Source organism: Amycolatopsis granulosa (assembly GCF_011758745.1).
Taxonomy (GTDB): domain Bacteria; phylum Actinomycetota; class Actinomycetes; order Mycobacteriales; family Pseudonocardiaceae; genus Amycolatopsis_E; species Amycolatopsis_E granulosa.
In genome coordinates, this window is record NZ_JAANOV010000001.1 from 1347543 (window position 1) to 1462885 (window position 115343).

Genomic DNA, 115343 nt, shown 5'->3' on the forward strand with positions numbered 1-115343 from the left:
GTAGCGGGATGCCGGCAGGAAGATGCGCGAGCCCGCGATGCAGCTCTGCCCGCTCGAGGAGAAGATGCCGAACAGGATTCCCGCCACGGCCTGGTCCACGGCGGCGTCCGGGCACACGATCGTCGGCGACTTGCCACCCAGCTCCATCGTCACCGGCATGATCTTCTCCGCCGCGATGCGCCCGATCGCCCGCCCGGTGGACGTGCCGCCGGTGAACGCGACCTTCCCGACCGCCGGGTGCCGCACGATGGCATCGCCGACCACCGGGCCGGGACCGGGCAGCACGGACAGCAGCTCGGCCGGCACGCCCGCCTCCAGCACCAGCCGGGCCAGCGCCAGGGACACCAGCGGCGTCGGCTCGGCCGGTTTGAGCAGCACGCCGTTCCCGGCGGCCAGCGCGGGCGCGATCTTCTGCGCATCGCTGGCGACCGGGGAGTTCCACGGCGTGATCGCGCCGACCACCCCGATCGGCTCGTACACCGACATGGTCAGCCACGGCCCGCGCTGCGGGGTCAGCGCGGTCTCCATCGTCTCCAGCGCCGCCGCGTAGAACCGGAACGTCCCGGCCGCGCTCGCCACCAGGGCCCTGGTCTCCCGCAGTGCTTTGCCGGTGTTGCGGGTCTGCAGCGCGGCGAGCGCCCCGGCGTCCCGCTCGATCAGCTCAGCCACCCGCACCAGCACCCGGGCACGTTCGTGCGGCAGCAATGCCCGCCACGCGGCCGCGGACGGGGATTGGGCCGCAGTGCGGGCCGCCTCGTCCACGTCGGCGGCGGAGGCGGCGTGCACCACCGCGAACCGCTCGCCGGTTGCCGGGTCCACGCACGCCAGGGGCGCACCACCGCCACGCCGCCACCGTCCGGCCACCAGGATCTCGTCCGCCGGCACTGTCATCGGGCCACCTCCACACTGTCCAGCCATCGGCAGAATAGCTTAGACCTAAGACGATCGCATTAATAAAACTTAGCTCTAAGGGTTGTCACCGTCCGGGAGGCGGTGCTACAAACAGATCCCAAGTTCCCTTAGAGCTAAGACATTGAGGAGATCCCGTGACGACCACGCAAGCCGGACTCGAGGACCTGATCGACTCCTGCATCGCGACCCGTGAGTCGCGGTTCGAGGACTGGGAGACGCTGGGTTTCCAGGCCAAGGCGGGGGAGGAGTTCCGCCGGGCGCAGGTGCGCTACATCGGGTCGGGTGCCACCGGTAACCACGAGACGGACAACCGGATCCTGCCTTCGGAGCACTTCACGTTTTCCAACATGCGGTTGCCGGTGGGGGCGGTGGGGCCGGAGCACACGCACCACGACGTGGAGGAGGTGTTCTTCGTCCTGGAGGGTGAGCTGGAGGTGACGGTGCACGACGTGGAGGACGGCACCAGGACCGCCAGCCGGGTGCTGGGCTACCGGGATCTGATCCGGGTGCCCGCCGGGGTGCCGCGCAGCCTGCGCAACATCGGTGCGACCGACGCGTTGTTCGCGGTGATCATCGGCGCGCAGAAGCCGCAGCTGCCCACCTACCCGCCGACCTCGCCGATGCACGGCCTCACCCGCGACTGAGCCATGTCCCGGACGGTACGGATTTCCCAGAGCACCTGGCTGGCCGACGGGGTGGTGCGCCTCGAGCTGCGCGACCCGGCCGGGGCGGCCCTGCCGGCGTGGGAGCCGGGCGCACACCTGTCGCTGCACCTGCCCAACGGCCTGACCAGGGAGTACTCCCTGTGCGGCGACCCGGCGGACGAGCACACCTGGACCCTGGCCGTCCTGCGCGAGCCGTCGTCACGCGGCGGCAGTGCATGGGTGCACGAGCGGCTCACGCCCGGCACCCTGATCGAAGCCGACGGGCCGCGCAACGACTTCGCGCTCGAGGACGCCCCGCGGCACCTGCTGATCGCCGGCGGCATCGGCATCACTCCCCTGCTGGCCATGGCGAAGTCCCTGCACCACCGGGACGCGGACTGGTCGATGCTCTACTGTGGACGGTCCCGGTCGAGCATGGCCTTCCTCGGCGACCTGCCGGCGGACCGGGTACGCGTGCACGCCGACGACGAGCAGGGCGGCCCGCCGGACCTGGCCGCGGAGCTGGCGCACCTGGAGCCGGGCACGCTCGTCTACTGCTGCGGACCGGAACCCCTCATCGCCGCGGTCGAGGCCACACTGCCGGACACCGGGATGCTGCGGGTGGAGCGCTTCCGCGCCCCGGCCGTCGCTCCCGCCACGGCCGACGCGGGGTTCGACGTGGTGTGTGGCGGCTCCGGGCGGCGGGTGCCCGTCCCGGCCGGCGTGTCCATCCTGGACGCCCTCGCCGGCGCCGGGGTGGCCGTGCCCAGCTCGTGCCGCGAAGGAGTGTGCGGCACCTGCGAAACCAAGGTGCTCGCCGGCGAACCCGAGCACCGCGACTTCCTGCTGAGCGACGACGAGAAAGCAGCCGGGGGCACGATGCTGATCTGCGTGTCACGCAGCCGGTCGGCCGAGCTCGTCCTGGACGTGGAGGACTGACCGATGCCTGCCAGCTACGAGAACGCCTTCGGCGACGAACTCGAGGCCGTCTACGGCCGCGGCGTACACGACCTGCCCGGAATCGTGGCCGCCCTCAACGCCTCCGGCGTCCGCCCCGCGAACGGCGCGGACTGGACCGAGTCGTCGTTCACCGCGGAACTGGCCCGCCTGAGCGGAACGGAGAACTGAAGCCGTGAACCCCCTGCACACCACCGAGGGCCTGATGCAGTTCGGGCTGCGGGACCGCTGGTACCCGCTGTGCCCGTCGGAGCACGTCCGCCCCGGCCAGCTGGCGCGCCTGGATCGCGCGGGCGAGGAACTGCTGCTGTGGCGCGACGCCGCCGGCGTCGTGCACGTTCAGGAGGACCGCTGCCCGCACCGCGCGGCCCGGCTGTCACACGGCGTGCACATGGGCGACCGCGTCGCCTGCAACTACCACGGCGTGCAGGTCGACGCCGAGGGCACCGTGGTGTCGGTGCCGGGCAGCCCGGGTTGCGCGCTGGAAGGCCGCCGCGTGCTGCGGACCTTCCCGGCGCGGGAACACGGCGGCGCCGTGTTCGCCTGGTTCGGCCTCGACGAGTCCGCCCCGCCGGCCCCGCTGGAGGTGCCCGGGCCGATCGCCGGGGAGGAGTGGGCGCACTTCCTGTGCTACGTCGAGTGGGACGCGCCCTACCGCTACTCGCTGGACAACCTGCTCGACCCGATGCACGGCGCGTTCCTGCACCGCAACAGCCACACCATGTTCGCCGGGAAGCGGGAGGCGGTGTTCCAGATCCGCGCCACCGACAAGGGTTTCGTGTTCGAGAAGACCGACCAGCGCGGCGTCAACTTCGACTGGGTCGAGCTGACCGAGGGCGGCGCCCAGTGGGTCACACTGGACATCCCGTACCCGGACACCGCCGGGCCGGGCGGCCCGTTCACGATCGTCGCGGCGCTGTCGGCCATTTCGGAGCACCGGCACGCCGGGTTCTTCTGGCGGTGCCGCAAGGTCTCCGGCTGGCAGCGCGACAGCTGGCGCTTCCTCTACCGCAACCGGCTGGAGGCCCGGCACTTCGCCGTGCTGGAACAGGACCGGGAAATGGCCGAGGCGATGCCCGCCGACGCGTGGGACCGGGAGAACCTCTACCAGCACGACATCGCCCTGGTCCGGATGCGCCGCCTGCTGCGCGCCGAAGCCGCGAAACAGGCCGCCCGCCTGACCGAACCCGCCGCACCCGCACCGGTCCCGGTCGCCTGACACCCTTGGAGGACACCATGTCCGAACCCGTCGTCCGGCTGCGTGCGCTGCGGTCGGTCACCCTGCGCTCCACCCGCTGCGCCGATGCGGGCGAGTTCTACCGCGAAGTGTGGGGGCTGCGCCAGGTCGAGCAGGACACCGGGGCGGTGTGGCTGCGCGGCACCAGCAGCGAGCACCACGTGCTGCAGCTGCAGCAGGCCGAGCAGAACGCGCTCGGCAAGGTCGCCTTCGCCGTCGCGACGCCGCGGGAGATCGACGAGGCCGCCACCCGCCTGGCGGCCCAGGGCATCCCGCTGGTCACCGAACCGGGCAAGCTCGACCAGGTCGGTGGCGGCTACGGGCTGCGGTTCGCCGACCCGGAAGGACGGCTGATCGAGCTGTCCGCGGACGTGTTCGCGGTGACCCCTGACGATCCGGACGGGCTGCCCGCGGTGCCGCGGAAGCTGGCGCACGTCGTGCTCAACACCGCCGACATCGACACGGCCTGCGAGTTCTACACCCGGGTGCTGGGCATGCGGATCTCCGACTGGTCCGAGCACCAGATGGCGTTCCTGCGCTGCAACACCGACCACCACGTGATCGCGTTCAACCAGGCGCCGTTCGCGTCGGTCAACCACGTCGCCTACGAGATGACCTCGATCGACCACTTCATGCGCGGGATCGGCCGGCTCCGGCACAACGGGATCACCCCGCTGTGGGGCCCGGGCCGGCACGGGCCGGGCAGCAACACCTTCGGCTACTTCGCCGACCCGGCCGGGCTGGTGTGCGAATACACCTCCGAGGTGGAGCAGGTCGTCGAGGACGCCTGGCTGTGCCGGGTGTGGCGGCGCACGCCGGAGCTGTCCGACCTGTGGGGCACCGCCGGGCCGCCGTCGAAGGACGTGCGCACGCACATGGCCGGCGTGCCCGACCCCGGCTACAGCGCGTGGTGGCAGGGATGAGGGCGGGCGTGATCGGTGCCGGCTCGATCGGTGGCGTGGTCGCCCGGGCGCTGCGTGACGGATCGGTCCCGGACGCGGTGCTGTCCGGCGTCCTGGACCCGGCCGGCCCGCCGGACCTGCCGGTGCTGACGCTGGACGAGCTGCTGTCCACCTCGGACCTCGTCGTCGAGGCGGCCGGGCAGCGGGCGCTGGCCGAACTGGGGCCGCGGGTGCTGGCCGCGGGGCGCGACCTCCTCGTGGTGTCGGTCGGCGCGCTGGCCGACGACGCCCTGCTGGAGGAGTTGCTGGCCGCCGGGCCTGGCGAGCTGCACCTGTCCACCGGGGCGATCGGCGGGCTCGACCTGTTGCGCGCCGCGGCCCGGATGGCGCCGCTGTCGCGGGTGACGATCGAGACCACCAAGCTCGCGGCCAACCTCGTGCAGCCGTGGATGTCCGCGGCGGAGGCCGAGCGGCTGCGGACGGCGAGCGCGCCGGTCGAGCTGATGCGTGGCCCGGCCCGGAAGGTGACGGCGGCGTTCCCGAAGTCGGCGAACGTCGCGGCCTCGGTGGCGCTGGCGGTGGGCGACTGGGACGCCGTGGAGGCGGTGGTCGTGGCCGATCCCGGCGCCGAGCTGACCTCGCACGTCATCACCGCCCAAGGCACCGCCGGGTCGTACCGGTTCGAGATCCGCAACCAGCCCTCGCCCGTCACGCCGACCAGCAGCGCGGTCGTGCCGCACGCGGTGCTCGGCGCGATCGCGGCGCTGGCGCGGCCACGGGTGGTGTTCCGGTGAACGGCGTGCGGGCCGGTGCGAGCGGCAGCCCGGTGCTGTTGTTGCACGGAATCGGCGGATCGAGCGCCTCCTTCGAGTCGCAGGTGGACGTGCTGGCCCGGCGGCACCGGGTGTTCGCCTGGGACGCGCCCGGTTACGGCGGCTCGGCCGACCCCGCGCGGGCCGATCTCGGCTGGTTCGCCCAGGTCGCGGCACGAGTCTTCGACGAACCCGCGCACGTCGTGGGCGTGTCGTGGGGCGGGGTCATCGCGACCCGGCTCGCGCTGGAGCACCCGGTGCTGTCGCTGACGCTCGCCGACTCCACCCGCGGATCGGGCACGTCGGCGGACTCGGCGCGGCGGATGCGGGCGCGGGTGGACGAGCTGGCCCGGGTGGGCGCCCAGGAATTCGCCCGGCGCCGTGCACCCCGGCTCACCACCGACCCGGCGACGCTGGTGAAGGTCGAAGCGACCATGGCCCGGGTCCGGCTGCCCGGCTACCGCGCGGCCGCGGAGTCGATGGCCGCCACCGACCACGGCCCGGTGCTCGGCCGGATCGCGGTACCGACCCTGGTGGTCGTGGGCGCCGACGACCGCGTGACCGGCGTCGAGGAGAGCCGCCTGCTGGCGCGCGAGATCCCCGGCGCACGGCTGCGGGTGATCGGCGGCGGGCATGCGGCCAACCAGGAACGGCCGGAGGAGTTCAACGACGTCCTGCTCGGCTTCCTGTCCGAAGTGGAGGCCGCGCGATGCGCCTGATCGTGGTGACCGGGGCCGGGCGCGGGCTCGGCTGGGCGATCGCCGACGCCCTGGGCGCATCCGGCGCGCAGGTGGTGGTCGCCGAGCGCGATCCGGAGCGGGCCGCCCGCGGTGTCGAGCTGCTGGAAGAACGTGGCCGGACCGTGCACCGCATCGACACCGACGTGGCCGATCCCGAGTCGGTGGCGCACCTCGCGAAGCGGGTCGCCGAGATCGGGCCGCTGCACGGGCTGGTCAACAACGCGGCGATGGCCGACGGGGTGGGCGGCAAGCACTTCGCCGACCTGGAGGTCGAGGCGTGGGACCGGCTGATGGCGGTCAACGCCCGCGGCCCGTGGCTTCTCGCGCGCGCCCTGTACCCGCAGCTCGCGGCGACCGGCGGGCGGATCGTGAACATCGCCTCCGACGTCGCGTTGTTCGGGCCGCCCCGGCTGGTGCACTACGTGTCGTCGAAGGGCGCGGTGATCGCGATGACCCGCGCGATGGCGCGCGACGCCGGGCCGGACGGGGTGACGGTGAACGCGGTCGCACCCGGCCTGACCGAGGTCGAGGCCACCGAAGGGGTCCCCCGCGAACGGCACCGCCTCTACGCGGACAACCGGGCGCTGACCCGGCCGCAGCAACCCGCGGACGTGACCGGCGCGGTGGAGTTCCTGCTCTCCGACGCGGCCGCCTACATCACCGGGCAAACACTGGTCGTCGACGGCGGATTCGTCTGCCACTAGGAGTTGTCATGGACCTCGGACTCACCGGGCGGGCCGTCGTCGTCACGGGCGCCAGTTCCGGCGTCGGCCTGGCGACCGCCGCGCTGCTCCTCGCGGAGGGCGCGCACGTCGCCGCCTGCGCCCGCGACGGCGTGCGGCTGGAGAAGGCGCTGGCCGACCTGCCCCGCGCGCACGGTGCCCGGCTCCGCACCGCGGCCTGCGACGTCCTGGACGCCGACGACGTGCGCCGGTTCGTCACCGGCGCCGGCGAGGAGTTCGGCGGGCTGGACGGCGTGGTCAACAACGCCGGTCGCTCGCTGATGGCGCGGCTCGCCGACACCGGCGACGACCAATGGCGCGACGAGCTGCACCTGAAGATCTTCTCGGTGCTGCACGTCGTCCGCGCCGCGCAGCCCTGGTTGCGGCCGGGCGCGGCCGTGGTCAACGTCAACGCGATCCTGTCCCGCCAGCCCGAGCCGCGGCTCGCCGCGACCTCCGCGGCGCGCGCGGCCCTGCTCAACCTGTCCAAGACACTGGCCACCGAGCTGGCACCGGACGTGCGGGTCAACTCCGTCTGCCTCGGCCTGGTCGACACCGGCCAGTGGCGGCGCCGGTACGAGCAGTCCGGCACCACCCGGTCCTGGGACGAGTGGACCGCCGCGCTCGCCGGCGACCGCGGCATCCCGCTCGGCCGCCTCGGCACCGCCGAGGAGGTCGCGTTCCCGATCGTGGCGCTGCTGTCCCCCCGCGCCTCCTACATCACCGGCTCCGCCCTCGACGTCGGCGGCGGCGTCGCCCGCTACGTCTAGCGACGTTCACCCAGCGGTGCGGTAGCGGAACATCAGACCCCGCGGTGGCGCGAGCCGCCCCGGCGCAAGGAGAAAACTGTGGCACACGGCAACGGCGGCGACCTGCTCGCCCAGGTCCTGATCGACAACGGCGTGGACACCGCCTTCGGCATCGTCAGCGTCCACAACCTGCCGCTGGTGGAGGCGGTCGCGGCGCGGCTGCGGTTCGTCCCGGTGCGGCACGAGGCCGCCGCGGTCAACGCGGCCGACGGGTACGCCCGCGCGCGCGGTGGCCTGGGCGTGGCGATCACCAGCACCGGCACCGGCGCGGGCAACGCCGCGGGCTCGCTGGTGGAGGCGCTCACCGCGGGCAGCCGCGTGCTGCACGTGACCGGGCAGATCGACTCGCCCTACCTCGGGCAGGGGCGGGGCGTCATCCACGAGACCCGCGACCAGCTGGGCATGCTCACCGCGGTGTCCAAGCACGCGGCGTCCATCTCCTCGGTGGCGGACGCCGGGCCGGTGCTGCGGCGCGCGGTCCGGCACGCCCTCTCGCTCCCGTGTGGACCGTCGAGTGTGGAGTGGCCGATCGACCTGCAGTACGCGCGGCACCAGGTCACCCCCCGCGGGCCCGAGGCGCCGGAACCGGTCCCGGAGCCGGACCCGGGCGCGCTGGCGCGGGCGGCGGAGCTGATCGCGGCCGCGCGGCGCCCGGTGATCTGGGCCGGCGGTGGTGCGGTGGGCGCCCGCGCCGAGGTGCGGGCACTGGCCGAGCGGCTGCACGCACCGGTGTTCACCAGCAACTCCGGGCGGGGCACGCTGCCCGAGGACCACGAGCTGGTGGTGGGCAACTTCGCCACCCACCCGGCCGCCGCGGACCTGCTCGCCGAGGCGGATCTGCTCATCTCGATCGGCACCCACTTCCGGTCCAACGAGACCAGGCACTACCACTTGGCGCTGCCCGCGGCGCACGTGCAGATCGACGTCGATCCCGCCGCGCTGGGCCGCGTCCACCCGGCGACGGCCGGCATCGCCGGGGAGGCGGCCACCGTGCTGCGGCAGCTGCCCGTGCCGGCGGGCGATCCGGCGTGGCGGGCGCGGGCCGTCGCGACCCGGGCGGCCGTACGTGCGCAGCTGCGCGAGGCGATCGGGCCGTACCGGGAAATCTGCGATGCGATGCGCGCGGGCCTGCCACCGGACTCGGTGATCGCGCGGGACGTCACCATCCCGTCCAGCCAGTGGGGCAACCGGCTGCTGGACATCCACCACCCGCGCACCAACCTGTTCCCGGTCGGCGGCGGCATCGGGCAGGGCCTGGCGACCGGCATCGGCGCGGCGATCGCGAAGCCGGACGCGCCGACGCTGGTCATGGCGGGCGACGGCGGGCTCGCGGTGCACCTGGGCGAGCTGGGCACGCTCGCCCAGGAGAAGCCCTGGCTGGTGCTGGTCGTGTTCAACGACGGCGGCTACGGCGTGCTCCGCAACATGCAGGACCACCACGGCGGCTCCCGCGCCGGGGTCGACCTCTACACCCCGGACTTCTCCCGGCTCGCCCAGGCCCTCGACCTGCCCTACCAGCTCGTCGGCAGGCCGGAGGCGTTCGCCGAGGCCCTGGGCAAGGCCGTCGCGCAGCACGGGCCCGCGGTGATCGAGGTGGACGTGACCGCGCTGGATCCCGCGCCGCGCCCGTTCGTGCCTCCGGTCCCGGTCCCGGCCGGGCAGGACCGCTGATGACCACGCCCACGACCAGCCACCACCACGGGCACGCCCCGGCGAACCGGCGGCGCCGCGTGCTCGAGACCGCCGCGCCACTGCTGGTGCGGTTCCCGGACGGCCCCGTCCGCTCGGCGGTGATCGTCCTGCACGACGAGCACGGGCTCACCGACGCCGCGGAAGCCGGCTGCCGGGCGCTGGCCCGGTGCGGCTACCTCGCCGTCGCGCCGTTGCTCTACTACGACACCGGCGGGCGGGTCTTCCCCGACGGGCGCTTCGAAGCGCTGCGCACCGCGGACCTGGCCGCCGACATCGCCGGGGCGCTCGACCACCTGCGCCGCCGCGTGGGTGTGCCGGCCGGTGCCACCGCCGTCGCCGGGCTCGGCCAGGGCGCGCACCTCGCCGCGTGGGCCGCGGCCGGACACGCACTGCCCGTCGCGGCCGGGATCGCACCGCGGCCCGGTCCGTGGCCCGATCTGCCCGCTCTGCCGGTGCTCACCGCGGGCCTGCACGAGTCGTGGCTGCCGCTGCCCGGCGGCGCCGGCAGCTGGGACGAGGTGGTGCGTTTCCTCGATTCCGCCGCGCTGTGACCGCGCGCAGCGGCTAGGTTCGAGGCCATGGCCAAGGACTCGGCGGTGGAGCTGGCGGTCGGGGAGCACACGGTGCGGATCTCGCATCCGGACCGGGTCTACTTCCCGGCCCGCGGCGAGACGAAGCTCGACCTCGCGCGGTACTACCTGTCCGTGGGCGACGGGATCGTGCGCGCCCTGCGGGAACGGCCGTGCATGCTGCACCGGTTCCCGTCCGGGGTGAGCGGCGACAAGGTGCACCAGAAACGCGTGCCGGCCGGGGCGCCGCGGTGGCTGGAGACCGTGCGGGTGCACTTCCCGCGGTACGACCGGCACGCCGACGAGTTGTGCGTGACCGAGCTGGCGCACGTCATCTGGGCGGTGCAGATGTCCACTGTGGAGTTTCACCCGTGGAACTCGCGGCGGGCCGACACCGAGAAACCCGACGAGTGGCGCATCGACCTCGACCCCGGTCCGGCGGCGCCGTTCTCCCGGGTGCGGCGGGTGGCGCACGTCGCACACGAGGTCCTGGACGAGCTGGGCGCGACCGGGTGGCCGAAGACGTCCGGCGGCAGCGGGCTGCACATCTACGTGCGGATCGAGCCGCGGTGGGGGTTCGCCGAGGTGCGCCGGGCGGCGCTGGCGTTCGCCCGCGAGGTGGAACGCCGCGCGCCGGAGGACGCCACGACGACGTGGTGGCGCAAGGACCGCGACCCGGCGCTGGTGTTCGTCGACTACAACCAGAACGCCCGCGACCACACGATCGCCAGCGCCTACTCGGTGCGCGGTGTCCCCGACGCGACGGTGTCGGCACCCATCAGGTGGGACGAGGTGGACGAGGTCGAACCGGGCGACTGCACGATCGCGACGGTGCCCGCCCGGTTCGCCCGGCTCGGTGACCTGCACGCCGGCATCGATGACACCGCCTACTCGCTGGAGACGCTGCTGGCCTGGGCCGACCGCGACGGCCTGGAATGAACATGTCGAGGGAATAACGATCGCCTCACCGGGTACCCCGGGCGCTCACCGACCGGAAGGACCGATGATGAGCGACGACGACAAGGCCCAGAACAAGGCGGAAGAGCTCAAGGGCAAGGCCAAGGAAGGGCTCGGCAAGGCCACCGGCAACGAGCAGTGGGAAGCCGAAGGCAAGGGCGACCAGGGCAAGGCCAACGTCAAGCAGGCCGGCGAGAAGATCAAGGACGCGGCGAAGGACGTGTTCGACCGCTGACGGTGTTCGACCGCTGACCGTGCGCATACCCTGATCCGGCATGGGCACCGGGCTCGCGGCGGATCGAGATGATCCACACCGGCGGTTCGTGCGGGGCGGACTCCGCCCCGCACGAACGCCGGGCATCGTGCTGCGCGGCTACCGCCCCTGCTTGGCACCCGCCACGCTTCCGGAATCCGCGCCGGCGTGCCCGGCGTCATCGAGGTCCGGATCGACGCGGCACAGAGGTGATCACCGCTTCGATCCGCTGGAAGCGTTGTTGCAGTTCGACCGGCCGATGGAAAGCACACCGGCTGCGCACCGATCGGCGGTTCGGGAAGAACGCCGGCACAGCGGCCAGGCGACCTCGACGGCGTAGCTGAAGGTCTCTTCTCGTCACGGCGGGGTGGGCAGTAGCGGTTCGAGGCGGCGGGCCACGCCCTGGGCGTTCTGACAGGCCTGGTCCTGGCCCGATTTGATCGCCGAGGCGAGGACCAGTACCCGGGATTGTTCGGTGACTTCGAGGGCGAGGGCGCAGAACTGGAAGCGGGGGTCGTAGAAGTAGAGACCGCGGCGATCGTTGATGCTGATCTCGCTGGTGCCGGGGTACCTGGTGCGGAAGACCTCGAGACCTTGCACCGGGTCGAGGACGAGTGCGTAGCTGCCGAATCCGTATTTGCTGGCGGTGCATCCGTTGGTGGAGCGTTCCTTCTCGCCGGGGCTGAACCCTTGTCCGGCGAGGAGCTGGTCGAGCACACGGCAGGCGTCCATCCCGACGAAGACGTCAGTACCGGGGCGCAGGCCCGAGGCGGGCCGGGCCGCGCCGGTGACGGTGGTCGCGCATGCTGTGGCGGTGACCGCGGCGCAGACAGCGGCGGCGATCAGGGTCGCTGCGCGGCGAAGGTTCAACGGATCCTCCCGACGGGATGGGCGAGTGCGGCGAGTTGATCTCACATGAAATCCTGTGGGATCAACTCGATCAACGGAAGCAGCCGAACTGCTGGATATCGTCCGCTTCGTTCTTGACGAAGAGACCGGCCATTCGCGCTCAGCTGTCGCTGGATGCCTTGCCGAGGCACGGGGTGCTCATATCGATCGAGACGTTCGGGGCGGCGATCTGTACGCGCAGGGTGACCGTGATGCCCAGTCTTTTCCTGGTCATGAGATCCTCGATCGCCACGTCCTCGAGGCCCTGTTTGATGCGGGTTTGGAAATCGACGTCTTCGCGAAAGGTATAACCGATGTCACGGAACCTCCCATTCCAAACGAGGGTCGCGACGTAAACAGTCTCAGGGGTGATGGTTCTGGTGTCGTTCCAGGTGGCTCGGAAGACACGCTTGAACGTTTCGGGCTCCGCATCATCCGAACACGGGATGTCGGTGTCGCCCTTCAGCTCGATTTGCAGGTCGGGGGTTTCTTCTTCCACTATCACCGCGTGAGCGTCGGTGACCAGCTCCCAACCGACTTCCTCGATGCTGTGTTTGACGCTCCCGGGCCCGCTGCAGGCTGTAGCCAGCACTGCGACCGCCAACATCGATCCGGGCCAAACCTTGTTCACATTCCCTACCTTCCGAGGCGTATCAGTGACGTGCCCGTGAGTCGGCCGTGTTCGTGGTGGGCAGGGCGACCTTGCTCCGACCCCGGTGGCGACAGGCTCCGTGATGGCCATGTGCGGGAGAGATCAGTTTTACCGGCAGGGTTCGTAGTTGGTGACCATCCAGCCGTTGTCGTACTGCTGCTCGAACCCGAACACCCCGAGCTGCGGGCCGTCATTGTCGTACCGGTCGGTGCCCGGGCTGGAGAACTCCAGATGGCAGGCGTCAAGCCGCGCACGACCGAGGCGGTAGTCGGTCTGATCGTCCGGGATCTCCACGTGCTTAATGGACCCGTCAAAGTTGGTGATCTGGGGCTGCAGGTTCGCCAGCGCGCCCTCGCAGTCGGCCGCGCCGTGCGCTCGCGCGAACTGCTGCTCGGTGGCCGGGCTGAACATGAAGCAGACCAGGTAGCGTTTCGCCGGAGTCACCATGCCCTCGATCAGCTGCCACACGGCCCTGTGTGGGTACCTCGGGTACAGCAGGGACAGTCGGTAGAGCCGATACTCGGCCGCGTCGGCCGCCTTCCGGTCGGACTCGTTGTGCCACCAGACCAGTCCGCCGGCGATCAGGACACCCCCGACCGCCAGGGCCGTGATCGGCACCCACGCGCCCGAGCCGGACCGAGGCCGGCGGAAGGACACAACGCCGGTCGCGGCGATCGCCAGCCCCCAGGCCAGCTGGATCAGGGCGCCGGGCACCTCGGGCATGAGCACCAGCGCGGCCAGCAGGAACCCGGCGACCAGGCCCCACGTCTTGTCCACCCGGCGCCGGATGCCCGGCAGGATCACCACCACGACCAGCGGTGCCAGGAACCACCAGGTGGCCGGCCACCAGTGCCAGTCCGACCACCACAACGACAGCCACGCCAGCACGAACGCGCCCACCAGGGCCCGCCACCGCACCTTCCGCCCAGCTGGGCCCGGACTCAGTACGTCCTGGACCTGCTGGCTCCACGGACGATCCCCCATGACCATGCCTCCATACTGCCCGATAAGACGATCATGGCAGAGGGCTCCTCTCCCGGAGCCAGTGCCTGAAACTGCTCACCTCGCCAGAGCTCCTGACCAGTGCAAACGGGTCAGACGACGGGAAAGCGCACGCCGTGGCCGGTGATGATCCGGGCCGCCAGCGGCCTGGTCCTTGTCGCGGTCCCCGGCGTCGCGGCGGCCCAGCAGCGGCTCGGCGCGCCGGATCGTCGATGAGGGGTGGTGTCCTGTTCCTCGGCGGCCGGGTCCGGGCCGAGCAGCAGGTCCGCGCCCCGGCCAGCTGCTCCTCCCCGGACAGGCCGCGCAGCTCGTCCACGCTCGGCCGCCCCCCCGCCATCGGAGAGCCGGGCCAGCCGGTGGTTGGCGGCGCTGCGGTAGAGGTCCTCGCACGCCGACATCAGCCAGCACGTCCTGCACCCACTGACGGAGCGCGAACACGTCGCTGGCCTGCTCGTCCAGCTCGGGACCCGGGTCGCCGCACGCTCGATCGCCGCACGCACCCGGTCCCGGGCGCCCTCCAGTCAGCGCACCGCCAGGTGCTCGGCAGCCGCGAGCACCGCCCCGTACTGGGTCGCCACCAGGTCCCGGATCGGGACCGGACGGTGGTCTCCGATCCCCGCGTCGGCCGCGAGCCACTCGGCGTGCCGGGCCGCGACCCGCGCCCGGGCGGCCCGCACGGACGGCCGGGTGTTGCCCACCGCCAGTTCCCCGTCCAGCGCCCGCAGCAGAATTCCGCCGTACCGCAGGCGAAAACACTGGGTCGCCTCGGTCAGGGACGCCACCTCGGCGACCGTCGCCACCCGCTCGGCCTCCGGCGCGGTGCTGCGGGAGCGGGCGCTGCGCGCACCCGCCGCCATCATCACCGCGAACGACCGGCTCGCCCGCCAGAACGGCGAGTCCGGCACCATCAGATCGCCGGCGACCGCGGCGAGGGTGTCCGCCAGCACCGTGGACAGGTCCGTCAGCGCCCGGGCGTGCGCGGCGAGCGCCGGCCCGTAGCCGGTCCCGGACGGGCTCCGGTCGTCGGCTGCCGGGGAGGTCCAGTACGGCAGCTCGGTGACCAGCGTCAGCGCGCCGTACCGGCCGGCGTAGGAGCTGGTGCTGTCCCCGCCGGCGTTCGTCCACGGCTCACCACGACCGGTGAGGTAGTCGTAGGCCCGGCAGGTCGACGGGCCGTCGAAGATCGCGTCGTCGACCCGCACGAGGTAGGGCACCTCCGGCTCGCCGCGGTCCAGCGGCAGGCCGACATGGCCGGGCAGCGCCTGCAGGGTCGCGTGCAGCGCGGGCTCGGCACGGCTGAGGTAGTAGTAGACGCCCCCGAACTCGCTGTTGTGCAGGGAGCACACGAGGTCCGGACGGTCGGCGTCGATCAGCCGCATCAGCGCCTGCGTCTCCGGCAGGACCGCGTCGAAGTAGGCGTCCTTGTAGTCGAGCGGAAAGGTCCACTCCACCTGGTCCGGACCAGCGGGGCGGTAGAAGTGGCGTGCGTAGTGCTCGTGGGTGATCGGCCCGGCGAGCCAGCCCTCGTTGAGCCGCAACCCGTCCGGGTCGATGCAGGCGATGATCCGCCACCGGTGCCGCAAGCGGGCGCGCAACCCCGCGTCGGCGCACAGCCGGGCCGCCAGGTGCAGGGCGGTCAGCCCGCCGATCGGTTCGTTCGGGTGTGGCAGCCCGAAGACCAGCGCGGCCGGGTCGTCCGGTGCGCCGTCGATCGTGAGGCACAGCAGCGGCTCGCCGTGCCGGGACGTGCCGACGCGGGTCAGCGCGGTGATCTCCGGATACCGGTCGGCGAGCGCACGCAGGCCGCGGTGCAGTTCATCCACACCCGCGAACGCGGCGCGGTCCCCCACCTCGTCGACTTCCTCGAGCAGCCAGTCGGGCAGCGGCACGGGCCCCCTCCTCCACGTCTTTCCCTCCTCGGTCCAGTTCACCCGAATGTGTCGCGCACGGCGAGGGCCGAGCAGGCTAATCCGCTCCCGCGCCGCACCCGCCTCGAGGAGCAAACACGCCCCACCCCGCGTGTTCACCACCCCGGGCAGCGTGTTGGCCGGTCAGGGCGGGGTGCACGGGGCGGGCTGGCCGAGCGGGAGGTCAGTCCGCGGCCAGTGCCTCCTCGCGGGTGGTGCACAGGCGGACGATCTCCCCGGCCCCGGTGAGTTCCAGCGGACGCCGGGTGAAACCGGAGCCGACCACCACGCGCACCCGCCCGGGCGCCGCGGCTCCCGCCGCCAGCACGACCGCGATCCCGGCCGACGCCAGGAAACTCACGGCGCTGAGGTCGATCACCAGCCGGCCGGCGCACCGGCGCGCGGCGGGCAGGGCGACGGCCTCGAACTTCGGCGCGGTCAGATGGTCCAGCTCGCCGGCGACACGCACCACCGTCGCCGCCGGGAGGTGCTCCACCGCCACGTCCACCTGGGCGACCGGCTCGTTCGGCTCGAAGGACGGCACGACCAGATCTAACCGTGGCCGGGCTACGGCGGAAAGCCCACCGGCCGGGGATCCGCTCTTGCGCCCCGCGACACACTGTGGCCTAATATGGCATCAAGTGCCAAAATGGCGTGCCTCGCCGGCGAGGCGGCGCGACCCAGGAGAGACGACGATGTCCAACGGTTGGTTCGAGACGGTGGCCGAGGCGCAGCGGCGGGCCAGGAAGCGCCTGCCGAAGTCGGTGTACGGCGCACTGGTCGCGGGATCCGAGCGGGGGGTCACGCTCGACGACAACGTCGCGGCCTTCGCCGAGCTCGGCTTCGCCCCGCACGTCGCGGGCCTGTCCGACAAGCGCGAGCTGAGCACCACCGTGCTGGGCCAGCCGATCTCGCTGCCGGTGATCATCTCCCCCACCGGGGTCCAGGCCGTGCACCCCGAGGGCGAGGTGGCGGTGGCCAGGGCGGCCGCCGCACGCGGCACCGCGATGAGCCTGAGCTCGTTCGCCAGCAAGCCGATCGAGGAGGTCGCCGCGGCCAACCCGCAGACCTTCTTCCAGATGTACTGGGTGGGCAGCCGCGACGTGCTGGTGCAGCGCATGGAGCGCGCTCGCGCCGCCGGGGCGGTCGGGCTGATCATGACGCTGGACTGGTCGTTCTCCCACGGACGTGACTGGGGCAGCCCGGTCATCCCGGAGAAACTGGACCTCAAGGCGATGGTGCGGTTCGCCCCGGAGGGCATCACCCGGCCGAAGTGGTTGTGGGAGTTCGCCAGGACGCGCCGGCTGCCCGACCTGACCACCCCGAACCTCACGCCGCCCGGCGGCACCGCGCCCACGTTCTTCGGCGCCTACGGCGAGTGGATGCAGACGGCCCTGCCCACCTGGGAGGACGTCGCGTGGCTGCGCGAGCAGTGGGACGGACCGTTCCTGCTCAAGGGCGTCATGCGGGTGGACGACGCCAAGCGCGCCGCCGACGCCGGCGTCACCGCGATCTCGGTGTCCAACCACGGCGGCAACAACCTCGACGGCACGCCGGCCCCGATCCGCGCGCTGCCGGCGATCGCCGAGGCGGTCGGCGGCGACATCGAGGTGCTGCTCGACGGTGGGATCCGCCGCGGCAGTGACGTCGTGAAGGCGCTCGCCCTGGGCGCGAAGGCCGTGCTGATCGGGCGCGCGTACCTGTGGGGCCTGGCCGCGAACGGTCAGGCCGGGGTGGAGAACGTGCTGGACATCCTGCGCGGCGGCATCGACTCGGCCCTGCTGGGGCTGGGCAAGGCGTCGATCCACGACCTCACCCGCGACGACGTCGTGATCCCCCCGGGCTTCGAACGCGCCCTCGGCGTGCCGGGGAGCTGAGCCACTCCGGCGGCGGGCCGCGCAGGGGCCGTGCCCGCCGCCGGGGTTTCCAGCACGGGGCTGGTCCCGGTCACCGAGGCGACTTCGGGCTCACGACCTGACCGGGAACCCGTGCCGCCGCGCGCCGGCCACGATGACCAGCACCGGCACGAGGAGCACCAGGACGCTCCACGGGAACACGCCCGGCCCGAACGCGTCGAGCAGGACACCGCCCACCACACCACCACCGGCCATCGCGGCGTTCCACAGCGTCACCAGCGCGGCCTGGGCGGTGTCGGCCGCCTCGCCGCCCGCGTTGCCGGCGGCGGTCTGCAGCAGCGTCGGCACTCCGCCCCAGCCCAGGCCCCACAACGCCACCGCGACGTAGACCAGCAGCGCGTTGCCGGCCTGCACGGCCAGGATCGCCGCGGCCACGCCGACCAGCACCGTCGCGCCGAGGGTCAGCGCCCGCAGCTCGCGGTCGATCCGGGCGCCGATGAACACGATGCTCAGCACGGACGCGATCCCGAACACGAGCAGCACCGCGTCGACCCGGGCACCCAGACCGACGCGCTGCAGGAAGGTGGCCAGGTAGGTGTAGAGGATGTTGTGGGCCAGCACGAACAGCAGCGTGACGGCCAGGACCGCGGCGACACCGGGAACGGTCACCGCGCGGCGCACCGGGATCCGGCCGCCGTCACGCTGCCCCGGGTGGTCGGGCACGGTCGCGACGATCCAGGCGATGAGCACGACGGCGATCGCGGACATCACGCCGAAGGTCACCCGCCATCCGGCCAGTTCGCCGAGGAAGGTGCCCGCCGGCACGCCCAGCGACAGCGCGAGCGGGATGCCGGCCATGACGACCGCGATCGCCTTGCCCTGCAGCGTCTCGGGCGCCATCCGGCGCGCGTATCCGGCCAGCAGCGCCCACACGACGCCCGCGGCCACGCCGGCGGCGAACCGGCCGACCATGGTCAGCGCGTACACGCCGGAGACGGCGGTGATGGTGTTGGCGACGGCGAACCCGGCGACGCCGGCGAGCAGCAGGCGTTTGCGGCGCCAGCCCGCGGTCGCCGCCGACAGCGGGATCGCCGCGAGCGCGGTGCCGATCGCGTAGATGGTGACCGCCTGTCCCATCGCCGATTCGCCGACACCCAGGTCGGCGCTCATCGCGGGCAGCACGCCCGCGGGCAGAGCCTCGGTGAGGACGGTGATGAAGGCGGCCGTGGTCAGGGCCAGCAACGGGAGCAGCGGAAGAGAGTTCCGCGTCGGTACTTCGATCACGCCAGCTATGCTCAAACCATCACATCGATGTGAAGGTCAACCGGCAGTGAGGAGGAGCACATGCGCATCGGTGAGTTGTCGGAGCGCACCGAGACGCCCCGGCGCCTGCTGCGCTACTACGAGGAGCAGGGCCTCATCGTCTCCCGGCGGTTGCCGAACGGCTACCGCGACTACGAGGAGTACAACGTCGACCGGGTCCTGCAGATCCGCGGCCTCCTCGACGCGGGCCTGCCCACCCGCATCATCAAACAGATCCTGCCCTGCCTGAACAAGCCCCGCACGATCTACTTCCCGGACGCCACGCCGGAGATGCTGGCGACGCTGGAGTGCGAGCTCGACCGGATGACCCGGCGGATCGACTGCCTGACCCGCAACCGGGACGCGATCGCCGAATACCTCGACATCGTGCGCCAGGGCGCTCAGCCGGACGTGGCCTGAGCGGCGCGCAACAGGCGCAACTGCCCGATCTCGGCGGCGTTCTTCATCAGTTCCGCGTTGACCCAGGCGGCCTGGTGGGCCATCGTGAGCCCGGCGTCCGCGGGCCACGGGTACGCGGCCGGAGCGTCCGGATCGGACAGTGCGCCGAGGACGCCCGCCCACTCGGCGGCGAGCTCGCGCAACCAGGCCACGGCGTGCTCGTCGCCGGGCCAGCCGACCGCCTCGCGCTCGCGGGGTGGCCGGCCGTGCGCGTGGTCCAGGACGGCGGTCCACCACCAGCCGACGTGCCAGGTGAGCCACGCCATGGTCGGCACCGGCACCGGGTCGGGTTCGGTGTCCGCCCAGTCGATGGTCCAGGTGTCCCCGGCCCGCCGCACGTGCCAGGTCAGCGGGCCGGGCTCCCAGCGGAAGTCCTCGGGCGTGAGCAGGTTCAGGTGCAGGTCGGCGAGCGACCAGGTGAGGTCGAATTGCCAGCGCAGGAGGGACACCCGGCCGATCATGCCGGTGGACGCGCGGGCCGCCAACCGGATTTTCCGCACGTACACTCGCGGGGGTGCGGACACGACCGACCCTGAGCTGGACGCCGGCGGGCGAGCCATTGCCACGCACCACCAGCCTGGACGACGTGGTCCGCCTCACCGGGGCGGGCGGGGTCGTCGTGCTCAGCGGCGCCGGGTTGTCCACCGAATCGGGGATCCCGGATTACCGCGGCGCGACCGGCAGTCTGCGCCGGCACACGCCGATGACCTACCAGGAGTTCGTCGCCGCCGAGCACGCCCGGCGCCGCTACTGGGCGCGCAGCCACCTCGGGTGGCGCACGATCGCGCGGGCGCGCCCCAACGAGGGGCACCGCGGGGTGGCGGCGCTGCGGGCCGCGGGCCTGGTCGCCGGGGTGATCACGCAGAACGTGGACGGCCTGCACCAGGCGGCGGGAACTCCGGACGTGGTCGAGCTGCACGGCAGCCTCGACCGCGTGGTGTGCCTGTCCTGCGGCGCGCGGTCGGCGCGGGAGGAGCTGGACCGCCGCCTGCGCGAGGCGAACCCGGATTTCGCCGCGACCGCCGGCCGGATCAACCCGGACGGGGACGTCGAGCTCCCGGAGACGGCCGTGGACGGTTTCCGGGTGGTGGCGTGCCTGCGGTGCGGGGGCGTGCTGAAGCCGGACGTGGTGTTCTTCGGGGAGAACGTCGAACCGTCCCGTGTGGACCGTTGCTACCGCCTGGTGGACACGGCGTCCGCGCTGCTGGTGCTCGGCTCGTCCCTGACCGTCATGTCGGGCCTGCGGTTCGTCCGCCGCGCCGCGGAAGCCGGCACACCCGTCGCGATCGTGAACCAGGGGCCGACCCGCGGCGACAAGTACGCCGCCGTCCGTGTCGACCTGCCGCTGGGGCGGGCGCTCGCGGCACTGGTGGACCGGCTCGGCGCCCGCCCGTCGCGCTACAGGTAGGGCCGGGTGATGATCTCGATCGCGTGCCCGGCGGGGTCCTTGAAGTAGACGCCCCGCCCGCCGTGTTCGGTGTTGGTCTCACCGGGCCGCCGCATCTGCGGGTCGGCCCAGTGCTCGATGCCCTGCTCGACGAGGCGGCCGTAGGCGCGGTCGAACAGGCCGTCGTCGACCAGGAAGGCGTAGTGCTGCATCTGGATGTCCACCGGCGGTTCGGCGAACTGGAGCATCACGCCTTCGTCGAGCAGCACGTTGACGAACGGCCCCCACGACGGGGCCTCCGGGAGTTCGAACAGCTCCCGGAAGAAGCGCGCCGACGCGTGCCGGTCCTTGCTGGCGATGATGGTGTGGTTGAAGGTGACGGTCATGGATTTCCTCGCGGACGATGGTGTGGACGGGAGCTGGGAGCACTCCGCTCCCGGCGGTCCACGCGTCGCGATCAGCCCGCCACCGGGTCGCCTTCCCGTGTGTGGCGCGCGGCCGTCCCGGTGATCACGGGCCCAGTTTAGGCATCGAGGAACGAGCGGCGCAACGAGGATGCGCTACCGCGGAACGGACGCGCCCGGGAGCGGCGAACACGCCGCCCGGAAGGGCGAACACAGCGCGCGCTCTGGCAAACACGCCGCCAGGGAAGGCAAACACGACGAGAGTCCAGTCAGGACTGCACGGTTGACGTTTCCAGTGGTACCGCGGCCGAGCGCACCAGGCCCAGCTGCACCGTCTGGCGGCCGAGCGTCGCGTCCAGGGCCCAGTCCACCGCCGTGCGCACCCGGTTTCCGGGCATCGCCAGCAGGTGGTACCCGCGGGTTACGGCCTTCGCCGGCAGGCCCGACAGCGGGATGTGCAACGGGTTGGCCGCGGCCTGCGCGCCGCCGAGGTCGACCACGAACCCCAGATCGTGGTGCCGGTACTCGCGCATCTGGCCGTGCCCGAGCGTGGCCGCCAGGTTGTGCCCGGCCAGCGTGCCCTGCCGGGTGGCGTGCTGGGCGGTCATCGCCGTCACCTCGCCGGGCCGGGTCAGGTCCGGCACGGCCGCGGCGTCCCCGCAGGCGAACACCTCGGGGTGGCCCGGCACGACCAGGGTGGGCTCGACGCACAGCCGCCCGCGCTGGGTGGCCACCCCCGCGGACTCCACCAGCGGGTCGGGGCGCACGCCGACGCACCACACCAGGGTCCGGGACGGCACGAACTCACCGGTCGTCAGCAGCACACCCCCGGTCGTCGCCTCCTTGACCGACGTCCCGGTCATGATCTCGACACCGCGGTGCCGGAGCACGCGGTCAGCGGCCCGCGACAGCCGCCGGTCGAGTTCGGGCAGCACCTTCGGCGCCAGGTCGAGCAGCAACCAGCGCATGCGCTGTCCCGCCAGCTCCCGGTGGTGCCGGGCGATGGCGGTGGTGAACAGCGGCCCCTGCGCGGCCACCTCGGTGCCGGTGTACCCGGCGCCGACCACGACGAACGTGCAGCGCGCGTCCCGCTCGACCGGGTCGTCCGCGGCCGCCGCCAGCTCGACCTGGCGGATCACGTGATCGCGCAGGTACAGGGCCTCCGGCACGGTGCGGAACCCGTGCGCGTGCTCCGCGATGCCCGGGATGGGCAGCAGCTTGTTGACGCTGCCGACCGCGACGATCAGCCGGTCGTAGTCGAGCGCCCGGGAGGTGCCCTCGGGGTCCACGTACGTCAGCTTGCGTTCGTCCAGCATCAGCGCGGTCACCTCGCCGAGGGCGAGACGGACCCCGGGCAGCGCCGCGGGCAGCGATACCGTGACACGCCGCGGGTCGATCACCGCGGCAGACACCTCGGGCAGCAGCGGCAGGTACAGGAAGTAGTCGGTCCGGTTGACCAGCACGATCTCCGCACCGGAGTCCGGCGGGAGCGTCTTGAGCAGCGCCCGGGCCGCGGAGAACCCGGCGAACCCGCCGCCGACGATCACGATGCGCGTGCGTTCGGGCATGACGCCTCCCCGGGGTCAGGGCACGATCGAATCCACGTATCCGCCGTCCACCCGCACCGCGGCGCCGGTGGTCGCCGACGCCTGCGGCGAGCTGAGGTAGACGACCATGTTCGCGATCTCGGCCGGCTCGATCAGGCGCTGCAACAGCGACTGCGGCCGGTGCGTGCGCATGAACTCCCGCTGCGCCTCGTCCCACGGCAGGCCGCGATCGACCAGTTCGTAGACGAAGTCCTCGACACCGCCGGTGTGCGTGGGCCCGGCGATCACGGCGTTCACGGTCACGCCGGTGCCCGCCGCGGCCTTGGCGAACCCGCGGGAGACGCCCAGCAGAGCCGTCTTCGACATGCCGTAGTGGATCATCTCGGCGGGGATGACGATCGCCGAATCGCTCGCGATGTACTGGATGCGGCCCCAGCCCTGCTCGGTCATGCGCGGCAGGTAGGCGCGCGTCAGCCGGACCGCGGCCAGCACGTTCACCTCGAAGTACCGGCGCCACTCGTCGTCGCTGATCTCCAGCGGGTCCGCGGCGCCGAACACGCCCAGGTTGTTGACCAGGATGTCGGTGCGCGGCAGCTGCTCCACCACCTCGCGCCCGCCCTGCTCGCTCGCGATGTCCGCGACCACCGGCACCACCTGCGCATCCGGCACCTCGGCGGTGAGCTGCTCGACGGCCTTCGCCACCGTGTCGGCACGGCGGCCGTTGACGGCGACCCGGGCCCCCGACCGCGCGAGCCCGAGCGCGATCGCCGCACCGATCCCCTGCGTGGAACCGGTGACCAGGGCCGTCCTCCCGGTGAGGTCGAGCTGCATCGGTCACCCCCTACCTCCGCGATGGTAGGGCCGCTCGCGCAGCGTCGCAGGGTGCGCCACCGCCCGATCGAGACCGCCCCCGGCCCGCGTGTTCGCCACCCCGGTCGCCGTGTTCACCACCCAGGCAGCGTGTTCACCACCCCGGGCGGCGAGTTCACCGCCCCGGGTGGTGTGTCCGTCCCGGCAGGTCGAGGTCCGCACGCGGCACCCCGGCGCGCCGCTGGGCCGTCGTCAGGGCGACACCAGCAGCACGTGCAGCGTCCGCGGCCCGTGCACGCCCTCGACGCGGTCCAGCTCGATGTCGCTCGTCGCACTGGGGCCGCTGATCCAGGTCTGCGGGCGATCCGGCGACAACGCGGCCACGGCCTGCGGCACGCCGGGCACGATCTGGTCGGTGCGCAGCACGCACACGTGCAGGTCGGGCACCAGGCTCACCGCCCGCCGCCCCTGGCCGGGCCCGTGGTCCAGCACGATCGTGCCGGTGGTGGCGATCGCCAGTGCCGCCAGCGTCACCACGGCGTCCAGCCGGTCCAGCTCGACCGGCGTCTGCCCGGTGTCGGCCACCGCACCGGGCACCTGCCACGGGAACCCGTCCGGCACCAGCACCGCCGACACCGGGCCCAGCGCGGCCGCCAGGGCCGCCGGCACCGAGTCCGGGGTGCAGCGGGTCAGCTCGGCCCGGTAGTCCACCAGCCGCTCGGCGAACAGCGCCACGATGTCCCCGGGCGGCACCGCGGTGCGGTAGTCCCGGGGAACCGGCGCGTCGGTGCGGTCGGCCGAAGCCAGCGCGGACCGCACCCGGCCGAGGATCTCCTCCCGCGCGCTCATCGCCGGCCCTCCCGCCGCCACCGGGCGCGGAACGACTCCGCCGGTGGCGCCGGCACGTCCCGCGCGTTGCTCCACAGCGAACCCGGCCACGGCAGCCGGCCCAGGGCACGGCGCCCACCGGGCATCACCTTGCGGCCCAGGCGGTTCAGCACCCGCCCGGCCACGCCCATACCGCGCTCGGCCCAGCTCAGGCGACGCGCGCCGGACAGCACCCAGGCCGCCGACTTCATCGCGACCGCCTCACCCTTCGGCGGGCCCGCGCGGTGCGCATCGACCACTTGGGACCGCAGGTGCACGAGCACCTCCGGGATGTCGATGCGCACCGGGCACACCTCGAAACACGCGCCGCACAGGCTGGAGGCGTAGGGCAGCGAATCGGTCTGCTCGTCCACGCCCACCCCGCGCAGCAGCGGGTTCAGGATCGCCCCGATCGGACCCGGGTACACCGAGCCGTAGGCGTGCCCGCCGGTGCGCTCGTAGACCGGGCACACGTTCAGGCAGGCCGAGCACCGGATGCAGCGCAGCGCCTGCCGCCCCACCTCGTCGGCCAGGGCGCGGGTGCGGCCGTTGTCCAGCAGCACCACGTGCGCCTCCTGGCCTTCGGTGCCGCCCGACCACATCGAGGTGTAGGGGTTCATCCGCTCCCCGGTGCTCGACCGCGGCAGCAGTTGCAGGAACACGTCCAGATCGGACCAGGCAGGCAGGATCTTCTCGATCCCGACCACCGACACCAGCACCTCGGGCAGGGTCAGGCACATCCGCCCGTTGCCCTCGGACTCGACCACGACGAGCGTCCCGGTCTCGGCGATCGCGAAGTTCGCCCCGGACACCGCCACCTTCGCGCGCAGGAACTTCTCCCGCAGGTGCAGCCGCGCCGCCGCGGCCAGTTCCCGCGGCACGTCGGACAGGTTCTCCGGCGCCGGCCGCCCGGCCGCGGCCATCCGCTCGCGGAAGATCTCCCGGATCTCCGCGCGGTTGCGGTGGATCGCCGGCACCAGGATGTGCGACGGCAGGTCGTCGCCGAGCTGCACGATCAGCTCGGCCAGGTCGGTCTCCCACGCGGTGATGCCGTGCGCGGCGAGTGCCTCGTTGAGCCCGATCTCCTGCGTCGCCATCGACTTGACCTTGACGACCTCGTCGGCGTCGTGCCGCCGGGCGATCGAGGCGACGATCTCGCACGCCTCGGCCGCGTCGCGCGCCCAGTGCACCGTGGCGCCCCGCTCGGTCAGCGACTGCTCCAGCCGCAGCAGGTGCTCGTCGAGGTGGTGCAGCACGTTGTCCTTGATCGCCGCGCCCGCCAGGCGCAGCTCCTCCCACTCGTCCACCTCGCCGACCACCGCCGCCCGCTTCGCGCGGATCGTGCTGGTCGCGTGCGCGAGGTTGCGGCGCAGCTGGGCGTCCGACAACGCCTCCCGCGCCGCGGCCGGGAAGGCCGGCATCCCCACGAAAGTCCCGCTCATGCGTCCTCCGTCCGGGCCAGGACCTCGGCCAGGTGCATCACGCGCACCCCGGTGCGCTGCCGCGACAGCAGCCCGCCGATGTGCAGCAGGCACGAGTTGTCCCCGGCGACCAGTACCTCGGCGCCGGTGTCGAGCACGTGCCGCGCCTTGTCCGCACCCATCGCGGTCGAGGTCTCCGCGTTCTTCACCGCGAACGTGCCACCGAACCCGCAGCACTCGTCCGCGGCGGGCAGCTCCACCAGGTCGATCCCGCGCACCGCGCGCAACAGCCGCAGCGGCCGGTCACCGACACCGAGCATCCGCAGCGAGTGGCAGGTCGGGTGGTAGGTGACGCGGTGCGGGAAGTAGGCGCCCACGTCGGTCACGCCGAGCACGTCGACCAGGAACTCGGTCAGCTCGTACACCTTCGGCGAGGTCCGCGCCACCGCCGCGGCCAGCCGGCCGTCCCCGCTGCGCCGCGCGACCATCGCGTGCTGGTGCCGCACCGACCCGGCGCACGACCCGGACGGGGTGACGATCGCGTCGTACCCGGCGAAGGCGTCGACGAAGTTGCGGACCACCGGCACGGCCTCGTCGAGGTAGCCGGTGTTGACCATCGGCTGCGCGCAGCAAGTCTGCGCCGCCGGGAAGTCCGCCGCCACCCCGAGCCGCCGCAGCAGCGTGAACACCGCCTCGCCGGTGTCCGGGAACATCGCGTCGTTGATGCAGGTGACCTGCACGGCGACCTTCATGCCACCACCCCCGGATCGATCCGTGCCGCCGCCTCCGCCCAGTCCGCCGCGCTGCCGGCCGGTTCGTAGCGGCGCAGTTCGTGCGTCGCCCGGATCAGGGCGCGCATCGCCGCCAGGTCCGGCAGCTCCGCGCCCAGTGCTCGCGCCTGGACGAGCACGTTGCCCAGCGCGGCGGCCTCGACCGGACCGGCCAGCACCGGCACGCCGCAGGCGTCCGCGGTGAGCTGGCACAGCAGCTCGTTGCGTGCCCCGCCGCCGACGACGTGCACGACGTCGACCGGCCGTCCGGTGACCTCGCACGCCTGGCGCACGGTCCGGCGATAGGCGAGTGCGAGGCTGTCGAGCACGCACCGGGTGATCTCCCCCGGCGTCTCCGGCACGCGCTGACCGGTGTCCGCGCACGCCTGCCGGATCCGCGCGGGCATGTCCCCCGGCGGCAGGAACACCGGCGCGTCGATGTCGACGACCGCGGACAGCGCCGGCACCGCGGCGGCCTGCGCCAGCAGCTCGGGCAGCGGCACCGGCGTGCCCCGCGCCTCCCAGGTGCGCAGCGACTCCGACAGCACCCACAGGCCCATCACGTTGCGCAGGAACCGGATCGTGCCGTCGACGCCGCCCTCGTTGGTGAAGTTCGCGGCCCGGGCCGCGTCGCTCAGCTCGGGGGCCTCCAGCTCCAGGCCGACCAGCGACCAGGTGCCGGAGGAGATGTAGGCGAAGTTGGTGCCCGGCTCGGCCGGCACCGCGACCACGGCCGACGCGGTGTCGTGCGAGCCGACCGCGACCACCGGCAGCTCCGGCAGCGCCAGTTCGTCGGCCAGATCGGGCCGCAACGTGCCGACCACGGTGCCGGGGTCGTGCAGCGGCGGCAGCAACCGCGGCGGGATGCCGACGCGCTCGGCCAGCCCGGTCGCCCAGTCCCGCGACCGCACGTCGTAGAGCTGGGTGGTGGAGGCGTTGGTGCGTTCGGCGCCGCGCGCCCCGGTCAGCCAGTAGTTCAGCAGGTCCGGGATCAGCAGCATCGTCTCGGCGGAGCGCAGGTCGTGCTCGGCGAGCAGCTGGTAGAGCGTGTTGAACCGCAGCTGCTGCAGACCGGTGATGCCGAACATCTCACCCGCCGGGACCGTCTCCAGGACCCGCTCGGGGATGCCCTCGGTACGGCAGTCGCGGTAGTTCACGGGGTTGCCCAGCAGCGCGCCCGAGGCGTCGAGCAACCCGTAGTCCACAGCCCAGGAGTCTATGCCGATACCGGCCAGTTCACCGCCCCGATGCGCGGCGCGGATGCCGGCCAGCACCTCCCGGTACAGGCCGAGGACGTCCCAGTGCAGGGTCGAGCCCCCGGCGCGGGCGACCCGGACACCGCCGTTGGGGAACCGGTGCACCTCCGTCACGGACAGCACACCGGGACCGACCGTGCCGGCCATGACCCGCCCGCTGGAGGCGCCGAGGTCGGCAGCCGCCAGCCGCATCACACCCGCACCACGCGCAGCTCGAGGCCGAGCAGGTCGGCCACCGCCGTCAGCTCCGGCACCCGGTGCCCGACGCCCAGCGCCCAGTGGTGGTCGACGCCGGTGCCCGACCAGGCGTCGGTCCACTCCCCCGGATCGCACCCGAAGTCCACCCGGGAGGTGGTGTTGCCGATCGACAGCAGCGGGCCGGGCACGACCTCGCCCTCGGCCGCGACCAGCGAGAACGTGCCGTCCCGGTCCTGGCCGAGGCCGAGCAGGGTGACCGGGCCGTGCTTGACGTCGAACTCGACCGACACGCCCCAGCCGCGCTTGCCGTGGTAGACACCCAGGCCGCGCAGCAACGGCCGGCGGGCGCTGATCGCCAGGTGCGCCGGCCCGTCGTGGCCCATCTCCACGACGTTGTCGCGGAAGTTGAGCGCCTGCAGTTCGGTGAACGAGCCGCCCGCGCCGAGCCGGTCCATGATCAGCATCGCCAGGGAGTTGCGCAGCTCGTACTCCCCGGCGGCCGGGATGCCGCGCGCGGTGAGCAGCGACGCGCCGAGGATGAACCCGGCCCCGACACGCTCGTGGGTCTCGCCGTCCAGCCCGCGGTGGTAGTAGGCGAGCGAGTCCAGCGCGAAGTCCTCGACGAGCCGGTCCAGCGCCACCGACACCTTGGCGCCCCAGGCAAAATCCTCCGCCACGACCGAGGAGTCCACGTCGAAGATCTCCCGCGCCAGGTCCATCCGCGCGCGGGTTTCGGCCTCGGTGACCTGCTCCACCCGCACCCGCAGGTCGTCGATCTCCAGGATCTCCACGTGCCCGCCGAGCTGCGCGGAGACCAGCGTCGGGTCGGTCGCGACGTCCATCATGCCCGGGTAGAGGTGACCGAGCAGGCCGTGCCGCCCGTGCCGCAGCGCCGCGCGCACCCCCGCCGCGGCTATCCACCGCTCGATGCGGGCCCAGGCCCGCTCGTCCTCCAGGTACCCCGACACCGAGCGGAACTCGACGCCGGCGCGGCGGAAGGCGTTGGCCATCTCGGGCAGCGGGCAGGCGCCGCAGTAGGCGAGCCACGCCCCGGTGTCGAAGTTCGCGTGGTCCATCGCCTCGGTGGGCTGCAGGTTGAGCAGCAGCACCGGCGAACCGCTGCGCTGCGCGATCGGCACCAGCATGCTGGACGTGAGGTACGTGGTGAGGAAGCCGATGATCAGGTCGCAGTCGGCGACCCGCAGCTGCTCCGCCGCGGCCGCGCCCTCCCGCGCGTCCGAGACGAACCCGGCGTCCACCACTTCGCAGTCCATTCCGGACAGCTGTTCGGCCACGCGCCGGGCGGACGCCTGCAACTGCGGCAACAGCTGGGGGAACTGCGGCCAGTACGCGCCGAGGCCACCGGCGACGAGGCCGACGCGGGTGCGCCGCGGGGTGATCCGCTCCAGGGTCATGTGTCCCAGTCCTTTCCTGCGTCAGCGGAGGAACGCGGCCGCGACACCCGCGTCGACGGGCACGTGCAGGCCGGTGGTGTGCGTCAGGTCGCCGCCGGTGAGCGCGAACACCGCCGCGGCGACGTGCTCGGGCAGCACCTCGCGCTTGAGGATGGTGCGCTGGGCGTAGAACTTGCCCAGGTCCTCCTCCGGCACGCCGTAGACGGCGGCCCGCTGCGCGCCCCAGCCCCCGGCGAAGATCCCGGAGCCGCGCACCACCCCGTCGGGGTTGACGCCGTTGACGCGGATGCCGTGCTCGCCCAGCTCGGCCGCCAGCAGCCGCACCTGGTGCGCCTGGTCGGCCTTGGCCGCGCCGTAGGCGACGTTGTTCGGGCCGGCGAACACCGAGTTCTTCGACGAGATGTAGACGATGTCGCCGCCGAGACCCTGCGCGATCATCGCCTTCGCCGCCGCCCGCGACACCAGGAACGAGCCCTTGGCCATCACGTCGTGCTGGAGGTCCCAGTCCTTCTCGGTGGTCTCCAGCAGCGGCTTCGAAATGGACAGACCGGCGTTGTTGACCACGAGGTCGATACCGCCGAACGCGAGCACGGTCGCGTCGACAGCGGCGGACACCGCGTCGGCGTCGGTCACGTTCGCGACCACGGAGACCGCCCGGTCGGTGCCGCCGATGCTCCGCGCGACCTCCTCGGCCGCGTCGCCGTTGAGGTCGGCGATCGCCACGCACGCGCCCTCGGCGGCGAGCCGTTCGGCGATGGCGCGGCCGATGCCCGAGCCCGCGCCGGTGACCAGCGCGACCCGGCCCGCGAGCGGCTTCGGCTTGGGCATCCGCTGGAGCTTGGCCTCCTCCAGCGCCCAGTACTCGATGCGGAACTTCTCGCTCTCCGGGATCGGCGCGTAGCGGGACACCGCCTCGGCGCCGCGCATCACGTTGATCGCGTTGACGTAGAACTCGCCCGCGACGCGCGCGGTCTGCTTGTCCTTGCCGAAGGAGAACATGCCCACGCCGGGGACGAGCACGATCGCCGGATCGGCACCGCGCATCGGGGGGCTGTCCGGGGTGGCGTGCCGCTCGTAGTAGGCGCGGTAGTCCTCACGGTAGGCGGCGTGCAGCTCGGTCAGCCGCGCCACCACGTCCGCCAGCGGCGCGGTGCCCGGCAGGTCGACCACCAGCGGGCGGACCTTGGTGCGCAGGAAGTGGTCGGGGCACGAGGTGCCCAGCGCGGCGAGCGGTTGCAGCTTCTCCCGGGACAGGAAGTCCAGCACCACGTCGCTGTCGGTGTAGTGCCCGACCTGACGCTGGTCGGTCGAGGCGAGGCCGCGGATCACCGGCGCGAGCGCGGCGGCCCGCGCGCGGCGCTCCTCCTCCGGCAAGGGCTCGAAGCCGGGCACGACCGGGCCGAACGGCTCGGCGCTGCCCCGCTCGGCGAGGAACTCCTCGGCGGCGCGGATGATCTCCAGGGAATTCCGCCGGCATTCCTCCGAGGTCTCGCCCCACGCGGTGATGCCGTGGCCGCCGAGGATCACGCCGATCGCCTGCGGATTGGCCCGCTGCACCGCGGCGATGTCCAGGCCGAGCTGGAACCCGGGGCGGCGCCAGTCGACCCACACCACGCGGTCGCCGAAGCACTCCTTGGTCAGCGCCGGGCCGTCGGCGGCCGTGGCCAGCGCGATACCCGAGTCCGGGTGCAGGTGGTCCACGTGGGTGGCCTCGACCAGGCCGTGCATCGCGGTGTCGATCGACGGCGCGGCGCCACCGCGGCCGTGCAGGCAGTAGTCGAACGCGGCGACCATCTCGTCCTCGCGCTCGACACCGGGGTAGACGCCGGCCAGGGCACGCAGGCGGTCCAGCCGCAGCACGGCGAGCCCGGCCTCGGTGAGTGTGCCCAGATCGCCCCCGGATCCCTTGACCCACAACAAATCCGTGGGCTGCCCGGTGACCGGGTCGGTCTCGCTGCCCTTGGCGGAGGTGTTGCCCCCGGCGTAGTTGGTGTTGCGCGGGTCCGCGCCCAGGGCGTTGCTGCGCCGGATGAGTTCGGCGGCGGGATTGTTCGTCATGGTGGTGTCAGGCTCCCCAACCGGCCTGCGGGCCGTCGGCTCGTTCGGCGACGATCTTGTCCTGGTAGCCGCTGCGGTGGTAGGCCGCGATCGGGTCCGGGTCCAGCCCGGACTCCTCCCGCAGCTCGGCCAGCAGCGGCCGCACGTCGGTGTTGTAGGCGTCCATCAGCACCGCGTTGGCGCCGAGCACGTCCCCGTTGCGCTGCGCTTCGAACAGCGCCTCCCGGTCGACCAGCAGGGCCTTCGCGGTGGCCTCCTGCACGTTGAGCACCGAGCGGATGATCGCCGGGATCTTCGCCTCGATGTTGTGGCACTGGTCGAGCATGAAGTTGATGCCGGCGGACGGGTCCAGCGCGTCCGCGCGCACGATCTCCCACATGATGCGGAACAGCTGGAACGGGTCGGCGGCGCCGGCCATCAGGTCGTCGTCGGCGTAGAAGCGCGAGTTGAAGTCGAACGCGCCGAGCTTGCCCTGCCGCAGCAGGAACGCGACGATGAACTCGATGTTGGTCCCCGGCGCGTGGTGACCGGTGTCGATGCACACCGTGGCTTTCGGGCCGAGCTCGACGCAGTGCGCGTAGGAGGTGCCCCAGTCCGGCACGTCGGTGGCGTAGAAGGCCGGCTCGAACAGCTTGTACTCCAGCAGGATCCGCTGGTCGTCGCCGAGCCGGTCGTAGGCTTCGCGCAGCGCGGCGGCGAGCCGGTCCTGGCGGCTGCGCAGGTCGTCCTGTCCGGGGTAGTTGATGCCGTCGGAGAACCACAGCTTCAGGTCCCGCGAGCCCGTGACGTCCATGATGTCGATCGCCTCGAGCAGGTGGCCGGTGGCCTTGCGGCGGATCGCCGGGTCCGGGTTGGTGACCGAGCCGAGCTTGTAGTCCTCGTCCTGGAACACGTTGGTGTTGATCGCCCCGATGGCGATCCCGAGGTCGCTGGCGTAGCGGGACAATGCCCCGAAGTCGGCGACCCGGTCCCACGGGATGTGCAGGGCCACGGTCGGCGTGATGCCGGTCAGCTCGTGCACCTTCGCCGCGTCGGCGATCTTCTCCTCCGGGGTCCGGGGGACGCCGGGCTGCGGGAACACCTTGAACCGGGTGCCGGAGTTGGCGAAGGCCCACGACGGCGTCTCGATCCGCTGCGCCCGCAGGGCTTCTTTCACGGCGGTCAGGTCGGACAACGGGATCACTTTCCTTCCAGGTGGAAGACCTCGGTGAGCAGCTGGAGCCCCTCATCGGGGCCGCGTCCGCCGAGGCCGGTGAAGAACTCGGCCATCTCGGCCTGCCAGCGGGCGTTGACCTCGGTGCGGGCCATGGCGGCCTGTGCCGCGTCCAGGTCATCGGCCTCCACGTACCCGACGAGCAAGCCGTCGTCGCGCAGGAACAGTGAATAGTTCCGCCACCCGCTGTCGGTCAGCGCCTGCCGCATCTCCGGCCACACCGTGCGGTGCCGCTCGGTGTACTCGGCCATCCGCTCGGGTCTGACCTGCAGGCAGAAGCAGTATCGGGCCATGGGTTCTTCCCTCGGTGGAAACCCGGCCGGACCGCCGGCGCGGCCCGGCCGGGGAGCATCAGAAGTTGTACTGGTCGATGTTGCTCGCGTCGAACACCGTCGGCGGGCCGAGGACGATCTCGCCGTCCTTGCCGATGGTGTACTCACCGAGCTTGCCGGCCTTGAACCGCTGGCCCTCGGCACCGGTGATCTGGCCGGAGGCCAGCGCGACACCGGCGTAGGCGGCCAGGTAGCCGATGTCGGCCGGGTTCCACAGCGCGAACTTGGTGACCGTGCCGTCCTTGACGTACTCACGCATCTGGTTCGGCGTGCCCAGGCCGGTGACCGCGACCTTGCCCTTGTAGGCCGAGGAGCTGATGTAGCGGGCGGCCGCGGCGATGCCGACGGTGGTGGGCGCGACGATCGCCTTCAGGTTCGGGTACGACTGGAGCAGGCCCTGCGCCTCCTGGAACGACTTCTGGTCGTCGTCGTTGCCGTAGGCGACCTTCACCAGCTTCAGGTTCGCGTACTCGGGCTTGGCCAGCTGCTGCTTGAACACCTCGATCCAGGCGTTCTGGTTGGTGGCGTTCGGGGTAGCCGACAGGATGGCGATCTCGCCGGAGCCGCCGGCCAGCTCGCCGGCCATCTTCGCCAGCTGCTCGCCGATGCCCTCGGTGGTGGCCTGGTTGATGAACACGTCGCGGCAGTCCTTGGCCGCGTCGGAGTCGAACGCCACGACCTTCATGCCGGTGCCACGCGCCTGGTTGAGCGACGGGCACACCGCGTTCGGGTCGTTCGCGGCGATGCCGATGACGTCCTGCTGCTGCTGGATCAGCGTGTTGATGTAGCTGACCTGCGAGGAGGCACTGGCGTCGTTCGGTCCGACCAGCTTGTACTGGCCCTTGAGCTCGTCCATCGCGGTCTTGCCGCCGCCCACCTCGATGTCCGAGTACGGGTTGTTGAGCTGCTTGGGCAGGAAGGCCATCTTGACGCCTTCCTTGGTGGCGGCGTTCGGGTTCGCCTGCGCCGTGGACTGCGCGCCGCCGCCGGCCGAGTTGCTGTCGTTCTTGGTGGTGCCACCGCAGGCGGCGACCGTCAGCACGAGGGCTGCCGACACCGCACCGGCGAGGAGTCGTCTCTTCATGGGCGTTTCGCCTTTCTACGTGGTCGCCCGGCGCCGCAGCGCAGCCCGGAACCTGATGACGATGTTGGGCAGGAGCACCGAGATGATCAACAGCACCCCGGTGACGACGTTGAGCGCTTCGTTCGACACGTCCTGCAGTCGCAAGGCGTTCTGCAGCGTGGCCAGCAGGACGACCCCGGCCAGCACGCCCGGCAGGGTGCCCTTGCCGCCGAAGATGGAGACGCCGCCGAGCAGGACCGCCGCCACCACGGCCAGCTCCATGCCCAGGCCGTTGTCGGCACGGGCGCTGGAGTAGCGCAGCGTCCACAGCACCCCGGCGAGACCGGCGACCAGCCCGCTGACCACGTACAGCCAGAACTTCAGCCGCGCCACCCGGATGCCCGCGAACCGGGCGGCCTGCTCGCTCGCGCCGGCCGCGAACACCGACCGCCCGATCGGGGTCGCGTGCAGCACCAGGCCGAACACCAGCGCCAGCACGACGAGCGGGATCAGCAGGTTCGGGATCGCACCGCCGCCGATCGTGCCGGTCACCCACGAGGTGTAGTCGCGTGGGAAGTCGGCCACCGCGGAGTCGCCCAGCACCACGAACGCCAGCCCGCGGTACAGCGCCAGGGTGCCGATGGTGACCGCCAGCGACGGCAGTTTCAGCACGGTCACGAAGAACCCGTTGAGCGCGCCCAGCACCGCCCCGAGCACGAGGCACAGCGGGATGATCGTCTCGATGGGCAGGCCGCGGTTCCACAGATCGCCCATCACCGCGGAGGTGAGCCCGAGCGTGCTCGCCACCGACAGGTCGATCTCGCCGGTCACGATCACGAACGTCATCGGCAGCGCGATCAGCGCGATCGGCAGCAGGTCCAGCAGCAGGAAGGTGAAGTTGCGGCTGCTGCCGAAGTTCTCCACCGCGCCGGACGCGATCACCAGCACCAGCACCGTGATCACGATGACCGCGGCGTCCCAGCTCGCCAGGCGGGACAGCCACGCCGGGCGAGTCCTCGTGTCAGACATGGGAGTCCCTCTTCTTCAGTGACTTGGCGACCCGCACGGCGACCAGCCGGTCCGCCCCGATCGCGAGCAGGATCAGCGCGCCGACGATGGCCTGCTGCCAGAACTGGTTGATGTCGAGGACGGCCAGCGAGCTGCCGATGACGGTGAGCAGCAGAGCACCCAGGCCCGCGCCCCACACCGTCCCGCTGCCGCCGAACACCGCGACCCCGCCGACCACCGCCGCGGCGACCACGTTCAGCTCGTAGCCGTTGCCGGCGGCGGCGTCGATCGTGCCGAACCGCGCGGCGAACAGCACGCCTGCGACCCCGGCGAGCGCGCCGGAGACCAGGAACGCGGCGATGGTGTTGCGGCCGACCTTGATGCCGGCCAGCTCAGCGGCCTGCGGGCTGGACCCCATCGCGTACAGCTCGCGGCCGGCGCGGTAGTTGCGCAGCACGACTCCCGCGACCACCAGCACGATCGCGGCGATCAGGACCAGCCACGGGATGCCGAGGATCGAGGAGTTGCCGAAGCGGAGGAAGTGGCCGGGCAGCTCGTCGGCGTTGATCTGCTCGCCGCCGGCCCAGAAGTAGGCCGCGCCGCGGAAGGCGTAGAGCGTGCCGAGGGTGACCACCAGCGCGGGCACCTTGCCCAACCGCACCACGACGCCGTTGAGCGCCCCGCACGCGGCGCCGATCGCGACGCCGGCGATGAGCGCCACGATCACCGGCAGCCCCTGGTTGGCCTGCAGCAGGGAGCCGGTCGCGAACGCGGACAGGCCGAGGACCGAGCCGACCGACAGGTCGATGTTGCGGGTGATCATCACGGTTGCCTGGCCGACCGCGAGCACGGCCAGGATCGCGGTGTTCAGCAGGATGTCGCGGATGCTCTGCGGGGACAGGAACCGCGCGTTCTGCGTCGCGGTGAACGCGACCAGCACGACCAGGGCGAGCACGATGCCCGCCTCACGCGCCCGGAACAGTCCGCCGAGCGAGAACCGGCCGCCTGCCGCGGTCCGTCCCGGGCTCGTCTTGGGGGCCACCACCTTCGTCGCGTTCACGCCGCCTCCTTCCCGGGCGCGCCGAGGCGCGACAGCATCATCACGTCGGCGAACGTGGTGGTCGATGATCCGGACCTGCGAGCAGTCCTCATGCCGCCGCTCCCTGCCCCATCGCCGCGAACATCACGGAGTCCTCACTGGCCTGTGCGCGCGGGATCTCCGCGACGATCCGGCCCTCCCGCATCACCAGCACGCGGTCGGCCATGCCGAGCACCTCCGGCAGCTCGGACGACACCATGATCACCGCGACCCCCTCGGCCGCCAGGGACGACATGAGCCGGTGCACCTCGGCCTTCGTCCCGACGTCGATGCCGCGCGTCGGCTCGTCGACGATCAGCACGCTCGGCGCCATCGACAGCCACTTGGCCAGCACGACCTTCTGCTGGTTGCCGCCGGACAGCGTGCCGACGAGGTCGGTGAGGCGGCCGTACTTGGTCTGCAGGCGCTCGGTCCAGCGCAGCGCCTCCTTGCGTTCGCCGCCGCCGAACAGGAACCCCAGCTTCGCCAGTGCGCCTGAGCGCGGCAGGGTCACGTTCCGCTCGATCGACAGGTCCATCACCAGCCCCTGCTGCCGGCGGTCCTCGGGCACGAGGGCCATGCCCGCGGCCATCGCGGCCCGCGGCGAGCCCGGTTTGAGCTTTCGCCCGTGCAGCTTCACCGTCCCCGCGTCGCGCTCGTCCACGCCGAACACGGCCTGGACCACTTCGGACCGTCCACTGCCGACCAGACCGGCGAAGGCCACGATCTCCCCGGCCCGCACGGAGAAGGAGACGTCCTGGAAGACCCCCTCGCGGGTGAGACCGTCCACTTCGAGCACCACCTCGCCCGGTTCGACGTCCTGCTTGGGGAACAGCGCGTCCAGCTCGCGGCCGACCATGCGGCGGACCATCTCGTCGACGGTCAGCTCCTCCAGCGGATCGGTGGAGACGTGCCTGCCGTCCCGCATGATCGTCACGCGCTGGCACAGCTCGGTGATCTCCTCGAAGCGGTGCGAGATGAACATGATCGCCGCGCCCTCGTCGCGCAGCGTGCGCGCGACCGAGAACAGGCGCTCGACCTCGACCAGCGACAGCGCCGCGGTCGGCTCGTCCATGATCAGCACCCGCGCGTCGGCGGAGAGCGCCTTGGCGATCTCGACGATCTGCTGGTCGGCGATCGACAGGCCACGTGCCGGGCGGCCCGGGTCGATCCGCACGCCCAGGCGGGCGAACAGCTTTTCCGCCTCGGCCCGGATCGAACCGCGGTCGATCATGCCCAGCCGCTTGCGCGGGTGCCGGCCCATCACGATGTTCTCCTCGACCGTGAGGTCGGGGAACAGCGTGGGTTCCTGGTAGATCACGGCGATGCCGGCGGCCTTGGCGTCGGCCGGGGACGAGAACTCGACGGGCTTGCCGTCGACCACGAGCGACCCGGTGTCGGGACGGTGGACCCCGGCGAGCATCTTGACGATGGTCGACTTGCCCGCGCCGTTCTCCCCCACCAGCGCGTGCGCCTCGCCGGCGTGGAGCGGGAACGACACACCCTGCACGGCGGCCACCGCCCCGAACGACTTCGTGACGCCGCGGACCTCCAGCAAGGGCACCGCGCCCGGCTCCTGCCGCACCATCGCGACCTCCGAAATGAAAGGTTTCATAAGCTGGCGCGCTGACGCTACTATCCGCTTCGTCACGAAGTCAACGACAAGTTTTTGCGCAGTTCAGCCCACGTTCTATGATCGCGATCCGATAACCTCGGCCTGTTGGACGTTTCAAGGGAGGTTCCACGTGACGCGCACGACCACCGGCGGGAGCGCGGTTCCCGAGCCCCGGGCGGCGGGCATCAAGGACGTCGCGGCGGCCGCCGGCGTGTCACTGGGGACCGTGTCGAACGTCCTCAACCGGCCGGACCGGGTCAGCCCCCGCACCCGCGCGAAGGTCGAAGCGGCGATGGCCGAGCTCAAGTTCGTCCGCAACGAGACCGCCCGGCAGTTGCGCGCCGGGCGCAGCCGGATCCTGGCCTACGTGATGCTCGACGGGAGCAACCCGTTCTTCACCGACGTGGCCGAAGGGGTGGAGGACGCGGCCGACGAGGCGGACCTGTCCTTGTTCCTGTGCAACAGCGCCAACCGCGCCGAGCGCGAGCGCGACTACCTGAGCCGGCTCGAACAGCAACGGGTGCAAGGAATTCTGATCACGCCGGTCGACCCGGACGCACCGGTGCTGGCGGAGACGGCGGCACACGGCATACCGGTGGTGATCGTGGACCGCACCGGACGGTCCGGCGACCACTGCTCGGTCGCGGTGGACGACGTGCTGGGCGGGCGGCTCGCGGTGCAGCACCTGCTGGAGCTCGGGCACGAGCGGGTGGCGTTCATCGGCGGCCCGGACACCTTGGGCCAGGTCCGCGACCGGCGCGAGGGCGCGTTGCGGGCGTTGCGGGAGGCCGGGCGGGGGCCGGAGAACCTGGTCGACCTGACGACGTCCGCGCTGACGGTCGCCGAGGGCCGGACCGCCGGGCAGCGCCTGGCCGGGCTGCCGGCCTCGACGCGGCCGACCGCCGCGTTCTGCGCGAATGACCTGCTGGCGCTCGGCCTGCTGCAGACGTGCGTGAGCCTGCGGCTACAGGTGCCCGGCGACCTCGCGATCGTCGGCTACGACGACATCGACTTCGCGGCGGCCGCCGCCGTCCCGCTCACCTCGGTGCGGCAACCACGCAGGCAGCTGGGCCGCACCGCCGCCGAACTGCTCCTGCAGGAGACGACCGACCCGCGGCACCAGCACCAGCAGGTGGTGTTCACCCCGGAGCTGGTGGTCCGGGCGTCCACCCGGCACGGCGCCTGACTCTCAGGCGTTCGCCGGCGCGAACGAGGACGCGAACAACGACTGCGCGAGCCGCAGGATCAACGATTCGATCAGGTTCGCACCGATCTTGGCAAGCACGGTGGCGACAAACTCGGCCATGGGGAACTCCTCGTGTCGGGCCTACCCCGGCACCGTCGCTCGCGCGGATGAGGCCGCGGCTGCGAGCGCGTGTCGCGCGGGTGAACCCGTCCGGAACACCCCGTGCCGGGTGCGCGCTCAGTGCCCGGTGCGCACCCGCTGCACCGCGAGCTGCGCCACCGTCGCCGCGGCCGCCGCGCCGAGGGCGATACCCCACTGGTGCGGCAGCAGCGGGCTGCAGCCGAAGAACCCGCTCACCCCGGGGATCTGCACGATGGCCGCCAGCGCGAGCAGCGACCCGGCTCCGGCGGCCAGCACCAGCGGTGTCCGCCCGCGCACCGCCATCGTCTGCCCCAGCTGGGCGGCCACCAGCGCGACCAGGCCGGTCGTGCCGGCCTGCGACGGCGTGCCGACGGGGCGGGCGAACAACCACCCGCCGAGCGCCGCGCCCGCGGTGGTGGCGGCGCGGGCGATCATGTCCCGCGTCAGGACGGCGCCCAGCGACGTCTCCGGCCCCTCGGACAACAGTTGCTCGGGATCGGCGTCCGGCGGCGGGCGCACCGCGACGGCCATGGCGGGCAGCACGTCGGTCAGCAGGTTGACCAGCAGCAGCTGCCGCGCGTTCAGCGCGCCCCGGGTGCTGAACGCCCCGGCGCCGACGGTGAACGCGACCTCGCCCATGTTCCCGCCGAGCAGGATCGACAAGGCGTCCCGCACCGACGCCCACATCGCGCGGCCCTCGACGATGGCGTCGGTGATCGTCTCGATGCGGTCGTCGGTGACGACCAGGTCGGCGGCCTCCCGGGTGGCCGGGGTCGCCGTCGCACCGAGGGCGATGCCGACGTGCGCGAGGCGGATCGCGGGCACGTCGTTGGCGCCGTCGCCGGTCATCGCCACCACGCGTCCGGCGCGGTTGAGCTGCTTCACGATCCGCGCCTTCTGCGCCGGGCTGACCCGGGCGAACACCGAGACGCCGGGCGCCCGCGCGGCCAGCTCGTCGTCGCTCGCGGCGTCGATCCCGGCTCCGGTCAGCACGGCTTGCCCGGTGTCCAGGCCGAGGTCGGCGGCGATGGCGGCGGCGGTGCCCGGGTGGTCACCGGTGATCATCACGACCCGCACCCCGGCGCGCCGCAGGTCCGCGACCGCGGCCGCGGCGGTGGGCCGGACCGGATCGGCCAGCGCGAGCAGACCGCGGAACGTCAGGCCGCGGATGCGGCCCTCCGCCAGGTCGCCGCGCCCGGACGCCCGGCGTTCGGCGACCGCGAGCACCCGGAACCCCTGTCGCGCCAGCCGGTCGGCGGCGGGCAGCCGGTCCGGCCCGTCGCAGCGCGCGAGCACCGCCTCCGGTGCGCCCTTGACGCTGAGCAGCGGGCCGTCCGGGGTGTCGGCGAGCACCGCGTGGTAGCCGCGGGACGGCTCGAACCCCAGCTCCGACAACCACGTCACGTCCCCGGGGCCGATGCCGTGCGCGGCGGCGGCGTCGAGCACCGCGCGGTCGGTCGGGTGCGGCAGCGTCTCCCCGGTCAGGTGCCACGGGCTCGCCCGCACCGCGGCGGCCAGCACCCCGGCCAGTTCCGGGGTCAGTTCGCCGACCGGCCGGGTGTGGTGCCCGTCGGACACCTCCTGCAACCGGATCCGGCCCTCGGTCAGGGTGCCGGTCTTGTCGAAGCACAGCACGTCGACGCGGCCCAGCGCCTCGATGGTGGACGGGCTGCGCGCCAGCACCCCGCGCCGCGCCAGCCGCCGGGCGGACGCCAGCTCGGCGACCGTGGCGACGAACGGCAGCCCCTCCGGCACCGCCGCCACCGACAACCCGACGGCGCGGCCGAGCGCCTGGCTGATCCCGTTGCCCCGGGCCAGGTCCGCGAGCAGCAGGGCCACGCCGGCACCGAGTGTCACCGGCAGCGTGAGCCGGGTCAGCTCGGCCAGCCGCGCGGCCACCCCGGTCACCGGGGGCGCCTCGCCGTCCAGCCGGGCGGTGCGGCCGGCCTCGGTGCGCTCACCGGTGGCGACGACCACGCCGGTGCCGCGCCCCGCGGCGACGACGGTGCCGCGGTAGAGCATCGACGACCGGTCGGCGACGGCGGCCGCGGCGGTCGGCGGCTCGCTCTTGGTCACCAGCTGCGACTCGCCGGTCAGGCTCGACTCGTCCACCTCGAGGCCGAACGCCTCCAGCACGCGGCAGTCGGCCGGCACCGCGTCCCCGGCGCGCAGTTCGATCACGTCCCCGGGCACGAGAACCTCCGCCCGCGCGGTCAGCGCGGTGCCGACCCGGCGCAGCCGCACCTGCAGCGCGCTGGTGTCGAGCAGGTGGTGCAGCTCGCGGTCGGCGCCGAGCCGTTGCAGGCCGCCGATCAGCGCGTTCAGCCCGAGGACCCCGATGATGAGCACGGCGTCGGTGATCGATCCCAGGCTCGCGCTCACCCCGGCCCCCGCGGCGAGCGCGGGGGTGAGCGGCCCACCGAGTTCCTCGGCCGAGGCGCGCGCCAGCGTCAGCGCCTCCGGTTCGCGGTACTCGGCGCGGCGGCGTTCCGCGGACTCCTCGGCGGCCAGCCCGGTGTGGCGGCTCTCCAGCCGGGCCAGCACGGCGTCCGGGGACATCGCGTGCCAGGGCGTGCGGTCCAGCGGGATCGGCACAGGCTTGCGCCCGGCCTCCGACCCGGTCCACAACCCGGTACCCAGGGCGAGCAGGGTGGCGAAGCTGACCGGGAACCCGGCGCGGGACCCCGCGGTGCCGGCGGGGCCGAACCCGCCGAACACCGCGCCCAGCGCCGATCCGGCGGCCGACAGCCCGGCGGCGTAGCGGCTGGCGCGGTGCGCGGGTTCGACGGCTTCCAGCACCCCGCACGCCTGTTCCGGGCCGGGGCAGAGGATATCCGCGTGCCACGGCAGGTCCCCGTCCCGGCCGGGCACGCCGATGCCGACGTCGGCGACGGCGGTGGCGAGCGGGTCCGGCGAGATCACCGCGACCACGTGCCCGTCCGCCTGGAGTTCGCGGACCCGGGCGGGAAGCTCGGCCGGTTCGGCGCGGACCACAGTGCCCGCGCGCCGCGCCGCGGCGAGCACCGCCTCGGCGAGCGGGTGCGGCTCGTCCTCCATCGCGGCGAGCGCGACCACCACGTCCCGGTGCGACACCTCGATCGTGTCCCCGCGGCGCCGCACCGACCAGTCCCCCCAGCGGGTCTGCATGCCGTCCCACTCGAGGACGGCACTGGTCACCTCGTCCGGGTCCGCGTCGCCGGTGACCACGACCTGCCCGGGCACCCGGCGCCCGGTGCGCAACAGCGCGGCGTCCACGACGACGTGGCCGACGCGGTCCAGCCGGCGGATCGCCGCCGGTTCCAGGACCAGGGTGCCGGCCGCGGCGAGATCCCGGACCACCTGCGCGGCGAACGCCTCGCGGCCGGCCTTCGCCGGGCGTGGCACGGCGGCCGGCAGGATACCGCCGGCGCGCCGGCCGTCCCGCGTGGCCAGGAGCGTGCCGAGCGCACCGGCGACGCCCAGACCGGCGGTGGCGCGCGCGACCCGCTCGACCGGTCCGTCCGGGCGGGGCCGCGGGCGCTCCGGCGGCCGCAGCGGCTCGGTCCGGTACCGGTCGAGCCGATCGCCGGTGCGGCGTTCCCAGTGCTCCCACGCCTGCCGGCGCGCGGTGATCTCGCGCCGCACGCACCAGCGGTAGGCGGCGTCGGTGACCAGTCCGACCGGCCGCTGCGCGAGCGACTGGCTGACCGCCCCGCCGAGGGCGAGGACGGCCTCGGTGGCGGGACGGCCGAGCACCCGTTCCAGCCCGGCGCGCAGGCCGGGCGTGGAGTCCACCAGGGACACCAGCGTGGGTACGACGGCGGGCACCGGGGGCGCGGGCAGGACGCGGCCGAGCGCGGTGTAGGTGAGCCCGGCGAGGTGCGTGCCCAGGGCGACCAGTTCACGCACGGCCGGTGCGGGGTTGGCCGGGTGGATCTCGCTCGCGGGCGCGGTGCCGGTGAGGTTCCAGTCGCGTTCGGCCTGGCTGACGACCCCCTCCAGGGCGCTGCGCGGCACGTCCGGATCGTGGTGCACCGCGACCCGGCCGAGCGCGGCGTTCACCGCGGCGGCGTGCACGCCGTCGAGATCGGTCAGGCGCCGTTCGAGGTCGCGGGCCGCGCTGGCGGTGCCGGTTTCGTGCAGCCCACGGACCTCCAGGTGGGTGCGGTGCCCGGAGGTCCAGCAGCGGCGCCCGGTGAGGGCGCGCACGACGCCGGCCGGGGAGGGCAGGCGCATGGTCTAGGTGTCCGCGCCGCCACTCCGCTTCTGCGTCCCGGCGCGCGCCCGGGCGGGCTTGGTCTGCGCCGCCTGGGCCGCGGGCGAGGTCGGCCCGGACTCGCCGCCCTGCTGCGCCTGTGCGGGCTCGCCCGCCGGCTGCGCCGCGGGCGGGCGCGGCTCCGCACCGCGGGCGCGGCTCGCGACGGCCGTGCCGACGCCGATCGCCACGGCCACCGGCCACTCGATCAGCTCGACCGCGGCGAGCACCCCGAGCCCGCCCCAGTACGCGAGCTGTCGTGGCGGCGGCAGGAACGACCGGGCGGTGCCGAGGGCGGCGGTCACCTCATTGCGATCCGGCACACGCGGTTTCGGCATCCGCGGCAGGCGCAGGTCGGGTGCGCGGAACTCGGCCCGGACGAAGGGCAGGTTGACCGTGGCCGTGCGAGGTTTGGGTTCGTTCTCCTGCCCGGGCGTGCTGCTGGTCATGGCGCTCCTCCCTGCCCCCAGCGACCCGGCTCATGCTACGACCGAATGAAGATCGACTGAACCCTTGGTGAACGCGGCCGGTCCGAATTGCGCGCTACCGGGTGAACCGGGCGATCACCGGGCGGTGGTCGGACGCCGTGCTCGCGATCGTGCGGGCGTCCCGGGCGGTCAGCTGCCGGGAGGCGGTCACGAAATCGATGCGTTTCAACGGTTCCGCGGCCGGGTAGGTGCCGCCGTGCGGATCGGCGTCCATCAGCCGGGTCCACAGTGGAGCGAGCTCGGGCGCGGCGGGTTCGGCGTTGAAGTCGCCGGTGAGGATTTCCGGCCCGGGCCGGGCATCGAGGACGGCGAGCATGTCGGCGACCTGGGCGCGGCGCACGGCCGGGTCGGCCCGGTAGTCGAGGTGGGTGGTGTAGACCCGCAGCGGGCCGCCGGGCGCGGCGACGGTCACCTCGGCGAAACCGGGCGCGGGTGCCGGCGGAGCGCCCGGGGTGACCGTGGACAACCGGGTGATCTCGAGGTTGCGCGCGGCGATGACCGGGTAACGGCTCAGCACGGCGACGCCGTACCGGCGGCGCGGCGCACCCGGCGCGGGCGGATCGAGGTCGTAGATCGGCGCGAAGAACACGTGCATCCGCAGGGCACGGGCCAGCTCGGCGGCCTCGTCGCGGTAACCGCTGCGCGCGTCCCAGTGGACGTCGACCTCCTGCAACCCGACGATGTCGGCGTGCAGTTCCCGGATCGCCGCCGCGGTGCGGCCGAGGTCGAACACGCCGTCCTCGCCCGCGCCGGCGTGGATGTTGTAGGTGGCGACGGCGATTCCCGGCCGTGGCGCAGTGGCCGCAGTGGCGGCAGTGGCCGCAGTGGCCCCCGGGGCCGCAGTGGCCGCAGTGGCCGCGCCGAGAGCCAGAACCGCCGCCATGACCGCCGCCGCAAGCCGCATGATGATCACCATAACCGGGCGGGCAACCCCTCGGCGGGTTTCCCGGTGGCGCGCACCGCGGGGGCGGTCAGTGCGTCGGGGTGCCCGGCCGCATGCCGGCCAGCAGGCCCAGCCCCGCCATCACGCCGGCGAGGAAGTACCACGCGTCGCCCAGGGCGGCGGACGCGATGATGGCCAGGACGAGCACGCCGCCCGCCGCGGCCCATCCCGACACGTTCGGATCCGCCATGACCTCCACCATCCTCCTCGCCGCACGGACCCGCACCACGAGGACGCGGAATCACCCGCGAAGCGAAACCACCGGGAGCGGGACCGGACACGAGGCGCAGGCGCCCGGCCGGTTCCCCGGACGATTCGACGGCGCGCGGCTAGCACGACCGGATGATCGGAGGCAAATCCCGCCCCCATCGCATCACCATGTGAGACGTCGTCCTCCATTCCGGTGACCGGCGGCAGGATGGCGCCATGTCCGACAACACCTCCGACGACGCCCTCCTCCCGCACAAGCCGCGCCGCGGGCGCGGTCCGCTGATCGGCGTCACCCTCGCCGTGGTCGTCGTCCTCGTCGCCGTGGTCCTGATCGTCGTGAACGCGACCTCGGACTCCGGCACGGCCGCCGGCCGCACCACCGTGAAGATCGGGGTCACCGACGCGAGCGCCGACTACTGGAAGAACTTCCGGCAGATCGCCGCCGACAACGGCATCGACCTGGAGCTGGTGAACTTCTCCGACTACACGCAGGCCAACCCGGCGCTCGCCCAGGGCCAGCTGGACCTCAACCTGTTCCAGCACCTGCTGTTCCTCGCCAACTACAACGTGTCGGCGAACCAGAACCTCACCCCGATCGGCTCGACCTACGTGGTGCCGCTGAGCCTGTACTCGCGCAAGCACGCGGCCCTCGCCGAGATCCCGCAGGGCGGCCGCGTCGCGATCCCGAACGACCCGACGAACCAGGCGCGCGCCCTGCTGGTGCTCCAGTCGGCCGGGCTGATCACGCTGCGCGGCGGCGGGACCGTGCTGTCCACCCCGGCCGAGATCGACCAGGCCGCGTCGAAGGTCACCGTCACCCCGGTCGACGCGTCGCAGACCGTGGCCGCGCTGCCGTCGGTCGACGGTGCCGTGGTCAACAACAACTTCGCCCTGGACGCGAACCTGGACCCGTCGAAGGCGTTGTTCAACGACGACCCGGCGAACCCGTCCGCCGAGCCCTACATCAACACCTTCGTCACCCGTGCGCAGGACAAGGACAACCCGACCTACCTGAAGCTGGCCCAGCTCTACCGGGACCCGCGGGTGGCCGGTGAGGTGAAGGCCGAGTCGAAGAACACCGCCGTGCTGGTGGAGCGCCCCAACAGCGACCTGCAGGCCATCCTGGCCCGCCTCGAGCAGACCGTGCGGGCCGCGAAGAAGTGAGCGCACTGATCGAATTCCAGGGCGTCACCAAGCGGTTCGGTGACGTCACGGCCCTGGCGGACGTCGACCTGACCATCGCCGCCGGCGAGGTGTTCGGGATCATCGGCTACTCCGGCGCCGGCAAGAGCACGCTGGTCCGGCTGATCAACGCGCTCGAACCGGTCACCTCCGGCCGGGTGCTCGTCGACGGCGTGGACCTGACCGCGCTGGGTGAGCGGGAGCTGCGGGCGGTGCGGGCCGGGATCGGCATGATCTTCCAGCAGTTCAACCTGTTCCGGTCGCGCACGGTGTTCGGCAACGTCGCCTATCCGCTGAAGGTTGCGGGCTGGGACAAGGCGCGGCGCCGGGCTCGGGTGGCCGAGCTGCTGAAGTTCGTGGGGATCACGGACAAGGCGTGGCACTACCCGGACCAGCTCTCCGGCGGCCAGAAGCAGCGCGTGGGCATCGCCCGCGCGCTGGCGACGAACCCGAAGATCCTGCTCGCCGACGAGTCCACCAGCGCGCTCGACCCGGAGACCACCGGCGAGGTGCTGCGGCTGCTCAAGCGGGTCAACTCCGAGCTGGGCGTGACGATCGTGGTGATCACGCACGAGATGGAGGTGGTGCGCGGGATCGCCGACCGGGTCGCGGTCCTCGACTCGGGCCGGGTCATCGAGCAGGGCAGCGTGTTCGACGTGTTCTCCGCGCCGAGGACCGGGACGGCGAAGCGGTTCGTCGGCTCGGTCGTGCGGGACACGCCGGGCGGCGCGGACCTGGAGCGCATCCGGTCCCGGCACGGCGGACGGCTGGTGTCGGCACGCATCCACGACGCGGGACGGCTGGGCGCGGTGCTGTCGGACGCGGTGGGCAAGCACAACGTGCGGTTCGAGATCGTCTACGGCGGTATCACCGCGTTGTCCGGGCGCTCGTTCGGCGGGCTGACGCTGGAGTTGCTCGGCGCGGACGACGACGTGGACGCGCTCATCGACGATCTGCGCACGACCACCGAGATCGAGGAGATCCCGGCATGAGCCTCGACTGGGAGACGCTCGGCCCGGTGTTCTGGGACGCGATCGCGCAGACGCTGGGCATGGCCGTGGTCACGCTGCTGGTCGGCGGCGCGCTCGGGCTGGTGCTGGGCATCCTGCTCTACACCACCCGCGCGGGCGGGCTGCTGGCGAACCGGTTCGTGTTCACCGTGCTCAACGTGCTGGTCAACATCATCCGGCCGATCCCGTTCATCATCTTCATCACGGCGATCGGTCCGGTGACGATCCTCGCGGTGGGTACCCAGCTGGGTACCGTGGCGGCGACGTTCGCGCTGGTGTTCGCGGCCACGTTCGGGATCTCCCGGATCGTGGAGCAGAACCTGGTCACGATCGACCCGGGCGTGATCGAGGCGGCGCGGGCGATGGGCGCGAGCCCGATGCGGATCATCCTGACGCTGCTGGTGCCCGAGGCGCTCGGGCCGCTGGTGCTGGGCTACACCTTCGTGTTCGTCGCGATCGTCGACATGACGGCCGTGGCGGGCGCGGTCGGCGGTGGCGGGCTCGGTGACTTCGCCATCACCTACGGCTACCACCGCTTCAACTGGGCGGTGACCTGGCTCGCGGTGATCACGATCATCGTGCTGGTGCAGGGCGCGCAGTTCCTCGGCAACTGGCTGGCGCGCAAGGCGCTGCGTCGTTGAGGTCCAGGCCGGTGACCGGACGCCGGGCACCGGGGCCGGGCCGGCACGCTCCCGCCGTGCACGATCACCCCGGCCGGCGTCCGGTCACCGGCGGCGAATCGGGCGCCGCGGTGTTCCGCAGCGCCGACGGCAGCCGCTACGCCAAGCACGTACCACCCGCGGACGCGCCCGGTCTCCGGAGCGAGCACGACCGGATCGCCTGGCTCGCCGGGCACGGCGTGCCGGTTCCACGGGTGCTCGACTGGCACTCCGGTAAAACCGGCGCCTGCCTGGTCACCAGCGCTGTCCGCGGGGTGCCGGCCGACCGGCTGACGGCCGAGGACCTCACCCGCGCCTGGCCGGGCATCGCGGACGCCGTGCGCCACCTGCATGAGGTGCCCGTGGCCTCCTGCCCGTTCAGCCGTGACCTCGACACGATGGTCGCGGTGGCCCGGGACGTCGTCGCGCGGAACACCGTGAATCCGGAGTTCCTGCCCGTCGAGCAGCAGAGCACCCCGACCGCGGAACTGCTGGCGCGCCTGGTGCCGCAGATCGAGCGGCGCCGCGCCGAGGAGGTCGCCGACACCGTGATCTGCCACGGCGACCTCTGCCTGCCCAACATCGTCATCGACCCGGACACCGGCGAGGTGTCGGGTTTCATCGACCTGGGACGTCTCGGCCGGGCCGATCGCCACGCCGATCTCGCGCTGCTGCTGGCCAACGCGAGGGAGACCTGGCCGGACGAGGAACGAGCCCGGGCCGCGGACGCGGAGTTCGCCGAACGGTACGGCATCGCGCCCGATCCCGGCCGGCTGCGGTTCTACCTCCACCTCGACCCGCTCACCTGGGGCTGAACTGCTCCGCCCAGAAGCGCGTCACCAGGTCGTGGAACTCCCGGGCCCCTTCGATCCGCGGCATGTGCCCGCTGTCGGCGAACAACGCCCGTTCCGCAGCGCTCCGGCCCGGCTCGGGTGCAGCAGGAGCTTTCCCTGCGGCCGCAGCGCCAGCAGCCGCATCGCGACGGCCGCGCCGAGCGAGTTCCCGGCGACGTGCACCGGCCGGTTCTCCCCCACCACGTCGAGGAACTCCGCGGCCCGCCTCCGAACACGTCCGCGTAGTCCGTCCCGGCGCCCCGGTGCGCGGCCGCGTCAGCCCAGCCGTCGCAGGATCCGGCTGTGCGCACCGGGCAGCAGCCGCGCCAGCAGGTCGGGGATCTTCGCGCTCGCCCCGATCAGCACCCGCGGCCTGCGGTGCTCGATCGCGTCCACGATGGCCGCCGCCGCCTTCGCCGGGGCGATCCGAAGCACGCGCTCCCACTGCCGGGTGTCCATCCCGCCCGGCACGCCGCTGCCGACCCGTGCCGACTCCGCGATGCGGGTCCGGATCCCGCCCGGGTGCACCGAGGTCACGCCGACCTGCCCGGCCAGTTCGTGCCGGATCGACTCGGTGAACCCGCGCAGCGCGAACTTGCTCGCCGAGTACGCGGACTGCCCGGGCGGCGCGATGAGGCCGAACACGCTGGACACGTTGGCGATGTGCGAGCCGGGCGTGGCCTTGAGCGCGGGCAGCAGCGCGTGTGTCAGCTGCACCGGGGCGCGGAAGTTGACGTCGAGGACCCAGCCGAACTCCGCCAGCGTCAGCTGGTCGAAGCGGCCGCCCAGCGCGACCCCGGCGTTGTTGATCAGCAGCGTCGGCCGGGGGTGGTCCGCCAGCACACGCTCGGCCGCCGCCGCGGTCTCCGCCGCCGACGCGAGGTCCACCACGTGCATCGAGGTGTCCACTGTGGACCCAACCGTCCTGGCGACCGCCGTGAGCCGCTCGGTGTCGCGGTCCAGCAGCACCAGGTTCGAGCCGCGGGCGGCCAGCGCGTGGGCCAGCGCTTCGCCGATCCCGCTCGCCGCGCCGGTGAGGACCGCGGTGCCGCCGGCGAAGATGTAGTCGCGCATCAGGCCACCCGTGCCGTCGCCGGCCGGGGCGCCCGGGAGAACCGCATGGCCTCGTCGTCCAGGGACCCGCGCCGCATCAGCAGCACGTCGCGCGGGTAGTTCTGGAACAACCGCCACGGCGCGGCCGCGCCCTGCTTCGGCAGCTTCGCGATGCTGCGCAGCACGTACCCGGACCGGAGGTCGATCAGCGGCGCGGCGGGGGTCACCGACGGCGGTGGCACCGGTGTGCAGGTGGTGTAGCCGTGCGCGTCGAGGTGGCCGAGCAGCCGGCACACGTACCCCGCCACGAGATCGGCCTTCAGCGTCCAGGACGCGTTGGTGTAGCCGATGGTGAACGCGTAGTTCGGCACGCCGGAGAGCATCATGCCCTTGTAGGCCAGGCGCTGCCCGACGTCCACCGGCTCGCCGTCGACCACGAGGTCGATGCCGCCGAGCGGCAGCAGGTTCAGCCCGGTCGCGGTGACGACGACGTCGGCGTCGAGCTCCCGCCCCGAGGACAGCCGGATGCCGCGCGCGGTGAACGTCTCGATGGTGTCGGTGACGATGTCGGCCTTGCCGCTGCGCAGGGCCCGGAACAGGTCGCCGTCGGGCACGAAGCACACCCGCTGGTCCCACGGGTCGTAGCTGGGGTTGAAGTGCCGGTCGACGTCGAAGCCCGGCGGCAGCTGCGCGGTCACGCCCTTGCGCAGCAGCTTGCGCACCAAGCGCGGGCTGCGGCGGCTGAGCTGGAAGAACAACAGCGCGGCCAGCACGTTCTTCCACCGCACGATCGGATAGGCGACCTTGGCCGGCAGCACCCCGCGCAGCCGGTCCGCCAGCGGGTCGGTGGCCGAGAGCGACAGCACGTAACTCGGCGAGCGCTGCACCATCGTCACGTGCGCCGCGTCGCCGGTCATCGCGGGCACCAGCGTCACCGCGGTGGCCCCGCTGCCGATCACGACCACGCGTTTGCCGTGGTAGTCCAGGTCACGGGGCCAGTGCTGAGGGTGCACGACCGTGCCGGTGAACTCGTCCTGCCCGGGGAACTCGGGTGCGTAACCCTGGTCGTAGCGGTAGTAGCCGGAGTTGACGAAGAGGAAGCCGCACGTGATCCGGACGCGTTCCCCGGTGTCGGTGCGGTCCGCCTCGACCGTCCACCGGGCCTCCTCCGACGACCACTCCGCCCGCACCACCCGGTGGTGGAACCGGATGTGCCGGTCGATGCCCCGGTTGCGTGCCGTGGTCCGCACGTACTCGCGGATCGACTCGCCGTCGGCGATCGCCTTGGCGTCGGTCCACGGCTCGAACGAGTAGCCGAGGGTGAACATGTCCGAGTCCGAGCGGACGCCCGGGTAGCGGAAGAGGTCCCAGGTACCACCGATGGCCCCGCGCGCCTCGAGGATCGCGTACGTCTTCCCCGGGCGCTGCGCCCGCAGGTGGGCGGCGGCGCCGATCCCGGACAGGCCGGCACCGACGATCAGGACGTCGACGTGATCGCGCGTCATCGCTTCCCCGTTTCTCCCGTCGTCTCGACCGCAACGTACCAACGGTCTGTCGAGCCGGTCAACATCGTGTCGAGAGTGCCGACACCGCGTTGAGCGCCTGATACGGTGGGGCCATGGCCACCGATCCCGCCGTCCGCAGCCGCCCGGCCCGCGGCCGCCGCGCGCCGCGGCCCAGCGGGGACGAGCGGGAGCTCGCGATCCTCGCCACCGCCGAGCGGTTGCTGGCGGAGCGCCCGCTGAGCGAGATCTCCACCGACGACCTGGCCCGCGGCGCCGGCATCTCCCGGCCGACGTTCTACTTCTACTTCCGCTCCAAGGACGCGGTGCTGCTCACGCTGCTCGACCGGGTCACCGAAGAGGCCGAGCGGGCGTCCGCGGTGGTGTTCGACCACCCCGCGCCCACCGCGGCGCAGCGGTGGCGGCAGTGCCTGGACGCCATCTTCACCACGTTCCGCGCCCACCGCGCCGTCGCGCTCGCCGCCGCCGAGGCCCGCCACACCAACACCGAGGTGCGGCAGCTGTGGGCGGGCATGATGGAGACCTGGGTCAGCCGGACCGCGGACGCGATCGAGGCCGAGCGCGCCCGCGGCGCGGCCCCGCCCGGACGGCCGGCGCGCGACCTGGCGATCGCGCTGAACTCGATGAACGAGCGGGTCCTGTACGCGACCTTCGGCGGCGACGGCCCGGCCGTGCCCGAACCGGACGTGGTCGGCGTGCTGCTCGACGTGTGGCTGAGTGCGATCTACCGCACCACCGAACCACCGGCCTGATCCGTTTCGGCCTGCGGCCGCCGGGTAGTCCCGGGCCATGGAACGCAAGAGCGGGCAGGACGAGGACGCTCGCGACGAGCTGCCCGGCGCCGGGGACTCGTCGCAGGAGGAACAGCAGCTCCTCCGGGGGGAACAGGGCACCTCCTCCGGGGACGAGCACGACGATTTCGACCCGCAGCAGGGCCAGTAGCCGGCACCCTCGGGGGGTGGATCCGCTCGCCCGGTTCGAAGCCGGCCGCCCGCGCCTGTTCGGGCTGGCCTACCGGCTGCTCGGTGAGGCCGCCGAGGCCGAGGACGTCGTCCAGGAGGCCTACCTCCGCTGGCACGCGGCGACCGGTGTCGAGGTGCCGGAGGCGTGGCTTTCCAAGGTCGTCACCAACCTGTGCCTGAACCGGCTGACGTCCGCGCGCGCCCGGCGGGAGGTCTACCTCGGCCCGTGGCTGCCCGAGCCGGTGTTCACCGACCGCGGCCCGCTGGAGATCGCCGAGCAGCGCGATTCGCTGTCGCTGGGACTGCTCGTGCTGCTGGAACGCCTGACCCCACCGGAACGCGCGACGTTCGTGCTGCGGGAGGCGTTCGGCCACAGCCACCGCGAGATCGGCGAGGTCCTCGACCTGGACGAGGCCCACGTCCGCCAGCTCTACCGCCGGGCGCGGCAGCACGTGGCGCGGGGGCGCACACGCTTCACCGCGACCGCCGAGCAGCGCCGGGCCCTCGTGGAGCAGTTCCTCGCGGCGACCGTGGCCGGTGACGTGGCCGGACTGGAGCGTCTGCTCGCCGAGGGGGAGCCGGGCCTGGCGGTGTACCTGGGCGGAGCGATGTTCGCGGTGCTGGTGCCCGAGCCGGGTGCGGACGGGCTGGCAGCGGTGCGCACGATCGCCAACCCGGACAAGCTCGCCTTCGCCGCCGCCCAGACCTGAACCGGCGCTTCGCGGCGCCGCGTGGTCACCCCGGCGCAGGACGTCCGAAGTGGACTACGATCTGTCGGCCGGGCAGCTCGTCTCGTGACGGCGGGTACGTGCGGATCGGCCTTGAACCAGTGGTCTGGACCGCTGGTGCGGATCTCGCTCGCGACCGGGTTGCGGACGATCAGCCGCGGCGCGGGTGCGGAATCGACTCGGCGCCGGCCCGGCGGGCCGCGATCACCAGACAGCGCTCACAGGGCATGCCCGCGGGGCGGTCCAGAAGATCCAGCTCCCCGGGCCGCCCGGAGTACCCGCAGTAGGCCACCAGCAGCCCGGGCTGCTGCCCCGCCGTCAAGGGAAAGACGTGCGCAACGCGGTGGGTCTCCCCCACGAGACCGGATCGCGGCCGCGCGAGCAGGAACGCTCCGCCCGGCCCGCCCGGTTCGTCGTGCGCCTCGGGTACCCGTACCCGTTCAGTCACGGTGAGCCTCCTCTCGGGATACTCGCCGTGGTGGTTCCCGGACCCGGTGCGCGCCAATCCCCGCGGGCCGCTTTTCACCCGTCAGTGCCGCGTTCGTCCACAGTGGCTGATCCGGGCGGAGCTCCGGTACCGGGATTCCCCACGTTTCGCGGCTTCCCGGCCGGCCCTGCCGCGGTCAGGAGCGGGCGGCGTCCAGAACCGGACCGAGTTCAGCCACCACGGCGTCCAGCGGGGCGGGATCCTCCTGCGCCCGGGCCATCACGATCGCACCCTCGAGTGCGCTGATCATGACCACCGCCAGCGACCGGGCGCGCTCCGGCGGCACCCCCATGTCCCGCAGGCTCTCCTCGACCGGCCGCAACCAGGTCTCGAACCCCTCCCGCACCGCCCGGCGCAGATCGTCGTTGCCCGCCACCACGTCGGCCGTCGTCGCGACCAGCGGGCAGCCTGCCGCGTAGCCTTCGTCGCGGAACTGGTCGCGCCACTGCGCCACCATCCCCGCAAAGAGACCGCCCGGCGTGGGCGCGGCCGCGGCGTACCGTTTCACCCGCGACGCCGCGAACTCGCCGGACCAGGCAAGCGCTTCCCGGACGAGCTGGTCCTTGCCGCCCGGGAAGTAGTGCTGGAGGGAGCCCCGCGGCGCCGACGCGTGCTCGACGACCTCCCGCATCCCCGTCCCGCTCACCCCCTGGGTGCGGATCAGCTGTGCCGCGCTGTACACCATGCGATCACGCGGATTCGCCGTCATGCCACCTCCGGTCCCGGCATCGTCAGTTCGTATTCGTACTCGCCGTGCTGCGGACCGTGCCGGACGCGGAAACCCTGCCGCCGCAACAACGCCCTGGCCGCCGCATTGTCCACCTGCGTCACCGCCCGCACCGTCCACCCCGCCCAGCGCCCGGAGGCCCGCAGCCAGCCGGCCAGGCCCGTCGCGATGCCCTGCCGCTGCCACGGGTCGGCCACCATGATGCCGAGCTCCGCGACGCGCGCCTCGCCGGCCACCAGGTTCAGCAGTCCCACCGTCGCCGCGCCGTCGACCGCGGCGAGCGCCACGCCGTCCGGCGGCCCGGCGAGGAGATAGCGCCGGTACCGGCCGAGCACGTCCGCCGGATCCGGCCGGCCCGGCAGGAAGAACCGGCGCCGCAAGGTACCCGGCGAGCAGGCGAGGACCACGCTCCGCACGTCTTCGGCGGCGGTGCCGTCGAGCTCCCGGAGGGTTATGACGGTTGTCATAGTCCCGGTGTACTCCGCCGCGGCCCCGGAGGCAAGGCCCGCACCGGGATGAGCTGGGTGATCGATGAGCTGGGTGATCGCCGCAGTGCCCTGCCCGGTACCCGCGCCCGGCATAGACTGGCGCCCATGCGCCGATGGGTGTCCCGTGCGGACCAACGACTGTTCGCCCGCGTGGCGGCAACCGATTCCGTTCTCCTGGACCGGGTGCTGCCGCGCCTGAGCCGGGCAGCCAACTACGGCGGGTTGTGGTGGGCGGTCAGCGGCACCCTCGCCGCGACGCGGAATCGCCGGGCGCGGCGTGCCGCCTTGCGCGGGATGCTCGCGCTGGGCATCGCCAGTGCGACCGCCAACGGGCTGAGCAAACGTGTCGTTCGCCGCACCCGCCCCGCGACCGGGGCCATCCCGCCGATCCGGCAACTGCGGCGGGCGCCGTGGACCACGTCGTTCCCGTCCGGGCATTCCGCCTCCGCCGCGGCCTTCGCCACGGGCGTCGCGCTCGAGTGGCCGGCTCTGGCCGCACCCGTGGGCGCGCTGGCCGCCGGGGTCGCGGCCTCCCGCGTCGTCACCGGCGCCCACTACCCGTCGGACGTGCTCGGCGGCCTCGGCCTCGGGCTGACCGCAGCCGCGGTCACGCTGTCCTGGTGGCCGCGCACCCCCGCCGGCCCCGCGCGGGCCGAAGCGCATCCGGCACCCGCCCTGCCCACCGGCGACGGCCTCGTCCTGGTCGTCAACCCGTCCGCGGGAAGCGCCAACGCCACCGTTCTCGACCGCGTCCGGGCCGAACTCCCGCAGGCGAAGATCGTGGAACTCGGCGACGGCGAGGACCTGGCCGACGCGCTCACCGAAGCGGTCCGCACCTGCCGTGTCCTGGGTGTCGCCGGTGGCGACGGCACCATCAACGTCGCCGCGCGCACCGCCGCCGACCACGACGTCCCGCTCCTGGTCCTGCCGGCGGGCACCCTCAACCACTTCGCCCGCGACCTCGGCGTGGCGACGCCGGACGACGCGATCACGGCCGTGCGCAAGGGCAGCGCGGTGCGCATCGACCTCGGCAGCGTCGACGGCGAGGTCTTCGTCAACACCTGCAGCACCGGGCTCTACACCGACCTGGTGCGGTACCGCGAGAAGTGGGAGAAGCGGATCGGCAAGTGGCCCGCGATGCTGGTCGGCCTGGTGCACGTGCTGCGCCGCGCGAACCCCCAGGACCTCGTGGTGAACGGCGAGCCACGCAGCGTCTGGATGATCTTCGCGGGCAACGGGGCGTACCGTCCGCGCGGGTTCGCCCCGACCTACCGCCGCAGCCTGGACGACGGGCTGCTCGACATCCGCACCGTCGACGCGGAGCGCCCGTGGGCCCGCACGCGGGTCGTCCTCGCCGCGCTCACCGGCACCCTGCGCTGGTGCACGCCCTACCAGGACCGGCCCGCCGCGCCCCAGCTGACCGTCCGCGCCCCGGCCGGCCGGCTCCACCTCGCGCTGGACGGCGAACTGCGGAGCGTTCCGCCGGACATCACGCTGCGCAAACGCCGTGGTGCGCTGGTCGTCTACCGCTGAGCCGCGCGCACCCGGGTCCTGGAAAGCGCTTTCCCGCCAGGGTCCCGCGCAGCCTCAGCCGCCGCCCGGGTCCGTGCCCGTGCGGTCGTGCATCCGCACCTCGATCGCTAGGCGACCGACGGGGCGGGCCAGGGATTTCCGGTGAAGTCACGCAACTCGTCCGCCTCGGCGGCGCCCAGTTCCTCGAACAGGTCGTAGGCGCGGCGCCAGTAGTCCCGTGCCAGGCCGGCCCGCGCGGCGCACCGGTGCAGTTCGGCGAGTTCGTTCAAGGCCCGGGCCTGCTGGTACCGCTCGCCGCGGTTGATCGCCACCCGCAGACCGGTCTCGACCAGATCCGCGGCGGTGAGCAGGTCGCCGATGTCGCGGTGCACACCACCGAAGTCGATCAGCACCTCGCTCTCCGTGGCGGGACCGCCGACCGCACGCACGATCCGCAGGGCCTCGTTGAAGTTCGTGAGGGCGTCGTCGAACCCGCCGGTCGCCCGGTAGGCGTTGCCGAGGCGGTGCCGGGCGTAGGCGATCCGCGGCTCCAGGCCGTGCGCCTCGGCCAGCTCGATCGCCTGCTTGAGGTGTTCGACCGCCTCGCGGTGCCGCCCGAGCCGCCGCCACGCGTCGCCGAGGTCAGCCAGCGCTCCGCTTTCCGCGTCCGCATCACCGGTGCGCCGCGACAGCACCAGCGCGTGCCGGTACTGGTCCACCGCGGCATCCAGCCGGCCCAGAACCGCCAGGGTGGCACCGAGGTTCGCCGCGACAGCGCCTTCCAGCCTCGGCTCCCCCGCGCACAACGCCGCCGCCGACCGGAACAGCCCCAGCGCCTCGGAGAACTCCCCCGACCGGTGGCAGAGCACCCCGAGCGCACGCAGCGAGGTGGCTTCCAGGTCGCGGTCGCCATGGGCGCGGTGCAGTTCGATGGCCCGCCGGAAGTGCTCGCGCGCGTCCGCCGCGCGGCCGTGGTACAGGTAGGCCACCGCCAGGTCGAAGCGCGTGTGGGCCTCGCCGACCTCGTCCTGCGCGGCCGTCGCCGCCGCCAGCGCGGCTTCGTGCGTGTGCACCCAGTCGTGGTCGTGGCTGTAGCCGTAGAGGTACAGGTACGCGCGCAGGCAGCGGGTCAGCTGCCAGGCGTGCGTCGGCCAGCCCTGCTCGGCCGCCAGGCTCACCGCGGCGATGAGACCCGGCCGCTCGGCCTCCAGCCAGCGCTTCGCGGCTTCCCGGTCGGCCAGCAGGGGTCCGTGCACCGGCGCCGCACCGGCCAGGTCGACGCCCTTGGCCGGGTAGATCAGGTGCGTGGCACGGGCCGCGGTGTGCAGGTAGAAGTCGAGGACACGGGTGATCGCGACGCGACGGGCGGGCTCCGGTTCACTGTCGCGGGCCAGACCACGCGCGTACTCGGCGAGCAGGTTGTGCAGCCGGTACCGGTCCCGCGTCACCACGGTGACCAGGTTTTCGTCCACCAGCCGGTCCAGCAGCCACCGGGCCCGCGCCGGGGTCAGCCCGGCGAGCGCACCGACCGACTCCGGCGTGAAGTCGGCACCGGGGTGCAGGCCCAGCAACCGGAACAGCCGCCGTTCGTCGGTTTCCAGTGCCTGGTACGACAACTCGAACACCGCTCGCAGGCGGCGGCTGCCCGCCGCCAGCTCGTTCAGCCGGTCCCCGGTCTCCGCCAGGCGCGCGGCCAGGTCCGCCATCGTCCACGTCGGACGGGACTGGAGCCGTCGCGCCGCGAGCGCGACCGCCATCGGCAGCCACCCGCACAGTTCGACCACCCGGCGGGCCGCCTCCGGCTCGCTCTCCACGCGCTTCGCACCGACCACCCGCACCAGCAGTTCACGGGCCTCGGCCGGGGTGAACACATCCAGCGGCAGCGTGCGCGCCCCGTCCAGGGCGAGCGCGCGACGGCTGGTGACCAGCACCAGATTGGTCGGCCCGGCCGGCAGCAACGGCAGGATCTGGTCCTCACTCGCCGCGTTGTCCAGCAGCACCAGCACGTCGCGGCCGTAGACGCGATCGCGGTAGAGCGACGCGCGTTCCTCGAGGCTCGGCGGAACCTGGTCGCCGGGCACGCCGAGCAGGCGCAGGAACGACGCCAGCACCGCGGCCGGGTCGGCGGGCGGCTGGTCGGAGTGCCCGCGCAGGTCGACGTAGAGCTGGCAGTCGCCGTAGCGGCCCTCGGCGAGCAGCTGGTGGGCGATGTGCACGGCGAGCCGGGTCTTGCCCACCCCGGCCATGCCCTCGATCAGCGCGATACCGACCGCGGTGCCGCCGCCCATCGCGCGCAGCCCGTCGCGGAGGGTGGTCAGTTCGGCCTCGCGGCCGCTGAAGTCCGCGGTGTCGAGCGGCAGCTGGCGGTGGGCGCTGACCGGGGCGAACTCCGGTCGCGCGACCTCCTGGCGCAGCACCCGCTGGTAGGCGCTCGCGAGCTCCGGGCCCGGGTCGGCGCCGAGTTCCCCGGCCAGACGGCGCCGCAGCGTGTCGAACAAGTCGAGCGCGGCGGCCTGCTGTCCACTGCCGGCGAGCGCGATCATCAACCGGGCGTGCACCGCCTCGTGCAGCGGGTCGGCCTCCGCGACGCGCTGCAGGAGCGGGAGAACCTCCTGGTAGCGGCCGAGGTCGCTGGCCGCTCCGGCGTATTCGACGACGACCGCCCGGTACTCGCGCACCAGCGCGACGACGATCGGGTGCGACGCCAGGGCGCTCAGCCCCTCCAGCGGCTCACCCCGCCACAGCCCGACGGCCTCGGCGAACAGCCCGCACGCCTCGGCCAGCTCGCCCTCTTCGCGGACGTGCCGGGCGCGCGAGACGAGGCGGCGGAACACGAGCAGGTCGTGCTGACCGTCGGCGACCTTCAGCTGGTAGCCGCCGCGGGTGGACACGATGCAATCGCAGTCGGGGTCGGCCTGCAACCGGCGGCGCAGACGGGACACGCGGGATTGGAGCAGGTCGACCGTGCTGTGGTCGGGCTGGTCACCCCAGATCGCCTCGACGAGGGTGTCCCGGCCGACGGGCATGTTCGGGGACAACGCGAGCAGCGCGAGGAGGGTGCGCTGGGTCTCCGAGCCGGGGTCGACGGGGGTGCCGTCGGTGACCACCCGCAGCGGACCCAGGACCTCGACGCGCAGGCCACCCCCGGTCTGCTCGGTGCCCGCCTCGCGCAGCAGCTCGCCCAGCTCCAAGCGGGACAGACCGAGCACGTCACCCAGCTTGCGCAACGTGGACACGCGCGGGCGGGTGACCCGGCCCTGTTCGACGTCCCGAAGGCCCGCCACACTCAGTCCGGCCAGGTCCGCGACCTCCCGCTGGGTCAGCCCCGCGCGCCGACGGAAGCCCTGGACCAGCGTCCCCAAGTGGCTCCGCGAACCGTCGCTCATCCGTCACCGCCCCGATCTCGTCGTTCGCAGCTGGGACGTCCGGACGCCCCCAGCCGTTCCCCCGTCACCCTCGCAGGGTTACAGCCTCCGCTTCGAAAACGCTTCGACGTGACCGGACGGTAGCGGTGATCACGCCTGGTCCGGACCCAGTGTGGTCTCGCTCACAATCGATCGCCGCGCCGGGGGGGTGCCCTCAGGACAGCCGCTGCGGGAGCACCCTCTCCAGTTTCGCCCGGATCTGGCCGGCATCGGGAGAGCCCAGTTCCTCCAGCAGCTCCAGCGCCGCCCGCCAGGCACCGCGCGCGGCCGCCACGTCGCCACGGGCCTGGTGGGCGTCGCCGAGGTGGTTGAGCGACCGGCTCTCGTAGTAGCGGCTGCCCTGCCTGCGGTACATGTGCACGGCCTTCTCGAAGCAGCGCACCGCCTCGTCGAGGTGCCCCAGCGACTGCCGCGCGTACCCGACGCTGTCCCACGCGTTCGCCTCGCCCAGCAGGTCCCCGAGCCCGGCCTGCAGCACCACCGCCTCCTGGCAGTGCTCCAGCGCTTGCTCGTACCGGCCGAGCCGCGCGCAACTCCACCCGAGGTTGTTCAGCGCCATCGCCTCGCCGAACCGGTTGCGCGCGGTCTGGAACAGCTCCAGCGCCGCCCGCGCGTGCTGGTACTCCCCGGCGTAGTCCCCGAGCCGGTCGCACACCCAGGTCAGTCCCTGCCGCACGTCGGCCTGGTTGCCCAGATCACCCAGCTCCTCGAACAGCTCCAGGGCCTGCTCGAGCTGCGTCCTGGCCTCCTCGTCACGCCCCAGCGCGGTGAAGATCACCGCCAGCCCGCGGTGGCTGTGGGCCAGGGCCACCGGATCGCCGAGGCGCTCGGCCGCCTCCAGCGCGGCCCGGTAGGTCCCCGGCTCACCGAGCCAGTGCCTGCCCTGCCGGACGAACGTGTGGCTGAGCGCACACGCCAGTTGCCACGCCGCCACGTCGAATCCGCACCCCGCGGCCCCCTTGATGGCCGCGAGCAGGACGGGGTGCTCGGTGGCGAACCAGGCCGCGGCGTCGGCCGGCGGGCCTGCGGTGACGCCGGGCGCGGGCGGGCCGAGAGCGACCCGGCTGCGCTGCGGGGCCAGGACCGCGGCGCCGGCATGGGCGGTGTGGACGTAGTGGTCGTACATGCGCCGCGCCGCCGCGGTCCGCTCCGGCTCCGGGTCCTCCTCCAGCGTCAGCTCGATCGCGTACGCCCGCAGCAGATCGTGGAAGCCGTACCGGCCCGGCGCACGCTCGGCGACCAGGTGCGCGCGGGTCAGCTCGGCCAGCAGCGGCCGCACCTGGCGCACCTCGACGCCGAGGAGACTGGCCGCGGCCGCGGTGCTCACGTGCGGACCCGGGTGCAGGCCGAGGAACCGGAACAACCGGGCCGCCTCGCGCGAGATCGCCTGGTAGGACCAGGAGAAGACCGCGCGCACGTCGCAGGTGTCGTCGCCGCATTCGAACGCGTCCAGCCGGCCGCGCGCAGCGCACAGTTCGGCGGCGAGGTCGGCCAGCGTGAACCCCGGGTTCGTCGCGGCCCGCGCCGCCACGATCGCCAGCGCCAGTGGCAACCGGGCGCACTGGGTGTTGATCTGGGCGACCGCGTCCGGTTCCGCCGCCACCCGCTCCGGGCCGAGCCGCCGGGCGAGCAGCTCACGGGCTTCCACGTCGGACAGCAGGTCCAGGCCCACCGGCGCGGCGCCCTCGACGGCGACCAGGCTGGCCAGCTGGTTCCGGCTCGTGACGAGCGTGAAACTGCCCGGTGATCCGGGCAGCAGCGGCCGCACCTGGTCGGCGTCGCGCGCGTTGTCCAGCACGACGAGCACCCGCTTGTCCGCGAGCAGGCTGCGGTAGAGGCTCACCTGCGCCGGCACGCTCACCGGGATCCGTTGCGCGGGAACGGCGAGCGCGTCGAGGAACCGCCGCACCGCCTCCGCCGGGCTCATCGCGCAGGCCGCCGGGTCGAAGCCGCGCAGGTTGACGTAGAGCTGCCCGTCCGGGAAGTGCGCGCGCGCCCGGTGCGCCCAGTGCACGGCGAACGCGGACTTGCCCACGCCCGCACCACCGCTGACGACCGCCACCGACACCGACGGCCCCGCGCCGCTGCCGTCCAGCGGCAGCAGGGCGTCCAGCCGCGCGAGGTCGCGCATCCGGCCCGCGAACTGCGGCACGTCACCCGGCAGCTGCCGGGGTACGGGAGCGCTTTCCGCGGGCTCGTCGCGCAGCAACCGCATCTGCGTCTCGCGCAGCAGCGGCCCCGGCTCGACGCCCAGCTCCTCGATCAGCCGCGAGCGCGCACCGGTGTAGACCTCCAGTGCCTCGGGTGTGCGGCCGCAGCGGTGCAGCGCCAGCATCAGCAACGCCTGCAAGCGTTCTCGGAACGGGTTGTCCTCGGCCTCCTGCCGCAGCTCGCCGATCACCGACCGGTGCCGCCCGGCCGCGAGCTCGGCGTCGAAGCATTCCTCCAGCGCGCTCAGGCGCTTCTCCGTCAGCGCGGGGCCTTCGCGGTCGAGCAGCGACTGCGTGGCGCCACCCAGCGCGGGACCGTGCCAGAGGTCCAGCGCCGCACGCAGCCGCCGCGCCGCGTCCGCGACCCGGCCGGCGTCGAGGTCGGCCCGGGCCCGTGCGACGGCGTCGTCGAACTCGTGCAGGTCCAGCTCCCCCGGCCCGACCTCGATCACGTACCCCGGCGCGCGCCGCGTGATCACCTGGGCGCCGATCAGTTTGCGCAGCTCGGAGACGTACACCTGCACCTGCCCGCGCACGGTCACCGGCGGCGTGGCGCCCCACACCAGGGCGAACAGCTGCTCGTCCGGCACCACGCGCCCCGCGTGGAGCAGCAGCGCCGCGAGCACCGACCGCTGCTTCGGTCCGCCCAGCCGCACCGGCCCGTCCGGGCCCGACACCTCGATCGGGCCCAGCAGCCGGTACCGCACCGGGCGGGACGGGGTTTCGGCCAAGGCCGGTCAACACCTTTCCGTGGGCAGGACGGGGCGACATGGGGATGACGAAAAGCAAGCAGAACCGGGCGGTCCGGCGCTAGTCGGTGCCGCTGTCGGGTGACAGCGCCCCGGCGATCGAATAGACCAGCTCGAAGACCCCTTCCCCGCTCAGGATCAGCTCGGTCTCGGTCCCGGGGTTGAAGCAGAGCACGTGCCGTTCGCCGGGCCACCGCGCGAGCACTTCCAGGAACGGCAGCGTGACGTACGGCTGCCCGGCCCCGATCCGGTCCAGCATCTCCGCGGACGAGAACAGCGTGATCACCGGGAAGTCGCCCTGACCGACGGTGTGCCAGGGGAAGTCCTCGTCCCCGAGCGCACCCGGGTCGGGGACGGGCCGGCTCGTCGGCACCACCACCGCACCGCTCACCAGGACCTCCAGATACGCGTTCTCGTCCTGGCCGCCGATCGCAGCGGCCAGTTCGGTTTCCAGTGCGTTCGACGGTGGCGGCACCGGACCCGGTTCCCGTCCGGCGGTGAATTCCTCCAGCACGAGCCCGCGCACCTGGCGGCGCATCGAGTCGAGCACCGCGTCCTGGACGTCGGAGGCGGCCACCAGGTCCTCGCGCCCTTCGGCGAGCGCGACCAGCCCGCCGGGCGGGAGCACGGCGCCGATCGGCAGTCCGGGGTTGATCGCCAGCTGCAGCGAACTGCCCGCCGGCCACTGCGCCGCGATCTCGGCGAACGAGGTCCGCACGTGGTCCCGCGCGAACCGGCCGAGCACCGCGGCCAGCGACTGGGGCGAGGTGAACACGAGCAGGTGCTCGTGCTCGAGGAGGAGCAACTCGAGCAGCTCACGCCATTCCGGGGTGTCGCGCGCGGGCAGCACCGGCAGGTACACCGGCGCGGCGAGCAGGAGCTGCGCGTACCGTCTGCTGTCGCCCGCGTCCAGCGCCGCGGCGAGCGCGTGCTCCACGTCATTGCCCGGCTGCCACGAAGGTTCCACGCGCCCTTGCCTTTCTGGGGTACCTTTTGTCCAGCAGACCCTAGTCGTCCGAACCACGGAAGCCATGCCACGCACCCTCTTCGTCGCCCCCGATCAGCGCGGCGCCCTGCCCACCATCCGCGACGCGCTCGAAGCCGCCGACGAGGGTGCGGTCATCTCGATCGCCCCGGGTGACTACCCCGAGCCGATCACGATCACACGGCAGCACGTGACGCTGTCCGCCCGCGAGGCCGGCACCGTCACGATCAGCTCGCCCTTCCCGGACCAGCCGGCCGTGTCGGTCACCGGCGCCCGTGTGGACCTGATCGGCCTGCGGCTCGAGTCCGCGGACCACTCCGCCGTCCGGGTGCGCGGGGGCCAGGTCAAGATCGTCGAGTGCACGGCGACCGCCGGGTTCGCGCCGGCGATCGACGTCGCGGGCGCGCACCGGATCGAGGTGCGCAACACGCACGTCACCGGCGGGCAGTACGGGATCGTCGTCGAGGAGTCCGACGGCGTGATCGACCGGTGCGAGATCCGCGAGATCGCCGACGACGGGGTGATCCTGCGCCTCGGCGCGCGGGTCATGGTGCAGCACACCACGATCGCCGGGTGCGGGTTCCGCGGCGTGTACATGTACCAGGCCGGCGACTCCGGTCTGGACCGGTGCGACATCTCGCGCACCGGGGATGCCGGCGTCGCGGTGGCGGACCAGAGCTCGCCGGTCATCAGCACCTGCTGGGTGCACGACACGCAGGGCGTCGGGATCAGCGTCGGCCGCGGCTGCGGCGGCGTGATCGAGGACTGCCGCGTGGAGAACACGGCGGTGCCGGGCATCCACGTCGCCGACGGCGCCAGGGTGGAGGTGCGCGAGGGCGACCCGGCACGCCGCAAGGTCCCGGTCGGCGCGGTCGCGACCACCGGCAACCACCAGGACATGGACACGGTCGAGAAGCTGCTCGGCGAGCTCGACGCGATGATCGGCCTGGGCGGGGTGAAGGCCGAGGTGCGCGGCCTGATCGACGAGATCCAGGTCAACGAGTGGCGGCGCGGCGAAGGGCTGTCCGTCAACTCGGTCAGCAACCACCTCGTGTTCACCGGCGCGCCGGGTACCGGTAAGACGACCGTCGCGCGGATCTACGGGCAGTTGCTGAAAGCGCTGGGCATCCTGCCGAACGGGCGGTTCAAGGAGGTCTCCCGGCGGGACCTGGTCGGCCAGTACATCGGTCACACCGCGGAGAAGGCGGCGTCCGCGTTCGAGGAGGCCCGCGGCGGCGTCCTGTTCATCGACGAGGCGTACACGCTGTCCCGTTCCAGCGGCAGCGGCGCCGACTTCGGGCAGGAGGCCATCGACACGCTGGTGAAGCTGATGGAGGACCACCGGGACGACGTCGCGGTGATCGTCGCCGGCTACACCAAGGAGATGACCGAGTTCATGGACGCCAACCCCGGTCTGGCGTCCCGGTTCAACAAGACGCTCGAGTTCGAGAACTACAGCCCGGAAGAGCTGGTGTCCATCAGCGTGCAGATGGCGCACAGCAACGACTACGTGCTGGGTGAGGACCTCGACCTCGCGCTGCTGGAGTGGTTCACGCAGATGGAGCGCGACCAGAACTTCGGCAACGCGCGTGAGGCGCGCAAGCTCCTCGAACGGATGCGCAAGTCCCAGTCGACGCGCCTGCGGTCACTGGGACAGCGCCCGAGCCGGGACGACCTGAGCACGCTCACCCTCGACGACCTGCTGGAGGCCGTCCGCGGGAGCGGGTGAGGCCCGTCCCGGTCCGCCCGGCCGCTGCCGGGGCTGCCGCTCGACGAACGCCCGGTTACTGCTCAGGCAGCCGCGTCGGCGCTTCCCCGGCTTCGGACCCGGCGACGGCCCCGCCCCGGTCCAGCGGCGCCGCCGGGGCGGCCTCCGCGATCGCCGACAGCAGCTCCGGCACAGTGCTGCCGGGCAGGGTCAGCTCCATGCTGGTGCCCGGGTTGAAGCACAACACGTGGTCCTCGCCCGGCCAGTTCAGCAGGACGTCCAGGAAGGAGACCGTCACACGCGGCCCACCGGCGGGGTCGACGGTGTCCAGGACCCGTTCGGAGCTGAAGACCGGAATGACCGGCGTGGCGTCGTCGCCCAGGATGCGCCAGGGAAACCCGCCGGAGTCGATCACCGACGGGTCCGCCACCGGCTCGGTGGCGGGTAACACGACGTCGGCGCCGATGAGGGCGAGGAGGAACGCGTCGAAGTCCAGTTCGGACACCGCGTCGCGCAGACGCTCCTCCAGCTCGTTGACCGGTTGCAGCGCCGCGGCGGCGTCGGTGTCCCCACCCAGCTCCCGCAGCACCAGGGAGCGGACCTGGGCCAGCACCTCGTCGACCATCGCGTTCTGCACGTCCTCGACCGGGACGAGCTCCTGCCGTCCCTCGGCCAGGTCCTCGACCTCGCTGAGGACGAGGTAGACGCCGATGGGCACACCCGGGTTCACCACGAGCTGGGCGTCGCCGGGGTGGATCTCGCGCAGGCCGGCGATGTCGGTGCGGCGCCAGCTGTCCACCACCCCGCCGAGCGCCCAGTCCAGCGACTCCTCGGAGGTGAAGACGATGACGTGGTTGCCCTCCGGCATCGGCAGGCTCTGCGGCCACGGGTCGCCGGGCTCGGGCGCGGCCGGCACGTACAGCGGGACCTCGCGCAGGAGCTGGGCGTAGCGCCGGCTGTCACTGTCCTGCAGTGCGGCCAGCATGTCGCTCTCGACCTCGTTGGCCGGGCGCCACTGAATGTCCACTCGCCTGACACTTCCTTCTGCTCGTCGCTCCGCGGTGCCACTCTGGGGGTTCCACGGTAGCCGGGTTGTCATGGCTCCGTCGGCCGGGTCGTGGTGATGCTCAGGTCGAACTCCGTGCGGACGTATCCGGCGTACATGTCGTGCGGGCGATCCGCGGCGGGCAGGGCCCGCAGCTCGTCGTCCGAGTACTCGGTCAGGTCGGCCTTCGTCACCTGGGCCTTGACGCGCAGGTACCGGAGCTCGCCGTTGTCCAGCTGGGTCCGCATCTCCCGCGCTACCCGGCCCTCGTAGCCGCCCCGGCGCTCCATGGCGTCGAGAATGTTCCGCACGTACTGCGGGTGCCCTTGCTCGTAACCACCGTTGACGTTGAGCCCGGCGCTCGGGCCCTTCGCCTCGACGATGACGTAGTGGCCGTTGCCATCACGGTAGACACCGTCGAAGTGCTGGGCACCGCGGTCCGGCACCTTCACCGGCCGCAGATCGCCCTTGCCCGACTCCTGGTACTCCTGGCGCAGGTCCCGGATGGCGTGCTCGGCGGCGAGATCGCCCAGCTTGTTGTTCCAGTGGTTGCTCGACACGTCGTTGAACCCGGCCTGGTCGAACTTGTCCAGCGGTGTGGTGAACCGGCTGTCGTCGCGGTGCACGCCCTTGATCGCATCGTTCGCCTCGGCCAGGTATTCCTGGAGTGCGGGGCGCCCGGCGGCCAGGAGGTCCGCGTCCACGCGCCAGGCCCGAGGCAGAGTCTCCCGGCGGCCGACGACGCGGCTGCCGGGCAGGATCACCGACCGGACCGGTTGCTCACCGCCGTCGTGGAGAACGAACACTCCGTCGGAGCGCCTGCGCAGCACGGGAATCTCCGCCCCGCGGTACTTCGCACTGCTGTCCCGCCGGGGGAAGACCCCGTCGGCGTCCATCTGGCGCCAGAAGCGCTGGCGGAAGGCCCGCGCCGTGTCGTCACCGCGGTTGACGATCTCGAGGATCTCCTGCTGGACCTCTTCCGGACTGGGCGCCGAGGCGGGCAGGTCCGTGCCGCGCAGGTCCGGCTCGAAGCGGTTGACCACCGCCCGGTCCTCAGCACCACGGTGGGTGCGCCCCGCGACCGGGTTGACGCCGGGATCGCCCTCCCCCGGCACCGGAGGTGTCCGCTCCCCGCCGGGCGGCCGCAGAAATTCCGGCGGGGCGCCGAACACCAGGGGATCGTCGAGGGAGATCAGCTGCACGAACTCCGGGATGGTCGGTTTGGTCGGCCACCCCGGGATGTCCAGCCGGACCTCGCCGTTCTCCCGCACGGGCGTCGCCGGGACGAAGACGCCGTGCCGGACCGACGGCATCGAGGCCAGCATCGGCATCCGCGCGTCGGCGACCTTGGGCAGCAACCGCTCCAACGCCGGGAGGATGTGGCCGAACGCCGGAATCATGAACTGCGCAACCGGCAGTCCGGACACCGCGGCCAGGACCCGCCGGACGTGGTCGGCGTTGCCGAAGCGGGCCGCGGACATCAGGCGACGGTCGATGAGCGCGTTCTCCACCGCCAGCATCCACCGCGGGGCCCTGACCGCGGGTGGCAGCTCGAACAGGTTCGGCACCGCGACCTCCTGGACCCGTTCCCGCACGTGCAGCCGGACCAGGTGATCCCCGGACTCGGGCAGCTCCGTGACGAGCTCGTCGCGGATGATCTCCGGTCGCGCGGCGGCCAGGGCACGCAGGACCTGGTAGGCCACGCCGGTCCGGGTGCCCTCGGGTTCGAGCCGGCGCGGGTCGAGGGTTTCCATGAACGGCCGGCCGTCGGGGCGCCACGACCACCCCGTGGTGTCTGCCCCGGGCATGGCCGGACGGCGCACCCGCGGCCACGGGTTGGCCGGGTGGCGCGCGTCCCGCGAGGAGAACACGGAATCCAGCAGGTCACCGAACGCGCGGTGCACGAGCACCATGCGGGTCTTGCCCGGGGCGTAGAAGAACTCGTGGTCCTCCAGCAGGGCGAGCGCGTCGCTCGTGTCCTGGTTGGCGCGGATGAACGCGGCTCGCGCCGCGGCGCGGTCCTCGGCGAACCTGGTCGCCGGATCCGCGGCCGTACTCAGTTCGATCTCCGGAACCCCGCCGCCCACGGCGTCCGGCTGGAAGACCCCGAGGTTGGCGGCGAGGTGGTTCTCGTCCAGGCGCACCTCGTGTTTGCGCACCAGTTCGGCGAGCACCGGAGCGTGCCGGGCGAACGCGCGCAGCGCCTCCTCGGAGAAGACGATCGGCGTGCCCACCCCCGAACCGACCTCACCGAGGCTCGCGTACCTGGCCGCCCCCGGCGCCAGGTCGGCGGGCACCAGCGCACCCAGCCCGCGGTCCCACTCCCGCGCCAGGACCCGGTCGACCGCCACCTCGGCGGGCAGGTCCGGATGCGCGTCCACGGCGCGGGCCCGGAACGTCTCGAAACCACGCCGAAGCAGGGCGAGATCACCATCCACCTGCTGGTACCACGCGGTGAACTGTCGGCGGGCCCGGGCATCGGTCAGCCCGCGGTAGGTGTCGGCGAGGTCGCCGAACCGGACCGGGTCCGGTTCGGTCGTGCTCAGCAGGGCCGCGCGCTGAACCCACTGCTGCAGCTCGCGGCTGCCGGCGGCACGCACGTAGTCCGCCGTCGGCGGAAGCTGGCTCAACGGGCTCGGGAGCGTGAACCGCTCCGGCACGATCGGGTTCCCGTCGCCGTCGATGATCAGCACGTCCGTGCCGAACCTCGTCGGGTAGTCCGGACGTCGGGTCATCCGCTCGTGCGGGACCGGGACCAGCCGGACCGGTCTTTTGACCCCGGATTCCCGGTACAACGCGTAGGTGACAGCCGCGCGCTGGACCCGCTGCTGGACATCCTGGGCAACCTCGCCGACCTTGATCGGCCGCAACGGGGGCCGGTTGCCGCTGATCACCTCGTCGGTCAGCCAGTAGACGGTGCCCTCGTGATTGATCACGACGACCCCGGCGTGCGGGCCGCGGGGGTCGCTGGTCAGCCGGTGCAGCATCAACGCCATCGCGCCCGGCGAGGCCCGGACGACCTGCTCGACAACCGTTGCGGGATCGGCGACCGGGTCGCGCACAGCGCGGAACCGGGCACCGGTGAGCTGCTCGACCCGGCCCGCCGCGCCCAGCTCGGCGCCGAACGGCTCGCCGTCCCGGATGCCGGTGAAGGCCGGCATCGCCGGAAGCTTGGGCACGCCGTCGTGGTAGATCGAGCGGGCAGCGAGGAATGCTTCGAAGGGCTCGATGGCGGGCTGCCACAGCAGGTGCGCCCACTTCTTCGGGTGCAGCTTCGCGACGAGGTTGCCGAACTTGTCCGTCATGACCTTTCGCAGCTTGGCAACGGCCTGCTCGAGCGGCGGCCGCAGTCCGTCCGGCTCGTCGTAGGGCGCCGCGACCTCGGCGCTGGTGTCGGTCGCACCGTGTGTGGAGTTGAGGAGCGCCACCAGGTCGGGCCGGTTCTCGCTGAGGTGCAGCAGCTGGTCGGACGTGAGCCGCTCGCCGTCGATCAGCTTCAGGACATGGTGGATCCACTCCAGATCCGACATCGTGCTCGCGGGGTAGCGTGTCGGCAGCTCGGCACCACGCGCGCGCACCAGGTCGCCCAGTTCCGCACGCCACCGCTGCGCCAGCAGCTGGCCGACGGGCTGGTCCAGCCATGCCGCGGTGCGCTCCAGCTGCCGCACCGCTACGGCGAACGCGTCCCGGTCGCGGATCGTTTCGGACAGCGCGCGCAGCTCCATGCGTGCCTCGCGGTTGCTGGTGAGCGAGTGGTACAGCGATGCCACCTCCGGCGGGAAGTGCGACACGTCCTCGTTCGCCCGCTCGGCGGTCACGATGCTCTCGGCGAGCCTGCGCCAGTCATCCTTGGTCCGGTGGCGTGATGCGTCCTTCTCCGCGGCGGACGGCATGTCCGTCCCGGCGCCGGGCAAGGCGTCGAGGTAGGCCTTGGTGGGCGGCCGGGTGCTGATCTCGGACAGCGCAAACCCGTCGATGGGTACGGCTCCGGCAACGGCCTGATTCTCGCGCGGGTCGGGGTGCACGATGACATCGATGGCGTACACCCCGTCGGCGTAGCCGTACAGCGGCTGCGAGTCGCGTCGTCCGAGGTGGACGAACAGGGGCTCCGTTCCGTATGCGGCCGCCACGCCGGTCACCACCGGCTCCTCGGCGATCCCGTGCAGCACGACGTAAGCGAAACCGTTGCCGAACCGGCTGGTGAGGATGCCCACGATCACCTGGTAGGCGGCGTCGATCGCCACGGCCTTGTCCGCTTCGGAAGCGTCCGGGATCTGCCGGAGGTCGACCAGCCGCTGGAACCGCCCGCCCCGGTCCTCGATCCGGGCCACGCCTTCACGGCCCAGCGGCTTGCCCGGATCCCCGTCGGCGAACCCGTCGAACGTGCGGCGCGCCGCGACGTCGGCGCCCAGGCCGACCCAGTAATCGTGGACGACCATCACCGTGTCGACCTCGGCGAGTGCGCCGGCGGGATCGGCGCTCCACGGCGCGAGCACCGGCACGGCGCGCTCCAGATCCGCCCGTTCGGGTGCTATCTCGCTGGACGGCAGGACTTCGCGCACGATCGCACGCTGCGCCTCGGTGGCTGGCACCAGGGTGCCGCGCTCCCCATACACCCTGGAGGCACGCGCCGGTGGGAACACGCCCCGTCGAGGCTCGCCAGCCGGCTCGGCCCGCCGCGGTACCACGTTGTGCACCTGCCACTCCGGTTCCGGAAGACTGCGCTGTTCCCCCGGGGGCAGCTCGCGCAACTTCTCCCGCGCGGCGATGTCCAGGGTGTCCTCCCGCTCGGACAGCAACGCGAGCGTCAACGGCCGCAGGTGCGCCTCGGCGACCGCGTCGAAGTCCTTGACGTCGACCGCGACGTCCAACGCCCGCTCGGCCAGTTCCCCGGTGCGGGCGCCGTGTCCGGCCACCCTGGCGTCGGCCTCCTGGACCGCCAGCACGTCGAGGGCGAGCAGCCGACCGGCCGTCCGGGCGTCGACGGCGGACGCGGGGCCCTGCCCGCGCAACTTGCCGTGCCACAGCCGCCGCAAGCGCGTCTGCTGGTTGCGCTCGTGCCGGGTCCGGCCGAGCTGCTCCGCCAGGACTCGCGCGGCCTCGTCCCGGGTCGTGCCGGCGTCGAGACGGAGCCGGACGACCGAGTCCGTCGAACCGTGTGCCACCTCGCGGAAGGCGGGCATCAGCCGGGGTCCGTGGCGCGTCGCGGCGTCGCTGTAGTCCACCGCGACCGGGGCGCCCTGGAAGGTGACCTGGTCGCCCTCGACGGTCAGCTCCGGCACCACGCGCCGCAGCGTGCCGAACGCGGCCGACAACTCCTGCCGGTCGGTCAGGAGCTGCTGATCAACACCGTCCCCACGGCCGGCGCCGGCTGTGCCGTCCGCTCCAGCAGCAGGATCGTCCAGCCGTTCCTGCGGGCCAGTGGTGTCGGGAACTCGATCGAGATCACCGCCCAGCCGGCCGAAGTTCCCGACTCGGTCAACGTCGTCCCCGGTTCGATCGGCTCGCCCTGCTCCCGCCCCATCACCCGGATCCCCGGGAAGGCCGTCAGGTCGTCCACCTTCGTCACCTGGAACCGCGTCATGGGCATGTCCTTCCCCGTGGAACAGGAACGGTACGACCTCGCCCTCCGGCGCCGGCAGCTGGTCCGGCTCCACGACGGGCGGACGGGAGCGGCGGCCGTGCAGGCGGTCCACGGCCGCGTCGCCGCCGGCCTCCGCGTTGCGCTCGATCAGCGGCACGAGGTTCGCCGTCGGCCGGACGCCCGCGCGCAGCTGGCCGACGTGCGCCACCTCGTGCCCGAGCACGCGAGCCAGCGTGTCGACCGACTCGAACGCCTCCGGAGCCAGCCAGATCTCGTCCTCGGTGAACGTCGGCGTCATGCCGAGCGCGTCCTCGCTGCGCATCATCGCGAGAACCTGGGCGTCGGTGACCACCTCGATCCGGGTGCCGGTCACGTCCACTCCGGCCAGGACGGCCACCGCGCGGGCACTCGCCTCCGACACGTCGAGCGGTCCGGCCGGAAGGTTCACCGGCGCCGCCCTGCCTCCGTCCAGGCCGAGGTGCGCCGCGATCACTCCGCGCACCTCGTGTTCGGTGAAGACGCGCCCGGTGCCCCACAGCTCGTGCGCCCGGTTGAGCTTGGCCGTGAGATCGGCGACGAGCGCCGTGCTCTCCGCCAGGCCCAGCGACCGGTCGCGCAGCGCGTCCACGACCCGCACCGAGTCGTCGAGGGCCGACTTGATCTGGAAGTGCGCCCGGTACCGGGGCAGGTCCTCCGCCCAGCCGGCGATCGCGTCCGGCCGCACCGCGCTCATCTCCTCGACCCAGCGCTGGACGAGCCGTTGCTCCTCCTCCGCGGTGTAGTGCATGAGGTGCAGGTGCCGCGCCAGCTCCGCGACCGGGTCGCCGTACAACGCCAGCTCCCAGTCCAGGAAGGTGACCGCGCTGTCGGTCATCAGGATGTTGCCGCGGTGCAGGTCCATGTGCAGCAGCGCGAACGGGCGCGCCGTCAGCGCGGCCCAGCCGGCGCGTACGCCCGCCAGCGGATCGTCCGGCACCGCGAACGCCCGCAGCAGACCACCGTGCTCCGCGAGCGCGCGCCGGTGCTCCGCTTCGGTGAGATCGGACAACCGCCGGCCGAACGCCGCGGTGTCGCCCGATTCGGGCCACCCGGCCGGCATCGGAGGCAGCTCGGCGGGGGTGATCGAGGTCGCTTCGGCAGCCAGGCGGGCCACGGCGTCGAGGACGCGATCCGGAACGGCCTGCCCTTCGGCGAGCGTCCTGCCGTCCGCGAACGTCTGCACCTGGTTGCCGCCGACCGACTGCCAAATTTGCGGGACCAGCGGTTGGGCCGGGCCGGGCGCGGAACGCGCGATCCGCAACGCATCGAGCAGATCCGCCTCGTGCCAGATCCGCAAGTCCGCATAGGACACCCCTGGGATGGGGATGCGGACGTTGACGCGGCCGAAACCCGTTTCCACGGGCACGTTGCGGTTGTAGTGGCCCTCGGCGCCCGGTTGTTCGCTCGCCAGCGCGATCACCGTCTGGCCCCACAGTTCCCGCAGTTCCTGGTGCTCGTCGTTGCGGTCCGCCGGGTGAGCGCCGAGCTCGACCAAGCGCGCGTCGAGGTGCGCCAGCAGCTCCCGGGCGCCGGCGCGAGCCAGTACGCGCGGATCGGTCTCCCGCACGTACCGGTCGAGGTCGTCCCAGGTCCACTCGGCGGGTAGCTGGTCGGTGCGGATCCCGTGGTGCACGAACACCTCGGCAGCCGATTGCGCGTGACCGGCGAGGGCGTCCCGCAGGACCTCGACCGTCTTGGGCGCGTACCACTGCGCGGCCTCGGCGAACTCGAGCAGGTCGAGCATCTGCCGGCTGCTGTATTCGGCGGTCTTGCGGGCGAAGTACTGGGCCAGCGCGTCGCGGTCCTCGGACATGACGGCGCCGTCGTAGGCGTAGCGCCACCGGAACTGCTCGCCCTGGAGGAAGTCCCCGCGGCGGAACCAGCTGTTCAAAATGGTGTTGAACGTCGTCGACGTCGCACCGGAGACCGCTTGGACCCCGATGTGCGCCAGGTTCGGATGCGCGCGGACGAGCTCGGCGGTGCTCCGGCTGACGAAACCACCGACGTTGCCCGGGCCCAGCTCGTCGAGCAGCAGGTTCAGCGCTCCGGGCACGCCGGTCGGCCCGTGGTGGTAGACCGCCACGATCCGGGCGATGCGGTCCAGTGCCTCCTCGGCGTTCTCACCGATGACGAGGAAGTGCGAGTCGATCGCGTTGGCCACGACCCGGGTGGGCTCACCCGGGATGCCGGTGACGAACCGGAAGATCAGCTGCTGCCGGTGCGCGCCGCGGATCTTGGCGAACCATTCCCTGGGCCCCGGGTTGCGGACCTTGTCGATGTGCAGCACGTACTCGCCGTTGCCGTAGCGCAGCACTTTCGCCAGGTGCTTGACGCGCCGGACCAGCTCCCCGCTCTCCCGCATGCGCTCCATGTCCTCGAAGAGCGTGCCGGGCCGCGGGAGCTCGGGTCCCCGGCGGTCGAGGATGGCGCGGGCCTTCTCACCCAGCACCGGGTCGTCGGCGTACCGGGACAGCACCTCCCGCAGATTCCGCTCCGCGTGGTGGATGCTGGTGGCCACGGCCAGTGCCCGGTCGTCCATCGCCCGCGCGGTGGCCGCGGTGGGACTGAGTTCCTTCTGGATCCGCGCCGAGATCCGCTCGACGTTGTTGCGCACGGTGATCATCCGCATGGCGCCGTCGAGCGTCTGCTGGCTCGCCTCCGTGACGGACTGGCCGGCCGCGACGGTGTTGTCCTGCTGAACGCTGACCGCCGCGTTCACCGCCCCGCTGCCGACCGCCCGGCCGAACGCGGCCATCGCCAGCTGGCGGACCTCCCGGCCGTGCAGGAACCGCTCGCGCTCGATCAGATCGTCGACGTGCCGGTGCACCCACATCCGCAGGTCGGCGACGGGCAGCCGGCCGTCCTGCCCGGCCCAGTGCTCCGGCAGCAGCATGACGAACTCACGGACGTCGGTGGTACCGCGCCGGTACACCGCGAGGTGCGTGGTCATCGGCGCGCTCGCGCCCGGGAGGTCGCCGACGCCGATCTGGATCCGCAGCTCGGCGGGCACCTTCGGCGTGCGCAGTTTCGGCGCGGCCGTGATCCGCACGGTCAGCCCGTTGCCCGCTGCCAGCGCCCGGGCGGTCTCCTCGGGGGTGAACCCTTCGCCGTCGTCCTTGCGTTTCGCCACCGGTTTCGCGGCTGCCTCGGCTTCGTCGGCTTTCCGCTTCGCGACGGGCACCCGCTCGCGCGCGTCCCGCACCGCCGCGTCCGCCTGGTCGGCCGCGGCGGCCTTCGCGGCGATCTCCTCCTCGGGCGCACCGTCGGACCGGGCCTGCTTCAGCTCCGCCGCCGCCTTCCCGGCCTTGGTCTCGGCCGCCGTCACTGCCTTCCCGGCGGCCTCGTACTCGGCCTTCGCCTCCTCCGCGGCGATCTCCTCGGCGGTGAGCAACCGTGCCGAGGCGATTCCCGGCCTGGTCACGGCCCTGGCCAGCATCTCGTCGGCCGCCCGGGTCACCAGCTGGTCCGGATCGGCGGGCACGGTCTCCGCAACCGGCTGCGCGGGCAGGTGCCGGGTGATCTCGGCCGCGACGCCCTGGCTCACCCCGTCCGCGGCGCCCATCAAGCCCAGCGACGTGCGGGCCATGGCGATCCGGTCCGTGGCGCCGATCAGTGCCTGGAAGCCCTGGCGTTTGCGGACCGCGTCCTCCCACAGCCGCCGGGCCAGCGTGTTGTACTTGAAGTTCAAGTAGCGCGAGGTGGTGAACCCCAGCCGCGACCCGGCACTGCCCAGCACGAGCGGGGCGATCAACTCCAGGTCACCGGCGCTCATGTTGAACGCCAGCGTGGCGGCGGCCTCGAGCGGCAGGGTGATGAAGTTCTCGGTTCCCAGCACCTTCAGCGTCGGCTGGATCCACAGCTGCGTGCCCTTGGTGACCACGTCGACGAGTTGCTTGTGGATCGTCGCGCGGACGGCGTCCTCCCCGGCGAGGAAGGCGTTCGGTGACACGCCGATCCAGTACCGCTGCTCGTTGGCGGGCACGCGGCCGCCGGTGAGCTGCTGGTACGACCGCCCGTCCGAGGTGACCAGGGACACCTTGAGGTTCTCCCCGGTGGGCAGTCTGAAGTGGAGGGTGCCGGAGTCCCGCACCACCTCGTCACCGGCGTCCTGCGCGGCGATCTGCTCGTCCGACCACGAGACCCCGGTCAGCCCCTGGAACGTGTTGCGCAGCGCGGCGTTGTGGATCAGCTCCTCCGGGAAGCTCCCGGCCGCCAGCTGTCCGGCCACCTCGGCGCCGATCCGCTGGATCTGCTGCTGCAGCTCGTTCAGCTGCTCGCCGGTGAGCTTGGCAACCGGCTCGGGCGGCGCGGTGTGCGGCACCTCGGTACGCGTGAGCGCGGCCGGCGACTGCAGAACCTGGGCGGTGTCGTGCGCACCCTGCGCCAGCGAGTCGGCGGTGGGACCGATGCCGCCGCGCATGATGAACGCCCGCAGGCGGCGCATCTCGTTGGCCGCCTCGACCTGCTTGGCCAGCGACGTGTAGAAGGCGGCCGGCGCCACCATCCCGGTCCAGGCGTAGTAGGTCCCGCGGGCGGCGGCGTAGCTGGTGCTCACCCCGAGGCCGGCGCCCATCGACGCGAAGGTGCCGAGCGTGACGCCGGCCGCGCTCAACGCCTGCACCAGCAGTGTGGTGCGGGCCTCCACCCCGAGCGTGGGCAGCTGCGAGCGGTACCCGGCGACCTGATCCACCAGCAGCTTCTCCAGGTCCTCGCGCACCTCGGCGCGCTCGGCGTCCGGTCGCACCACCACGACCAGCTGTCCGCCGTCGACCCACTCCGTCGGCACCACGGCCGGCATCGTCAGCGCCACGCCCTCGGTCGGGTCGGAACCGTGTTCGGCGATGAACGCGTCCAGATCCGCCTGGGTCCCGATCCGCACCCCCTGGTGCTTCTCGAACCAGTCGGCCTTGGCGCGCAGGCGGAACTCCGCCGCCAGCGGGTGCTCGCCCGACTCGATCTGCGCCAGCGACGGCCCCACCCGGGCCTGCAGGGTGAACCCGGCCCGGAACACCCGGCCACCGTGGGTCCGGTCCGTGCCGGACCTCCAGGTGATCTTGATGATGTTGTGGAAGGACGGTTCGGCCGCGGCGACCGCGTCCGGCGGTTCCTGCTCCTCGACCGCCGTGGACAGCGCCGTGATCGCGAACTCGGTCGACTGCCGGGCGGTGATCGAGTAGAGGCGGTCGTCCAGCACGCCCTTGCGGGACTTGTCGCCGAACCCGCCGGTGTTGAGCTCGTCCAGGAGGTAGGCGAACCCGCGCGCCGGGTGCTCGTCGGCGGTGCGCAACTCGGCGAGCAGCCGGAGGCTCGCCGGATCGCGCACCCGGCCGGCGAAGTTCTCGTGCGTCAGGATGGCGTCCTCGAGCAGCCGGGCCGGCTCGTCGCTGCGCGCGATGGCCTCGCTCAGGCCGAGACCGTGGCCGGTGGCCCCGGCGTCCCCGTTGAGCAGGGTCCGCAGGGCGTTCTCCACCCCGTCCAGCTCCGCGGCCGACTGTCGCACGGCCGGTTCCGGCGAGTGGAGCAGGTGCGCGAAGTCCGTGGCACGCCGGCCCTGGTGGCCCGCGGCGCGCAGCGCGTCCAGCAGTCGTTCGCGGTTCTCGAGCAGGCCCACCACCTGCTCGACGTTCGCGAGGTCGCGCTGGGTGAGGTCGGACAGGCTGAGGTGGCCTCTCCGCAGCGGGTTGGCCCGGAACACCCGCGAGCCGTCGGTGGCCGGGTCGATGCCCTCCGCCGGCGCCGCGAGCCGCTGGAACCGGGCGTGGACCTCGTCCAGGGAGGTGGCTTCGCGCGTCAGCTCCGCCAGGGCCACCTCCAGTGGCCGGCGTAGCTCCTCCGCGCGGCCCACGGCGCGCACGAGCTCGCGCCGGGTGCTGTCGAGGTACCGCTCGGCGGTGGCCGACGTGGTGGGATCGCCGCCCACGTCCGGCAGGTCCGGAATGGTGCCGTGGGCACGCGCCTCGGCTTCGGCGGTGCGGGCCTGTTCCGCCGTCTCGGTCCAGAGCGCGAGCCGGGTCAGCTGGAAGTTCGCCTCGGCCAGCCGGGCCTGGTGGTCCGCCCAGCGCGCCGCCACCAGCTCCAGCGCCCCGGTGAGCCGCCGGTAGCGATGCGTCAGCGCCGCTTCGACCTGGCTCTCCCCGGTTTCGTGCCGCCCGATCGCGTCGGTGACCAGCTGGGCCAGTTCCTCGGCGCGGGGGCCGATCACCTGGAGCATCCCGGTCAGGGGTTCGGTCAGTTCCGCGGCCCTGGCGATGGTCGCCGGATCGTCCGGGCTGCCCTCGATCCCGGCCAGCGCAGCCCAGCCACGCTGGTAGGCGCCGGCGAGCTTGGCCAGTTCGCGAACCTTCGCGTGGACCTGCCGGTCACCGCTGAAATCGGCTTCCGGCACCGGGTCCGCGGCGTCCGGTGCGTGCTGCGGGGTGTCCAGCGCGGCCAGCTCAGCGGCGACGTCGAGCTGGGCGAAGCCCTTGCTGACCGCGGCGCCCGGGGTCTGCCCGGTGAGCCATGCCGCGAAGGCGGGGCCGTGAGCGTGCAGCGCGGCGGCGAGCCGTTCGGCGGCACCCGCCGGAACCTCCCGGGCCGCGACGCCGCCGTGGAAGAACCGGTCCAGCAGGTACTGGACGGACCGGCGGAGCCGGACCTGGTCGGCCTGCGGCAGCCGCTCGATCTCGGCGCGCACCGGCCGGGTGAAGTCGAGGTCGGAACCCGGCAGCAGTGCGGCCGCCCGCACGCCGTCCGGCAGGCTGTGGAAGGCGTCGCCGAGCACCAGCGGCTCGGCTTCGGCGAACTCACGGCGCTGCGGCCCGGTCACCAGGTGGTCGCCGAGCACCAGGAGCGCGGCGACCTCACGCAGCCGCAGCAGGTCCACAGTGGACAGATCCGTGCCGATCCCCGCCCGTTCCAGCCACGCGGTGAACGCGTTCACCTCGCCGGGACCGAACCCGAACCACGGCGCGGCGTCGGCCGGCGACCGCGGGACGGGGACGTGCGCGGGCACCGCCAGCGCGGCCTGCAGGCCCCGCTCCAGGTCGCCCGCCCAGCGCTCGGCGAGCCCGGCGAGGTAGCCGGCGCCGTGGGCCTGCGCGATCCGGACCACCTGCGGCAGGTGCTCGCCGAAGCGTTCGTGCAACGCCGGCAGATCGAGCTCGTGGGTGAGCAGCGTGTAGACGTTGTCCCCCGCGGTCACCGCGGCGTGCAGCGCGTCGGCCGGCACCGCCGGGGTGTGTCGCGCCGGGGTGGCCGGGGTCGGCAGTCCCTGCCAGACCGGATCCAGGTAGTTGACGGTGAACGGGTCCTCGCCGCTGCGGCGGGTTCGGGGCGCGACCGGATTGCCGTCGGCCGCGGCGGGCGGCACCGGTCCCGCCAACATCGCGCGGGCCCGCTCACTGAGCTGGTCGGCCAAGCTCAGGCCCGGCGGCAGGTCCCGCGCGACGCGCCCGGCGAATCTGCGCATCTCGGCCGGAGCGCGGGTCTGCTCACCGGCTTCCGCCTGCCGCGCCATCGCCTCCAGGATCGTCACGCGGCCGGCGAGATCCCCGGTCAGTGCCGGCTTCCGTCGGCCGAGCAAACCACGGAAGAGGCTCCGCCCCTGCTGTTCGTGCCGCAGTTCGTGCAGCGTGCGGCCGAGGTGGTAGGCGATCTCCCGGGTGGCCTGGACCCGGCTGATCCCGGTGGCGAGGTGCACCTCGATCCGGTGGTCGCCGTCCTCCTCGATCAGGGCCGACCGCGCCACGATCGGGTCGCCGGTCTCCTCCGGTGTGTTCAGCACCCCGCCGGAGTGCAGGAAGATCGTCACCCGGGTGCCACCGGCGGTGAACTGGACCGCACTGCCGAGGACCTTCGGCGCCGCGGCCCGGGGCAGCACGTCCCCGAGCAACCGCACCGCGTCCACGATGTCGCCCGCGCTGCCGATTCCCTCGCGCGCGGGCGGCTCCTGCTCGGGCGGCTCGGTGCCTTGCTCCGGTCCGCCGGTGTCACCGGTGCGGTCGGTGCCGGTGGGTCCCGGTGGTGTGGGCGGTGGCGTGGGCGGTGGAGCGTCCGGTGTGGACGCCGGGCCTGGCGGCGGCTCCGTGTTCTTGACGCCTTCGACGGTGAGCGCGCCGGAGGACAGGTGGGCGCGGGCGTCCACACCGGACTCGGCGAGTGCCGTCGTGATCGCACCGGGATCGGCCGCGACCCCGGTGGTGATCGCCACCGTGGCGCCCGGCGGCAGTGCGGAACCCAGCAGGCGCAGCGCGCCGGGCGTGAGGTGCTCGGCGGACAGGCCCGCCACCCGCACCCGCACCGGCCGGCCGGTCTCGGCCGCCGCGTGCCGGTCGAGCGGACCCTTGCCGATCTCGACCGCGGCGGTGCCCGGCCACACGACCTCGACGCGCACGTCGGTCGCACCCAGTGCGGTGGCCTGGGCGATCAGGTCCGGGAAATACCCGGCGACGTCGTCGCTGGTGGTCATCACCAGGCGTCCGCCCGGGGGAACGGCGTCGACGAGCTCGGTCAGCGCGGACACCGACGAACCGGCCGCCGGCACCACGTCGAAGTGCGCGGAGGTGATCCCGCCGCTTCCCGCGACCGTGGCAGCGTTGCCCACTGGCGATGCCGGTTCGACCGCGGCCCCGTCAGGCGCCCGGCTACGGATCACCAGCCGGGGCGCGTCCTGGAGCCCGGGGTGGACCGGCCGGTCGCGCTTGGCCGAGGCCACGATCCGGCCGTGGCCGTCTTCGCCGACCTCGCCGAAGTACCGCTCGACGGTGTCGCGCACGGTCTCCGCGGCCACGCCCGGCTCGAGCTCGACGACCACCCGGCCGTCGCCGCGCAGGTTCCGCCAGGCGGCATCGACGACCTCGGCGACACCCCCGGTCCGGGGATCGGGCCGCACACCACGCAGCACGATCTCCGGGGCCAGGTCCCCGGACCGGGCGGTCGCCGCCTCCGTAGTGGCATCGGTGGCATCGGTGGCACTGGTGGCACTGGTGGCACCGTCGGGCGCGAACTGCCCGCCCGGCGCGGGCCGGGCCGGGTCCTCCCGCTTGTGGCCGATGACGACAGTCCGGTCCCCGCCGGTCAGCTCCGTGACCTCGACCCCGGCCGCGTCCAGCACGGTCCGGATCACCGCGGTGGAGGCGGCGGCCGAGGTGGTGATCCGGATCCGCGAACCGGCGGGGAGCGCGTCGGCCAGCTGTGCGAGCACATCGCCCGACAACTCCGTGTGGCGCCAGTTCTCCAGGGTCACGGTGACCGGCCCGGCCGGGGTGGGCGTGCCGGCGGTGGTGCCGGCCATCGTCCGGGCGTGCGCCAGTGCGGCCCGCAGCTGCGGCGCCGCACCGTCGGCATGGGCACCCGCGGACCGGAGACGGTGCACGGCTTCGCGGTACACGCGTCCGATCCCGGTGGTCCCGCCCTCCCCCTTGCGGGCGGTGATCGCGACGGCGACGTCGGAATCGGCGTGGATCTCCGTGGCGCCGGAGGCGACCAGGGCCTGTACCAGGTCGGGCAGGTGCCGCGCGGTCCGCACGCTGCTGGTGATGGCGAGCGCGCCCCCGTCGCCGAGCGCCTGCATGGCGTTGGCGACGGCGGCGATCGCGGGGCCGGTGAACGCGGCGGGCGGCAGGTCGTCGAACCGGACCTGTTCGAACCGCCCGTCCGGCAGCGTCGCGGCGATGTCGTCGCCGGCGACGAACACCGCTCCCGCGGCCGGCGGGAGGAGCATCGCCCGGCCGCGTGGCATCGACGCGACGATCCGCTCGCCGTCCGGGGTGCGGACCTGCTCGACGTGCGTGAACCACTGCCGCAGGCTCGCCCGCAGCTCGGCGGCGTGCCCCGGGGAGGCGCCGGCGGGCACGCCGACGGCCAGGCGGCCGTCCGCGGTGAGCAGGTTCCACGCTTCCCCGGTCAGGCGCCCGAACCCGCCGGTCCCCTCGTGGCGGGGCAGCTCGTCCAGCACGATCTCGTCGTAGACGGCGGTGCGGGGCTCCAGCGCCAGGTCCGCGCCCGAAGCGAGGGCCAGCCGGACGGGCGGCTCGGGGCGCCAGGCCGGTTCCCGCGCCGGCACCCTCAGGTCCTGGCGGAGGTGCACCGCGGCCGCCACTTCCAGGGCGGCGCGCCCTGGTGCCCCGAGCCGCGCGATGTCCCGCGGGGACGGCAGTTCCCCGCCGTCCCGGGCGCGCCGCAGCAGGTCCTCGACCGCGGCGATCCGGTCGTGCAGCGCGGCCGCGTCCGCCACACCGTACCGCCGCAGGGTCTGCGCCGCCCCCGCCGCGGCGCCGAGTTCGGTCTGCCGGGCCAGGTGGTCCGCGCCGTCGCGCAGGGTGCCGAGCCTCGCGGTGAGCGCGGCGATCACCTGCTGCGCCGAGTCCCGGCCGTCCGGGCCGGGCGCCCAGGTCTGCCCGGCCAGCGCGGCGGTGACCGCCGCCGCACCCGCGAGGACGTTGTCCACAGAGGACACGCCCCACTCGCGGTAGCGCTCGCGCAGGAACTCGTCGAGCGCGGCCGCTTCCGGTGCCGCCGCGAGGTGGTCGTGCCGCACGCGCAGCACGTCCCCCTCGCGGAAGATGGTCCGCACGGCCACGACACCGCCGTCCGCCGAGGCGAACCGCAGCTCGACCGACGAACCCGCCGTGGTGACCGCGACGACCCGCACCGGCACACCGGCGAACTCCGTGCCGTGCACCACGCGGTCGAACGCGGCCCGGATGTCCTCTTCGGACAGTACCGGCCGGCCGGGTCCCGGGACGAGGTCGGTCACCGGCGCGTCGGCCGGCACGACCGCCTGGGACACCGTCGGCAGCAGGCCGGCAGCACGGGTCAGCGCGGTACCGACGAGGAGGTTGCGGTCGGTGCGCTCCCCGGGCATCGACGGCAGCTTCGCCTCCGCGATCCCGTCCGCGCCCGGCTCGGCCAGGTGCGGCCGGTCCAGATCCGGGTCGACGCCGATCCGCATCCGGAACGTGTCGCCGTTGCGGTGGCGGAAGGACCAGACACCGTCGGTCTCGTCGCCGTCGTGCCGGCTCATCCAGGCCCTGACCGCGTCCTGGAGCCCGCTGCCCGGTTCCTCGGCCCGCGCGGTCTCCCACTTCGGGCCGATGACGTGCGTGCGGCGCTGCGGCACTCCGTCCTGGCCCGGCACGGAGCCCGGCGTCGAATGGTAGGAGAACGCCTGCCCGCCCAGTGTTCCCGGATCCCGGCCGGTGCGGGGCGCGGCGACCGGCGCCGTGTCGGTGTCGACGCGGCCGGTCCCGAACGGTCCCTCGTGCCCACGGCGGACGGTCCGGCCGGGACCATCCGAGCTTTGCGGTGGCTGCGGGCCACGGCGGTTCGCGGGTTCCCGCGGCGTCCGCTTCGTGTGCGCGGCGAGCTTCTCCGCGTCTCCGTCGCGGAGGTTGTCCGCGATCTTGGCCGCGAGTCCGCTCCGCTGCGCCGGCGTCGCCGGGTCGGGCTGCCGCGCCTGCCGGTTGATCTCGTCGAGCGCGGGCCGCAGGTCGCCCCAGCCGATCGGCGTCCCGTCACCGGTCGGCGCGCCGTCGCGGGCCGGCAGGGCCGCTGTCCCGCCGCGCTGCGCCCGCTCCGGGGACGCGCCCTCGTACCGGCTGTGCCGCGGTGCCGCGAACCGCTCGATGGCGCGGAACCGCGCCCACGCCCCGCGCGCGAGGTAGATCGCGGGCCCGGTGAGGGCGAACGCCCCGACCGCGGTGAGGGCGACCGGGTTGCTGGTGATCATCGCGGTGCCCACGGCGGTGAGGGCGCTCTGCGCGAAGAACATGGCTCCCGGACCCAGCTTCGCGCCGACCCGGCCCTCTTTCAGTTCGACCTTGATGCCGATCTGGGACAGCTTGGTGGTGGCCGCCGTGAGGGTCGTCGCGGCGACGGTCTGGAACCAGGTTCCGCTCTTGATGTACTGCACGGTGAGCGCGGCGTTGGCCACGGTCAGCAGCGGGAACGCCAGGATGTTCTGGATCTTGCGCATGCCCGGGCGCGCCACCGGGTCGTACTGGCTCCAGACGCCGGGCACCGAGGTGAGTCCGAACAGCAGCGACGACGGCAGGTACGCGATGGACACCCAGGCGGTCAGGCCCGCACCGACCAGACCCTGGTGCAGCTGGTTCAGCCCGTTGAGCAGCCAGGTCCCGGCGGTGAGCACGTGCGAACCGCGTCCGGTCGCCCCGGAGGTCGGGTTGAGCCGGTTGATCGAGTCCGAGGTGGCGCCGATGATGCGGTTGACGTAGTCCTTCAAGCGCGAGAACTGCATGTTGGCTTGCACGCGGCGGCTCTCGGCGGTCACCCCGTCCGGAAGTCTGAAGTGGACGGTCGCGATGTAGTCGATCAACATCTGCTTGACCTTGGTCTCGAACTGGGTGACGACCCGTTCGACGATGTGGGCGAACTTGTCGCGGAACTCCTTGCCGCCCGGGCTGATCTCGTTGACCATCAGCTTGCGGGTCATCTTCATCAGCCGGTGCACCGATTCGACGTCGACGCGCTCGCGCTCCATCATGGACTCGGTGGTGACCCGGATGTCCTGGCCGTGCGCCACCTTCAGGCTCGACAGCAACGAGCGCGCGACGAAGGCGCCGCCCGCGATCGTGGTGGCGGCACCGACGACGGCCGCCGGCACGGCGCCCATCACGATGGCGGTGGCGCCCGCACCGGACACGGCCGCCGAGGTCGCCCACCCGATGAGACCGCGCTTGCGCCAGTAGCGGTGGAGCTTCTCACCCGTCTCCTCGCTGGCCAGGCGCTGCTCCTCGGTGGCGCTGACGTCCTCGAGCACCTTGCCGACGAACTGCTGCCGCTCCTCCGGGCTCAGCCCCTCGGCCGCCTGCAGCGCGTAGTGCGCCGCGATCAGGGCCTCCACCGGGGCGTCGAGCCCCAGCTTGTCCGTTTCCTCCGGCTGGAGGCCCTTGCGGTCCCGGATCTGCGCGGCCCGCTCGCGGGCGGTCTTGCGGATCTGTTCCCTGTTGTCCCGCACGACCTGCTTGGCGGCCTCGGCGTGGCGGAAGTCCCCGTAGACGATCTGGTAGGCCCGGATGGACGACTGGATCTGCGGGTTGTCCTGCCAGACGCCGTCCCGGGTGCCGGCGGGGCCGGCCGCCCGGCCCTCGCGCGGGCGGAGACCGCGGTCCCACAGCTCCTGCGCGCGGGCGTGGAACGCCTGCCACACCTCCTCGGGTGCGTCGGCCATCGTGGCGAGCCAGGCGTCGCGGTGCTCGGAGTAGTACTCGTCGACGAACCGCTGGCTGCGGTCGTCCGGGGTCTCGGCCGACCGGACGTCCGAGCCGTCGCCCATGCCGGTGCCCGGACCGACGGCCTGGTCCGGGTGCGGCACGAACCCGTTCTCCACCAGAGCCTTCGCCTTGGCGTGGAAGCCGTCCAGCACGTGCTCCGGCATTTTCGACAGCACCTCGACCCACGCGTTGTGGTGCCGGGAGAAGTACTCGTCGACGAAGCGCTGGCTCGCGTCCCGTTCCGCATCGCTCATCACCCGGACGTAGTTGCCGCCGCGCATCTTCGCGACGATCGCCTCCCCGTCCGGGTAGCGGTCGATGATCGCCCGGTAGACCGGCTCCATCTCGGTGGAGTGCCGGTCGAGCTGGGTGCTGGGCATCATGCTGATGCCGTCCGACCCGAAGATCAGCCGGTCCTGGTACTTCACCGCGAACTGGATGAACCGTTCGAACACGGCGGGGTCGTCGCGCATGTACTGGCCCAGGGGCGTCCACGAGAAGTCGTAGTTCAGCCCGGGGACGAGTTGCATCATGCGGTCGAGCATGTCGAGGTGCTCGGGCGTGAGGTGGGTCCAGTTGCCGACGCCCAGGTGTGCCCAGATGATCCGGTTGTTCCGGAACTCCGGGTGGTGCTTCATCAGCGCCATCATGGGGATCAGGCCACGCTCGTCCGGCGGCCCCGCCCGGAACAGTCCGTTCAGGTCGACCGTGGCGAACCCGTTGTCCTTGTGCAACAGGAACGTCTGCCCGGTCATCCGGTTGCCGCGCAACTTGGACAGCAGGTGCGGGTTGAACATCTCCGGCACCTCGGCCGGCAGGCTCGCCGCCTTCTCCGGGTGCCCGGCCGACCGCAGCAGGTACCGCAGCGTCTCCCCGTTGCGCACGAGCTTCTCGAGGTATTCGGCCTTGGCCACGGGGTCGGCGACGGAGGCCGGATCGCCGATGAGGGCGCGGGCCTCCTCCGCCGCGGTCCCGGTCAGCCTGCCCTCGGCGAGATCGGACTTGACCTGCACCGCGGCGGCCACCGACAGCTTGAGCTGGTTGATCCACTTCGGGTTGTAGGTCGTGTTCGCCTCGTCGCCGAGCAGCTGCTTGATGGCCTCCTTGTCGTCGGTCTGCTCCGCACCGAGGTAGGCGAACTCGGCCATCAGCATGGTCAGGTCGTAGCCCTCGGCGCCGGTGATGTCCCACCGGGTGCCGACCAGGCCGACGTCCGCCCGCCACCGGACGTCCGGGGGCAGCTCGTTGTACATCTTGAGCATCAGCACGTCGGCGAGCTTGCCCTGCAGTTCCAGGACGCTCTTCTTGTCGATCAACCCGGCCCGCAGCGAGTGGACCAGGCCGTAGTACGTCGCGCCACTGGCCGCCGCCAGACCGATCGCGCGCTCCCGGATCGGGGAGTACAGGATCCGGCCCAGGTCCCCGCGCGCGGCCCGGTACCGCAGCTGCCGCTCCGCCAGGCTCGCCTTCGGCTCGGCCTTGAGCCACGCCAGCAACTCCTGCATCCGGGTCTTCACCGCGTCGGCGTGCTCCCGGCCCTGCCCGAGGTACTGGTTGTCCAGCGCATAGCTGAGCAGGTGGTGGTGCACGTCGCTGATGTCGCGAGTGGACAACCGGTTGGTGAACAACGCGAGCGCGCTGTCCAGCGAGACACCCAGCTCCAGCAGCTGCTGCAGGGCGTCCGGCGAGTTCGGGTCGATCGCCTCGAACTTCGCGATGTAGCCGTTGACGTCCAGCAGGGCGCTGGTGCCGAGGAAGCGGCGGGCGAGCTTGGCCAGCAACCCCCGTCCTTCGAGGTACCGGTCGACGTAGGGCAGGCCGTACCGGGACTCGGTTTCGGCGCGGCCGGCGGCGACCACCCGGCGCGTGATCTCGGAGATCTCGGCGTCGGTCAGGCCGGTGCGGCGGGCGATCTCGACGAGCTTGATCCCGTCGTCGGCGGCGGCGTTGACCGCCGCCCGCACGCCGTCCACATAGGCCCGGTGCGCCTCGTCGCGGGCCCGCTCGGCGGCCAGGTACGTCTCGATCGCCGCGTCCAGCCGGGCCTGCCGGGCGCGGACCTCCGTGGCGGCCAGGCGCAGGATCTCCGTCCGGTTGCCTTCGAACGGCAGCGCGGCCTCGGCGGCCCGGCTCGCGGTGACGTAGCGGACCGGCAGGTTCAGGGCGTTGGCCACGGTCCGGACGCCGGTGTCGGTCCGGCCCTCGGTGCCCAGCAGGCCGGGCACCCAGCCCCGCCGTTCGTTGACGGCGTTGCGGGCCTCACGCAGATCGATGGCGGCGGCCCGGTACCGCGCCTCGGCTGCCCGCCGTGCCGGCTCGTGCTCCCGGATCGCCCGGGCGAGACCCCGGCGCGCACCGCGGACCGCCCGCACGTCGAACCCGCGCGAACCGAAGGTCCGGGCCGGATTGACCTTGTCCTTGCCGGGCTTGAACTCGGGCCGGCTGTTCTCCAGGTGGAGCCGGCTCTCGGCGCGGGAGGTCGCGGTCCGCGCCGTCCACTCCGGCAGGCCGTCGTCGATCGCGTCCTGGCGGATCCGTTCGAGTTCGCGCAGCGCGGTGTCCCGGCTGCGGCTCCACTGCTGCTCGGCTTCGGTCAGGCGGTTCCCCGCGTTTTCCGCGGCCACCAGCAGGCGCAGGCGGTGCTCGGCGACGAGCCGGGCGGTGATCTCGGCGTTCTGGCCGATGATCTCGCGCGCGACGCCCGGTGGCGGCTCCACGACGTGGGTCTTCTGCAGGGTGCCGCCCGGTTCGATGACGCGGGCCTCGATCTCCGGGCGGGTGAGGTCGTACGCCGACGCCAGCGCGTCGAGCACCTGGCTGTCGTTGGCCGGCACGCCCATCAGCTCGCCGAGCCGCTTCGCGACCCACGGGATGTACGCCTCGTCGTCCTCGATCGCCGTCATCGCGGCCCGGTAGGCGTGCTGGACGCGGTTGAGGGCGGCCCGGTCCTCGTCCACCCGGCCGACGATCTCGCCCGCGGCGGTGCGCAGCGGATCCGCCTGCGGGAACAACGCCATCGGATCCAGCGCCCGGACGCCGAACTCCGCGGGCAACCCGGTGTTCGGGATCACCGGCAGCAGCCCGGCCTGGCTGTCCGCGCCGGGCGGGGCGGCCGGCGGGGGCGGGTCACCGAGACCGAGCACGGCGTGCCGGAACCCGAGCACGGCCCGCATCCCCTCGGCGACCATCCGGACCTGCGTCGCCTGCGTCGCGGCGGGCGGCACCTCGACCACGTAGGCGACGTGGTCGCCCGCCGCGACCCGGAGCCGGGGGGCGTCGATGCCCTGGATCGTGCGGAATTCGACGCGGAAGGGCCGGCCGCCGGCGTCGGTGGCCCGCACGGTCACCGCCCCGGTCTCCGGGCCGTCCGTGACGAGGAACCCGCTCGCCGAGCTGCCCAGCCCGGCCCGCGCCACACCCCGCTCGGCCACCGCCGCCGGAACCGCTTCCCCGGGATCGTGCGAGAACCGGACGGCCTGCGGGGTGTTGAGCTGCGTGCGGAAGCGGGACAGGGTGATCTGCTGGACCGCGTGCGCCACCACGGCCGGCAACGTGTCGCCCAGCGCCGCCGCGGGCAGCTCGATCCGGTAGCTGTTGTCGTCCTGCCGCCCGAACGTGTCGTCGCGCACCGGCACGCCGTCGCGCAGGTCCTGGAAGTACGGCCAGACCTGGGTGCCCTCGCGCACCACCACGGTGAACGGCCGCTGGTCGCCGTAGTGGACCTCGAGCCGGAGGTCACCGTTGTCCGTGCGGGTGGCCCCGACCCGCACCGGGTGCCCGGCCATCAGCGCGACGGTCGTCTCGGCGACCGCCCGGGTCAGGCCGTCGGTGCCGGTGCCCAGGCGGACGAACCCGGGCCGCACCGGTTCCACCACCGGCGCGCGGCGCGGCCGCACCTGCGCCGGCTCCGGCGACTGGATTTCCTGCGGCCCGCGCTTGAAGGGCTCGGCGGTCTCCAGCGCCCACTCGGCGGCGAGCCCGCGCAGCTGCGCGGCGATCAGCCGGGTCCGCACCGCCGGGTCGCCGTCGCGCGGAACGGCGAACCGGTCGGCCCCCGCCACGTGACCGAGCGGCTCGACGTGCAACGCATCGCCCAGGCTGATCTCCGCCTGGTGCCGGCGTCCGGACCGGTCCAGCACCACGACCTGGATGTGGTCATCGCGGCGGATGCTGCCCACCTTGGCGCCGTGGTCGCGCAGGCCCGCCTCGGCGATCGCGGCGTTGACCTCGTCGTGCAGCGACTGAACCACTGCCGGCTCGACCTGCGGCCGGACCGGGACGTCGTCTGCGTCGTCGACGGAAGCAAGCTGTGCGTCCCGGACCCCGGTCTCGTCCGGGCCGACAGTCTCATCCGGGCCGACGGTCTCATCCGGGACCGTCGGCAGGACGGCCCGCAGCGCCGCGAGCAGTCCGGCGAGCCGGACCCGCGGGTCGGCCTGTGACGGGACCACCACGCGGGCCACGTCGTCACCCGGCACCGCGGGGTGCACCTCCAGGTCGTCACCGGACCGGAACTCGATCCGGTGGGTCCGGCCCTCGCTGTCCACCGCGGTCATCGTGACGCCGTCGCTGTGCCCGGCGAGCGTGACCTGCGCCCGGTCCCGGATACCCAGTTCGCGGAGGACGGCATCGACTTCCTCGCTGGTCACGAAGGCATCGATCGGGAGCTCGGTGCCGAAGCGCTGCTCGATCAGCCGGACCTGGTGCGCGATCTCGTCCGGCGAGCGGGACGGCTCCAGCACGACGGTGGCCGTCCGCCCGCCGCGGTAGGTGAACTGCAGCGCCACGCGCCCGGGCTCGCCCATCCGCGCGGTCACGTGCAGGGGGTGCCCGCCCGGCCCGCCCCGCAGCGCGCCCTCGGCCTCGCGCAGCAGCCACAGGTCGTCCTCGCGCCCGAGGCTCGGCTCCACCAGCGGGTCGCCCCGGCGCAGCGCCGTGGTGAACCGGTCCACATGGTCCACACTGGACGGATAACGCCACCGCAGCACCTCGGTCAACAGCTCCGGCGTCCACTCGCGCACCTCGGCCAATTCCGGAGACAACCGGCCATCCAGTGACTGCACCCACGCGAGCACCACCTGGTGGTCTTGAATCTCACGATCCAGCAACAACTCCGCCGGCGAACCGGTCGCTGTCCGCGCCGCCTCCGCAGGCGACACACGGAAGGACGTCACCACCTCCTTCACCAAACCGGCCGCCAGCACGTCCAACGTCTGCCGCGGCCGCAAACCGACCCGGCCGGACTCCCAGTCGTAGACCGCGGACGCACCGGTGTACGGCGCCAGGCGGCCCCGCGCCGCCTCGTCGTCAGGGAATGCATCGAGCAATCCGCCTCGGGTCAACGCGAAGGAGGAAGCCGCCTTCTCCTCGATTCGACGCACCACCTCGTCCGCGGACACGCCCAGCGCCTCGGCCACCACACCGGCACCCCGCTTCGCGAAGTCCGCGATCTCCGCCCGCCCCACGTCGTCGATGCGATTGAGGACGACCTCCGCCGGACCAGGTACGCCCTTGAACTCGGGGTTGTCCTCCCAGCGGGTCACGTGGATCGCGCCCATGGCTGTCACCGTGGCACGCCACCAGCCGGAAATCCGCTCGATGGGCACCTCGACGTGCAGGACCTTGCTGGTGCCCGGAACCGGGCCGCCCAAGAGCAGGCTCGATCCGTCGACATCCACACCACCGGGCGTGTAGTGCTCGTAGATCAGGATTTCGTGGTTGACGAGGTGGGAGAGCAGCGTCGTACCCGCCACGACGAGATCAGAGGTGGACACCGCCATCCGGACCTCGCGGTCCCTGCGCTCCTGGATCGAACGCACATCCTCTCTGGACGGGAAATACGAGCTGTCGGTGAACAGTCCACGCTTTGCTGCCATCCCAGCGGGGTCCACAGTGGAGACGAGATAGAGGGGCCCCTGCCGTTCTATGAGTTTGCGGTACGCACCGGTCCACACGAAGTCGCCCGACACTTCACCCAGCGATCCCGGCCGGAGATGCTGCGGCACGGCGTCGCCAGGAGAGGGGACAGTACGTCCCGGTTCTCGTGGCATCCCCCGCTCGCTCAGCGCCAGCGACTGGTACAACTGCCATTCCCGGAGCTTCGCACCCGGGGAGGTCACAGCCTCCGGCACGAGACTGGTGACCGCCGGACGGCGATCTTCGGGCTGGGTCTCGAGCAGTGGACCGGTCATCGAATCGACAGCACGGGGCAAGAGATCCAGTGCCTGCCGCAACGCCGTTTCCAGCGCCATACGCCGGTCGGTGGCGGTGACCGGCACCGGCGGCACCGTCAGCTCCGCGGCCGCCAGTTGCTCGACACGGGTGTGCACGTGCAGCGGCGGGAGGTACAGCTGCGGCCTCGACAGTGCCTCGTTCGCCCGCACTTGGAGGGCCACTTCCATGCCGCTGTCGAATTCGATGAGCCAGAGGACCCGCCCGTCGACCGGGTCGGCAACGGGCCTCGCCGCACTCACCCCGGGCAGGACACTGCCGAAGACCTCCGCCACCGTCGGGTCGACCACAGCGGAGTCGGTGACGGCCTCGCCCTCGGGCCAGACCTCGGACAGGACCAAGGTCCGCCCGGGCAGTCGCGCAGCATCGCTCTCTCGGTATTGCCGCAGGGCGGACTGAACCGCCCCGTCGAGCTCGCGCACCACGCCCGACCGTCCGGGAAGTGCATCGGCGGCGTCCGTCCCCGGCGAATAAACTCCTCGGAAGGGCAGCGACGCTCGGGTACCGTCTGGGCGGATCACCCGGATCGTGTCCGCGGCGCCGCTCAAGCCGTCCGTCGGCCTGCCGTCGATGAGCAGTTCGACCCGGCGGTCACCCTTGCCGTACGCGCTTTCCGCGGCGTCCCAGTGCAACCGCTCGTCCCACCCACCATCGTCGCCGGACGGGGGCGTGCTGACCACGATCGACCGCGTTCCCGGTTCGGTCCGGATCCAGACGACGTCCCCATCCGGGTTCGGGGCGGAGTAGTAGAACCACTGGTCCGCAATGCGATCGACGACCGACGGCGGCACGTGCGGCATCGCCAGCCGGGTCAGTTCGTCCAGCAGGGCGGCCGGTGTGGCGGGCCGCACTGGGATCTCCAGGTCGTAGAGCGAACTGATCGGCCCTTCGTGGACCAGCGGTTCCGTGGATCCCACGATGTCGAACTCCCGCGCGATCCCCGCTTGGTGCAACCTCTGCCAGGACTCGTGGTCGATATTGAGAAGGCCAGGCCCCGGTTCCCAGCTGTACCGGTCGTAGATGTGCAGCTGGTAGTCCACGCGCACGTCCGGCCGGGCGCGGTCAGTGCCAGGCACCAGGGTCACGGCGCCGCTGACTGCGTAGTAGAACGTGCCCACACCCCAGTGCCAGTTCTTGCTTTCATTGGAAACACGAGGGGAGTCGATTCGTTGCCATGCAGTGGAGAACCGGAACGTGCCCGACTGGCCTCTCGACTCGGCGGCGTGGGCGAGGCGGAGCGCTTCGAAGCGCACCTGCGTGGTCGCGTCCTCCCGGAGGGACGTAAGGTCCCGGAGCACACGGTGCGGATCCAGGATGAAATCCCGGCCGCTATTGCCGAGGAAGTGCAGCATCATTACCGCGGCCGCCGGTTTGCCCCTCATCTGACCGCCGAGAGCGACAGCGTGCCCCACGGCTTTGAAGGCGTAATCCCAGACGGTCGGTGTACGGCTCCCCCACACTCCAGAGCCGCCACCGATGAGGTTGAGGCCTGGGACGGGCTTCGGAGGACGGCCAGGCAGCACCGGCCCGTCTGTCACGCTCGGTTCGGCCGGCATCCAGTTCGGTGTCGAGACGTCGATGCCGTGCAGCGCGAGGGCGAACAAGCTCGAACGAAGTCGGGCGAGCGCATCGGCGACCGGGTCGAGCACCCCCAGCTCCGCGGTGGCGAGGGCCCGTTCAAGACCGCGCGCCTCCGCGGTCACTGCATCAAGGGCTGCCCGGGCCCGACGGGGGAGGTGCGTCTGCTCAGCTACCCGGGCTGCCGCGTCCAGGATGCGAGTCACGAGCTCGGACTGGCCCTCCCCCCGGTACACCACCTCGGCGATCTCGACCAGGTCACCGAGCGATACGCCGTCCGCGGTGGACACCGCTCCGAGACGGTCCGGCAGGAGCTTGGCCGCAACCGTTTCCCAACGGCCACCGTCGTTCCGGGCCTCCGGACCGATGAGCCGGCCGAGCGCGGCGGACAAGTGTTCACGGGCGAGTTCGCCGCGCGCCGGCGTGCGATGCAGGAACCGGCGGTCGAGAGGGCCGCCGATCGTCTCCATCCAGGCCCTGAGGACGCGTTGGCGATGCAGTTGCTCAAGTGCCGACGCTCCCGCGCGGACGTGCGCCCGGGTCGTCAGACCCGGCTCGTGGCGATCGAACCACTCCGCCATTCGCACGAGGCTGTCATGCAGCTTGCTGATCTGCACTGTGAGTGGAACGGGGTGCTGCTCAGCAGCGGACGGATTGGGCCACCCGGCCTTCAGCGTCGCCACGGCGGAATCAAACTCGTCCCATTCGAAGAAGATGGATAACTCGGGTGTGCTCCCCGCCGGCAGAGCGTGCTTGAGGTGCTCGAAAGCTTTCGCAACATCCGGCAGGAGCTGCTGGAACTCCTTGCGGTCCACCCAGCCTTCCGCGTTGTACTCGCCCGCACCGGGAATCCGCTCACTTCCGGCGAGGACCGCCCTCTGTGCGGCCACTGCACGCAGTGCCTCGGCGATGGCCCGCTGCTGTTCGCCCGGAGTCGACTCGGCGGGCAGGATGAGCCGGTGCATGTCCGGGTGGCTGGTCGTCAACCACAAACGCGGCTCGCTCCAGGTTGAGCCGACCCGGACGTCCAGGGCCAGGGCACGCCCAGCCTGATCGGTCGCCGTCAGGATGACCGCGGACTCGCTGTCCATGACCTCGAGGTCGCTGAGGAAGTCGTCAAGACCCGCCATTGTGGTGGCGTTACGAGCGATCTCGGCGCTGAGCGGTGCGGCACTCACCTCCGGGTGCCTGGCCGCGGCATCGGCCGAGTTCTCGACCAGACGAGCGACCATGTCGCTGACCAAAGGTATGGACATCTCGCCGAGTCGCGCCAACGGCAGCGACGCCTCGAACTCTGCCGCGGTTCCGGAGACTCGGGACGGCGACCTGGCAGCCCTGTCCCGGATGTGGAGCGTGAACCGCGACCCGCGCCTTTCCGCGACCACCCGCATTCCATGGAGCGTCTCGGCCACCCGCACGTGCGCCATGCCCAGGAGCTTCTGGATCTGCTGCTGCATGGTCTTCACCAATGACCGATCACGCCCGAGGCTCGGCTCCACCACCGGGTCGCCCCGGCGCAGCGCGGTGGTGAACCGGTCCACATGGTCCAGACTGGACGGATACCGCCACTCCACCACCTCGTCCAGCAGCTCAGGCGTCCACGTACGCACCTCGCTCAGCTCCGGCGAGAACCGTCCGTCCAGCGACTTCACCCACGCGAGCACCACCCGAAGATCGCGCTTCTCACGATCCAGCAACAACTCCGCCAGCGAACCGGTCGCCGACCGCGCCTCCTCCGCAGGCGACACACGGAAGGACGTCACCACCTCCTTCACCAAACCGGCCGCGACGACGTCGACGGGATTCCCGGCAGCCAGGCCGACCCGGCCGGACTCCCAGTCGTAGACCGCGGACGCGGTCAAGTAGGGCGAGAGCCGGTTCCAGGCCGCCCGATCGCCACCGAAAGCCCGGTCGATCCCGCGCGGGCTGAGTTCGAACGCCTCGGCGAGCTTGTCGTCGATCCGGCGCTCGACCTCGTCCACCGTCAGCCCGAGCGCGTCGGCGATCGTCTGCGCGCCCCGCTTGGCGAAAGCCCCGATCTCGGTGCGGGAGGTGCCGAGTGAGGCCACCACGTGATCCGCGGCCGGCGCGAGCTCACCCGGGTGCGCGGGCCGGTGGTCGGCGTCGGCGGTTACCGCCGGGGAAGTTCCGCCAGCCCCTGCTTCGGCAGATCCATCGCGTCCAGCAGCAGCCACAGCGTCCGGCGTTCCGCCGCCGTCACCGGGATGCGGTGCTTGTTCAGCAGTGCCACGGTCGCCTGGGTCAGATCCAGCCAGTCCTGCTCGTCCTGGGCGTCCGTCAGTTCCCAGCGGTCCGTCTCCGGGATCCGCTCCCCGAACGTCGGCCGCAGCGTCTTCGCCGTCTCCGCGATCTGCGGCTCCGTCAGACTGCTCACCTCGGTCAGGGCCGTCAGCTGCGCGGTCGCCCGCTCCAGCAGCGGGCTCAGCCGGCTCGCTCGTGCCGGTTGCGCGAACGTCTCCAGCAACGTCCGCAGTTCCGCTCGTTCCCGGGTCGACACCGGACTGTCCGCCCGGCTCAGCGACCCGATCAGCGCCTGGACCGTCAGCAGCCACTCCCCCGCGTCCCGGTTGCGCGTCACCGCTCGCAGGTCCTCCGGCGCCAGCCGGTCCGCGAACCGTTCCGGCAGCCTCGCCATCCGTGCGGCCACCTGTTCCTCGGACAGCGTCACGGCCTCCGCCCTCTCCCCGCTCCGGGTTGACCCGCACGCCCGGGCCGTTCGGGTCCGGCCGCGCGTCCAGGATCTTGTTCTGCTTGTCGACGACGATGTCGACCCGCACGCCAGCGTAGATCGCGCGCACCAGCTGCTGCTTGTCGCGTTCCGGGACGTCCTCGATCCGGTCCTGGCGGATCGCCTCGTCCGCGGCCTCGGCGAGCACCCGCTCGATGCCGCCGGGTTCGTTCCACCACGCCGCCGGGAACAGCGCGGCTCCGGGCGCCCGGCTGGACGGCCCGAGCTTGCTCGCCAACCGCTTGGCGACCTTCGGGGGCACCGTCACCGGGGTGGCGGATCGGGGCGGCGGCGCGGGCGGCGGGTTGCGCACCACGCCGCGGCCCTGCTCGGGGTAGGCGGTCAGGATCCCGTACCCGGGCAGCACGACCACGGCGACCCGCACCCCGTCGCGTTCGGCGGTGAGCCGCCAGGTCTGCGGCCCCTCCTCCCACTCGGCGTGGTCGGGGTGCCGGGCGACGCGCTCGATGATGTCCGACACCGCGCGGTCGTCGCCCCAGCGCGACGGGAACTCGGTCTTGTTCGGCTTCCCCAGCCCGCTGCGGTGACCGCCGCCGGTTTCGTCCCCGTCGAAGATGTGCGCGGTCCGCTCGGGCGGCAACCGCAGGTCCTCCGGCGACGGGAAGCGCGGGTGGTTCGCCACCGCGTCCCACCCGTTGGGCCGCGTGCCGTCACCGAAGGCCGCGATCGCCTCGGGCACCGTGCGGTCGGCGGTGACCCGCACGACCGCCATGCCGACCTCGTCACCGGCCAGCGCCGCCTTGCCGGTGAACGCCACCGGCAGCGCCGGTCCGAGGACCGCGAGTTCGGCCCGCAGCCCGGCCAGGTCGGGGTGGATCCGGACCACGGCGGCGTCGGTACCGTCGGTGCGCCGGAGCGTGTAGTGCCCCGGCGCGTCACCGGCCCGCTCCAGGGTCACCGGGCCGGGGATGCCGAGGCGGGCGCCGACGTACTCGGCGACCTTGCCGCCCGCGAACGAGCGCATCGCCCGCGCCGCGTCACCCGCGGCCCGCTCGGCGGCCACCAGCCGGTCGAGGAACCGGACCTCGGCCGGCTCGGCGTCCTGCTCCTGTTCCGGCCGGCGGGCCGGTTCGGTCGTTCCTTCCGCGTACCGGGCGGCGAGGTGGTCGCGGCGGGCGATGAGCGTCTCGGTGAGCTGCCCGGCGAGCGCCGGGTCCGACACGGTGGCGTGGACGGCCCGGCGGATCGCGTCGTCGCTGATCGACGCGACCGCGCGCACGGACGCCCGCTCGAGGTCCGCCGGCATGCCCCGGAACAGTTCCGCCGTCCGCGGGCTGCGCACCGGCGACCGGAGTACGTCCGCCTCGGTCACCGCCGGCCCGAACGGGAGGTGGCCGTCGACCGCGCTCTTCGGGGCACCCGTGCTGGTGTGGGTGAGGGCGCCGCCGAACTCGACGCGCATCGGGCCGCGCGGGGTCCCGACGACGTTGCGGCCCTCGTACCCGTGCAGGTCGGAGTGGCCGAGCCAGGCGTCCGCACCGAACAGGGCCCAGAACGCGCGCCGGTGCTCCTCGCTGACCGGCGCCAGGGACGTCACCGGACCGGTGTTGTCCACCCACCGGCTCGCGACGCCGAGTGGGCGGTTCTCGCCGAACCGGCCCTCCAGCCGCACCAGGCGGGTCTCCGGCAGCGGGGCGTCGATACCGGTCCCGGCGCGCACCGCGTCGGCCACCATCCGGTAGAGCTCGCCGGCGAGCACCTCGACCTCGGCCTGCTCGGTGGAGGTGGGTGCCTTGACGTACCAGCTGGCGTCCGGTCCCTGGAACAGGGCGCCGGGCAGTGACCCGCGCCGCCCCGGCACCTCGGTCATGCCGTCGAGGCCGGGTAGCGCCTGCCCGGCCAGGGCGGTGTTGATGATGCGGGCATCCCGCTCGGCGACGCGCAGCAACGCGGAGTCGCGGTAGGGCCAGCCCTTGCTCTCCCAGTGGCGCTGGTAGCGGCCGGTGTCGAACAGCTGCTGCCCGGTGATCCCGCGGCGCAGCAGCTCGGCCTGCTGCCGCGGGTCCATGCCCTCGGCGACGTCGAGGAGGGCACGTGCGCGCACCTGGTGCCCGTCCAGGCCGTGCGACCACCGCAGGACCGTCGTCAGCTCGGGCCCGGCGGGCGGCACGCCACCGCTGTGGTCCCCGCCCGTCTGCGGGTCGAACCGGTGGGTGACGGCCTGCGCGAGCCCGGGTTCGGCCGGTGCGGGCTCCGCGCCCGGGGTGCCCGGCACGGCGGGCGGCCGGACCGGAACCGTCCGGAGTGGACCGTCCGCGACGCGCGCCGACTCGACCGTGCCGTCGGCCCGCACGATCGCGGTCAGGGTCAGCCCGCGGTGTGTGCCGCGGACCTCGAAGGCACCGAACAGGCCGCGGGCGGGCGAGAGGATCTCCGCCGGCTCGCCCGCGATCGACTGCACCGCTTCCCGCAGGCGGTCCATCACGTCGTCGCCGCCGAACCAGGACGGGCCGACGACCCGGCCGCCGGGCTGACCGGCGTCCGGCCGCAGGTCCGCGAGGACGTCGTCGGAGACGACCGCCGCGGCGGGATAGGACGGGTCGGCCCAGCCCCGCGGCGCGACGCCGTACAGCCGGGGCGTGCCCTCGGCTCCCGGGCCGTCCAGGACGGTGCCCAGTTCGCGGGCCAGCGCCTGGCCGAGCGCTCGCGGATCGGCGGCGAGCGCGTCGCGGGTGACGCCGTCGGCCACGGTGACGAGGACGTCGTCCCCCGCCCAGGCGTTCTCGCCGGCCCGCAGCTCGTCGGCGACCCGGCGCGCCAGGTCCTCCGGGGTGGACTGCCCACCACCGTCCAGGACGACCACCGAGGCCAGCCCGGGGCTGTGCTGCACGGAGAACCCGGTGACCGGCGACTCCGGCAGGCGCAGCCGGTCGGCACCGTCGGGCACCGGTGCGCTGCCCTGGATCTCCAGCTGCCGCGCCGCGAGCCACCGTCGCTTGAGGACGTCCCCGCGGCCGAGTTCGGCGAGCTGCCGCGCGATCTCGGCGGCGCGGGCCGCGTGCGTGACCGCCTCGGCCGTCGTGAGCCGCACGGTGACGGTGCGGCCGTCCGGAGTGCGCCAGACGGTGCGCCAGCCGTGCCGGCCGCGACGGCCCCAGTCGATGTCCGCGTCCTGCGGGACCAGGCCCCGGGCGGCGAGGTCGTCGATCACCGCCTGGGCGTCGGCGGCGAAGGTGCCGGCCGCGACCGTGACCGTGTGGTCGAACGGGTCGCCGGTGGTCAGCGTGGCGCCCGGGACGGCGCGCACGGCCTCGTCCAGCGCGGGGACCGCGCCGTCCTCCGGGACCGGTTCCGCGCTCGGCTCCTCGATCCGCAGGTGCAGTGCCTGCCCGGTGTCCTGGTGCACCACCACGACCCGCCCGTCCGCGGTGACCCCGGCCCGGGCGAAGCCGTTGCCGTCGAGGGCGTCGAGCACCGTACGGGCGTCGCCCGGCTCGGCGAGGTGGATCCCGTAGCGGATCGGGCTGCCGGAGCCCAGGTCGGCCAGGGACGTCGCGGACTCCGGCAGGAGCAGCGCCTTGTCGACCGCGCCGACGGCGGCGACGAGCGGGGCGATCCAGTTGCTCGCGTCGCCGGGAGCGGGACGGCCGGGCTCGGTGTGCGGTCCCGGGTCCGGCCGGGCGGCCAGGATGTTCCCCTCGCGGTCCAGAACCATCGCCACCACGACACCGGACCGTTCGCCGCGCACGAACCAGTGCCCGGATTCGGCGTTCCAGCGGACCCAGTCGGGCCGGCGGGCGACGTCGCGCAGGAGCGCGCCGAGTTCGGTGCGCGGATCGGTGCCCGCGTCGAACCACCGGGACGCGATGCGCTGGTGCCGCGGGTCGGTGGCGGCGGGCCCGTGCTGGTGCACGAAGTGGTCGAGCACGTGCGGTTCGAGCTGAATCGCGAGGAAGTCCGGGTGCTTGGGGGACTCCGGTGACTCCGCCGAATCCCACGCGTTGGGCCGGTTCCCCGCTGCTTCGGGCAGGGCGATGTCGTCGGCCGCGGGCGGCGCGAGCACCGCGGCCAGGACCTCCTCGCGACGGCCGGCCGCGGTGTCCGGGTCCAGCGCGGCGACGTGGGCGCGCGCGGCCACCGAGTCGCGGGTCTCCAGGCGCAGCACGTACCGCTGCCCGGTCCCCGGATCGGTCCACTCGGTCGTCACGCCGGGATCCCTGGTGTCCCACCGGAGCTCCCGCGTGTCCAGCCGCAGGCCAGCTTCGGAAAGCGCTTGCAGCACGGCAGCGGAGTCGTGGGCGAAGGTCGCCACCTCCGGCATCCGCACCGAGTAGCGGACCGGTTCGCCGGGCGCGGGTTCCGGCGCCAGCGGGTCCGGCAGCAGGCGCGCCCCTCGCACGGTCGTCGCGACCGCGTGCGCGAGGGGCCGCGTCGCGGGGTCCAGGTAGGTGGCGACCGCACCGTCGGCGAGAGTGCCGAGACCGCCCACCAGGTCGTGCAACGTGCCCAGCGCCTGGCGCATCAGCATGTGCACGACGAACCGCTGCTGCGTCGCATCGCCGGGCGCCTGGCCGGAGATCCGGATCTGCGCCGGGGTGGACTGCGTTCCGTCCGCGCCGACGCGCGGCGGGATCACCTCGTAGGTGCCGGGCGGCAGCTCCGAGTCCACCGTGGCGGCGACATCGACGGTGACGTCGTCGTAGAACAGCCGGACGCTCCGCGCCCCGATGTCGGCGCGGACCGGGAGCGTGGCGGTGTTCCCGTTGAGCTGCACCGGCATCGCGTCGCCGAGACCCGGCGCCGTTGCCGCCGGCGTCACCACCGTGACCGGGGCGGTGGTGCGGCCGATCCCGCGCAGGTAGTCCTCGATGCGTCCGGCGACGTCCGCGGTGTGGTCGGCGGTCTCCGAGCGGACGGTGCCCACCGTCCGCCGCACCGGGTCGGTGGGCAGGTCCGCCACGTCGCGGAGGTTGACCGCGTGGTGCGGGCGGTCCAGGCCGGGCACACCGTCGGCCAGGGCACGCAACGCCCGGTCCAGCAGTCCGTCCAGCTGGGCGGCGATCGTGCCCTCCCCGACGAGGATCGTGGCCTCGGCGGTCTGCCGGGCCGTGCCGTCGGCCCCGACGAGCCACGAACCGGGGTCGACGTGCACCTGGTTCGCCGGGACCCGCGAGTCCAGCCCGATGTCGAACGCGATGCGGGTGCCGCCGTCGAAGTGGGCGAGCAGGGTGCCCTCGGCGGGATCGCCGGTGAGCCCGGTGACCCGGCCGCGGTCGGGCAGGGCGGTGGAATCGGGCGCCGGCCGGTTCTCCTGGCGGTGGCGGAGCGCCTCCCCGAGCGCCTCCTCGTCGGCCGCTTCCCCCGTCGCGGGCTCACCGGTCCGGATGGTCTGCGGGAGCGCACGCCAGGAGGTGCCTTCGCGCAGCCGGGCCATCCCGCCGCGCGGCACGGAGCGCCCGTGGGCGTGGGAGACCGAATCGGCCCGCACGACCGGCGTCTGCGCGAAGAGGTGACCGAGTGCCTGCGTCATCGCGATGCGGCCGGTGCCGGCGGCCTCGCTGAGGTTGGTCGACATCTGGGAGGCGATGCGGATTTCCGCGGGCGCGGTCTGCGCGTTGCCCTCGAAGCGGCCGGCGTGGGTTTCGACGGTGCCCGCGGGCAGGGTGTCGTCGAGCACGAGCCGCGCCTGCACGACGTGGCCGTCGCGTGAGGTCAGGGTGAACAGCCCGGTGTTCTTGTCCACCTCGGCCTGGCCGTCGACGCGTAGTTCGTGGAGCACCTGGGTGGCCACCGCCTTCGCGGCGTCCGGCCAGTGTGTGGTGCTCTCGGGCGCCGCCTCGGGCCCGAACCGCCGGGTTTCCCCGGCGACCGTGCGGTGGTCGCTGGTCTTGGGCTGGTCGTCCGCGGGCGGCTCATCGGTGTGCGTGCGGTGCTCGTCGAGCCCCGGCACCTGGTCACCGGCGGCGCGCCGGTCGGTGATCCGCGGGCCGTGCTGTTCACCCTCGCCCGGCTGCCGGGTCTGCTGAGCGTCGGCGCCGTCCGGGCGGGCGGTGTCCGCGGACGGGTGGCCGTCGGGGCGACCGGCATCCGCCGACTGGCCCTCGCCCTGCCGGCCGGGCTGCGCCGTCTCGCCGTCCGGGCGGCCCGCGTGGGCCGGCTGCCGGGCGGTGTCGTCGCCGGTGCCCGGCCGGGACGCGGTGTCCCCGGGCTGCCCGGCGGCCGCCTGCTGCCGGGTCTCACCGGCACCTGCGGCGGCGGTCTGCCGTCCCGCGTCACCAGCGTCCCTGGCGCTGCTGGCGGCTGCCGGCCGGGCGGCGTCAGCCGAGGTCGTCTGCCGGCCGGAGTCTGCTGTGGACGTCCGGTGCCCGGACTCGCCTGCGGTGCCGTTCTGCCGTGCCGCCTCGCCGGAGTTCCCGGTCTGCTGACGTCCCGGCTCCCCGGTGCGGGCGGAATCCGTGCTCCCGCCGCCGGTCTGCCGCCCGCTCTGGGTGCTGCCCGTACCACGCGATCCGGCCTCGCCCGTGCGCGCTCCCGCGTTCCCGGCCTGAGATCCACCGCTCCGCGCATTCCCGGTCTGCGCATTACCGGTCTGCGTATTCCCGGTCTGGGCGCTCCCGGTCTGCGTATTCCCGGTCTGGGCGGCCGCGCTCCCGGCACCCGCGCCGGCGGCACCCGGATCGGTGAAGCCCGCCCAGGCACCCAGGTGCGACGGCGTGGCGGTCGGGGACGGCGCGACGAACCGGGTGAAGTCCGTGTTCGTCAGGTGCGCGAGGTTCATGTTGAAGCTCGCGAGGTTGTGCCCGACATCGTGCCAGGACGCTTCGCCGATGTAGCGTTCCCAGGCGCCGCCGACGGCGCCGCCCCACGCGGCGTCCTTGATGGAACCCCAGCTGAGCGGGTTGTCCGACCCACCGCGCTCGGCGCGCACCGGCAGCACCTGGCCGTGCTCGTTGACCGTGTAGCTGCCCCATTCGCCGGTGGTCGCCCACTGCCACGCGTTGCGCCCCCAGGCGTCGAGGTGCTTCGGGTCCGTGAGCGCCACCGATCCGAACTGGCCGAGCACACCACCGACGGCGCCGGTGATCAGGAACCCGTGCACTGTCGTCGCCAGGCCGATCGGCGCCCCGCCGAGGCCGGCGCCGGCGAACGCGGCGAGGGTGTTCATCAGGTGGTACGAGTAGTTGCCCCCGGTTTCGTACATCGTCATCAACTGGGCGCCGACGTCGGAGGTGACGCCGAACATCAGCGCGCTGCGGAGGCCGTAACCGACCATGCGGTTGCCGAGCACCCGGCCGGTGGACAATCCCTGGTGGCGGATGGCGCCCGCTACCGCGTCGTCGATCACCGTCCGCAGCTCGGCGGGCACCCGCTCACCCGCCGCGGTGGCCGCGCCGCGGAAACGGTTTCCCAGCTGGACGGCGATCTCCCGGTTGACCGCCTTGCTGGCGAGCTTCCGGACCGCCTCACGACCGAGCCCCTGCTGGAGCGCCTCGCGGATCAGTCCCTTCTGCACCTCGTGTGCCGCCTGGCGCCCGGCGATGCTGGAGAACCGGAGGTTCGACGGGAGGTGGGTGACCATGTCCACGCCGCGCCGGACACCGGCCTGTCCGAGGTGCGTCAGGCCGGCGCCCGCCTTCTTCAGGCCCTCGGCCAGCCCGTGGGTCAGCGCGGCCTTCGACGCGGACCAGGTGAACTCCCGGGTGACGACCTTGATTACGATCGTCTGGATCGTTTCCCACGCTTTCAGGACCACCCGACGCAGCACCGGACCCAGCGCGCCGAGCACGATCGGGACCTCGAGCAGCGACGCGCCCCACGTCGGCAGCGCGCTGATCAGACAGCGGACGAGCTCGTAGGCCATCATCAGCATGTTGGCCTGGTAGCTGTTCTTGGTCAGCACGATGGTCTGCAGGTACTGCTGCGTGCCCTGCGTCAGCTGCCCGGCGCCGTCGGCCAGCTGCAGCACCGTGCTGGCGAACTGCGACATCATCATGCCGAACTCGGCGGGCGCGGCACCCTGGTACACCTGCTGGATCAGCTCGGTGCCCTTCGAGGCGGCCACTTGGAAGTCGTAGGTGTCGCCCTGCTTCTCGGCCCAGAACTTGACGATCTCCGCCACCCGGTCCGGGTCGGCCTTCGGGTATTCGCCGAAGAGTCCGTTGATCACGGTGGTGGCCTTCACCGGGACGATGGGGAACCCGAGGAACTGGTTCCACGCATCGATGAACTTGTCGATCTCCCCGGCGAACTCCATCATGGCGGTCGCGAAGACGTCGGTGGGCCCATCCAGTGGATTGCTCACCGCTCACCTCCCCAACTCACCACGAACCCACACCCGGACCGAAATCGTGCGACGAACGCCGTGCTCACGTCTGCACGTTGTTGACCTTCCTGAGGTTCTCCAGCTCCGCGTCGAACTGGGTCAGCGCCGCGTCCGCCACCATCTTGCCGATTTCCTCGAGTTGATCACCGAAGGTGGCCATCGCCTTCAGCACCTGGTGAGGAGCTTCACCATAGGTCTTGAGGAACTGGGCGCCGAGCTTGTCCGTGCCGAACGCCTCCGGTGTGGCGATCCGGTCGTGCTCGCCGACCGCGGCCCTGGCACGACCGGCGAAGTCCTTACCCGTGCCGCCCAGGTGGCGGCCCATACCGGCGATCTCATGGGCGCTCACGTTCTGCTGGACGAACCCGGTCATCGCTCGTCCTTCCGCTCGGCGTAGACCTCGGCATCGGCGCGGTACAGGTAATCCATGTCCCCGGCGCCGTCGAACTGGAGCTGGTTGCGCAGTTCGGTGAACTCCGGGGAGAACTGCTCGGCCATGATCTCCTGGATCTGGGCCGAAACCTGGGCGACCGCTTCGGCGGAAGCCGCCAGAATGGCGGCCTGCAAGCCGGGCGCGTCGGGTTTGCGGAACACGCGGGGGTCGATCTCCAGATCGACGAGCTGCCCGCGGGGGCCGACCACCACCTTGACCATGCGGTCCGGCGACCACGCGACCCCGGTGATGGCGAGCATCCGCTGGTGCGTCTTGGGAATGTTTTCCGTGACCTTCTGCAGTTCCTCCAGCATGTCCTGAAAAACCGGGTCTACGCGTTCGGAAGAGAACTCCACGACTACCTCCCATCCCTTCGTCCATCCCGCACCGCGGCGACTTTGCCCCGGGCGGTGGGCACTCCGATAGCATTCGGCGCGTGCACGCCAAGCGTCTTCGAACGGCACTCGTCACCGCGGCGACCGGGCTCGCCGTCCTCACGGTGGCCCCACCGGCCGCGCAGGCCCAGCAGAACTGTGTCGTTCCGGGACAGCTTCTGGTTCCCGTCCCGTGGTCCCAGCAGTTGCTCGCCCCGGACCGGGTCTGGCCGCTGAGCACCGGAGCTGGGCAACGGGTGGCGGTCGTCAGCACGGGCATCACCGACAACCCGCTGCTCGCCGGGCACATCGCCGAGCGCGCAAACTTCGCGCCGCCGGACACCCGGCCCAGCGGCAACCCCGACTGCGCCGGCTCCGGCACCGGCGTGAGCGGCATCATCGCCGCACAACCGAGCGATGCGGCAGGATTCCACGGTGTGGCTCCCGGTGCGCAGATCCTGTCCGCGAAGGTCGTCGGTGACCAGTACCCGGCGGACCGGAACCCGCGCGGAACGGTGGCGCCCGAGACGCTGGCCGCGGGGATCAACTGGGCGGTCGACCGCAACGCGACCGTGATCGCGGTGCCGGTCATCACCTACGACGACAGCCCCGCGCTGCGCGGTGCCGTGCAGCGCGCGCTGTCCCGCGACGTCGTCGTCGTGGCTGCCGTCGGCCAGCGGGCGGCGAACGAGCCGCCCGGCCTGGTCCCCTATCCCGCCGGCTACGACGGCGTGATCGGCGTAGGCTCGATCACCGAGAACGGCGGCATCGCACCGGACTCCCGTCCCACCGCGGTGGACCTGGTGGCACCCGGGGCGCACGTGATCACGACCTACCCGAACAGCGGACTGGGCACCGCGTCCGGCACCGAGTTCGCCACCGCCTACGTGGCCGGCGCGGCCGCCCTGGTCCGCGCCCACCTGCCCCATCTGTCCACTCAGGACGTCGCCCGGCGTCTGTTCGCCACCGCGACGCCCGCTCCGGAGGGCACCGGCAGCGCATCCTACGGTTACGGCCTGGTGAACCCGTACCAAGCGGTGTCCGACGAGGTGGTGGCCGGCAACCCGGTGGCGCTGCCGCCGATCGTGCCGACGACGGTCCCGCCGGATGTCGCCGCCCGCCAGGCGGCCGAGGACCGCAGTGACACGTGGGCGCTGGTCCTCGCCGCGGCCGGTCTGGCCCTCGTGGTGCTGGTGACCGCGATCGTCGCGTTCGGACCGCGTGGCCGTCGCCGCCGCTGGCGTGCCGGGCTCGCGTCCGTCCCGCAGGACCGGCCCGAGGACGAGCGCCCCGAACCGCCGGTGGAACTGTTCAGCGACCGCCCCAAGCGGTCGTGATCCCGCGTCGGACAACGATGTCCTCCTGTGCAGTTTCAAGATGTGCGACAAACCGGCCCCGGAGCGCGGGCACGCTCCGGGACCGGCTGGGCCGAGACTCGCCTCAGATGCTGAAAAAGCCCCTTGCCTGCTGGTCCTTCTCGAACGCGTTCTCCGCTGCCCGGATCACCGCGTTGCCCATGTCGTTGTGCGTGCTGGCGTAGCTGTTGACGCGCTGGTTCCAGATATCCTGGGCGTCGTCAAAGGCCCTGGCCGCCGCACCTTTCCAGTCGTCGGCCAGGATCGCCTTGGCCCTGGTCTTGAACTGCTCGAACAGCTGGATCAGCTCGCCGGACTTCGTGATGTTGGTGGTGCCGGTGTCGCCGACCGTGCCGTCGTAGCGCAGAACCATGTCTGTCCCCTTCCCGAAGTTGGCGGCGCCGTCACACGGACGCGGTTCCGCCGAGCCGGCCGAAGTTCATGCCACCCGAACCCGGCGCGATGGCGTTGATGACGTTCTGGCTGTCGAGATCCTGGTTGGTCAACAGGTTCGTGGTGCCGGTGATGCCGTTGACCAGGGTGTCGAGGATGGGAGCCAGCTGGCTCTTCCAGAAGTTGAGCATCTCGTCCTGCTTGCCCAGCGCGGCGGTCGACGCGCCACCGAGCCAGCTGGCGCCGACCACACCCGCGTAGTCGGCGTGGATGCTCGAGCAGAGCTGCTCGCCCTGGTCCTTGGCGTCGCTGAGGAGAGTCCTCAGGTTCTGGGTCTGTGTCTCATCGAGTTTCAGGGTCATACCTGATCACCCCCGTCTAGCGGACGTTGCACCGCCAGCGTAAGTCGCGTACCTGACAGTGCTCCGTCGCGCGGCAGCGCCCAGACGAGGAGCGCATCCCCAGGTAAACGCTTATTGAAAATTGTTCAACAGCGCCACGGGTGCGGGGCCACTACGGGACCGCTGTCACCATGGCCGCGGCGGGGTTGAGCGTGGGGCCCTCCGGGATGCGCTGCACCAGCGCGGCCGGCATGTCCACCGCCGAGGCCGCCGAATACCCCAGCTGGGCCAGCACTTTGTCGTCGGGCACCGGGTACCGCAGGCCGGTGTCGGTCACGAGCGTGTACGCCCCCGCGGTGGCGGTCGCCGAGGGCAGCACCCGCACCACGGCGACGCTACCCGGCGGGACCAGCACCCGGTCGGCCAGCTTGGTGCCGGTGCTGCTCTCCAGACTGGTGCTGATGGCGGCGTCCAGGACGCTCGCGTCGCCACCGACCGAGATCACCGGATCGGTGCGGGCGTCGTGCGTCTGCGAGCAGAGCGTCACGTCGGACCCGTCGGGCACGGTGACCAGCTCCGGGGGCAGCGACGGCGGTGCCGCCTCACCCTGCGCCGGCGCCAGGGCCGTGCTGGTCGGCGCGGCGTTCGCGGCCGCGGCGGGGATTTCCCTGGGCGTCACCGAGTACTGGCCGGACAGGATCCGCACCTGCAGCTCGGTCAGCGGGGCCAGCCCGTCGGCCCGGACGAGGTAGTACTGCACGCCGCGGGAGAGCGGGTAGTACACGATGTCACCGACGCTGGACCCACTGAGCACTGTGGACGGCGAGCCCTGCCCTGGCACGTCGATCCGGCCGATGTCCTGCCCCACCGGCAGGCCGTTCAACCAGGCCGTGCCGGCCGCCACCGCCGTGGCCCTGGCGCCGAACAGGGACCTGATCACGGCGGCGTCGGTGATCCGGTAGCGGTGGTTGTTCCACACGAGGTGGACCGTGCCGTCCGTGGCGTCGCGGGCCAGGATCGCGCGCTGGCCCAGCGGGGTGCCGCCGGGCATCGCCTGCCCCACCAGCAGGGTCGTGGTGGTCATCGGCCCGCCGGCGAAGTTGCGGCCCAGCACCGAGCACATCGTCCACGGCGTCGCGGCGGCGCGGCCGGCGGGCGGCAGCGAGGCCGGCGCCCCGGGGATGCCGACCGCGGGCCTGCGGGCCAGCCCCGCCAGGTCCGCACCGGACACGCGGTACGGACCGGCCTTTTCGGCGCTGGTCAGCAGCCGCGCGGAGGCGTAGTTCAGCGTCGGCTGCAGCTCTCCGGAACGGTAGACGAACGTCGCGCCCGTCTCGCGCTCGATGACCACCGCACCGTCGGTCTTCCAGGACGTGCCGCCGACCCCGGTGAACACGCCGTACACGCCGAAACCCGCGGCGACCAGCACCGTGATCATGATCCCGGCGAACAGCGCGCCCACTCCGCGCCGCAACGGCGTCAGCTCCGGATCGGTCTCGTGCACGATGAGCGCGGAGGTGACCCGCTGCATCATGAACTGGTAGGCCTGCAGCTGGTCGCGACGAGTGGGCACGCCTCTCCCTCAGCTCCCTCAGCCGATCGAGGCCATCAGGCCCTGGACATATGCGAAGAATCCGGTGATGAAGCCCGCGAACGGGATCAGGGCCACGATAGCGGTGACGTCCACGATGTCGGCGATCCGGCCGAGCCAGGGCGAGGGGTTCTTGCGGCTGTACACCACCCCGGCGGCCGCGACCAGCAACGCGATCACCACCAGCGCCAGCAGGACCAGCCCGGACCCGACGTTTCCGGCGGCGGTGCCGAAGCACCAGCGGGTGAGCAGCGCGAACACCCACAGCCCGGCGGCCAGCAGCGGGATCCGCTGCCGCGGCACCGGGAACAGCCGGGCGCGCAGCAGCAGCGCCGCGCACGCGAGCAGCAGCATCAGCAGCCGGGAGCCGCCACCGTGCGCGGCGAGGAAGATCGCGGCGAGCGCGCTGATCAGGGCGCCACCGGAGAGCAGGCCGGTGAGCAGCTCGTCGGCGCGGGCGGCCGCGTCGAACACCGCGGGCGTGGCCGGCTGCGGCTCGTCGTTGAGCAGGTCGGCCGGACGCTGCGGGAGCGCGGGCAGCGGGACGCGGCCCAGCCGCAGCGACAGCCACGGATACCCGGGCAGCAGGCCGATCGCGATGGTCAGGACCAGCGCACCGGCCGCGTCCGGGGCCATCCAGTAGCCGAACAGCGCCCCCAGCGCGCCGAAGAACCCGGTGGCGATCGCCGCGACGAACACCCGGCTCGCCGCGCCGACGCCCAGGTAACCGACGATGCCGAAGACCAGCACCGCGATCATGCCGAGCAGCAGCTGCGGCGCACCGAACCCGAACAGCCGCAGGTGGTCCGGCGCGGTCGGCAGGTAACCGCCGAGGAACGCGTACGGCAGCGCCGAACCGGCGAACACCGCGCCCGCGTAGGCGTCCGGCACCGCGCGGGCCACCACGATGCCCAGCGCGGTCAGGACCACCGCGGCGGCCAGCGCGACCAGGCCGGCGCCGAGCCAGGGTGGTTCGAACGACAGCGAGACCAGGCTGCCCCCGCACAGCAGCACGGCCGCGATGACCAGCCCGGCCCGCCGGGTGGCGGCGCGGCCCCAGCTGCGCCCGTACCGGCGCGCGCCGCTGGCGATGGCCTCGACCACGTCGTCGTACTCGATCTCGGGCCAGTCGACCGGACCGGGGACCAGGTGCAGGATCTCGCCGTCGCGCACCTCCTGCGCGGCCAGCGTCTGCCTGCCGTCCAGTCGTTCACCGGTGGGGCGCCGCAGCGACCAGCCGCCGTGCTGCTCCCCGGTGTCCGGCGCGTCCTCGCCCGCGTGGCGCAGGATGTAGGGCAGCAGTTCGGCCACCGGCACGTTCTCGGGGAGCGCGACGTCGATCCCGCGCTTGGGCGTGGTGATGCTCACCTTCGCGAGGGTCGTGCCCATCGCCGACGTCATGCTGCCCCTACCTCCAAATTGGACCCCGAGCCCGGCTGGGAGAGTATCCATTAAATCGCGACACTAGGCTTTGCGGAAAGCTCTATGCTGGCGCACCCGGGCGCTCGGGAGGTTTGCGGTCTTGGGAACGATCATAGTCAAGCGGCCACTCCGGCGGCCCGCGCCTGACCTGCCCTCGGGCGACGTGGTGCTCGATCCCCCACCGGAGAACCCGCCGCCCGGCGGCAAGAGCTGGACGCGGGTGCTGATGATCCTGCCGATGCTCGCCGGCACCGGCGGCATGGCGCTGCTGATCGGCGCCGGCCGGTCCGGCCCCCTGATGTACGTCGCCGGCGCCATGTACGGCATCGCGGTGCTGGGCATGATCCTGTTCCAGATCATCAGCCAGGGCGGGCAGGGCGCGAGCAAGCAGGAGATGATCGCCAGCCGCCGCCGGTACATGCGGCGGCTGTCGCAGCTGCGTGCCCAGGTGCGGGACACGATCGAGCAGCAGCGCCGCGCGATGTTCTACCGCCACCCGGACCCGGCGCGGCTGTGGTCGACCGCGCAGAGCGCGCGGTTGTGGGAGCGGCGGCCGGGCGACTGGGACTTCACCGTGATCCGGATCGGGCTGGGTTCGCAGGAGCTGGCCACGCCGCTGGTGCCGCCGGAGACCAAGCCGATCGACGAGCTGGAGCCGCTGTGCGCGATGGCGCTGCGGAAGTTCGTCACCACCTACTCCACCGTGCCGGACCTGCCGGTGGCGGTCGCGCTGCGCGGGTTCTCCCGGATCCACCTGACCGGCGACGACGACCGCAAGCGTGCGCTGGCCCGCGCGCTGGTGGCCCAGCTGGGCACGTTCCACGCGCCGAGCGACGTGCTGACCGCGTTTTGCGTGCGCGACCGAGAGCTGTGGGACTGGGCCAAGTGGCTGCCGCACGCGCTGCACCCGGCCAAGACCGACGCCGTCGGCCAGATCCGGCTGGTCGCCCCCAGCGTCACCGCGCTGGAGGCGATGCTCGATGACGTGGTGGCCAACCGGCCGCGGTTCAACCCGGGCACCCAGCCGATCGAGGGCTCGACGCACGTGGTGGTGGTCGTCGACGGCGGCGACACCGGCGGCTCGGAGCACCTGATGATCGAGGGCGGGGTCGAGGGCGTCACGGTCGTCGACCTCTCCGGCGAGCCGCCGCGCCTGCTCGACGCGGCCACGCTGGTCCTGGACATCGCCCCGGACGGGCACCTGACGAGCCGCACCATGGACGGCGCCGGTGACATCGGCACCGCCGACGCGCTGGGCATCGAGGAGATGCGCGGCCTGGTGCGCACCCTGGCACCGCTGCGGCTGTCCGCGCTGACCGCGAGCGAGCAGCCGCTGTCCGGGTCGCTGGAGCTCACCGACCTGCTCGGCCTTGGCGACCCGTACGAGTTCGACCTCGCCAGGAGCTGGGAGGCGAGGTCCAACCGGGACCGGCTGCGGGTGCCGATCGGCATCACCGCCGACGGCAGGCCGATGGAACTGGACCTCAAGGAGTCCGCGCAGGACGGCATGGGCCCGCACGGCCTGCTCGTCGGCGCCACCGGGTCCGGCAAGTCCGAGCTGCTGCGGACGCTGGTGCTGGCGCTGGCCGTCACCCACGACTCGGAAATCCTCAACTTCGTGCTGGTCGACTTCAAGGGTGGCGCCACCTTCACCAAGCTGGACCGGCTGCCGCACACCAGCGCCGTGATCACCAACCTGGCCGACGAGCTGCACCTGGTGGACCGCATGCTCGACGCGATCGGCGGCGAGCTGGTGCGCAGGCAGGAGCTGCTGCGCAAGGCGGGCAACTACGGTTCGCAGCGCGACTACGAGAAGGCCCGCACCGCCGGCGCGCCGCTCGATCCGCTGCCCGCGCTGCTGATCGTGGTGGACGAGTTCTCCGAACTGCTCACCGCGCGGCCGGACTTCATCGACATGTTCGTCCAGATCGGACGCGTCGGCCGGTCGCTCGGGGTGCACCTGCTGCTCGCTTCGCAGCGGCTGGAGGAGGGACGGCTGCGCGGGCTGGACTCGCACCTGTCCTACCGCATCGCGCTGCGCACCTTCTCGGCCATGGAGAGCCGGGTCGTGCTCGGCACCCCGGACGCGTTCCAGCTCCCCCGCTCCCCCGGCAACGGCTTCCTCAAGACCGGGGTGGACGAGCTGACCCGGTTCAAGGCGGCGTACGTGTCGGGTGTGCACCAGCGCGGCACCGTGCAGCGCACCGACGACGAAGGCCGCCAGATCGATCCGGTGCAGGACTACTCCACGGCCTACCTGCGGCCGCGGCTGGCGGAGCAGCCGCTGGAGCCGGCGCGGCGCGAGTCCGACGACCTCGGCGAGACGCTGATGGACGTGCTGGTGGCCCGGCTGGAGGGGCAGGGCGCGCCGGCGCACCAGGTGTGGCTGCCGCCGCTGGAGCAGCCCCCGACGCTGGACAAGCTGCTGGAACCGCTGGTGCACGATCCGGACCGGGGTCTGACCACCGGGCAGACCGAGTACCTCGGCGCCCTGCACGCCGCGGCAGGGGTCATCGACCGGCCGGCGGACCAGCGCCGCGACGTCTGCTGGCTGGACCTGTCGGGCGCGGGCGGCAGCGTCGCCATCGTCGGTGGCCCGCAGAGCGGCAAGAGCACCGTGATCCGCACGATCATCGGCAGCCTCGCACTCACCCACACCCCGGCCGAGGTGCAGTTCTTCTGCCTCGACTTCGGTGGCGGTGGCCTCACCGCGATGCGCGAGCTGGCACACGTCGGCGGGGTGGCGACGCGGCGCGACGTCGACCGGGTGCGGCGCAGCATCGCGGAAGCCCGAACCCTTCTCGCCGAACGGGAACAGCGGTTCGCCGAGCACGGCATCGACGGGATGGGGACCTACCGCAAACTCCTCCGGGACGGCCGGTTCCCGGAGGACCGGTTCGGCGACCTGTTCCTCGTCGTCGACGGCTGGGGCACCCTGCGGTCGGAGTTCGAGGACCTGGAGCCGGGCGTCACCGAGCTGATCAACCGCGGCCTGGCGTTCGGGATCCACATCGTCGCCAGCGCCAACCGGTGGATGGACCTGCGGATGAACGTCCGCGACATGTTCGGCAGCCGGATCGAGCTGCGGCTGGGCGACCCGGTCGATTCGGTGATCGGGCGACGGCAGGCGGCCGGTGTCCCCGAGCAGTCCCCCGGACGCGGCCTCGCGCCCGACGGCATGCACTTCCTGTCCGGCGTGCCCCGCATCGACGGGCAGGAGACCGCGGCCGGCCTGGCGGAGGCGGTCAACCAGTTCGTGCACACGGTCAGCGGTGCGTGGGCCGGGCCGCGTGCTCCGCGGGTCCGCCTGCTGCCCGCCGAACTGCCTTACGCCGAGCTGCCCGCGCCCGGCGCGGCGGGGATCCCGATCGGCATCTCCGAGACCGACCTGCGGCCGGTGCACCTCGACTTCGCCGCCGATCCCCACCTGATCCTGTTCGGTGACGTCGAGTCCGGCAAGAGCACCTTCCTGCGGGCGCTGGCGAAGAGCATCATGACGCGCTACTCCCCGGCCGAGGCGCAGATCGCGCTGATCGACTTCCGGCGGAGCATGCTCGGGCTCATCCCGGACGAGTACTTGATCGGTTATGCGACGACGAGCGGAACCGTTCAGGAAATGACGCGTCTGACCATCGACGCGATGCAGAACCGGCTGCCGGGAGGTGACATCACGCCCGAGCAGCTCCGCTCCCGCAGCTGGTGGACCGGGCCGGAGCTGTTCATCCTGGTCGACGACTACGACCTGGTCGCCCCGAACCCGCACGACAACCCGCTGACCAAGCTGCTGGAGTTCATGACCCAGGGCCGGGACATCGGGCTGCACCTGGTGGTCACGCGCCGCACGGGTGGCGCCGCGCGGGCGATGTTCGACCCGGTCATCGCCCGGATCCGGGACCTCGCCTCGCCGGGGATCCTGATGTCGGGCAGCCGCGAGGAGGGGCCGCTGCTGGGCAACATCAAGCCCCAGAAGCTGCCCCCGGGCCGCGGCTGGTTCATCACGCGTGGTGCGGGCGCGCAGCTGGTCCAGCTCGCGCACCTGCCCGCCGACGAGTAGGACACCCCGGTACGGGGGTTGACAGGGGATGGTTGCCTGAGTGCGGCGGGTGCCGGCCGACCCCTACCCCCGGCCGGCACCCGCTGCCAGCCAGGCAGCACGAGGTCAGGGAGGGACACCATGGGACCGCGGCCCGATCCGGAGCCCACGACGCCGATCGCGGGCTGGGTCTCCCAAGGCAAGCCGTTGAAGATGGACCCGGCCTCGTTCCGGGGGTACGGCAAGAACATCGCGACCCTGCGCGGCAACCTGGAGAACGACACGCTGGTGGCGAGCACCTCGCTGCAGGGCGGCGGCAAGGACATTTCGATGAGCACCGGCGGTTTCCCGCCGGGCACGCAGATGCAGCAGCTGTGCTCGCGCAACGCGGGCGAGATGGCGGCGTTCCTGCCGGACATGGGGCAGAACATCGCGGCGATCTCGTCCGTGGCGCTGATCATGGCCGAGGTGTTCGCGGGTATGGACGGCAGCAACGCCGCGATGCTCAACGCGGTCCAGTGGGCGCTGTGCATGCCGGGCGCCACCAAGCCGGACGGTCTGCCCGCCGGCCTGGATCCGAAGCAGACCATCGAGAGCCTGATGCAGAAGAAGGGCGAGATCCGGGCCGACCCGCACGAGGACCAGCTGATCAGCACCTTCACCTACACGGGCGTGGTCATCGAGGTGTACCGCACCGGTGACGGCGGCACGCGGAGCGTGACGAGGACCCCGGAGGGCAGGACCGAGACCCTCACCGACAAGGACGGCAAGACCGTCTACACCACCACCGTTCAGCCCGACGGGCAGACCACCACCACCAGCTACGTCAACGGCAAGCGCGCGGGCAAGACGATCACGTCCACGACCACCGAGAAGCACGGCGCGAACGTCAGCGACGAGGTCACCACCACGACGCGGTACGACGCCGAGGACACGAAACTGAGCGTCAGCCACGACCACGTGAAAACCACCAGCTTCCCGGACGGCACCCACATCCGCGACTACTACACGGTCGACGAGAAGGGGAACCGGACCAACGAACGGCACATCGGAGCACAGGGCGACCCGGTGACCGGCGAGGACTGGGAGAAGCTCGCCCAGCAGCGCATGGACCGGTTGCGGCGGACCACGGGAGGGATGTGACGGGGCATGGCGGACGAGGACGACCCGTATTTCGGGTACAACGAGAACTCCCTCGAGCCCGGTTACGTCGCGCCGCCGTTCCTGCCGGGCTACAAGCCACCGGCCAACCCGTTCATCTCCAAGCCGCCGGCGTTCTACTACTCCGACGGCTGGAAGGGCAATGACAACGGCCGGGGGGACGACAACGGCGCCGCCGGGGGCGACAGCTCCGGCCAGATCGACAACGCCGACATCGACGTCATCAACAAGTGGATCATGGGCGAGCAGCCCGGCACCACGGCCGAACGCGCGCAGCAGTGGTCGAACGTCGCGCAGCTGCTGCAGGACACCGCCCAGGCCCTGCACGACCAGACCCAGACCCTCGCGGAACACTGGGA

At 72.6% G+C, this 115343-nt stretch carries 73 protein-coding genes (2 of these 73 cut by a window edge); 30 read left to right on the forward strand and 43 right to left on the reverse strand.

What is annotated here, in order from left to right; all coding sequences use genetic code 11:
• Positions 1-891 carry the 5' portion of an aldehyde dehydrogenase gene (locus FHX45_RS06560; protein ID WP_167097605.1) on the reverse strand. Its footprint begins 570 nt before the window's first position, so the window shows 891 of its 1461 coding nt (coding positions 1-891); the start codon lies at positions 889-891; its stop codon lies off the left edge, out of view.
• Positions 892-1046: 155 nt separating this feature from the next.
• On the opposite strand from FHX45_RS06560, the gene FHX45_RS06565 reads away from it, so the two are divergent.
• From FHX45_RS06565 to FHX45_RS06625, 13 genes are all read left to right on the forward strand, one after another.
• Entirely contained in the window at positions 1047-1556 is a 510-nt protein-coding gene (locus tag FHX45_RS06565; RefSeq protein ID WP_167097608.1) for a cupin domain-containing protein, read from the forward strand.
• A gap of 3 nt (positions 1557-1559) precedes the next feature.
• Positions 1560-2495: a PDR/VanB family oxidoreductase gene (locus tag FHX45_RS06570; RefSeq protein ID WP_167097610.1), complete on the forward strand. Its 936-nt coding sequence runs from the start codon at positions 1560-1562 to the stop codon at positions 2493-2495.
• Between the two features lie 3 nt (positions 2496-2498).
• Entirely contained in the window at positions 2499-2684 is a 186-nt protein-coding gene (locus FHX45_RS06575; RefSeq protein WP_167097612.1) for a recombinase-like helix-turn-helix domain-containing protein, read from the forward strand.
• A 4-nt stretch (positions 2685-2688) separates the two neighbouring features.
• Entirely contained in the window at positions 2689-3732 is a 1044-nt protein-coding gene (locus tag FHX45_RS06580) for a Rieske 2Fe-2S domain-containing protein (RefSeq protein WP_341771377.1), read from the forward strand.
• 17 nt (positions 3733-3749) lie between these two features.
• A complete protein-coding gene (locus tag FHX45_RS06585; protein ID WP_167097614.1) occupies positions 3750-4673 on the forward strand; it encodes a VOC family protein in 924 nt (307 codons plus the stop codon).
• Positions 4670-5446, forward strand: coding sequence for an aspartate dehydrogenase domain-containing protein (locus tag FHX45_RS06590; RefSeq protein ID WP_167097616.1), 777 nt, complete (start codon positions 4670-4672; stop codon positions 5444-5446). The genes FHX45_RS06585 and FHX45_RS06590 overlap by 4 nt, the downstream gene beginning before the upstream one ends.
• Complete coding sequence (locus FHX45_RS06595) at positions 5443-6183, forward strand: alpha/beta fold hydrolase (RefSeq protein WP_167097618.1); 741 nt, start codon at positions 5443-5445, stop codon at positions 6181-6183. Before FHX45_RS06590 ends, FHX45_RS06595 begins: the two co-directional genes overlap by 4 nt.
• Positions 6174-6908, forward strand: coding sequence for an SDR family oxidoreductase (locus FHX45_RS06600; protein WP_167097620.1), 735 nt, complete (start codon positions 6174-6176; stop codon positions 6906-6908). Before FHX45_RS06595 ends, FHX45_RS06600 begins: the two co-directional genes overlap by 10 nt.
• 8 nt (positions 6909-6916) lie before the next feature.
• The gene (locus FHX45_RS06605; RefSeq protein ID WP_167097622.1) at positions 6917-7696 is read left to right on the forward strand and encodes an SDR family oxidoreductase; all 780 of its coding nucleotides are present in this window, start codon (positions 6917-6919) and stop codon (positions 7694-7696) included.
• Between the two features lie 78 nt (positions 7697-7774).
• Positions 7775-9406 (forward strand): thiamine pyrophosphate-binding protein, encoded by a 1632-nt coding sequence (locus FHX45_RS06610; RefSeq protein ID WP_167097624.1) that lies wholly within the window; start codon positions 7775-7777, stop codon positions 9404-9406.
• Positions 9406-9978, forward strand: a complete 573-nt coding sequence (locus FHX45_RS06615) for a dienelactone hydrolase family protein (protein ID WP_167097626.1) — start codon at positions 9406-9408, stop codon at positions 9976-9978. The genes FHX45_RS06610 and FHX45_RS06615 overlap by 1 nt, the downstream gene beginning before the upstream one ends.
• Positions 9979-10005: 27 nt before the next feature.
• Entirely contained in the window at positions 10006-10935 is a 930-nt protein-coding gene (gene ligD / locus FHX45_RS06620) for a non-homologous end-joining DNA ligase (protein WP_167097628.1), read from the forward strand.
• Between the two features lie 67 nt (positions 10936-11002).
• The gene (locus tag FHX45_RS06625) at positions 11003-11188 is read left to right on the forward strand and encodes a CsbD family protein (protein WP_167097630.1); all 186 of its coding nucleotides are present in this window, start codon (positions 11003-11005) and stop codon (positions 11186-11188) included.
• Positions 11189-11563: 375 nt separating this feature from the next.
• On the opposite strand, the gene FHX45_RS06630 is transcribed toward FHX45_RS06625, so the two are convergent.
• The 5 genes from FHX45_RS06630 to FHX45_RS06650 form a co-directional block, all read right to left on the reverse strand.
• A complete protein-coding gene (locus FHX45_RS06630; protein ID WP_243868935.1) occupies positions 11564-12076 on the reverse strand; it encodes a DUF3558 domain-containing protein in 513 nt (170 codons plus the stop codon).
• Positions 12077-12215: 139 nt separating this feature from the next.
• Positions 12216-12725 carry a hypothetical protein gene (locus tag FHX45_RS06635; RefSeq protein ID WP_167097632.1) on the reverse strand — a complete coding sequence of 170 codons (510 nt, stop codon included), beginning with the start codon at positions 12723-12725 and terminating at the stop codon, positions 12216-12218.
• Positions 12726-12854: 129 nt separating this feature from the next.
• A complete protein-coding gene (locus tag FHX45_RS06640; RefSeq protein ID WP_167097634.1) occupies positions 12855-13730 on the reverse strand; it encodes an energy-coupling factor transporter transmembrane component T family protein in 876 nt (291 codons plus the stop codon).
• A gap of 539 nt (positions 13731-14269) precedes the next feature.
• Positions 14270-15637, reverse strand: a complete 1368-nt coding sequence (locus FHX45_RS06645) for a M14 family zinc carboxypeptidase (RefSeq protein ID WP_167097636.1) — start codon at positions 15635-15637, stop codon at positions 14270-14272.
• 202 nt (positions 15638-15839) lie between these two features.
• Positions 15840-16199, reverse strand: a complete 360-nt coding sequence (locus tag FHX45_RS06650) for an anti-sigma factor antagonist (protein ID WP_167097638.1) — start codon at positions 16197-16199, stop codon at positions 15840-15842.
• A 151-nt stretch (positions 16200-16350) separates the two neighbouring features.
• On the opposite strand from FHX45_RS06650, the gene mftD reads away from it, so the two are divergent.
• The gene (gene mftD, locus FHX45_RS06655) at positions 16351-17532 is read left to right on the forward strand and encodes a pre-mycofactocin synthase MftD (RefSeq protein ID WP_167097640.1); all 1182 of its coding nucleotides are present in this window, start codon (positions 16351-16353) and stop codon (positions 17530-17532) included.
• 90 nt (positions 17533-17622) lie between these two features.
• On the opposite strand, the gene FHX45_RS06660 is transcribed toward mftD, so the two are convergent.
• Complete coding sequence (locus tag FHX45_RS06660) at positions 17623-18795, reverse strand: MFS transporter (RefSeq protein ID WP_167097642.1); 1173 nt, start codon at positions 18793-18795, stop codon at positions 17623-17625.
• Between the two features lie 60 nt (positions 18796-18855).
• Here FHX45_RS06660 and FHX45_RS06665 point away from each other — a divergent pair, with 60 nt between their 5' ends.
• Positions 18856-19233: a MerR family transcriptional regulator gene (locus FHX45_RS06665; protein ID WP_167097644.1), complete on the forward strand. Its 378-nt coding sequence runs from the start codon at positions 18856-18858 to the stop codon at positions 19231-19233.
• Here FHX45_RS06665 and FHX45_RS06670 read toward each other — a convergent pair.
• Positions 19215-19721 (reverse strand): DinB family protein, encoded by a 507-nt coding sequence (locus FHX45_RS06670; RefSeq protein WP_341771378.1) that lies wholly within the window; start codon positions 19719-19721, stop codon positions 19215-19217. The two genes, FHX45_RS06665 and FHX45_RS06670, sit on opposite strands and share 19 nt — an antisense overlap.
• A 65-nt stretch (positions 19722-19786) precedes the next feature.
• On the opposite strand from FHX45_RS06670, the gene FHX45_RS06675 reads away from it, so the two are divergent.
• Positions 19787-20680 carry an NAD-dependent protein deacetylase gene (locus FHX45_RS06675; protein WP_167097646.1) on the forward strand — a complete coding sequence of 298 codons (894 nt, stop codon included), beginning with the start codon at positions 19787-19789 and terminating at the stop codon, positions 20678-20680.
• On the opposite strand, the gene FHX45_RS06680 is transcribed toward FHX45_RS06675, so the two are convergent.
• From FHX45_RS06680 to FHX45_RS06750, 15 genes are all read right to left on the reverse strand, one after another.
• Complete coding sequence (locus FHX45_RS06680; protein WP_167097648.1) at positions 20671-21045, reverse strand: VOC family protein; 375 nt, start codon at positions 21043-21045, stop codon at positions 20671-20673. The two genes, FHX45_RS06675 and FHX45_RS06680, sit on opposite strands and share 10 nt — an antisense overlap.
• Positions 21046-21332: 287 nt before the next feature.
• Positions 21333-22631 (reverse strand): NAD(P)/FAD-dependent oxidoreductase, encoded by a 1299-nt coding sequence (locus FHX45_RS06685; protein ID WP_167097650.1) that lies wholly within the window; start codon positions 22629-22631, stop codon positions 21333-21335.
• A gap of 15 nt (positions 22632-22646) precedes the next feature.
• Positions 22647-23441 (reverse strand): SDR family NAD(P)-dependent oxidoreductase, encoded by a 795-nt coding sequence (locus FHX45_RS06690; protein WP_167097652.1) that lies wholly within the window; start codon positions 23439-23441, stop codon positions 22647-22649.
• 231 nt (positions 23442-23672) lie between these two features.
• Positions 23673-24269 carry a LutC/YkgG family protein gene (locus FHX45_RS06695; RefSeq protein ID WP_167097654.1) on the reverse strand — a complete coding sequence of 199 codons (597 nt, stop codon included), beginning with the start codon at positions 24267-24269 and terminating at the stop codon, positions 23673-23675.
• Entirely contained in the window at positions 24266-25729 is a 1464-nt protein-coding gene (locus tag FHX45_RS06700) for a lactate utilization protein B (protein ID WP_167097656.1), read from the reverse strand. Before FHX45_RS06700 ends, FHX45_RS06695 begins: the two co-directional genes overlap by 4 nt.
• The gene (locus tag FHX45_RS06705; protein WP_167097658.1) at positions 25726-26460 is read right to left on the reverse strand and encodes a (Fe-S)-binding protein; all 735 of its coding nucleotides are present in this window, start codon (positions 26458-26460) and stop codon (positions 25726-25728) included. Before FHX45_RS06705 ends, FHX45_RS06700 begins: the two co-directional genes overlap by 4 nt.
• Positions 26457-27926 carry a rhamnulokinase gene (locus FHX45_RS06710; RefSeq protein ID WP_208405828.1) on the reverse strand — a complete coding sequence of 490 codons (1470 nt, stop codon included), beginning with the start codon at positions 27924-27926 and terminating at the stop codon, positions 26457-26459. Before FHX45_RS06710 ends, FHX45_RS06705 begins: the two co-directional genes overlap by 4 nt.
• A complete protein-coding gene (locus FHX45_RS06715) occupies positions 27926-29347 on the reverse strand; it encodes an L-fucose/L-arabinose isomerase family protein (RefSeq protein ID WP_167097660.1) in 1422 nt (473 codons plus the stop codon). Before FHX45_RS06715 ends, FHX45_RS06710 begins: the two co-directional genes overlap by 1 nt.
• Before the next feature lie 21 nt (positions 29348-29368).
• A complete protein-coding gene (locus tag FHX45_RS06720; protein WP_167097662.1) occupies positions 29369-31405 on the reverse strand; it encodes a bifunctional aldolase/short-chain dehydrogenase in 2037 nt (678 codons plus the stop codon).
• A 7-nt stretch (positions 31406-31412) separates the two neighbouring features.
• A complete protein-coding gene (gene rhaI, locus FHX45_RS06725) occupies positions 31413-32588 on the reverse strand; it encodes an L-rhamnose isomerase (protein ID WP_167097664.1) in 1176 nt (391 codons plus the stop codon).
• Complete coding sequence (locus FHX45_RS06730; RefSeq protein WP_167097666.1) at positions 32585-32911, reverse strand: L-rhamnose mutarotase; 327 nt, start codon at positions 32909-32911, stop codon at positions 32585-32587. Before FHX45_RS06730 ends, rhaI begins: the two co-directional genes overlap by 4 nt.
• Positions 32912-32969: 58 nt before the next feature.
• On the reverse strand, positions 32970-34034 hold the full coding sequence (rhaS, locus tag FHX45_RS06735; protein ID WP_167097668.1) for a rhamnose ABC transporter substrate-binding protein: 1065 nt from the start codon (positions 34032-34034) through the stop codon (positions 32970-32972).
• 15 nt (positions 34035-34049) lie between these two features.
• Positions 34050-35042: an ABC transporter permease gene (locus FHX45_RS06740; RefSeq protein ID WP_167097670.1), complete on the reverse strand. Its 993-nt coding sequence runs from the start codon at positions 35040-35042 to the stop codon at positions 34050-34052.
• On the reverse strand, positions 35035-36081 hold the full coding sequence (locus tag FHX45_RS06745) for an ABC transporter permease subunit (protein ID WP_167097672.1): 1047 nt from the start codon (positions 36079-36081) through the stop codon (positions 35035-35037). Before FHX45_RS06745 ends, FHX45_RS06740 begins: the two co-directional genes overlap by 8 nt.
• Before the next feature lie 88 nt (positions 36082-36169).
• Positions 36170-37687 (reverse strand): sugar ABC transporter ATP-binding protein, encoded by a 1518-nt coding sequence (locus FHX45_RS06750; protein WP_167097674.1) that lies wholly within the window; start codon positions 37685-37687, stop codon positions 36170-36172.
• Between the two features lie 211 nt (positions 37688-37898).
• Here FHX45_RS06750 and FHX45_RS06755 point away from each other — a divergent pair, with 211 nt between their 5' ends.
• Positions 37899-38900 (forward strand): substrate-binding domain-containing protein, encoded by a 1002-nt coding sequence (locus FHX45_RS06755; RefSeq protein WP_167108530.1) that lies wholly within the window; start codon positions 37899-37901, stop codon positions 38898-38900.
• Positions 38901-39137: 237 nt separating this feature from the next.
• Here the strand turns inward: FHX45_RS06755 and FHX45_RS06760 are convergent, their stop codons facing one another.
• The 4 genes from FHX45_RS06760 to FHX45_RS06775 form a co-directional block, all read right to left on the reverse strand.
• Positions 39138-43256: a cation-translocating P-type ATPase gene (locus tag FHX45_RS06760; RefSeq protein ID WP_167097676.1), complete on the reverse strand. Its 4119-nt coding sequence runs from the start codon at positions 43254-43256 to the stop codon at positions 39138-39140.
• 3 nt (positions 43257-43259) lie between these two features.
• Entirely contained in the window at positions 43260-43724 is a 465-nt protein-coding gene (locus FHX45_RS27745; protein ID WP_208405830.1) for a hypothetical protein, read from the reverse strand.
• Between the two features lie 94 nt (positions 43725-43818).
• On the reverse strand, positions 43819-44676 hold the full coding sequence (locus tag FHX45_RS06770; protein ID WP_424923831.1) for an endonuclease/exonuclease/phosphatase family protein: 858 nt from the start codon (positions 44674-44676) through the stop codon (positions 43819-43821).
• A 58-nt stretch (positions 44677-44734) separates the two neighbouring features.
• On the reverse strand, positions 44735-44896 hold the full coding sequence (locus tag FHX45_RS06775; RefSeq protein ID WP_167097680.1) for a hypothetical protein: 162 nt from the start codon (positions 44894-44896) through the stop codon (positions 44735-44737).
• Positions 44897-45132: 236 nt separating this feature from the next.
• Here FHX45_RS06775 and FHX45_RS06780 point away from each other — a divergent pair, with 236 nt between their 5' ends.
• From FHX45_RS06780 to FHX45_RS06795, 4 genes are read left to right on the forward strand one after another with little or no spacing between them, the layout of a single operon-like run.
• Positions 45133-46080, forward strand: a complete 948-nt coding sequence (locus FHX45_RS06780) for a MetQ/NlpA family ABC transporter substrate-binding protein (RefSeq protein ID WP_167097682.1) — start codon at positions 45133-45135, stop codon at positions 46078-46080.
• On the forward strand, positions 46077-47090 hold the full coding sequence (locus FHX45_RS06785; protein WP_167097684.1) for an ATP-binding cassette domain-containing protein: 1014 nt from the start codon (positions 46077-46079) through the stop codon (positions 47088-47090). Before FHX45_RS06780 ends, FHX45_RS06785 begins: the two co-directional genes overlap by 4 nt.
• The gene (locus FHX45_RS06790) at positions 47087-47749 is read left to right on the forward strand and encodes a methionine ABC transporter permease (protein ID WP_167097686.1); all 663 of its coding nucleotides are present in this window, start codon (positions 47087-47089) and stop codon (positions 47747-47749) included. Before FHX45_RS06785 ends, FHX45_RS06790 begins: the two co-directional genes overlap by 4 nt.
• A gap of 11 nt (positions 47750-47760) precedes the next feature.
• Positions 47761-48582, forward strand: coding sequence for an APH(3'') family aminoglycoside O-phosphotransferase (locus FHX45_RS06795; protein ID WP_424923792.1), 822 nt, complete (start codon positions 47761-47763; stop codon positions 48580-48582).
• Between the two features lie 294 nt (positions 48583-48876).
• Here FHX45_RS06795 and FHX45_RS06800 read toward each other — a convergent pair whose 3' ends face one another.
• Positions 48877-49674, reverse strand: a complete 798-nt coding sequence (locus tag FHX45_RS06800) for an SDR family NAD(P)-dependent oxidoreductase (RefSeq protein WP_167097690.1) — start codon at positions 49672-49674, stop codon at positions 48877-48879.
• Positions 49674-51158, reverse strand: a complete 1485-nt coding sequence (locus FHX45_RS06805) for a flavin-containing monooxygenase (RefSeq protein ID WP_167097692.1) — start codon at positions 51156-51158, stop codon at positions 49674-49676. Before FHX45_RS06805 ends, FHX45_RS06800 begins: the two co-directional genes overlap by 1 nt.
• A 113-nt stretch (positions 51159-51271) precedes the next feature.
• On the opposite strand from FHX45_RS06805, the gene FHX45_RS06810 reads away from it, so the two are divergent.
• From FHX45_RS06810 to FHX45_RS06820, 3 genes are read left to right on the forward strand one after another with little or no spacing between them, the layout of a single operon-like run.
• Positions 51272-51928: a TetR/AcrR family transcriptional regulator gene (locus tag FHX45_RS06810; protein WP_167097694.1), complete on the forward strand. Its 657-nt coding sequence runs from the start codon at positions 51272-51274 to the stop codon at positions 51926-51928.
• 37 nt (positions 51929-51965) lie between these two features.
• Positions 51966-52118, forward strand: a complete 153-nt coding sequence (locus tag FHX45_RS06815; RefSeq protein WP_167097696.1) for a hypothetical protein — start codon at positions 51966-51968, stop codon at positions 52116-52118.
• Between the two features lie 16 nt (positions 52119-52134).
• Positions 52135-52848, forward strand: coding sequence for a sigma-70 family RNA polymerase sigma factor (locus FHX45_RS06820; RefSeq protein ID WP_167097698.1), 714 nt, complete (start codon positions 52135-52137; stop codon positions 52846-52848).
• Positions 52849-53017: 169 nt separating this feature from the next.
• Here the strand turns inward: FHX45_RS06820 and FHX45_RS06825 are convergent, their stop codons facing one another.
• From FHX45_RS06825 to FHX45_RS06835, 3 genes are all read right to left on the reverse strand, one after another.
• Positions 53018-53314, reverse strand: a complete 297-nt coding sequence (locus FHX45_RS06825; RefSeq protein WP_341771379.1) for a hypothetical protein — start codon at positions 53312-53314, stop codon at positions 53018-53020.
• Positions 53315-53489: 175 nt separating this feature from the next.
• Positions 53490-54062, reverse strand: coding sequence for a TetR/AcrR family transcriptional regulator (locus FHX45_RS06830; protein WP_167097700.1), 573 nt, complete (start codon positions 54060-54062; stop codon positions 53490-53492).
• Positions 54059-54547 carry a GNAT family N-acetyltransferase gene (locus FHX45_RS06835; RefSeq protein ID WP_208405832.1) on the reverse strand — a complete coding sequence of 163 codons (489 nt, stop codon included), beginning with the start codon at positions 54545-54547 and terminating at the stop codon, positions 54059-54061. The genes FHX45_RS06830 and FHX45_RS06835 overlap by 4 nt, the downstream gene beginning before the upstream one ends.
• 126 nt (positions 54548-54673) lie before the next feature.
• Here FHX45_RS06835 and FHX45_RS06840 point away from each other — a divergent pair, with 126 nt between their 5' ends.
• On the forward strand, positions 54674-56101 hold the full coding sequence (locus tag FHX45_RS06840) for a bifunctional phosphatase PAP2/diacylglycerol kinase family protein (RefSeq protein WP_167097703.1): 1428 nt from the start codon (positions 54674-54676) through the stop codon (positions 56099-56101).
• 107 nt (positions 56102-56208) lie between these two features.
• Here FHX45_RS06840 and FHX45_RS06845 read toward each other — a convergent pair whose 3' ends face one another.
• From FHX45_RS06845 to FHX45_RS06855, 3 genes are all read right to left on the reverse strand, one after another.
• On the reverse strand, positions 56209-59466 hold the full coding sequence (locus tag FHX45_RS06845) for a BTAD domain-containing putative transcriptional regulator (protein WP_167097705.1): 3258 nt from the start codon (positions 59464-59466) through the stop codon (positions 56209-56211).
• A 193-nt stretch (positions 59467-59659) separates the two neighbouring features.
• A complete protein-coding gene (locus tag FHX45_RS06850) occupies positions 59660-62446 on the reverse strand; it encodes an AfsR/SARP family transcriptional regulator (protein WP_167097707.1) in 2787 nt (928 codons plus the stop codon).
• 79 nt (positions 62447-62525) lie between these two features.
• Entirely contained in the window at positions 62526-63431 is a 906-nt protein-coding gene (locus FHX45_RS06855) for an SseB family protein (protein ID WP_167097709.1), read from the reverse strand.
• Positions 63432-63495: 64 nt separating this feature from the next.
• On the opposite strand from FHX45_RS06855, the gene FHX45_RS06860 reads away from it, so the two are divergent.
• Positions 63496-65178 carry a right-handed parallel beta-helix repeat-containing protein gene (locus FHX45_RS06860; RefSeq protein WP_167097711.1) on the forward strand — a complete coding sequence of 561 codons (1683 nt, stop codon included), beginning with the start codon at positions 63496-63498 and terminating at the stop codon, positions 65176-65178.
• A gap of 55 nt (positions 65179-65233) precedes the next feature.
• On the opposite strand, the gene FHX45_RS06865 is transcribed toward FHX45_RS06860, so the two are convergent.
• From FHX45_RS06865 to FHX45_RS06880, 4 genes are all read right to left on the reverse strand, one after another.
• Positions 65234-66184 (reverse strand): SseB family protein, encoded by a 951-nt coding sequence (locus tag FHX45_RS06865; RefSeq protein ID WP_167097713.1) that lies wholly within the window; start codon positions 66182-66184, stop codon positions 65234-65236.
• 68 nt (positions 66185-66252) lie between these two features.
• Complete coding sequence (locus FHX45_RS06870) at positions 66253-103860, reverse strand: EndoU domain-containing protein (RefSeq protein ID WP_167097715.1); 37608 nt, start codon at positions 103858-103860, stop codon at positions 66253-66255.
• A gap of 64 nt (positions 103861-103924) precedes the next feature.
• Entirely contained in the window at positions 103925-104254 is a 330-nt protein-coding gene (locus FHX45_RS06875) for a hypothetical protein (RefSeq protein ID WP_167097717.1), read from the reverse strand.
• Positions 104251-104628, reverse strand: a complete 378-nt coding sequence (locus FHX45_RS06880) for a YbaB/EbfC family nucleoid-associated protein (protein ID WP_167097718.1) — start codon at positions 104626-104628, stop codon at positions 104251-104253. Before FHX45_RS06880 ends, FHX45_RS06875 begins: the two co-directional genes overlap by 4 nt.
• Before the next feature lie 122 nt (positions 104629-104750).
• Between FHX45_RS06880 and FHX45_RS06885 the strand changes: the two genes are divergently transcribed.
• The gene (locus tag FHX45_RS06885) at positions 104751-106025 is read left to right on the forward strand and encodes a S8 family serine peptidase (RefSeq protein WP_341771380.1); all 1275 of its coding nucleotides are present in this window, start codon (positions 104751-104753) and stop codon (positions 106023-106025) included.
• Positions 106026-106128: 103 nt separating this feature from the next.
• Here FHX45_RS06885 and FHX45_RS06890 read toward each other — a convergent pair whose 3' ends face one another.
• The 4 genes from FHX45_RS06890 to eccD form a co-directional block, all read right to left on the reverse strand.
• Positions 106129-106416 (reverse strand): WXG100 family type VII secretion target, encoded by a 288-nt coding sequence (locus FHX45_RS06890; protein ID WP_167097720.1) that lies wholly within the window; start codon positions 106414-106416, stop codon positions 106129-106131.
• 31 nt (positions 106417-106447) lie between these two features.
• A complete protein-coding gene (locus tag FHX45_RS06895) occupies positions 106448-106798 on the reverse strand; it encodes a hypothetical protein (protein WP_167097722.1) in 351 nt (116 codons plus the stop codon).
• Between the two features lie 151 nt (positions 106799-106949).
• Positions 106950-108350, reverse strand: a complete 1401-nt coding sequence (eccB, locus tag FHX45_RS06900; protein WP_167097724.1) for a type VII secretion protein EccB — start codon at positions 108348-108350, stop codon at positions 106950-106952.
• Positions 108351-108368: 18 nt separating this feature from the next.
• Positions 108369-109769: a type VII secretion integral membrane protein EccD gene (eccD, locus tag FHX45_RS06905; protein ID WP_167097726.1), complete on the reverse strand. Its 1401-nt coding sequence runs from the start codon at positions 109767-109769 to the stop codon at positions 108369-108371.
• A gap of 121 nt (positions 109770-109890) precedes the next feature.
• On the opposite strand from eccD, the gene eccCa reads away from it, so the two are divergent.
• The 3 genes from eccCa to FHX45_RS06920 all read left to right on the forward strand — a co-directional run.
• Positions 109891-113844 carry a type VII secretion protein EccCa gene (gene eccCa, locus FHX45_RS06910; RefSeq protein ID WP_167097728.1) on the forward strand — a complete coding sequence of 1318 codons (3954 nt, stop codon included), beginning with the start codon at positions 109891-109893 and terminating at the stop codon, positions 113842-113844.
• 120 nt (positions 113845-113964) lie between these two features.
• A complete protein-coding gene (locus FHX45_RS06915; RefSeq protein WP_167097730.1) occupies positions 113965-114966 on the forward strand; it encodes a hypothetical protein in 1002 nt (333 codons plus the stop codon).
• Between the two features lie 6 nt (positions 114967-114972).
• Positions 114973-115343, forward strand: the 5' portion of a protein-coding gene (locus FHX45_RS06920; RefSeq protein WP_167097732.1) for a WXG100 family type VII secretion target. The gene runs 1777 nt beyond the window's last position; the window shows 371 of its 2148 coding nt (coding positions 1-371); the start codon lies at positions 114973-114975; the stop codon falls past the right edge of the window.

What these genes read in the sequence shown, in the direction of transcription:
- mftD (WP_167097640.1), top strand. Translation starts at nt 16,351, where the DNA reads ATGTCCAACGGTTGGTTCGAGACGGTGGCCGAGGCGCAGCGGCGGGCC.
- FHX45_RS06695 (WP_167097654.1), bottom strand. Translation starts at nt 24,269, where the DNA reads ATGAGCGCGCGGGAGGAGATCCTCGGCCGGGTGCGGTCCGCGCTGGCT.
- FHX45_RS06835 (WP_208405832.1), bottom strand. Translation starts at nt 54,547, where the DNA reads ATGACAACCGTCATAACCCTCCGGGAGCTCGACGGCACCGCCGCCGAA.
- FHX45_RS06605 (WP_167097622.1), top strand. Translation starts at nt 6,917, where the DNA reads ATGGACCTCGGACTCACCGGGCGGGCCGTCGTCGTCACGGGCGCCAGT.
- FHX45_RS06570 (WP_167097610.1), top strand. Translation starts at nt 1,560, where the DNA reads ATGTCCCGGACGGTACGGATTTCCCAGAGCACCTGGCTGGCCGACGGG.
- FHX45_RS06895 (WP_167097722.1), bottom strand. Translation starts at nt 106,798, where the DNA reads ATGACCCTGAAACTCGATGAGACACAGACCCAGAACCTGAGGACTCTC.
- FHX45_RS06790 (WP_167097686.1), top strand. Translation starts at nt 47,087, where the DNA reads ATGAGCCTCGACTGGGAGACGCTCGGCCCGGTGTTCTGGGACGCGATC.
- FHX45_RS06860 (WP_167097711.1), top strand. Translation starts at nt 63,496, where the DNA reads ATGCCACGCACCCTCTTCGTCGCCCCCGATCAGCGCGGCGCCCTGCCC.
- FHX45_RS06915 (WP_167097730.1), top strand. Translation starts at nt 113,965, where the DNA reads ATGGGACCGCGGCCCGATCCGGAGCCCACGACGCCGATCGCGGGCTGG.
- FHX45_RS06880 (WP_167097718.1), bottom strand. Translation starts at nt 104,628, where the DNA reads ATGCTGGAGGAACTGCAGAAGGTCACGGAAAACATTCCCAAGACGCAC.
- FHX45_RS06690 (WP_167097652.1), bottom strand. Translation starts at nt 23,441, where the DNA reads ATGCAGCTCGACCTCACCGGGAGGACGGCCCTGGTCACCGGTTCCACG.
- FHX45_RS06575 (WP_167097612.1), top strand. Translation starts at nt 2,499, where the DNA reads ATGCCTGCCAGCTACGAGAACGCCTTCGGCGACGAACTCGAGGCCGTC.
- ligD (WP_167097628.1), top strand. Translation starts at nt 10,006, where the DNA reads ATGGCCAAGGACTCGGCGGTGGAGCTGGCGGTCGGGGAGCACACGGTG.
- FHX45_RS06720 (WP_167097662.1), bottom strand. Translation starts at nt 31,405, where the DNA reads ATGACGAACAATCCCGCCGCCGAACTCATCCGGCGCAGCAACGCCCTG.
- FHX45_RS06640 (WP_167097634.1), bottom strand. Translation starts at nt 13,730, where the DNA reads ATGGGGGATCGTCCGTGGAGCCAGCAGGTCCAGGACGTACTGAGTCCG.
- FHX45_RS27745 (WP_208405830.1), bottom strand. Translation starts at nt 43,724, where the DNA reads ATGACCAGCAGCACGCCCGGGCAGGAGAACGAACCCAAACCTCGCACG.
- FHX45_RS06750 (WP_167097674.1), bottom strand. Translation starts at nt 37,687, where the DNA reads ATGGTGCGGCAGGAGCCGGGCGCGGTGCCCTTGCTGGAGGTCCGCGGC.
- FHX45_RS06590 (WP_167097616.1), top strand. Translation starts at nt 4,670, where the DNA reads ATGAGGGCGGGCGTGATCGGTGCCGGCTCGATCGGTGGCGTGGTCGCC.
- FHX45_RS06775 (WP_167097680.1), bottom strand. Translation starts at nt 44,896, where the DNA reads ATGGCGGATCCGAACGTGTCGGGATGGGCCGCGGCGGGCGGCGTGCTC.
- FHX45_RS06625 (WP_167097630.1), top strand. Translation starts at nt 11,003, where the DNA reads ATGAGCGACGACGACAAGGCCCAGAACAAGGCGGAAGAGCTCAAGGGC.
- FHX45_RS06805 (WP_167097692.1), bottom strand. Translation starts at nt 51,158, where the DNA reads ATGACGCGCGATCACGTCGACGTCCTGATCGTCGGTGCCGGCCTGTCC.
- rhaS (WP_167097668.1), bottom strand. Translation starts at nt 34,034, where the DNA reads ATGAAGAGACGACTCCTCGCCGGTGCGGTGTCGGCAGCCCTCGTGCTG.
- FHX45_RS06780 (WP_167097682.1), top strand. Translation starts at nt 45,133, where the DNA reads ATGTCCGACAACACCTCCGACGACGCCCTCCTCCCGCACAAGCCGCGC.
- FHX45_RS06600 (WP_167097620.1), top strand. Translation starts at nt 6,174, where the DNA reads ATGCGCCTGATCGTGGTGACCGGGGCCGGGCGCGGGCTCGGCTGGGCG.
- eccD (WP_167097726.1), bottom strand. Translation starts at nt 109,769, where the DNA reads ATGACGTCGGCGATGGGCACGACCCTCGCGAAGGTGAGCATCACCACG.
- FHX45_RS06710 (WP_208405828.1), bottom strand. Translation starts at nt 27,926, where the DNA reads ATGCGGCTGGCGGCTGCCGACCTCGGCGCCTCCAGCGGGCGGGTCATG.
- FHX45_RS06810 (WP_167097694.1), top strand. Translation starts at nt 51,272, where the DNA reads ATGGCCACCGATCCCGCCGTCCGCAGCCGCCCGGCCCGCGGCCGCCGC.
- FHX45_RS06875 (WP_167097717.1), bottom strand. Translation starts at nt 104,254, where the DNA reads ATGACCGGGTTCGTCCAGCAGAACGTGAGCGCCCATGAGATCGCCGGT.
- FHX45_RS06830 (WP_167097700.1), bottom strand. Translation starts at nt 54,062, where the DNA reads ATGACGGCGAATCCGCGTGATCGCATGGTGTACAGCGCGGCACAGCTG.
- FHX45_RS06760 (WP_167097676.1), bottom strand. Translation starts at nt 43,256, where the DNA reads ATGCGCCTGCCCTCCCCGGCCGGCGTCGTGCGCGCCCTCACCGGGCGC.
- FHX45_RS06815 (WP_167097696.1), top strand. Translation starts at nt 51,966, where the DNA reads ATGGAACGCAAGAGCGGGCAGGACGAGGACGCTCGCGACGAGCTGCCC.
- FHX45_RS06730 (WP_167097666.1), bottom strand. Translation starts at nt 32,911, where the DNA reads ATGGCCCGATACTGCTTCTGCCTGCAGGTCAGACCCGAGCGGATGGCC.
- FHX45_RS06800 (WP_167097690.1), bottom strand. Translation starts at nt 49,674, where the DNA reads ATGCGCGACTACATCTTCGCCGGCGGCACCGCGGTCCTCACCGGCGCG.
- FHX45_RS06715 (WP_167097660.1), bottom strand. Translation starts at nt 29,347, where the DNA reads ATGACCCTGGAGCGGATCACCCCGCGGCGCACCCGCGTCGGCCTCGTC.
- FHX45_RS06705 (WP_167097658.1), bottom strand. Translation starts at nt 26,460, where the DNA reads ATGAAGGTCGCCGTGCAGGTCACCTGCATCAACGACGCGATGTTCCCG.
- FHX45_RS06680 (WP_167097648.1), bottom strand. Translation starts at nt 21,045, where the DNA reads ATGACCGTCACCTTCAACCACACCATCATCGCCAGCAAGGACCGGCAC.
- FHX45_RS06890 (WP_167097720.1), bottom strand. Translation starts at nt 106,416, where the DNA reads ATGGTTCTGCGCTACGACGGCACGGTCGGCGACACCGGCACCACCAAC.
- FHX45_RS06845 (WP_167097705.1), bottom strand. Translation starts at nt 59,466, where the DNA reads ATGAGCGACGGTTCGCGGAGCCACTTGGGGACGCTGGTCCAGGGCTTC.
- FHX45_RS06840 (WP_167097703.1), top strand. Translation starts at nt 54,674, where the DNA reads ATGCGCCGATGGGTGTCCCGTGCGGACCAACGACTGTTCGCCCGCGTG.
- FHX45_RS06585 (WP_167097614.1), top strand. Translation starts at nt 3,750, where the DNA reads ATGTCCGAACCCGTCGTCCGGCTGCGTGCGCTGCGGTCGGTCACCCTG.
- FHX45_RS06740 (WP_167097670.1), bottom strand. Translation starts at nt 35,042, where the DNA reads ATGTCTGACACGAGGACTCGCCCGGCGTGGCTGTCCCGCCTGGCGAGC.
- FHX45_RS06615 (WP_167097626.1), top strand. Translation starts at nt 9,406, where the DNA reads ATGACCACGCCCACGACCAGCCACCACCACGGGCACGCCCCGGCGAAC.
- FHX45_RS06685 (WP_167097650.1), bottom strand. Translation starts at nt 22,631, where the DNA reads ATGCCCGAACGCACGCGCATCGTGATCGTCGGCGGCGGGTTCGCCGGG.
- FHX45_RS06665 (WP_167097644.1), top strand. Translation starts at nt 18,856, where the DNA reads ATGCGCATCGGTGAGTTGTCGGAGCGCACCGAGACGCCCCGGCGCCTG.
- FHX45_RS06700 (WP_167097656.1), bottom strand. Translation starts at nt 25,729, where the DNA reads ATGAGCGGGACTTTCGTGGGGATGCCGGCCTTCCCGGCCGCGGCGCGG.